We start from the raw sequence: 113,396 nt of genomic DNA on the forward strand, positions 1-113,396 counted from the left end.
TGGGTACGCTGGATATTCTCTATGCACCCGCCGGGCGCAAAGGTGGCGACAGTCTGGCGCTGTCGATCGTACGTGAATATATCGGCGAGCAGACCGAAGTTCGCTGCTGCCATTTTCCTATGAGTGCTGACAGCGCCGAAAAAGAGGCGGTATGGGATGACGTTGCGGCCGCGCTGGTTCAGGAAGTCGAAGCGGGTAAGCAGGTGGGCTTTATTACACTTGGCGACGCCATGCTGTTCAGCACCTGGGTTTTTTTACTCCAGCGTATTGGCTGTCCTGACTGGTTAGAAATCGTCCCGGGCGTGACCTCTTTTGCTGCGATTGCCGCGCGCTCAAAAACGCCGCTCGCCATGGAGCAACAGTCACTGGCCGTGGTCTCCTGTACCGCGCCGGAAGCGGAAATCCAGCAGGCGTTAAAGCAGCATGACAGTCTGGTGCTGATGAAGGTATACGGTCGTTTTGCGCGCATCAAAGCGCTGCTGCAACAAGAGGGTTTGTTGGGCTGTGCATTGATGATGTCTGAAGCCACGCTGCCGGGTGAACAGTGCTGGCGTCATCTCGATGAGGTGAGCGACGATCAGCCGCTGCCTTATTTCTCGACCATTCTGGTCAATAAACAGTGGGAGTATGCACAATGAAGCTTGAACAACAGCTAAAACAGCTGTCTTTCAGCGGGTTGGCTGCGGCGCTATTACTGATGGTTGTTCCTGAACAAGCGTTCGCCATGCACATAATGGAAGGTTTCTTGCCGCCGATGTGGGCGCTGGCCTGGTGGCTGCTGTTTTTGCCGTGCCTGTGGTACGGGCTGGTGCGGCTGCGCCAAATCGTGCAGGAAGATAGTCACCAAAAAGTGTTACTGGCTCTGTGCGGCGCGTTTATTTTTGTGCTGTCGGCGCTGAAAATTCCTTCTGTTACCGGAAGTTGTTCGCACCCTACCGGGGTAGGCCTGGCGGTTATCCTGTTTGGACCGGGCGTGGTGGCAATCCTCGGGGCAATCGTCCTGCTGTTCCAGGCGCTGTTACTGGCGCACGGTGGTTTGACAACGCTTGGCGCTAACGGCATGTCGATGGCGGTGATTGGCCCGGTGGTGGGTTACATGGTGTGGAAAATGGCCTGCCGTGCGGGGTTGCGTCGTGATGTTTGCGTCTTCCTGTGCGCGATGCTGGCGGATCTCGTCACCTATTTCGTGACCTCGGTGCAACTGGGCGTGGCGTTCCCGGACCCATCCGCCGGTGCTACGGGTTCAATCATCAAGTTCATGGGGATTTTCTGTCTGACGCAGATCCCAATTGCGATAGCGGAAGGTCTGCTCACCGTAATGATTTATGACCAGTTAACCAAACGGCAGTTGATTACCGCTCAAGGACATTAACGATGAAAAAGACGCTGATTTTGTTAGGGATGGTAGTGGCGCTGGTGATCCTGCCGTTCTTTATCAACCATGGTGGAGAGTACGGTGGCTCAGACGGTGAGGCGGAGAGTCAGATTCAGGCAATTGCCCCACATTATGAGCCGTGGTTCCAGCCGTTGTATGAACCGGCAAGCGGTGAGATTGAAAGCCTGCTGTTTACGCTTCAGGGATCGCTGGGCGCAGCCGTGATTTTCTACATTCTGGGTTACACCAAGGGCAGGCAACGCCGTGATGACCGGGTTTGACAGGCTTAGCTACCAAAGCCGCTGGTTTCATGTCTCACCCGTGCGGAAATTTTTGCTCTGGCTGATGATGATGATTCTGGCGTTTACTCTGCCCCCGTTGGGGCAGGGTATTGAGCTGTTACTGATTGCCGCGCTGAGCTGCTGGCTACTGCGCATTTCCTTCTGGCGCTGGTGTCGCTGGATGGCATTACCGTTTGGTTTTCTGACGGTCGGCGTCGTGACCATTCTGTTTAGTTTTAGCCGCGATCCGCAGACGCTGCTGGCCAGCATCCCCGTTGGAAGCTATTGGTTAGGCGTTAGCGCGCCAGGGCTTGTCACCGCCAATGAAACCTTCTGGCGCAGCCTGGCTGCGCTGGCGGCGACGTTCTGGCTGGTACTGAATCTGCCGTTTCCGCAATTGATTATCTTACTCAAACGCGCGCACGTTCCTCGCCTGCTCACTGAGCAGATCCTGCTAACCTGGCGCTTTATTTTTATCCTGTTAGACGAGGCGCTGGCTATTCATCGCGCACAAACGCTACGTTTTGGTTATCGTAGCTTGCCGTTGGGCTATCGCTCGCTGGCGATGCTGGTGGGATTGCTGTTTACCCGCGTGTTGATCCGCTACCAGCAAATGACCACCACACTGGATATCAAACTGTATCAGGGTGATTTTCACCTGTAAGGAAAAGTATGCTAGCCACTTCAGCGCTTTGGTTTCGCTATCAGGATGACCCGATCCTCAAAGGGCTAACGCTGGACTTTTCAACGCATGCCGTCACCGGGCTGGTCGGTGCTAATGGCTGCGGGAAATCCACGCTGTTTATGAACCTGAGTGGTTTACTGCGCCCGCAGGAAGGCGCGGTGATGTGGCAAGGCAAACCGCTGGATTACAGCAAGCGCGGCCTGCTGGCGCTGCGTCAGCAGGTGGCAACCGTATTTCAGGATCCCGACCAGCAAATTTTTTATACCGATATCGACAGCGATATTGCCTTCAGCCTGCGCAACCTTGGGGTGGATGAAGCTGAAATCTCCCGCCGGGTGGATGATGCGCTCACGCTGGTAGATGCCCAGCATTTTCGCCATCAGCCAATTCAGTGTTTAAGTCACGGGCAAAAAAAACGTGTGGCGATTGCCGGGGCGTTGGTGTTGCAGGCGCAGTATTTGCTACTGGATGAACCTACTGCGGGCCTTGACCCATCAGGTCGCACGCAGATGATTGAGATAATCAAACGCATCGTAGCGCAAGGAAACCACGTGGTTATCTCCAGCCATGATATCGATCTTATCTATGAAGTCAGCGATGCCGTGTACGTCTTACGCCGGGGTGAAGTGCTAACGCACGGCTCGCCGGGTGATGTGTTTGCCCGGACGGATCTTATTGAACAAGCGGGATTAACTCAGCCCTGGCTGGTGAAGCTGCATACCGAGCTGGGCTTCCCGCTGTGTAAAACAGAGGCTGAATTTTTTAGCTGTATGCGAGAGAACGCACTGAAGGAGGCGTCATGACGCAGGCAATAATGTTGCAGGGAACGGCATCTGATGTAGGTAAAAGCGTGTTGGTCGCCGGTCTGTGTCGAATTTTTTATCAGGATGGACTGCGTACCGCACCGTTCAAATCGCAGAACATGGCGCTGAACTCTGGCATTACGCCAGAGGGCAAAGAGATGGGCCGCGCGCAAATTTTTCAGGCTGAGGCCGCCGGTATTACGCCAGATGTGCGTATGAATCCGGTGCTGCTTAAGCCGACCAGCGATCGTAAAGCGCAGGTTGTGCTGATGGGCAAAGTGGCAACCGATATGGATGCGGTGAGCTACCACGAGTACAAACCGAAACTACGGGATCAAATCCTGTCTGTTTATAACAGTCTGGCGCAGGAGTTCGATGTGCTGGTACTGGAAGGGGCGGGAAGCCCGGCTGAGATTAACCTGCGCGATCGCGATATCGTCAATATGGGGATGGCAGAAATGGCGCAGTGCCCTGTCGTTCTGGTGGCGGATATCGACCGCGGCGGGGTGTTCGCCTCCATTTACGGCACGCTGGCGCTACTGCACGACCATGAACGCGCCAGGGTAAAAGGGGTGATCATCAATAAGTTTCGCGGTGATGTGACGTTGCTGTATTCCGGGATTGAGCAAATTGAAGCGCTGACCGGCGTTCCGGTCCTGGGCGTCATGCCATGGCTGGACGTTGACCTGGAAGATGAAGATGGCGTTGCGCTGCAAAAGGGCAAATATTTGCGCACAGACAAACGCGACATCGACATCGCCGTTGTTCAGATACCACACATTTCTAACTTTACTGATTTCAATGCGCTTGCCGCACAGCCGGATGTGCGCGTGCGCTATGTTCGCCAGCCTGAAGAGTTGGCGGGGGCCGATCTGGTTATTCTGCCCGGCAGCAAAAACACCCTGGGCGATCTGGTGTGGCTGCGTGAAAGCGGGATGGCGCATGGCGTGGTGCAATTACATCGTAATAACGTACCCGTGGTGGGGATTTGCGGTGGCTATCAAATGCTCGGCGAAACCATCATTGATGAAGTTGAGTCAGGACTCGGTACGTTGCCGGGTCTGGGCTTGCTCAATACCGTAACGCATTTTGCCCAGCACAAAACCACGACCCTGGTTGAGGGACAAATGTCCTCCTCGCTGCCGGACTGGCTGGCGGGTACCGCGGGATTATCCGTTCGCGGTTATGAAATTCATATGGGCGAAACGGCATTAACCGAGGAATGCCGGTCGGTGATGACGCTGCGTAAAGACGGTGGCAACGTGGCTGATGGCGCGGTCACTGCCGATGGCCTGGCGTTCGGCACCTATCTTCACGGTCTGTTCGACAGCGATGAATTTACCCGTGCGCTGGTTAATGGCCTGCGAGAACGTAAAGGGTTAGCGCCGCTGGATTCCACCTTCCATTACGCGCAATATAAATCGCAGCAGTTTGATCTGCTGGCGGATGCGATGCGGCAACACATCGATATTGAGAAAATTTATACCATCATGCAGCAACACCGGGAGCCAGTATGATGATTCTGGTGACTGGCGGCGCGCGAAGCGGCAAGAGTCGGCATGCGGAAGCGCTGATCGCAGATTCTCCAAACGTTTTGTATATCGCGACTTCGCAGATTTTTGATGAGGAGATGGCTGCGCGAATTCAGCATCATCGTGACGGACGTCCTGCGCACTGGCGGACAGCCGAACGCTGGCAACATCTCGATGAACTGATTACGGCAGCAAACGATCCACAAGAAGCCATTCTGCTGGAGTGCATCACCACGATGGTGACTAACCTGCTGTTTGCGCTGGGCGGTGATAGCGACCCGGATAGCTGGGATTACGCGGCGATGGAGCAATCTATTGAGGATGAAATTCGTTCGCTGATTGCGGCCTGTCAGCGTTGTCCGGCGAAGGTTGTGCTGGTCACTAACGAAGTCGGAATGGGGATTGTTCCGGAGAACCGTCTGGCACGGCATTTTCGCGATATTGCAGGACGTGTGAACCAGCGACTGGCGGCGGCGGCTGATGAGGTCTGGCTGGTGGTATCAGGAATTGGAGTCAAAATTAAATGAGTAAGTTGTTCTGGGCAATGCTCTCTTTTATTAGTCGCTTGCCCGTTCCTGCTCGCTGGTCGCAAGGACTGGATTTCGAGCACTATTCACGTGGCATTGTGATGTTCCCGCTAATTGGCGTGGTGCTGGGAGGGCTGACGGGGCTGGTCTTTATGGCGCTGCAGCCCTGGTGTGGGGTGCCGTTGGCGGCCCTGTTTGCAGTCCTCACGCTGGCGTTATTGACCGGGGGATTTCATCTCGACGGTCTGGCGGATACCTGTGACGGTATTTTTTCGGCCCGTCGACGCGAGCGGATGCTGGAAATCATGCGTGACAGCCGCCTGGGGACCCACGGTGGACTGGCGTTAATTTTCGTGTTGCTGGCGAAAGTGCTGGTGGTGAGCGAACTGGCTTTGCGGGGCACGCCGATGCTGGCGGCGCTTGCAGCCGCTTGTGTCGCCGGGCGGGGTACCGCTGTTTTACTGATGTATCGACATCGCTACGCCCGCGAAGAAGGGCTGGGCAACGTCTTTATCGGTAAAGTCACCGGGCGTCAAACCTGCGTCACGTTGGGATTTGCGGCGATCCTGGCTGCCGTGCTTCTTCCTGGCATGCGCGGCGTGGCGGCGCTGGTTATCACGATAGTGGCGATTTTTATTCTTGGGCAGTTATTAAAACGCACGTTGGGTGGGCAGACCGGCGATACGCTGGGCGCAGCCATTGAACTTGGCGAGTTGATTTTCCTGCTGGCTCTGCTCTGAGTCAGCCAACATACTGGAACCCTTATGCAGACTTTAACCTCTTTACTCCACGCAATCCCTTCACCTGATAGTGCTGCGATGCTGCGTGCACAGCAGCATGTCGATGGCTTGCTTAAACCGCCAGGAAGTCTTGGTCGACTCGAGTCGCTCGCCGTGCAACTGGCCGGAATGCCGGGTCTGAAGGGCGTACCGCATGTGAATGGCAAAGCGATGCTGGTGATGTGCGCCGATCACGGTGTATGGGATGAAGGGGTTGCCGTTTCGCCTAAAATCGTCACGGCTATTCAGGCTGCTAATATGACGCGTGGCACGACAGGCGTTTGTGTGCTGGCCGCTCAGGCGGGGGCAAAGGTACATGTGATTGATGTCGGCATCGATGCTGAGCTTATCCCTGGCGTGGTGAATATGCGCGTGGCGCGCGGCTGCGGCAATATTGCACAAGGCCCGGCGATGAGTCGTTCGCAGGCCGAGGAGCTGCTGCTGGAGGTTATCCGCTATACCCATGAGCTGGCCAAAGATGGCGTAACGCTGTTTGGCGTCGGTGAACTTGGTATGGCAAATACGACACCAGCGGCGGCAATCGTCAGCGTGCTGACCGGCAGCGATGCCGAGGATGTGGTGGGTATCGGCGCTAACCTGCCGCTTTCAAGAGTAGGCAATAAAGTCGATGTTGTGCGGCGAGCAATTGCCGTCAATCAACCGGATCGTAATGACGGTATCGATGTGCTGGCTAAGGTAGGCGGGTTTGATCTGGTTGGCATGGCGGGTGTTATGTTGGGGGCGGCCTCCTGCGGCCTGCCGGTCGTGCTGGACGGTTTTCTCTCTTATTCCGCTGCGCTGGCGGCCTGCCAGATTGCGCCGCAGATTAAACCTTACCTGATCCCGTCACATTTCTCCGCCGAGAAGGGGGCTCGCACCGCGCTGGCGCATCTTGAACTGGAGCCGTATCTCAATATGGGGATGCGTTTGGGCGAAGGCAGCGGGGCCGCGCTGGCGATGCCGATTGTTGAAGCCGCCTGTGCAATGTACAACAACATGGGGCAGCTTGCCGCCAGTAACATTGTGCTTCCGGATGGTAAGGAAGCATAGTTACGTGAGTTCCTGACCCCGCCTTATGGCGGGTTTTTTATGCAGATTTTAGTCGTAACCCACTAAAACAGATAATAAAAGCTATAATAAACGGATATCTGCTGCGGCGAAGGAAAGGAAAAAAATGCGTCGTGTAAAACTGCTTTGTTCACTCATTATGCTGCTCGTGAGTCAGAGCGCGCAGGCGGTGAGTTATCCGCTCCCGCCTGAAGGCAGTCGCCTGGTGGGGAGCCCTTTGACCATTACGGTACCTTCAGGAAACACTCAGCCGTTGGAAGCTTTTGCCGCGCAGTACGGACAGGGGTTGAGCAATATGCTGGAGGCCAATCCCGGCGTGGATGTTTTTCTGCCTAAGTCTGGCTCTACGCTGGTTGTGCCACAGCAACTGATATTACCGGATACTGTACGCGAGGGGATCGTAATCAACGTCGCAGAAATGCGCCTTTACTATTATCCCGCTGGCAGCAATACGGTTGAGGTTTTACCCATTGGCATTGGCCAGGCGGGCAGAGAAACGCCGCGTAACTGGGTGACGGCGGTAGAACGTAAGCAGGAAGCACCAAGCTGGACGCCTACGCCGAATACCCGGCGCGAATACGCAGCACGTGGGGAAAGCCTGCCGGCGTTTGTTCCTGCCGGGCCAGATAACCCGATGGGACTGTATGCGATTTATATCGGCAGGCTTTATGCCATTCATGGCACAAATGCGAATTTCGGTATTGGTCTGCGGGTAAGTCAGGGGTGTATCCGTTTGCGTAATGACGACATTAAATATCTGTTTGATACCGTACCGGTAGGGACGCGTGTGCAACTGATAGACCGACCGGTGAAATACAGCGTAGAGCCGGACGGTAGTCGCTGGGTGGAAGTGCATGAACCACTGTCACGAAACCGGTCGGAATACGAGTCTGACAGAAAAGTTCCCTTGCCAGTCACCCCCGCGCTGCGCACCTTCATCAGCGGGAATGACGTGGATATGAGTCGCGGAAATCAGGCACTGGAAAGACGCTCCGGCATGCCGGTGAATATCAGTCTGATTCAGACCCATTACTAATTTTCAAGGCGACCCTGTGACCTTTAGTCTGGGTGGGTCGCTTTTTTAATTTGATATTGTCCCTTTTTTACCACGCCAATATGGTCTGCCATTAGCTGCGCCTCGTGTTCGCTGTGTGTAACCAGCAGTGCCGTTTGCCCGGCGGCACGCAAAATATCCCGTACCTCGTTGCCAAGACGCTCACGCGTGCGCTTATCAAGGCTGGAGAAAGGCTCATCGAGCAGCAGGATTTCCGGATGCGGCGCCAGCGCGCGCGCAAGAGCGATACGCTGCTGTTGACCGCCGGACAGTTCATGCGGATAACGGCTGGCATGACTGTGCAACTCCACCATTTTTAACAGTTCCGCCACCCGGACCTGCTGCTGCTCACGCGGCATACGTCGTAACCCAAAGGCCACATTTTGTTGCGCCGTCAGGTGAGGGAATAACGCATATTCCTGAAAGACCATGCCGACATGCCGTTTTTCCGGCGGCAGATGAACACCGGAACCGGCAACGCGGCGCTGCGACACATAGATCTCTCCGCTTCTCAGCCGTTCAAATCCGGCAACTGCGCGTAACACGGTGGTTTTTCCGCAACCTGAAGCGCCCAGTAGACAGGCGATCTCTCCTTTACGTACCGACATTGAAAAACCGCTCAGCACCGATTGCTGGCTGTTGCCGTAGGCAACATGCACATCCTGGAGTCGTAATGCAATTTCTGACATTGTTACTCTCTTAACCACGGCGAGTCATCTGGTGACGCACCAACAAAATAACCGGTAGCGTGCCAGCTAAAACAATCATTAGCGCGGCGATAGCACCTTCTTCATAGGTTCCACGGGCGGCTTCTGCATACAGCAACGTTGCCAGCGTTTCGAAGTTTACCGGGCGCAACAGCAACGTTGTTGGCAGTTCTTTCATAGCATCGGCAAAAACCAGCAGGGCGCTACTCACTAACGCCGGGCGCAGCAATGGGAAATGAACTCGTGCAAATGTGCCGGCACCATTCTCACCCAACAGACGAGAAGCCTGCTCCAGCGAAGGCGGAATGCGGCCCAGGCCGGAATCCAGTGCGCCGATAGCAATCGCCTGGAAACGCATGGCACAACAAATTACCAGCAGGATCCCGGCGGACATCAGCGGCAGGCCGCGAACATCCAGTAAATCTGCCAGCCAGCGGTCGACTGCCATGGCGGGGGTTAAAAAACCAATCGCCAGAATTGTACCGGGAACCGCGTAGCCTAAAGAAGCCAGACGCATTACACCACGGCGAAATCCTGGCATCGCGTTGTCTGCGGCGCTATGCCGCGCGCTCCAGGCCACCAACATACTGACGCAAACCACCACCAACGTGGTTCCCGCGGCCAGTGATAACGTATTTTGTAATGCAGCCAGTAACGAGGAGGATATAGGGCTCTCGTCACCTATACGTTTGGCGCTTTCCCAGATTAAAAACAGCACCGGGGCCAGAAAGCCCAGCACAACCGGCAGCGAAATAACGACACCGAGTAGCCAGCCACGCCAGCCTTGCACGCGGGTGGGTTGAATTTCCCGCAGGCTACGGCTGCTGAATCCCTGTTTTCTGCGGCCATAAAATTCCAGCGTCAGAATAAAGAATATAAACATCAGCATCATGCAGGCGATTTGCGCTGCGGCAGATAAATCAGAGCGAGAGATCCACGTGGTGTATACGGTAACGGTTAACGTTTGTACCCCGAGAAATTCCGACGCGCCAATATCGTTAAGCGTCTCCAGCAGCGCCAGACTGATCCCGACGGCCAGTGCCGGGCGTGCCATGGGGAGTGCAACACGAAAAAAGGTCCCGGTTGCGCTGCATCCCAGCGTACGCGCTGCTTCCAATAGATGGGCCGGCTGGCTGATAAACATGGCGCGGGTTGTCAGGTACACGTAAGGATAAAGCACTAATCCGAGCAAGATTATTGCGCCGGAAAGGGAACGTAAATCGGGCAGACGGAACTGTCGCGGGCTGTCAAAGCCCAGTATGAAACGGATAAAGGTTTGCAGGGGGCCAATCGGATGCAGCAGATCGAGCCATGCAAAGGCAACGATGTAGGTCGGCATTGCCAGCGGCAACAGCAGCGCCCAACTGAGAATTTTTCGCCCAGGGAAATCCCATGCCGTTACCGCCCATGCGCTGCCTACGCCAATAACGCCAACCATTATCGCGACACCCGCTAGCAACAGCACGGTGTTTTTTAGCGCTGAAGGCAGTACAAATGTCATAAGATTATCCCAGTGGGATAAATCAGCCTGGGTAGCCTGCCAGATCAGCGCAACGATGGGGGTCAGGACGCCAAGCGCGACGCACAACGCGCCAAGATGCAACGGCGTTAATAATGACTGCGGCCCGGAAACCAGGCCGCGTAACGTCGGAAACTGCAGCGATTTATTGATCGAATCCAACTTTATCTACCAGCAAACTAGCTTGTTTACGATACTTCACGATCTCGGTGAGCGGCGTTTTATCGACGTCGATTTCACCGATTGTGGCGCTAATGACCGGGTCAAGCGTTACGCCTTTCAATACCGGATATTCGAAGTTCGCTTTCGCATACTGCTGCTGGGCAGGCGCGGAAACCAGATATTCCATCAGCTTAACGGCATCGGCTTTATTTGGCGCATAGCGGGCAACGGCAGCGCCGCTGATGTTGACGTGCGTACCGCCATTTTCAAAGGTTGGTTTAACGACTTTAATGGCATCGCCCCACTGACGAGCATCGCTGCCTTCTTTGGCGTTTTTCATATGGCCGACATAATAGGAGTTGGCCAGACCAATATCACAAATTCCACCGAGGATATCGCGGGCAACATCGCGATCGCCGCCGGTGGCTTTACGCGCCAGGTTAGCCTTTACGCCGCGTAGCCATTCTTCGGTTTTAGCTTCACCATGATGGGCAATCATCGCGGCGATCAGCGCCGTGTTGTAGGGGTGCTGACCGGAACGAATACAAACTTTACCTTTGTATTCTGGGCTGGCGAGCTGTTCGTAATGCCAGTTATCGATTGGCAGCGACTTCTCGGCATACAGTACGCGGGCGCGCATAGAAAGCGCAAACCACTGATTATCCGCGCCGCGCAGATTCGCCGGAATGGCGGCTTTCAGCGCTTCTGACTCTACCGGCTGGGTGACGCCAGCTTCAACCAAATCGATGAGATTTCCGGCATCGACGGTCATCAGCAGGTCGGCAGGGGAGTTTTTGCCTTCAGCCTTAACACGCTCAAGCATACCGTCTTTGATATAGACCGTACTTACTTTGATACCGCTGGTTTTAGTCCAGCTATCAAGTAAAGGCTGGATCAGGCCCGGTTCACGGGTGGTGTAAAGCGTTATCGTTTCCTGAGCGAAAGCCGGCAGGCTGACAGAGAAGAGGAGGGCAGAGGCAAGCGTGATACGGCGCAATCCGGTGCGAGTCAGAGCATTCATCGTTTTTATCCCAGAGTAATTGGAACATACAGTGAACCGAGTCGGGGCTCGTTCTTTTGGCTCGCGTACAATAAATGATAATCACTAGCACTTACAATAATTGCAAAGTTTAAACGATTTACATTTACACAACTTTAATCAACGATGTGATGCGGCATGGAATGGGGCGTTATGGCAGACTGAGCGCTTATAGAGGCAGCTTTTACACAGACGTGAAAAGCAAAAAGCCCGCTTAAGTTTCCTTAAGCGGGCTTCTTAAATTTGGCTCCTCTGACTGGACTCGAACCAGTGACATACGGATTAACAGTCCGCCGTTCTACCGACTGAACTACAGAGGAATCGTGTGAACGAGGCGCATATTACTGACCTCATCATGAGGTGTCAACAGTAAAATTAGCGCGTCATTTCAATTGGTTAATTAATCTTCAAATTCAGTGTTAATGCGTGTTTGGTGAGCGATAATCGTCGTCTCCCCGGGTATCGCGTAACCGCTCCATGGGGTTCTGGCGATAAAACTGGATGAAACGCTGCCATAAGGCAGGAAAACGCGGAGCAAATAATTCAGGAGCACTGAAAAAATACTCGGATAGCACGGCAAAGCATTCAGCAGGATCGGTCGCTGCGTAGGCATCTATACTGCACGCAGTTTCTCCAACCAGATCGATCTCATCCTGAATATTGTTCATTGCAGCATGCAGGTCGTGTTCCCAACCGGCGATATCGCGCAGGGGAATCGCCGGAATACCGCTGGCACGATCGCCATTACGCATATCAAGCTTGTGCGCCACTTCATGGATGATCAGATTAAAGCCGGAGGCATCAAAGGAATCCTGAATATCAAGCCAGTTGAGGATTATCGGGCCTTGTTGCCAACTCTGCCCGGACTGTACCACGCGTTGATTATGCACCAGCCCAATATCGTCTTCCCATTCATCGTCTACGACAAATGGGGCAGGGTAGATGAGAACTTCATGAAACCCGTCGAGCCACTCAATCCCCATTTCCAGAACAGGTAAACAGAATAGCAGAGCAATGCGCGCACTTTTTAGTGGGTCCAGCTCAAACCCCTGAAGAGCGACTACTCTTTTTTGTTGTAAAAAGCGCTCGGCCAGGGCAATAAGTCTGGCTTGTTCTTGCTCGGTGAGATTCACCAAAAGGGGAATAGCCAGGGCGTCGTCCCACGGCCAATCGTCACTCCGGGTTGCTTCTTGTTCTTTCCAGGGCCACTTAATCATCGTTTTGCTCGCAAACTCGTCACTTGAACGAAATTGACGGAACTGGGTCTGTTAAAATGCCAAATTACCTGGCATCATGGCAACCGCCAAAACGGAGAGATGCCAGAGCGGCTGAATGGACCGGTCTCGAAAACCGGAGTAGGGGTAACTCTACCGGGGGTTCAAATCCCCCTCTCTCCGCCACTATTCAAACACTTAGCACACTTCCTTTCAACGACTCATGTCACACTTGGTATAGTGTTGGTATATTCACTTGGTATAAAACTCGCCATCATCATCTTCTGATTTGCCCAATACTGGAAGATCCAATGTGGGAGAAATTTTCACTTTTCTGTCATAAACCACAACCTGGCTTTCAGTTTTGTGACCTGAGAATACTTGCTTTTACTTACTCTAGCCTTCGTAATCCGATATTCCTTTGGCTTTGAGATCATGAAAAGTACACGGCAGTTTTCTATCTGGTTTTTTTCCTGCTACAGATGACCGTTTCCCGTCCGTCCAAAGTCTTTGCAAGTTCGATGGCGTTATGAAGCCGTTCGGTCCAGACCTTTATTTGCGTAGTCCCGGTCTTTCCTTGCTGAATAAAATGCCTTCCTCGCTTATTTGCGACCATTTGAGTGAAAGAACATCAGACAACTATGCGAACAGTTTACGTACCAGCGCAATACACCCCGATACCGGGAACGCTGACCCAGCCGGTGGTAGCTCCATTACCTCCAGTGCGCTGACGTACTGCGAGATCGTAATCTGGATTAAACCTCTTCTTGCAGCAATAGAGAAGGCAAACAACCAACTTGCAGGGATTAGATAAATTGAAGAGATAAAAAGGCAGAGGCCGGTTGGAAGCGATGCGGGTAATTAGAAAGCATAAAAATAATCTCGCCCTATCGGATCATGTAAATTAATTGTAAGTGTGTTTTTTTAATTTCTCATTAATTAATGACATGAACGTGTTTGTCCGAGATAATAACCGCCTCGTTAATTCTTTATGGTTTTTTTTACTATACTATAACCACAGCGACGTGCTGGAAAATAAATTGGAGTTTTCCATGAAATTTTACTCAATGAACATATCTCCTGATCAATCTAAGAACAAGGATAGAAAAAATGATGATGAGGAAAAGAATAAAACTAAAAAAACACAAAAGTAAACATAATGCTTTGTTGTTTTCTTAGTAATTTAAAGGTGGTTTTATGACAGACCGTCCTGATATAGTTGAACCGATACCTGAAGATTTACCCTTCCCTGGAGAAGATAAACCAATTTATCCAGATGACGGAGAACCCTCAGAGCCAGAGAATCCCGAAATTGACAGGGATTCTCCTAAATGATATGTATCATAATAAACCGTCGTAATCTAGGCGGTTTATTATGTGATGAGAAATCGATGAGAACTGCGTGTGAATGAATTTAAAAAATATAAACTGTGAGTTTTTATTTTCGCTGGTTAAGTGTTCTTCGTTATAAATGGCTCGGTATGAGCCATTTATGCTTTAACGGCGGCCCAACAAAAAGCCAATTATAAATGCGGTAGTCGCGGCTACGGCGACGCAAGTTATTGGATTGGACTCTATCTGACTCTTGATGTTATCTGTACTGGTTCGCACTGCATCACTTGCTCTGGATGCGTATTTTCTTGCAGTATCATTAAATTTATGGTCAGGTGACTCCAGAGCCTCACCGTAACTTTCCTCTAGTTCACCATGAATAATATGGTTTTTATCTTTTTTTGTACCAAACATAAACTAAATCTCCAATAATTAATTATCTATAAAGTATAGCAGTTAGTATAAATATACATGGAAATCGCTGGTAATGATTTAACATATATTAAAATGTTCTAATGAACTCCATATGATATAGATTCAAGAACTATATGGAATGCTGTGTGATATCTAACCTAGAATCAAAGTGAATCGATGCCTAAAATTATTGGATAAATAGTTATGACTGTTTTTTTGCGTAGTACTGTAACAGGAAAAATCGTGACACAAGATGAATGGTTACATTCGTTAAATGAGTGGGAAGATGAAGGCGGTTCATATTATCATGTTGATGAATTTGTAAATAGACCCGTTTTAGTTCCATGCGTTTTTTGAGATCTCGGAAAATAATGGTGCTGTCGGTATTCCTCCGGTGTCATATTGTTCAGTGATTCATGCGGACGTTCACAGTTATATTCTGACACCATTTCTCCGTGATTTCCCGCACTTCATTCAGCATTCTGAAAAGATAAAAATCGAGTATTTCTGTACGGTATGTCCGGTTAAAGCGCTCAATAAAAGCGTTCTGTGTCGGCTTACCCGGCTGGATAAATTCCAGTTTTACTGCATATTTCTCTGCCCATTCAGCCAGAGCCAGTGAGATAAATTCCGGATCGTTTTCAATGCGTAGCATGACAGGATAGCCGCGATTTGCGGCGATCCTGTCGAGTACACGGACCATCCGCAGAGCTGGCAGATTCAGATCGATTTCAATCGACAATGCCTCACGGTTAAAGTCATCAACAACATTGAACGTGCGAAAACGACGGCCACAGACCAGGGCATCATGCATAAAATCGACAGACCAGCTCTGATTCAGCGCTTCCGGCGTGGCCAGTGGCGAGGGATTACGCACCGGCAACCGCTGTTTGCCCTTACGACGAAAGTTCAGCTTCAGCAGACAGTAAATACGGTGGATCCTTTTGTGATTCCACGGGTGTCCCTGCCGCCTCAGAACCTGAAAAAGTTTCGGAAAACCGTATCGTGGGTATCGCTCTGCCACTGCCTGCAACGCGACAATAACGGGTTCGTCACGCGTGGTATCCGGACGGTAAAGGTAAACCGTTCTGCTCAGGTTCAGACTCCGGCAGGCCTGACGGATACTGAGTCCAAATGTCGTTATCAGATGAGTGACCAGCTCACGCTTAAAGGCTGGTTTTAAAGCTTTTTTTCGATAACGTCTTTCAGCGCCCGGCTCTCAAGGCTCAGGTCGGCAAACATCTGTTTGAGACGTCGGTTCTCGTTCTCAAGATCCTTGATCTTTTTAATATCAGAAGCCTCCATGCCGCCGTATCTGGACTTCCAGTTGTAGTAGGTGGCTTCAGAGATACCAGCCTCCCGGCAGACATCTTTAACAGTTCGTCCGGCTTCAACCGACTTAATCACTGCGATGATCTGATGCTCAGTAAAACGGGCTTTACGCATAGCGATCTCCTTCGTTGGCAGATTGATTATGCCGGATGATCTCTAAATGTGAATGGCACGATTATGCGGGATGTTTACATAATGCCTGTGTGATTAAAAATACGCTTCGTTGAACAAAAAAGCCCGCAGCGCGGGCTTTTGAGTTTGTGGAGATTAGAACTGGTACACAATACCCATGGCAAACTGATCGTCAACTGCGTTGCCAGTAATTGCGCCGTCTTCTTTATCCAGCAGGTTAAATTTATACGCTGTGTAGACGTTCATATTTTTATTGAAGTAGTACCAGGTGCCGAGCTCGACGTAATTCACGCGGTCAGCGTTAACACCGCCGGCCAGGTCTTTACCCTGCGAGTAAACGTAACCCAGGGATGGACGCAGACCAAAGTCGAACTGATATTGAACGACTGCTTCAACGTTTTGCGTTTTGTTTGCAAAACCCTGATCGGTTCCGGTTCGGGTCATATTACGCGTTTCGCCATACATCGCTGCCGCATAAACGCTGTTGGCGTCATATTTTGCTGCCAGGGACCAGACTTCAGCGTTGCTGCCATAGCCATCAATGGATTGTTTGTCCGTACGGTCGGATTTACCATATACCGCGACGAAACCAAAGCCATCTACGTTATAGTCCACCGACATGCTGTAGCCGTCGCCATTTGCTTTAGCGTAATCGTCATCGTGATTCTTGCCCTGGTACTGCAGCGCGAAATTAAGACCCTCAACCATGCCGAAGAAGTCTGTGTTGCGGTAGGTCGCCACGCCGTTGGTACGACCGGTCATGAAATTATCCGTCGCAGACCAGGAATCGCCACCCCATTCAACCAGCATATCGGTGTAGGCTGCCGCATCGTAGGCTACGCCATAGTTACGACCATAATCAAATGAGCCGTAATCCGCATATTTCAGGCCCGCGAAGGCCAGACGGGTTTTTTGCTCCTGAGATCCTTCCGCATTGCTGGCGTCGAGGTTGTGTTCAAACTGACCAAAACCTGTCAACTCGTTGCTGATCTGGGTTTCACCTTTCACCCCAAAACGGGCGTAAGAGGTGTCAGCATTTTCACTGTTACTGCTATCCGTATTCGACCAGATGCGTTCGCCTACCATCTTGCCGTAAAAATCAATTTTATTGCCGTTCTTATTATAAATTTCAGCCGCATTTGCTGCGTTTGCAGCTAATAAGGCAGGGAGAAGCAGTGCCAGTACTTTTCTTTTCATTATGTATTCCCTTTATATAATAATTAAAATGAATATGTAGCGCTATCTGAAAGACTACATTTGAATACTATCTATGAAGTTCATTTAATTTTAAATATAACATGTAACAAATGTATTTAAGATATTTCAAGATGTTTCATTGTTGCTTTTATATAATTAAAATTGCATGGCATTTGAATTAATATAATTCATATAAATGTATTTTTATCATATAGTTATGATTTCTTTTATTCTATCTTGTTGAATGTATATTATTGATATTTGTTATTTATTTTGCATGCGAGATTATAATTGAACTGCTTGTTTTGAATAATGGGTTTATATATTCGTGAGGGTGATGGTTATTAAAGGAATGATATGTTGTGATGATAAAAAGCGTCGACGGTAGTCTGACATGAGAATTGTTGCTAAGGTTGTTTTCTTTCTGCGAAGAGCGAGAGTATGGAACTACAGTACTGGCAGTCGAAATTTGAAGCCTGGTTACGTGACAATCATTCCGGGCACGACGCTGCCCATGACATCTTTCATTTTCGTCGCGTCTGGATGACATCACAAAAGTTGAGCATGGATGTGACCGTAGACTGGCTGGTGGTGCTGACGGCGTGCTACTTTCACGATCTCGTCAGTTTGCCGAAGAACCATCCCGATCGTCATCGTTCGTCGGTACTGGCAGCCCAGGAAACGCGTCGCGTTTTGAAGCGTTATTTCCCTGATTTCCCACAACAACGATTACCTGCCGTGTGCCATGTTATTGAGGCGCACAGTTTCAGCGCCAAAATCGTACCAGAAACCCTTGAAGCCAAAATCGTGCAGGATGCTGACCGGCTTGAGGCGTTGGGCGCAATTGGTTTAGCTCGGGTATTTGCCGTGTCCGGCGCGTTAGGCGTGGCGCTGTTTGATGCGGAAGATCCGTTTGCCCGACAGCGTAGCCTTGATGATAAACAGTACGCACTCGATCACTTCCAGACCAAATTGTTGACGCTGCCGCTGACGATGCAAACTGAACACGGTCGGCATTTGGCGCAACATAATGCTGACTTCTTACTGACGTACATGGCGAAGCTGAGTGCGGAGTTAAAAGGAGAATATGAAATGCTGGATCTTGACGCGATTCAACCCTTTAAGCTGCGTTAGTCGCCAGTACAGCCGCAACGTCAACCGCACTAATTTATGTTAACCTGTCAGCTATCCATTTCGGCCGGTTAAATGTATGCAGGATAATTTTTCAGTAGCAGGTTCCATGAACCCGATGACAGATGATAACGAGGCCGCCGCACAGGTGATTTTGGCTAAGTTGCTTGAAATATATGACGTGAAAACGCTGGTTGCTCATCTGAATGGTGTTGGCGAGAACCGCTGGAGTCCGGCCATCTTCAAACGTGTGGTTGCCAATGAAACGTGGCATCGCCTCAGCGACGGTGAGTTGGCTCATCTGAACGACTTGCTGCCGAGGCCGCCTGCGCATCATCCACATTATGCTTTTCGCTTTATCGATCTTTTTGCCGGTATTGGCGGCATTCGTCGCGGCTTTGAGGCGATTGGCGGGCAGTGCGTGTTTACCAGTGAGTGGAACAAGCATGCGGTGCGCACCTACAAAGCGAATCACTACTGCGATCCTCACCAGCACCATTTTAATGAAGATATTCGCGATATCACCCTCAGTCATCATGATGGGGTGAGTGACCTGCAGGCGGCGGAACATATTCGCCAGCATGTTCCGCAACATGACGTGCTGCTGGCGGGATTTCCTTGTCAGCCATTCTCTCTGGCCGGTGTATCAAAGAAAAACGCGTTAGGGCGGGCTCATGGCTTCGCCTGCGATACGCAAGGCACACTTTTTTTTGACGTGGTGCGCATCATTGATGCGCGTCGGCCGGCAATATTTGTGCTCGAAAACGTCAAAAACCTGAAGAGTCACGATCAGGGGAAAACGTTCCGCATCATTATGCAAACGCTGGATGAGCTGGGTTATGACGTGGCTGATGCACACGATAACGGGCCGGACGATCCGAAAATTATCGATGGGCAACATTTTTTGCCCCAGCATCGCGAACGTATTGTGCTCGTCGGCTTTCGCCGCGATCTGAATCTGAAATCAGACTTCACGCTGCGCGATATTGTCTCCCGCTATCCTCAGCGGCGTACGACGCTGGCGGAGCTACTTGAGCCGACCGTCGATGCCAAATATGTGCTCACGCCGGTGCTGTGGAAATATCTGTATCGTTATGCGAAAAAGCATCAGGCACGGGGCAATGGATTTGGCTATGGCATGGTGTATCCCGGCAATCCCGATTGCGTAACGCGCACATTATCGGCGCGTTACTATAAAGATGGGGCGGAGATCTTGATCGACCGCGGTTGGGATATGGCGCTGGGTGAAAAGGATTTTGATGATCCGCACAATCAGCGATACCGTCCGCGCAGGCTGACGCCCAGAGAGTGCGCGCGCCTGATGGGATTTGAATCACCTCAGGGCTATCAGTTCAGGATCCCGGTGTCGGACACACAGGCTTATCGTCAGTTTGGTAATTCGGTGGTCGTCCCGGCATTTGCGGCGGTTGCCAGACTGCTGGAGCCAAAAATCAAACAGGCGGTTGCTATTCGCGAGAAAGAGAAACTGCATGGCAGACGTTCACGATAAAGCGACGCGCAGTAAAAATATGCGGGCGATAGCAACCCGCGATACCGCAATTGAAAAACGCCTTGCCAGCGTACTGACAGAGCAGGGGGTAACGTTTCGCGTGCAGGATGCGACGTTACCCGGTCGTCCCGATTTCGTGGTGGATGATTATCGTTGTGTGATTTTTACCCACGGCTGTTTCTGGCATCATCACAACTGCTATCTATTCAAAGTCCCCGCCACACGAACAGCGTTCTGGCTGGAAAAAATAGACAAAAATGTCCAGCGTGACGCGCGGGATTGTGAAAAATTGCAGGCTTTGGGCTGGCGCGTACTGATTGTCTGGGAGTGCGCCCTGCGTGGGCGCGAAAAGCTGGGGGATGACGCGTTGTCCGAACGCGTCATCGAGTGGATCTGCGGCGGTGGCGCAAGTGCGCAGATCGACACCCTCGGTATCCATTTACTGTAACGTCTTTTCCGACGGGGTCGCAACGGCGTCCGCTTTAATGGGAAATAAGTATTTACCGAGTGTGACCAGTACCACCGCAAATACAATCACGCCAAGCGCCAGCCATTCGATGGGCGCCAGACTTTCACCTCCCAGGCCGGTACCTAACAGTACAGCGACAACCGGATTAACGTAGGCATAGCTGGTGGCTAATGCCGGGCTGACGTTGCGGATCAAGTACATATACGCGTTGATGGCAATAATAGAACCAAACACGGCCAGATAGGCGACCGCCATAAAGCCTGAAAACGTCGGCATAGTGGTCAACGTTTCCCCGGAAATCAGCGAGGCGCACATCAGCACAATACCGGCGGCTAACATTTCAATGGCTCCGGCCATCATGCCAACGGGTAACGTTATGCGCGAGCCGTACACTGAGCCAAACGCCCAGCTTATCGAACCTATCAGGATTAAAATTGCTCCCCATGGATTACCACTCAAATTACCACCGCTGTTCAGCATGATGATCCCCGCGAGTCCAATTGCGATCCCCATCCATTCAAGTTTGCGCGTTTTGATGCCAAAAAAGTGGCTAAAACACAGCGTAAACAGCGGGACGGTGGCGACCACTACGGCGGCAATACCGGAAGGCACATTTTGATGTTCTGCGACGGTGACCAGTCCGTTACCGACAGCCAGCAGCAGGATACCAATTAACGCGGCGTTCAGGAGCACGCGCAGAGGCGGCAGCTTATGTCCGCGGATAAGTAAGAATGCTGTTAATAAAATCCCCGCAGAGAGAAAACGAACGCCAGCCATCATCAACGGCGGCCAGCTTTCAACGCCAATGCGAATAACGAAGTACGTGGAACCCCAAATGATGTACAGCGCGAAAAGCGCACTGAAAAGCGGTAGCAATTGCCTGAAACGCATAATCCCTCACGGTGGAAATAAAAAGGTGCAACATAGTAAACGTCAAAACTATCTTGCTGGCGAGATTTATAATTACGTGCCGATGTTAAAAATTTGTTGACCAGAAAGGTCAGTTTCAGCATTGCGTGTTTTACTTCATACTTATGACTGCAAAAAAATAATATTGAGGGTAAAAATTTTGGCAGGAAGTAGCTTATTGACCTTACTCGATGATATCGCCACTTTGCTGGATGATATCTCTGTCATGGGAAAACTGGCCGCGAAAAAAACCGCGGGTGTGCTGGGCGATGATCTGTCGCTTAACGCGCAGCAGGTGTCGGGTGTGCGGGCGAACCGCGAACTCCCGGTGGTCTGGAGCGTCGCGAAAGGATCGTTTGTTAACAAAGTTATCCTTGTGCCGTTGGCGCTATTGATAAGCGCCTTCATTCCCTGGGCGATCACCCCCTTATTAATGGTAGGCGGGGCGTTCCTCTGTTTTGAAGGTGTAGAAAAAGTTCTCCATACCCTGGAAGCGCGTAAGCACAAAGAAACCCCGGAAGAGCGTCAGCAGCGTCTGACATCTTTGGCAGCACAGGATCCGCTCACCTTTGAGAAAGACAAAATCAAAGGGGCGATACGTACCGACTTTATTTTATCTGCTGAGATTGTCGCGATTACGCTGGGGATCGTAGCGGATGCGCCATTGTTGAATCAGGTGTTGGTGTTATCTGGCATCGCATTAGTGGTGACAGTGGGGGTCTACGGCCTGGTCGGGATTATCGTTAAGCTCGATGATATCGGATACTGGCTGGCTGAAAAGCGCAGTACGCTGGCCCAGTCGCTGGGTAAAGGATTGCTGGTCGTTGCTCCCTGGCTTATGAAAACACTTTCCGTGGTCGGCACGCTGGCGATGTTTTTGGTTGGCGGCGGAATTGTGGTGCACGGAATAACACCGCTGCATCATGCGATTGAACATTTTGCCCAACAGCAAAGTGCATTGATTGCGCTGATGCTTCCGACCCTGCTGAATCTGGTGCTCGGTTTTATCATCGGCGCAATAGTGGTGCTGCTGGTGAAAACCGTCGCCAGAGTGCGCGGAGTTTCGCACTAATTGTCGCAGGGTTGATTACGCAAAACCCTTCTTTGTCGTCTAAGGTGTAAAGGTTTCTCTTGATACAGGAGGCAGGTATGGTCTTTTCTGTCAGTGAGGAAGTCACCTCCAAAGAGGGTGGCCCACGCATGATCGTTACCGGGTATGCCAGCGGAATGGTGGAGTGTCGCTGGTACGACGGCTTTGGCGTCAAACGGGAAGCATTCCGTGAAGATGAACTGGTGCCGGGCGAGCGAAGAAAGCTCTGCCAGGATGCCTGAACACCTGGGGTGCGCGTAACCGGGTGATCTTTCAATCATTAGTTATATTTATCATTTTAGTGAGAATTATTTACTTGTCAGGCAAAAAAATTGCAGATAAGGTTTGTTTCACATCAGATTTCCTGGTGTAACGAATTTTCAAGTGCTTCTTGCATAAGCAAGCTTGATCCCGACCCGATAAGGGCCGGGATTTTTTTCGCCCTCAGTCAGCGATTGATCTCCGACACGCTAAAATCATGGATATCAAGCTCGAACGCGTCGGCCAGTTCATGCCACGTGTGGTAATCACGTCCGTCGACGCTGACGCGTTCAGGGTCATCCTGACTGCGATGAATTTCACTCTCGCAGATTTCGTTGATTGCCTTCAGTAGCGCGTCCACATCGACGCTGACTTCACGTTTGGCCGTATCGCTGTACTCTTTCGCGGTTTTCATCCTCATACCTCTCAACCGTTAAGGATACCGGGGGAGCGCATCCAAACATCAGATACGCACAACTTAAGTATAGACCGTCGATAAAACCCGCAATCGCGCGAGCCGGGCGCTGCCAGAAAAAGGAAATTGTTCTACACTGGCACAAAGCCACAGGAGGAAAACTATGAAGGTGAATGATCGGGTCACAGTCAAAACGGACGGCGGTCCTCGTCGACCGGGCGTGGTACTGGCTATCGAAGAGTTTAGTGAAGGCACCATGTACCTGGTTTCGCTGGAAGACTACCCGCTCGGTATCTGGTTCTTTAATGAGTCAGGTCATCAGGATGGTATCTTCGTGGAAAAAGTAGAATAAGGTGAGTTTTGCTGCATAATCCTGACTGGTGGATTCGCCACCAGTCAGAACGTGTTAGCGCGTATTCACAAAGATACCATTGGTAACGTTATCGGTGAGTCTCACAACGTGATAGATAACTTGCTTATTATGCGTCTTTATCTTTCGTTTTATATTCCCCTTATGGGATGACACGGTCTTGGCTTTGATATTCATTTGGTCGGATATCTGTATTGTGCCCTGACCCTCCATCCACATGCGTAGCATGCTGGACTCGGTACGGCTCAATGATAATGTCGGCAGATTCACATCAATGACAAAATCTACTTCTTTTTTCAGAATATCGCCAAGGAGTTCATCCAGTGAATCTGGTTTAATCGACTTAGAACTAATCAATAAATTTTTTCTGACTAATAGATACTCATCAAAATGCACGTTGGCAATTGCCATAAACACAATAAATAATGTGCCAGGATGCTGATTAATGATTTGCTTTATTTGCTGGCTATTAGCAGGATCGTGGATAAAGCAGTCCTCATTAATAAACACCACAGCGGGCTGTTGAGAGACACAGGCGAGACTGAGCTCCTCAACGTTGGAAATGTTGTTGATTTCCCTTTTCTTCACCCCCCGACTTACCAGATATCCGGTCAACCCTAGCCGGGTGTAACTGCACAAATCCATAATAATCGTTGACATGGCATACCCTCACTCAATGCGTAACGATAATTCCCCTTACCTGATTATTTTCATCACAACTAAACGGAATAATAACGACCCAAGATGACGCTTTCGCTGTTTTTCAGGCGAAATTACTATCCCGTAAAGTTGCGTATAATTTGCCAGGAAACATCTTAAAGTAAAGTAAATGTTGCGTTATGTGAGTGAGTCAATAATAAATAAACCGCGACAGAGATATCCTGGTGGATGTTGTTGCTTTTTAAATTTAGGACAATCCTTAGTAAAACAGGATAAAAATTAAGGGTTATTATTTTCCGGGCATTTCGCTGACAATATCAGCCAACAAATTAAAAATTTCGCTGAATAATCGCTCGCAGAATGGCGCAATTAATGGCATCAGGGCCGCCATTAATGAAATACCCACGGCAAGGGTGAGTGGAAAACCGATAACGAAAATCGACAGTTGAGGAGCCATGCGATTCAACAGACCGAGTGCGAGGTTTAGGGTGAGTAGCAGCGTCATTATCGGCAGGGCCAACATTAGCCCGTTGAGGAAAATCAGGCTACCCGCCCGCGCCAGCGCGAGAAACGCATTGCTGTTCACCGGATTGCCGCCGATTGGCAAGGTATGAAATGTATCCACCAACAGCGAAATAAGCCACAAATGGCCGTTAAAAGTCAGGAATAACAGCATGGCGAGCATGTCGATCAGTCTCGCCAGTACCGGCATATTCAGACGGCTGCCGGGATCAAAGAAGGTTGCGAAGGAGAGACCCATTTGCAGACCAATTAATTCCCCGGCGGTACGTACTGCCGCGAAGGCAAACTGCATAGTGAAGCCCAGAGCGATGCCGATCAGGATTTGTTGCATTGCCTGCCATAGCGCCCCGATAGAAAAGATAGGGACGTCTACCGGGGGAATCGACGGAGCGATAACGACGGTTATCATTAACCCCAGCCCCAGTTTTACCCGTTTGGGGATCGCGCGCTCGCTGAGAATTGGAGCCGTTGAGATGAGCGCCAGGATGCGCAGCAAAGGCCAGAAGTAAAGATTCAGCCAGTGGAGCCACTCAACGCTGGTCACCTGCAGCATAATGTCATCTACCCGATGATGTAGGGGATATTGCTGAACAGCGTACGCACGTAGTCGAGCAGCAGGTTAAGCATCCACGGGCCGGCAACAATGATGGCAATAAAAACCGCGACAATTTTGGGAATGAAGGACAGCGTCATTTCGTTTATCTGGGTCGCCGCCTGCAAAATACTGATGATAAGACCTGTGACGAGGGCGACCAACAGCAAAGGCGCGGCAAGGGCCAGGGCGACTTTCATCGCCTCTGTGCCCATCATCATGACCGATTCAGGTGTCATTTCGCGCCTCTAACTGTAAAAGCTTTGAGCTAGCGAGCCGACAAGCAACTGCCAACCGTCTACCAACACAAACAGCATCAGCTTGAACGGTAGCGCGATCGTGGCCGGGGGGACCATCATCATCCCGAGCGCCATCAGCACGCTGGCGATGACCAGGTCGATAATCAGAAACGGAATAAAAATGGTAAAGCCTATCTGGAATGCCGTTTTCAGCTCGCTGGTGACATAGGCTGGAAGCAAAATCCGCATCGGTACGGCTTCTGGTCCCTGTAGGGGACCGCTGTTTGCTAAGCGCGCGAAGAGTGCCAGATCGGCTTCACGGGTCTGGCGCAACATAAACTCGCGCAGCGGCTGTGCGCCTTTCTCCATGGCTTCCTGCATAGAGATTTTCTCTTCGCTGAACGGCTGATATGCGTCGACGTAGATTTTGTCGATTACCGGCGACATGATGAAAAAGGTCAAAAATAGCGCCAGGCCCAGTAGCACCTGGTTCGGGGGGGCCGAAGGGGTTCCCAGCGCATTTCGTAACAGACCGAAAACGATGATGATGCGGGTGAAGCTGGTCATCATCAATAAAATGGCGGGCAGGAACGTCAGCGAGGTGATAAACACCAGCGTTTGCACGGGTAAAGACCAGCTTTGTCCGCCGCCAGGCAGCGGCTGGCTAACCAGACCCGGGAGCTGGGCGAGGGCTACTGGGCTGAAAAGCCATAAGCCTGCCAGCGTGATGGATAACAAACGGCGCATCAGGATCTCCCGGGACGCTTAAGCAAACTCTTCATCATGGCCTGGAAATCCGCGGGGGAGGCCGGTTTTTCTTCTGCATCAGCAGGCGCCGGGGGCAGGGTGTGCAGCACGTTAATTTGCGAGGCCGTGACGCCCAGTACCAGGCGCGCATCTTCAACCTCAACAATCACCACGCGCTCACGTGGACCCAGTGAGGTACTTGCCGCAACTTTCAGTCCGCGCGTACCGGCGCTTTTGGGGGCAAACCCCATACGCTTAATCACCCAGGCTGCAGCCAGGATCAATACGATGATCCCAAGCAGCGCGCCGCTTACCTGAACCAGCGGTGAGCCGGGTACGGCGGCTGGCTGAGAAACTGTAGCCTGGGTATTCATGATTAACGGCTCAGACGGCGCATGCGTTCAGATGGGGTAATAATGTCGGTGATACGTACGCCGTATTTGTCTGCGACAACCACCACTTCACCCTGGGCAATCAGGTAACCGTTGATCAGGATATCCAGCGGCTCGCCCGCCAGACCATCCAACGCGACGACCGAACCCTGCGTCAGACGCAGCAGCTCTTTGATGGTCATGCGGGTTCGGCCCAATTCGACGGTCAGTTTGACCGGAATGTCCATGATCAGGTCGATGTCCTGCAAGGCACCGCTGACGTCGCCGCCACCTAACTGCTGGAATACCGCATCGGCCGCACTTTTGGTGGGCGTGGTTTTTTGCTCGTTTAACGCGTCAGCCCACAGATCGTCCAATGCACCAGTGTTCTCATCGGACGGATTATTCATATCACTCATTTGGGCTGTTCCTCATTCAGCGAATTCAAAATCGGGTTTATCAGATGTTCTACGCGTAACGCATACTGACCGTTCACCGTGCCATACTGGCTGGTCAGTACAGGCACGCCGTCCACATGAGCAATAATGCGGTCGGGTTTTTCAATCGGCAGTACATCGCCGGGTTTCAGTTTTAAAATCTGGGATAGCCGCAGCGGAATGTCAGCAAAGTTTGCCACCAACTCCAGCTCAGAATGCTGAACCTGACGCACCAGATTATTGCGCCAGTTCTGATCTTCATTACGCGAGTTTTCCAGCGGCGGGTTCACCAGCAGCTCACGCAACGGTTCAATCATGCTGAATGGCAGACAGATGTTAAATTCACCGGTCAGGTTGCCAATTTCAACGTGGAATGGGGTATTGACCACGATGTCGTTAGGAGACGTGGTGATATTGGTAAATTTCACCTGCATCTCGGAACGAACGTATTCCACTTCCAGCGGATTGATGGCCTTCCACGCGTCGCTGTAGCTTTCCAGCGCCAGCTTCAGCATGCGGTTGATAACGCGCTGTTCGGTATGGGTAAATTCGCGGCCTTCCACTTTCGTCGGGAAGCGGCCATCACCGCCGAACAGGTTATCGACGGCGATAAATACCAGACTCGGTGAGAACACCACCAGACCCGTACCGCGCAGCGGCTTCAGGTGGATTAAGTTCAGGTTGGTCGGAACCGGTAAGTTGCGCGCAAACTCGTGGTATGGCTGGATACGGATCGCACCCACGGTAATATCCGGGCTACGGCGCAACAGGTTAAATAATCCCATACGGAACTGGCGCGCGAAGCGTTCGTTAATGATCTCCAGCGCCTGTAAACGCTCACGTACCACGCGGCGCTGGGTGTTGGGATCGTAAGGACGAATATCGCTTTCTTTTGCGATACCGGAAATGGGTTCGTCTTTAGTTTCGCTATCGCCATTAAGCAATGCGTCGATTTCAGCCTGAGAAAGAATACTGTCGCCCATGTCTTTACCGCAGAATAAAAGCTGTATAAAGAACGTCGGTGACAACCTGTTTGGGTTGCCCAACAACGAGCGGAGTCGCGAGCGTCTCTTTGATGGCGGCAATGAGCTGTTGCTTACCTTCTTCGGTGGCGAGCGTAGCCGCGTTCTGACGAGAGAACAGCAGCAGCAAGCGGCTGCGCACTTCCGGCAGATATTCGTTAAGACGTGAACGCGTTGCCTCGTCTTTCATGCGCAGCGTGATACCGATATACAGTACACGGTCCGCATCACCCAGATTGACGGTAAAGGTATCCAGCGCAAAGAATACCGGGGCTGGCGGTGGAGCCGGTTCCGCTTTGACGCTGGCGGACGGCTGCTGCTGCATGCGCCAGTAGCTATAACCCGCAGTTGCGCAGGCGGCGAGGGTAATCAATACCAGCAGAGGGATCCAAATAGCGCGTTTACTTTTTTTGTTAATCGCGGAGTCAGTCATCAGATACGGGCTTCCTGTTTCGGTACAGCTTATGGGCTGATTATCCCGTGTCCTGTCCACGACAAAGCGTGGAAAAGACGCGGATAATCATGCTACCTCTGGCGTTAGGCGAAGATGTCTACTGCTCCATCACCGCGTGCTGCGGCTTGCAGTGAGGCTGGTGCTGCCAGTACGGCGTCATCTTCAGCGGCAAAAATGTCTTGTCCCTGAGCGCGACCCGCCTGCTGTTGCTGCCCGGAAGACTGCTGATTACCGGCAAAGCTTTCACTACTGATACTGCTTTGTCCAAGCTGGATACCGCTTTCAGCCAACTGCGTACGCAGCATCGGTAATGCAGCTTCCAGCGCAGCGCGCACGTGACTGTGTGGCGATACCATTTGCAACTGCGCGAGGTTGTCATCCAGCTTGAGGGAAATGTGCACCTGGCCCAGATCCTGTGGATGCAGACGCAGTTCTGCGCTTTGCTGGCCCTGGCGAGTAAACAGAGTGACGTGCTGGCTCAGTGATTGCTGCCATTCCTGGCTACCCAATGGCGCGCTTAGCACAGGTGCGGCGGTCGGTAACGGCTGAGCGTGGGACTGCGGGCCACTTAACGGCGCCGTCGTCATGCCAATGCTGGTCGGCGAAGGGGAGCTTTCAATTTCCGCTCTGGTCGTCGCCGCTGCCGTCAACGGGGTTAATGTCGGATTGTTTGTCTGATCTACGCTGCTGGCAGGCGTTGCAATATCCGCTTTGCCTTTTTTGGCATCACCTGGCAGCAATTCGCCAGCATTATCGGCGATAGCGCTGTGTACCGAGCCTCGTGACAACGCCGAAAGCGTTGCATCAACGGGGGCTGGCGCGCTGTCGACGGCAGGCGTGGTCTGCGGTTGTCCTGGCAGCATGGCGAACAACGCGCTCAGGTTGGCGAGATCCTCATCGCTCAGTGCGGTGTTTTTTTCATCCTGCTGAGCGACTTTGCCCAGAGTCGTCAGGGCATTAACTTTTAGTGAGGGCGTGAGGGCAGACAACAGTTGCTGAGCGTCTGTCATGTCGACAAGAGAAGCATCAGTGTGCATCTCTTTTTGCGCCAGTAGTTCGGTCAACTTGAGCGACGGTGCTGAATCGCCATTTTTTTGCAATAACCCTTTTTGTAGTTTGCTACCGGCCGCCTGTAAGTCGGCAAACGACAGCGGGGCGTCTTTACCCTGCGCGTTGTCCGCACCTAATGCACCCGCCAGCAGCGCTAAAAAATCCTCGGGTGAATCAACCGCTTTGCCTGACTGAAGACCTGCGGCTACGTCGGTGTCGGTGGTAATCAGTTGGGGTAAAGTAATCATTCGGGTTTCCTCATAGCTGCGCGCTGAGCAAATTCATCCATTTTTTTCTGATCCAGGCGGTTTTCGGCCAGTAAAGCAGCCGAGGTTTGTCTGTCCTGCAGAGTCTGCCACGCCTGTAAACGTTGTTTTTTGTCGCGCCAACTGTTCAATGCCTGGTCTACTTTCTGCGTCCACTGATTGAGCTGTTGGCGGTGTTGCTCAATCGCTTTTTCCAGCGTCTGAATAAATTGTTGGTAATTGATCCAGCGATTACTGGTAATACCCTGACCCATGTCACTGTTCAGATTGTTGCGATACTCATGCTGATAATCGATCAGCATTTTCAACTGCTCTTCCGCCTGCTGACAGCCACGACGCATCTCTCCCAATAAGACAGCGGCGTCATCTACCTCTTTTTCAGCCAGGTCTTTCAGTGTGGCTAATGCACCATGTTGTGCCATGACCTATGCTCTCCTGCTTACTCACACACCAGGGAAAATCAGTTCTAACGCGTGCAGAGAATCTTCCCAGTCCGCCCGTTCAAAAATGCCTTGCTGTAAGAATGCTTCCAGTTGTGGCCATAGGGCGATGGCTTTATCCAGCATGGGATCGCTGCCTTTGGCATACGCCCCCACGCTGACCAGATCGCGGTTGCGCTGGAAGCTGGATAGCAGCTGTTTAAAGTTACGTACCCGCGCATAGTGTTGTTCACTAATAAGCGCGGTCATGGCGCGGCTGATCGAAGCTTCAATATCGATGGCCGGATAGTGACCCGCTTCGGCCAGATGACGGGACAGTACAATGTGGCCGTCCAGAATTGCGCGCGCGGAATCCGCAATGGGGTCCTGCTGGTCGTCACCTTCGGTCAGTACCGTGTAAAACGCGGTAACGGAACCGCCGCCGTGAATACCGTTCCCGGCACGTTCGACCAGCGCCGGTAATTTGGCGAATACTGAGGGGGGATAACCTTTCGTTGCCGGCGGCTCTCCGATCGCCAGCGCGATCTCACGTTGTGCCATCGCGTAGCGGGTGAGGGAATCCATAATCAGCAATACGTGCTGTCCACGATCGCGAAAATCTTCGGCGATACGCGTGGCATAGGCCGCGCCTTGCATACGTAACAGCGGCGAGACATCTGCGGGAGCAGCAATCACCACCGAGCGTGCACGACCGTCGGTACCGAGGATATTTTCAATAAAATCTTTAACTTCGCGGCCACGTTCGCCAATCAGACCTACGACGATAACATCGGCCTGGGTATAGCGCGCCATCATGCCGAGCAGAACGCTTTTACCGACACCGGAGCCCGCGAAAAGTCCCATACGCTGACCGCGACCGACGGTTAACAACGCGTTGATGGGGCGTACGCCGGTATCCAGGACGTGTTCAATCGCGGTGCGTTGTAGCGGGTTAAACGGCGGCGTAATCAGCGCCCCGGTTTCGGTGGTATCCGGGGCGGGCAGACCGTCGAGCGGTTTTCCGCTACCGTCAAGCACACGACCCAGCAATGCAGGGCCAAGCGGTAATTGCTTCCCGCTTTGCAGACCTTCTCCGGCAATGTTCTTCGCGTAAACGCGCGCGCCGGGCAGAACGCCTTCAACCTCTTCGAGGGGCATCAGAAACAGACGCTGACCGTTAAAGCCCACGACTTCACTTTCGACCTCCTGGGTTTCGTTGCCGTCCTGGCGTTCAATAACGCAGGTGGCACCCAGCGGCAACTGTAATCCCGTGGCCTCCAGCACCAGCCCAGTGGCGCGGGTCAGGCGACCGTAACGGCGCACCGCAGGCAGCAGCGACATTTTCTCTTCGAAGCTGTCCAGCGTGTTGAGCCAGCGAGTCAGGCGAGTGGTCATTACACGACTCCCGGCGCTGCCAGACGGCAGAGTTCTTGCCAGCGCGTAGCGACGCTGGCATCCAGATCGCCTTCATCGGCTGAGACTTTACAGCCGCCGTGATGCAGCGTCGGATCGCCGCGCAGCCGCCAGCCGTGCAGGCTGAGGGTCGCACCGAGCATCTCCTCTACACGCTGGAGATCGTCCGGATGTACGCGTAGTTGCGGTTTACCGCTAAACAGCGGTTCTTGCTGCAACAGCTGTTGGATTTGTTTAATCAGCGCAGCGTTATCCACAATAGGCGTCTGACCAATAACCTGACGCGCAGCTTCCAGCGCCATTTGCATCAGACGCGAGGCAATGACGCTGTCCAGCGCGTCCAGCGTATTCTGAAACTCGCTCACCAGCTGCTGCATGCGGGCGTGGATCGGCGCATGCTGAGCGCGCGCCTGGTTCTGGCCTTGCTCCAGCCCCTGACTCAGGCCTTCCTGATAACCTTGTTCGTGGCCTTTTTGTCGACCTTCCGCCAGACCCGCGTTATAACCTTGCTCATGGGCCTGCAGTTGCAACTGTGCGAGCTGCTGTTCAAGCTGTTGCTCTGCGGAAAGCTCTGGTTCTTCTGTTTCTTCTGACAGCGGGTTTTCGCTGTGGTCAGCCAGTACGAACTCCGCCATCGGTGGGGCGAGGTCGTCCGGGGTCCAGACTTTCCACGGCAGTTCGTTAGACATAGGTATCCTCGCCGCTGCCTATCACCATCTCGCCGGTTTCCGCCAGACGACGCACAATAAGCAGAATGGCTTTCTGTTCGTTTTCCACCTGCGACAAACGCACCGGACCTCGGTTGGCGAGGTCGTCGCGCAGAATATCGGCAGCACGTTGCGACATGTTGCGCAGGAACTTCTCGCGCAGCGGCTGTTCGGCACCTTTCAGGGCAATCAGCAACGATTCGGAATCCACTTCCTGCAGCAGGCGCTGGATACTGCGATCGTCGACATCCACCAGGTTCTCGAACAGGAACATCTCGTCGATAATTTTCTGCGCCAGCTCGCCGTCGAATTCGCGTACGGCGGTAATAACCGCTTCTTCCTGCTGGGTTTTCATCAGGTTGATAATTTCTGCCGCCGTTCTCACGCCGCCCATTTTGCTGCGCTTGAGGTTCTGGCCATCGAGCAGGCCGTTGAGTACCTCGGTCAGTTCTGCCAGCGCGGCAGGCTGTACGCCGCCAAAAGTGGCGATACGCAGCATCACGTCGTGACGTAAACGCTCGTCGAACAGTGCCAGTATATCGGCAGCCTGGCCCCGCTTGAGGTGCACCAAAATGGTGGCGATAATCTGCGGATGCTCGTCGCGGATAAGGTCGGCGGCGCTTTGCGGCTCCATAAAGTTAAGCGTTTCAATGCCGCTGCTGGTATCGCGGGTTTCCAGAATATCTTCCAGCAGACTGGAGGCACGTTCCTCGCCCAGCGCTTTCACCAGCACGGAGCGCAGATATTCGTTGGCGTTGATATTCAGCGCGGCAAACTGTTCGGCTTCTTGTTCAAATTCGGCCAGCACTTCCGTCAACTGCTTGTTGGAAATCTGGCGTACATTCGCCATCGCCGTACTGAGCGCCTGAACTTCGCGCGTGGAAAGGTGCTTAAACACCTCCGCCGCGCGATCTTCGCCAATGGTCATCAGCAGGATGACGCTTTTATCGGTACCGGTAAGATTACTCATGATCGTTACTCATCCACTGGCGAATGACCAGCGCCACGACGCGCGGATCGTTATCTGACATTTCACGAATACGCTGACTCATGACTTCTGCTCCCAGACGCTGATTAGTACGACGCTGCTGGGTTTGTTCGTCTTTGCTGAGGCGAACTTCTACCGCTTCTTCGGTTTCCTGACGGACACGCGTTTGTTCTTGTACGGCTTTCGCTTCTTCACTGCGACGGACCAACTGCGGACGAACGGCTTTCCGCCACAGGATCCACGCCACCAACAGAACCAGCAACCAACGACCTGCGGACATTAACTGATCAATAAAGAACGGCTGTTTCCAGAACGGTAGCTCGCCAATGGAATCGTCGGTCGCCGTGAAGGGAGAGTTCACCACGTTCAGGGTATCGCCACGCTTGTCGGAGAATCCCATCGCTTCGCGGGTTAGATCCTCAATCTGTTTCATCTGCTCGGTGGTTAACGGCAACGGTTTGCCGTCTGGTAACGTTTTGTAGTTGACCACGACAGCCACCGAGAGACGCTGCACATCGCCAACGTTCATTTTGGTATGGCGAATGGTGCGGTCAACTTCATAGTTGCTGGTTTCATTGCGCTGAGTATTGCGCGGGCCGGCATTATTACTGTTATTCGCCGTCTGTGCGTTTTGCGTATTTTGCGCGTTTTGCTGATTAGCGGGTGGGTTGGCGATTGGCGCAGTATTTGCCGGAGCGGGCTGATTTGACAACGCGCCCGGGACGCCGCCTGGTGCTCCGCTACCGACCTGCTCACTGACGTTCAACTGACGAGAACGCAGCACGGCCTGGGACTCATCACCGTTTGGACGGTACTGTTCTTCGGTTTGCTCTTTGTTGGCAAAATCCAGCTGCGCGGTGACCTGCGCATGTACGTTACCGTTGCCGACAATCGGCGACAGAATTGATTCGATACGACGCTGAACGCGGCCTTCGACGTCGCTGGCGTATTTCAGCTGCGCATCGTTAAGATCGCGGCTACTGGTATTTGACTGGGTTAACAGATGACCCGCCTGGTCGACCAGCGTAACGTTGCCCGGCGGCAAGCCTGCAACAGCGCTGGAAACCAGATGCGTGACCGCACTGATCTGACCTTCATCCAGCGCGCGACCCGGTTCCAGGTTGACGGTGACGGAGGCTGAAGGCGCTTTTTGCTCACGCACAAACAGCGACGGTTTCGGCATAGCCAGATGCACGCGGGCGCGTTTTACCGGTCCCAACGTTTCAATCGTACGGGCTAATTCACCTTCCAGCGCGCGCTGGTAGTTGACCTGCTCGCTAAACTGGCTGATACCAAACTTTTCCTGATCCAGCAGTTCAAAACCCACCGCGCCGCCTTTGGGCAGACCTTGCTGCGCCAGGCGTAAACGCAGTTCGTGGACTTTATCGGCAGGAACTTCAATGGCGCCGCTTCCCTCAGTAAAACGGTAGGGAACGTTCATCTGCGTCAGTTGGGTGACGATCGCGCCACCATCCTGATCGGAAAGATTGCTGAACAGCGTGCGGTAGTCAGGTGCTTTGGCCCACAGGACCATCGCCACGATGATCGCGACGGCAGCGGCTCCCGCCACAATCAGAGGAATTCTGGGATTCGCGCGCAGGCGGTTTAACCACTCGAGAGGTTTAAGCTGGGTTGCAGTCGATGCTGTCGCACTCATCTCGCACCTCGTGGCTTATCGTGGACGGCGTTTTTTGCAAAGTGGAACAAGACTCACTCCCGGGTCAGCAAACTCGAAAAATTGACGGTCTCATTATTTGCGGTTTCGAATTTTTCTATGCGTTAAAAACCGTGGTTTTTTATCGTTATTTAACGCCTTTATCTTATTGACTAACTGGTAATCTCAACTACGTAAAAAATTATCCAGGGGATCAGAATGTCGGCAATACAGGGGATTGAAGGGGTCATCAGCCAGCTACAGACCACGGCGATGTCAGCAAAAATGCAGGATATGCAGCCACAACCGACCGTGAGCTTTGCCGGTCAACTGCATGCGGCGTTAGACAGGATCAGCGATGTACAAACCGCGTCCCGTGTGCAGGCTGAGAAATTTACCCTCGGTGAACCGGGTATTGCGCTGAACGATGTGATGACCGATATGCAAAAAGCGTCGGTATCGATGCAGATGGGGATCCAGGTGCGCAACAAACTGGTGTCGGCGTATCAGGAAGTGATGTCGATGCAGGTGTAGCAAGCCGAACATTCTCCCGCTGCGTCGGGCAACGGGAGAATCGCATTACTTCTGAATTAAATAACGAATCGTTGGACCATCCTGCTGAATATCCAGCACCGTATAGCCGTGATTACGCGCATCCAGTGGAATATTGTTGATTGACTGCGGGCAATCGCTCACCACTTCCAGAATCTCACCTTTCTTCAATTGCGGCATCGCTTCCAGTGTGGCGACAGCCGGGTACGGACACGGCTCGCCGACCATATCGAGGCGATAATCAGGCACGATATTTTTCATACAGACTCCTTGGCAGGCGTCAGCCCAGCGCGACGGAAGAAGCGTTTTTCCCAGCCGATGATGAGCATCAGCGCGGTAAATAACAGCAGATAGGTTACCAGCAGGCCACCGAGCGGGCCGAAGGTGTTGAGCAGATTCACTTTGTCCCAATTGGTGGCAAGCGCGGGAGCAAAATCATCCCAATAGTAGGCCAGAATGGTCGAGCCAATAACGTTGCCCAGACCCACCCACCAGTAATGCACCTGGCCTTCAACGGCGCGGTACATCCAGCCCGTTTCACACCCGCCCGCCAGAACAATGCCGAAGCCGAACAGCAAGCCGCCGATCACCGCATTCGGACCTGCCCACATGATTTTAGGCTCGACGCCCAGTTGCACGTAGCTAAAGATACCAATGGCGCTGACCGCCATCCCGAAGATGATCGCTTTCGCCATATGGGTGCGACCGGAAATCCACAGATCGCGGAAGGCGGAGGTGAAGCAGATTTGCGCCCGTTCAATCAGCAGCCCGAACCCGACGCCGAACAGCATGGCCAAACCAAGTTTGGGCTTATCCATCGCAGTGAGTAGCGCCCAGCCGATCATGGCGATAAACACCAGCATGCCGAGGCGGAAACGGCGACGGGCCTGATCTGGCTTTTGCGTTAACGGAGAAGCAGCGGAGACTTTCTGCATTTTAACCGGAATACGAAACATCGGCAGCAGGGTAAAGCGTGCGCCAAACCATGAGCCAATAGCCGTTGCCAGGGCGAAAAACCAGGCGTGTAGCGAGAACTGTGGAATACCGGTGAAGAATGCGGCCAGGTTACAGCCCATTGCCAGCCGGGCGCCGAATCCGGCAATCATTCCGCCGACTATCGCCTGCATAATGCGCACCCGACTGCGCGGCATGCGTAATTTGACGTTGTTTGCCCACAATGCGGCAGCAAAACAGCCCCCGAACATACCGAGGATCATCATGCCGTCAATGCGGGTCAGGGGTGAGCCTTCGAGATGGATCAGCTTGTAGTATCCCCATTCTTCGGCGTGAACGCCGAACAGTTGCAGGATTTGACCACCCCAGCGAGTGAATTCGCCGGTAACGGCCCAGAAGGTTCCCGTAATGCCGAAATAGTAGGTAGAGAGAATACCCGCTGCGATGACCGCAGGGGCGGGGGCCCAAAATTTAATTAACCAGGCCTGTTTGAAGTGTTGCCATGACATGCGTTGTGCCTCTGAACTCAGAAGGTATGTAACAAGAAGTGTGGATACTACACCGATCAGAATTTTTGACTATGAGTAATAAGAGGTAACACCGTCTGGATCAATCTTTCTCAACCCTGCCGAAAGGCTGGCGACATCAGGCCTTTAATGCCACAATCCCATTTTCTTCGCATGCAGGATGAATGATGAAAAAATTAGCAATCGTTGCTGTATTTCTGGCGCTTACCGGATGCGCCGAAGTAGAAAATTATAACGACGTGGTGAAAACGCCAGCGCCAGCCGGTCTGGAAGGATACTGGCAGTCAAAAGGTCCGCAACGCAGTCTGGTGAGCCCGGAAGCGATTGCCAGCCTGGTGGTAACAAAAGAGGGCGACACGCTGGATTGTCGCCAGTGGCAGCGAGTGATCGCGCTGCCGGGGAAACTGACGATGATCTCTGGCGATCTCACCAACGTGACGGTGAAACGTGAGCTGTATGAGATTGAGCGTGAAGGCAATACGCTGGAATATGATGGTATGACGCTGCAGCGGGTCGACCGCCCGACGCAGGAATGTGCTGACGCGTTAAAGAAAACGCCGCTGGCAACGCCATTGCCATAAGCTATACGCCCCGGTAGCCAACGGCCACCGGGGTTGAGCTTTATAACACGTCTTCAATCACCCACACGCTGACGCTACCGCCGTTACAATAAAACGTCGCTTCACCGTTCTCATCGGTGACCACGCTTTCTTCGCGATTTCCCAGATAGTCGCGCCAGGTTTTATTCCCGTAATTCGCACCGAGATTGATGGTCTTTTCCCCGTCATCGCCGTTAGAAAGAACAACCACACAGCCGGGATCCTCGTCCGTTCCGCTGCGGCTAAAAGCGATACAGTTAGGGTGATCGAAAAAGAGCGTCTGTACGCCGTGCGCGAAGCGCTGGCGCGCGAGGATCAGTTCATCAAGCTGTTCAATGATCGGCATGTCGATAGGATAGGTTTCGCCATCGCCGCCAGTATCTTCGTAATGTGCCCCGTAGAGGTCAGGATAAAACACTGACGGCACGCCGTTTTCGCGCAGCAGGATCAGCGCATAGGCCAGCGGCTTAAACCATGGCTCGACAGGGGCTTCCAGCGCCTGCAAGGGCTGAGTGTCGTGGTTGGCCACCAGCGTGACGGCATGAAACGGGTCGGCTTCCACCAGAGTGTCGGTGAAAATCTGACTCATGTCGTAATCGCGACCCTGACGAGAGGCTTCGTGGAATTTCATCTGCAAAGGGGCGTCGAATAGCATAGTTTTCCCCTCCACCTGATTAATGTAGGTTTGCAGCTTGTCGACTTCATGCGACCAGTATTCCGCGACGATAAACAGTGGCTTGGGGGCGACTTCCTGCACGTGCTCAATCCACTCTTTATAAAACCATGCCGGAATATGTTTCACGGCATCTAAACGAAAGCCGTCACACTGGGTTTGCTCCATCACCCAACGCGCCCAGTATTTGATCTCTTCGGTGACCGCGTGATTGCGAAAATCGATGTTTTCGCCCATCAGATAATCAAAATTACCCAACTCATCATCAACCTGATCGTTCCAGCCTTCGCCGGTGTAGTCGTTCACGATTTTAAAAATGCCGTCTTCGGTTGGGTTTTCGATATGGTCAATACCGCTGAAGCATTTAAAGTCCCAAATGAATTGCGAGTACTGGCCTGCGCGGGCAGGGAAGGTGTAGCGCGTCCAGCCTTCGCATTCGACGATCTCATCGTCTATTTGCGTGCGATCCTCGGCGTTAACGCGCTGCACACGAATATTCTCTTTTTCATCTGCGCCCATCTTGTGGTTAACCACCACGTCGAGCAGTACGGCAATATCATTGTGTTTTAGCGCGTCTATCGCCGCCAGCAGCTGGTTTTTATCGCCATATTTGGTAGCGATGGTTCCCTTTTGGTCGAATTCGCCCAGATCAAACAGATCGTAGGAGTCGTAGCCAACGGAATAGCCGCCGGATGCGCCTTTATAAGCGGGAGGTAACCACACCATATTGATGCCGATGTCATTGAGTCCACCTGCGCGTTCGGCAAGTTCGGGCCAGAGTTGACCGCCCTCGGGGTAATACCAGTGAAAGTACTGCAATAACGTGGGATTTTTCATCTTCCGAGCTCCAGAAGTCGTTTGGCCGACCTCTGGAGTATGGAAGATTATTCAGACGAGACGGGAAATTATTGTGGGGCAGTGGGGGCGTCGGGAACTAACAGCATGCCGGAAAGACGGCCATAAGCGTTATTTAGCGTCTTTTGGCGCGTCGACTGACCGATGAGATTGCTGAGTTCATCCAGACGCTGCTGCAACAATGTTTTGAGCAGTTGTTCGTTATCCAGCGTCTGTTTAATGTACCCGGCCACTAAATCCTGAATACTTCGCGTAATGCCTGGTGGAGTTTGCTCTTCCATGACCACTTCAATACTTTGCAGATAGGTAACTTCCTGTTCCAGTAAAAGGTCCCATTCACCGCGCTGCGCCAGTTCCAGCAGTGAGTGACTGAGCAGCGCGATGCGCTGCCAACGGTTGATAAACTCCACGGCTGAGGTCATTAACGAGACTCCTGGGAAGATGCTTTCGGTGAGATCTGTTTCCAGGCATCTGCAATGTTGCCGAGTAACCCTTCGACTTCTTCAATGGCCTGACAATCATTACGCAAGTTAGCTTGCAGTAAACGGCGAATCATATAGTCGTACAGTGAAGACAGATTGGTGGCAATTTCGCCGCCATTCTCTTGATCAAGCCCTGCCTTCAGGCCATTGTCGATAATATTAATGGCTTTACTTAACGCCTCACCTTTGGCGACGATATCACCCTGTTGCATAAACAGGCGAGCGCGCACCAGGGCGCTGTTCGCACCATCAAACAACATTTCAATCAGCTGATGTGGACTGGCGCTCATCACGCCACTCTCTATGCTGACCTGTGCATAGGCTTTGGTACCGCTCGCGGTATACATGCTTACCTCGTGTTATCAGGAATTGCTCATCGCCGTAAATTGTTGGCTCAGATAGGTACTGGTGTTGTTGAGCTTGCTCATCATGGTGTCTAACTGCGTAAACTGTGCCGTGTAACGGGCTACTGTATCTTCAATACTGGCACTAACCGACAGATACTGTTTGGTCAGTTTTTTCAGCGTGGCATTAATGCTGTCTTGTGCACTGTCAATGATGCCGTCATCAGCTAAATAGCTTTTTACTTCGGTGGCAATTTTGGTGGTAATACCGGTTTCTTTGCCGTCGCCGACCAGTAATTCACGTACGGATGCTGTATTTTCGTTCAGCGCCTTTTTAAGCTTGTCATCATCAATTTTCAGCTTGCCAGTTGCGCCGTCCTGCTTGATGCCGATTTCATTTAACGTTTTGAATGCGCCTTCACTCGCACCATTAGCAAATTGTGCACGGATACCTGTTTGAATGGTGCGAACGACACTGTCGCCAAGGAGTGCACCATTACTTTTATCCTGTTCTTCTGCACCAGGATCAACGGCTTTGTATTTGGTCAGCGTATTAAAGGTATCAAGCAGAGAATTATATGCATCCACCCAGCCTTTAATGGCTTCCGTGGCTTTCTCATTACTTTTCGTTACGGTGACACGTGCGTCAGTGACTTTTTTGGTTAGTTCCAGCGTAACACCCTGAGGTGCATCGGTGACTTTGTTGCTCTGACGCTCAATATCAATACCATTCATCGTGAGCTTGGCGTTCTGGGCCTGAACCAGCTCGGTCATTTTTCCTGTACCGGTCGCGCTGTCGTAAGCCAGCATATCGTTAAGCTTGCTGTCGCCCTCAACAGAGATGGTCATCTTGCTGTCCATACCTTCGGCTGCGGTCAGTACAAGACGGAACTCTTTTTCATTAACTTTAACAATACTGGCTGAAATACCACTATCAGTATCGTTTATCGCTTTGCTGATATCGTCAAGTGTGGTCTTGTCTTGCGAGAGTTTAATCTCCAGCGGTTCTTTACGGCCAGGTTGTTCAATCTTTATGGTTCGGCTAGCGGAACCGTTACCCAGCGCATCTTTGCTAGAGGATACGTTAGCAGTGCTCAAAGATTGCGCCTGAGCCAGTTGTGTGACGCTGATGGTATATATACCTGGCGCTGCCCCAGCCTCAGTGGAAACTTTTAGATCTTCAGTGCTACTGGTAACGGTAGTACTTCTAAATAATTCGGCTTTATTAAGTGCAGTATTTGCTGTCTGGAATTTTTCCAATGAGCTTTTTAATGTGCCATAAGCTGTCAGACGAGATGTATTGTCGCTCTGTTGTTGTGTGATTGGGTTTAAGCGTTTTTTCTCAGCGATGGTCAGATTCGTTAGCAATGTATCCAGCGGCAGATTTGAACCGACGCCCAGAGAAGTAAATGAAGCCATGCCTAATTCCTTTTGATTGCAAACAGTAGTTAAGCGGGTTATCGGCAATCTTCGCGCAAAGTTTAATGATAGTTTTGCAAAAATAATGCGCAGAATAGTGGGGCATATTGCGGGTATTTCTGGGGCTAAGAAAAAAGAGGGCGGAAAGTAAAAATTTTCTAAAGTTCGAAAATAAGGTGCCGATACATGGGTTACGGTGAGAAACCGTGGGCAACAGCCCAATAACATCAAGTTGTAATTGATAAGGAAAAGATCATGGCACAAGTCATCAATACAAACAGCCTGTCGCTGTTGACCCAGAATAACCTGAACAAATCTCAGTCTTCTCTGAGCTCCGCTATCGAGCGTCTGTCTTCTGGTCTGCGTATCAACAGCGCGAAAGACGATGCTGCTGGTCAGGCGATTGCAAACCGCTTCACCTCTAACATCAAAGGCCTGACTCAGGCGTCCCGTAACGCCAACGACGGTATCTCCGTTGCACAGACCACTGAAGGCGCGTTGTCTGAAATCAACAACAACCTGCAGCGTATCCGTGAGCTGTCCGTTCAGGCAACTAACGGTACTAACTCAGATTCCGACCTGAACTCTATTCAGGATGAAATTACCCAGCGTCTGAGCGAAATTGACCGCGTATCCGGTCAGACTCAGTTTAACGGCGTGAAAGTACTGGCCGCTGACCAGACTATGAAAATCCAGGTTGGTGCTAACGATGGCGAAACCATCGAAATCCAACTGGACAAAATTGATGCTAAGACTTTAGGTCTGGATAGCTTCAGCGTGGCTCCGGGTAAAGTTCCGACTTCCTCATCTGTTGCACTGAAAAGCGAAGCAGCTTCGAAATTTACTGATGTAAACTCCACAAATGGTTCTGTTAATGGTGTAGCTGGAGCTGGTTTTGGTGCCGACTTTAAAGATGCTGCAACTGGCGGGATTACTGATTATTTCAAATCTGCGGTAACCACAGGTGATACTACAGATGCACTAGGTGGGGCATCTGAAGTATTTAAAATTGAAGTTGATGGCCAAACTCACTTCGTAGCACAAGCTGCTGATGCTAAGACCGCAAGTTATACTCTGTTAGAGCAAGATGGATCTGGCTACAAAAAAGTTCAGGCTAAAGTTAATGGTGTTGATACTGATGTCCAGTTAGCGAACTTTGGTGGGCGTGTTACTGCATTTGCCAATGATGCAGGTAAAGCTGTTGCTGTCGATGTATCCAGTAAAACTGTTGGTAAAGCTTTGGCATTCAATGATTCTCCAATGTCGGTATATGTGGACGGGAAAAACCTTGAAGTCCGTCAAGTACTGGACAAAGATGGTAAAGCTATTGCGGATACCTATGCAGCCAAAACCGCCGATGGTAAATACCTGGCCGTCAATGTGGACAAAACAACTGGCAACACTTCTGTAATCAAAGATGCTGATGGCAAAAATGTTGAGTTTGCATTAGGCAATGATGGAAGTGCTAAAACTATCGTTCGTGATGGCGATAAAACATACGCTACCACTTTAGGCGCTTTGGGGGGGGCTCCAACGGCGGCAGCTACTGATAAAACGAAAGAATTGACCGCAAGTGATTTGAAATCTATCAGTACTTCTAATCCACTGGAAAAACTGGATTCAGCGCTGGCCAAAGTTGACAAACTGCGTAGTTCTCTGGGTGCGGTGCAGAACCGTTTCGATTCTGCTATCACTAACCTGGGCAACACAGTAAACAACCTGTCTTCTGCACGTAGCCGTATCGAAGATGCTGACTACGCGACCGAAGTGTCTAACATGTCTCGTGCTCAGATCCTGCAACAGGCGGGTACTTCTGTTCTAGCACAAGCTAACCAGACCACGCAGAACGTTTTGTCTCTGCTGCGTTAATTTACACTTATCGCGCAAACCCCGCTCTGGCGGGGTTTTTTACATTCAGCTTTACCCGTAACCCCCAAATAACCCCTCATTTCACCCACTATTCACCCGATTAAAACCCCTGCAGAAACGGATAATCATGCCGATAACTCATTTAACGCAGGGCTGTTTATCGTGAATTCACTGTATACCGCTGAAGGTGTAATGGATAAACACTCGCTGTGGCAGCGTTATGTACCGTTGGTGCGTCACGAAGCATTGCGCCTTCAGGTGCGTTTGCCGGCGAGCGTAGAACTGGATGACCTGCTACAAGCGGGCGGCATCGGGTTATTGAATGCAGTCGACCGATATGACGCTTTGCAAGGAACGGCATTTACCACTTACGCAGTGCAGCGTATTCGTGGAGCGATGCTGGACGAACTACGTAGCCGGGATTGGGTGCCGCGTAGCGTTCGGCGCAATGCTCGCGAAGTGGCACAGGCGATGGGGCAACTGGAGCAGGAATTAGGGCGTAACGCGACGGAAACCGAAGTGGCGGAGCGTCTGGCTATTCCTGTGCAAGAGTATCGTCAGATGTTGCTTGATACCAATAATAGCCAACTCTTCTCCTACGACGAGTGGCGGGAAGAGCATGGCGATAGTATTGAGCTGGTGACGGAAGAGCATCAGCAGGAAAACCCGTTACAGCAGCTACTTGAGGGTAACCTCCGCCAGCGCGTGATGGACGCGATCGAAGCGTTGCCGGAACGCGAAAAGCTGGTGTTAACGCTGTACTACCAGGAAGAGCTGAATCTGAAAGAGATTGGCGCGGTACTGGAAGTGGGGGAGTCACGGGTTAGCCAGTTGCACAGTCAGGCCATCAAACGTCTACGCACCAAGCTGGGTAAGCTATAGGGGTACATCATTACCCCTGAACAATGCCGCATTACGAATTGACTACCAGGAGTTCTCATGACGGTGCAGCAATCAAAAAGACGGCCTCTAAGCCGCTACCTCAAAGATTTCAAACACAGCCAGACGCATTGCGCCCATTGCTTTAAGTTGCTCGACAGGATCACGCTGGTTCGCCGCGGGCAAATTGTGAATAAAATCGCCATCGCCCGACTGGACACGTTGCTGAATGAAGCAGAGTGGGAACAGGAGAAAAAAGAGTGGGTGGCGCTGTGTCGTTTTTGTGGTGATTTGCACTGCAAAGAGCAGAGCGACTTTTTTGACATTATCGGCTTCAAGCAATTTTTATTCGAGCAGACCGAAATGAGTCACGGCACGGTACGCGAATACGTTGTGCGCCTGCGTCGCCTCGGGAATCATCTGACCGAACAAAATATCTCTCACGATCTGCTGCAGGAAGGGTTTCTCGACGAAAACCTTGCCCCGTGGCTACCGGAAACCAGCACCAACAATTACCGCATCGCCTTGCGTAAGTATGAGCAGTTTAAAGCCCATACGCATATGGGACATATGCAGAAATCCTCCTGGACAGCCAGTTCTGATATATATTAAAAACGAATAAGGTGTAACAGAGTCGTGTTTGTGGATCACGGCAAACGCTTTACACTGTAGTCATAAATGATAGTCACTAATGACAATATTTGGGGTAACTATGAAATTAGCACTTCTGGGACGTCAGGCTCTGATGGGTGTAATGGCTGTTGCACTTGTCGCCGGAATGAGTGTGAAGACTTATGCAGATGAAGGTCTGTTAAATAAAGTTAAAGAGCGCGGCACGCTGCTGGTGGGCCTGGAAGGGACCTATCCCCCGTTTAGTTTTCAGGGCGATGACGGCAAGCTGACCGGTTTCGAAGTGGAGTTTGCCGAGGAACTGGCCAAGCATCTCGGAGTGAAAGCCACGCTGAAGCCGACCAAATGGGACGGTATGCTGGCTTCTCTTGATTCCAAACGCATTGACGTGGTCATCAACCAGGTGACTATCTCTGATGATCGTAAGAAAAAATACGATTTCTCTACCCCGTATACGGTCTCTGGTATCCAGGCGCTGGTGAAGAAAGGCAATGAAGGCGTTATTAAGACTGCTGCCGATCTGAAAGGTAAAAAAGTCGGCGTGGGTCTGGGAACCAACTATGAAGAGTGGCTGCGCCAGAACGTGCAGGGCGTGGATATTCGTACCTATGATGATGACCCGACCAAATATCAGGATCTGCGTGTAGGTCGTATCGACGCCATCCTGGTTGACCGACTGGCCGCGCTGGATCTGGTGAAAAAAACCAAGGATACGCTGGCCGTTACCGGTGAAGCATTCTCCCGCCAGGAGTCCGGCGTGGCGCTGCGTAAAGGCAATGAAGATCTGCTGAAAGCGGTGGATGCAGCCATTGCTGAAATGCAGAAAGACGGTTCGCTGAAAGCCCTGTCTGAAAAATGGTTTGGAGCAGATGTGACGAAATAATCGTCATCTGATGAAAAAAGGCGCCTTTAACAGCGCCTTTTTTTATTTCATTGCGCCTGAACGTGCATAATAAAAGAACATCACAACAACGAATACCGGAGGCTGTATGCCGCTGCATAATTTAACGCGCTTTCCACGTCTGGAATTTATTGGCGCGCCAACGCCACTCGAATATCTTCCGCGCCTCTCAGATTATCTCGGGCGTGATATTTTCATTAAACGCGATGACGTCACGCCGATGGCTATGGGCGGCAATAAGCTGCGTAAGCTGGAGTTTCTGGCCGCAGACGCGCTGCGTGAAGGCGCGGATACGCTGATAACCGCGGGTGCGATTCAGTCTAACCACGTTCGTCAGACGGCGGCGGTCGCCGCTAAGCTTGGCCTGCACTGCGTGGCGCTGTTGGAAAATCCGATAGGCACCACTGCCGAAAACTATCTCACCAATGGCAACCGTCTGCTGTTGGACCTGTTTAATACGCAGATTGAAATGTGCGATGCGCTTACCGACCCTAATGCACAGCTGCAGGATCTGGCGACGCGGATTGAAGCGCAAGGGTTCCGCCCGTATGTGATCCCGGTTGGGGGTTCCAATGCACTGGGTGCGCTGGGCTATGTGGAAAGTGCGCTGGAAATTGCCCAACAGTGTGAAGGGGCCGTTTCGCTCTCTTCCGTAGTGGTGGCCTCGGGCAGTGCGGGAACCCATGCCGGACTGGCCGTGGGCCTGGAGCAATTGATGCCAGACGTCGAACTCATCGGCGTGACCGTCTCACGCAGCGTGGCGGATCAAAAGCCCAAAGTTGTTGCATTGCAGCAGGATATTGCCAGGGAGCTGGAACTGACGGCCTCAGCGGAAATCGTGTTATGGGACGATTATTATGCGCCGGGCTACGGTACGCCAAACGAAGAGGGCATGGAGGCGGTAAAACTGCTGGCGCGTCTGGAAGGCATTTTGTTGGATCCGGTGTATACCGGCAAGGCGATGGCGGGTCTGATTGATGGCATCAGCCAGAAACGCTTCAAGGATGAAGGGCCAATTCTCTTTATTCATACTGGTGGGGCACCTGCGCTGTTTGCCTACCATCCTCACGTGTAACGACCAGGTAGAAAAACGCTAATGCATGAAAGTATCCAACTGGTGATTGATTCTCTGCCGTATCTGCTCAAGGGCGCAGTGTTTACGCTGCAACTGAGTATCGGTGGGATGTTCTTTGGCCTCGTGCTGGGGTTTATCCTGGCGCTGATGCGTCTGTCGCCGCTGCTGCCTGTGCGCTGGCTGGCGCGCTTTTATATCTCTATCTTTCGCGGAACGCCGTTGATTGCCCAGCTGTTCATGATCTATTACGGTCTGCCGCAGTTTGGTATTGAGCTTGATCCTATTCCGGCGGCGATGATTGGCTTATCGCTTAATACGGCGGCCTACGCAGCGGAAACGCTGCGTGCGGCAATCTCCTCCATCGACAAAGGGCAGTGGGAAGCGGGTGCCAGTATTGGTATGACGCGGTGGCAAACCATGCGCCGGGCAATCCTGCCGCAGGCTGCGCGGGTTGCGCTCCCACCGCTGAGTAACAGCTTTATCAGCCTGGTGAAAGACACCTCTCTGGCCGCGACTATTCAGGTACCGGAACTGTTCCGTCAGGCGCAGTTGATTACCTCGCGTACGCTGGAGGTATTCACGATGTATCTGGCAGCCTCGTTGATTTATTGGGTGATGGCGACGGTGCTTTCTGCACTGCAAAACTATTTTGAAGAGCAACTGAATCGCCAGGAGAGAGAGCCGAAATGAGTGCTATCGAAGTCAGAAACCTGGTCAAAAAATTCCATGGGCAAACGGTGCTGCATGGGATCGATCTTGACGTCAAACCCGGTGAAGTTGTGGCGATTATCGGGCCGAGCGGTTCGGGCAAAACGACGCTGCTGCGCAGCATTAATTTGCTGGAGCAACCCGAGGCGGGCACCATTAAGGTGGGTGAGATTACCATTGATACCGCGCGTTCGTTAACTCAGCAGAAAGGTCTGATTCGTCAGTTGCGCCAGCACGTGGGCTTTGTGTTCCAGAACTTTAATTTGTTCCCGCATCGCACGGTGCTGGAAAACATTATTGAAGGTCCGGTGATTGTTAAAGGCGAACCGAAAGCCGAAGCGACAGCCCGAGCGCGCGAACTGCTGGCGAAAGTAGGGTTGGCCGGTAAAGAAACTAGCTATCCGCGGCGTTTGTCCGGCGGGCAGCAGCAGCGCGTGGCTATTGCCCGGGCATTGGCGATGCGACCTGAGGTTATTCTTTTTGATGAACCGACCTCCGCGCTTGATCCTGAACTGGTTGGTGAGGTACTTAATACCATCCGCCAACTGGCGCAGGAAAAACGCACCATGGTGATTGTGACGCATGAAATGAGCTTTGCGCGCGACGTTGCCGATCGGGCGATATTTATGGATCAAGGACGGATAGTGGAGCAGGGGCCCGCTAAATCCTTATTCACGCATCCGCAGCAACCGCGAACCCGTCAGTTTCTTGAAAAGTTTCTGATGCAATAAATAGTGCATGCAGCACTCGTCGAAATTGTTTTTTGACGAGTGTTGTTCGCATAACTATTTATAATTATTGCTTTATTATTAACTCCCAATACTGTTACTTCCTGCCGTCGTTGAGTAATGCTCAAGTAATTGACCATTTGTCCGATAATTTGCATATATAAAATACATTTATGTGTTAGCTTGTTTCATATGTTTGGATGATTATCAATCTCAGGGGTATTACCACTTAGTATGCAGGGTCATGATTTCTTCACCTGGCGACGGAGTATGCTGTTACGCTTTCAGGAAATGGCGACGGCAGAGGATGTCTATAATGAATTACAACAACAGACGCAGCATTTAGAGTTCGATTTTTACGCGCTCTGTGTTCGTCATCCCGTACCTTTTACCCGACCTAAAACGTCGCTTCACACGACCTATCCCAAAGCATGGGTGGCGCATTATCAGTCCGAGAATTATTTCGCTATTGATCCGGTGCTGAAGCCTGAAAACTTCAGTCAGGGGCATTTACCCTGGAACGATACCTTATTTCGCGATGCACAGCCCCTGTGGGATGCCGCGCGCAATCACGGTTTACGTAAAGGGATGACGCAATGCTTAATGTTGCCTAATCGGGCGTTGGGTTTTTTATCGGTATCGCGTGCGAGTGTCCGTAATAGTCGCTTTGCAAACGATGAGGTAGAGCTCAGGATGCAACTGCTGGTGCGGGAAAGCTTGTCGGTACTGACGCGGCTGCAAGATGACATGGTCATGGCGCCAGAGATGCGCTTTAGCAAGCGGGAAAAAGAGATATTGAAATGGACGGCAGAGGGGAAAACCTCTTCAGAGATAGCGATAATTCTGTCGATTTCTGAAAATACCGTTAACTTTCACCAGAAAAATATGCAAAAGAAATTTAATGCACCCAACAAAACGCAGATCGCCTGTTATGCCGCGGCAACCGGGCTGATCTGAGTAAATTATCGTTCTGAGTGTCAGACGCAAACCCGGCTGAGAGCATCGCTGTCAGCCGGGTTCTTATTACTGGCGGTAGGCCTGTTTAATTTGCTTAACAGTGCTGGAAAATACCGCAGCCTGTGATTGATCTTCAATCAGCGCGATCTGTTTTTCCATTTTAAGAATCACGCGCCCTGCATCGGCTTGGCCCATTGCCTGCAGCATCAGCGTTAACATGGCTTTCAGGCAGGTGACTTCGTTGGCCAGTTCCTGGTTATTCTCAGCAGTGGAAAAGTCAGGCGTACTCATTTATTTTCCTCGTTATGTTTCAATGAAAAAGTGCGATGTCAAATCTTAAGGCGCCGGAGTATACCATAAGCGAGGCTAAAAATATCAGCGGTTGTTTTCTGCGCAAACATAAGCCGCGGACATTAAAATAAACAACATGTTGCACTGCATATATTTTCTCCATCTGTTGTTTATTTCGAGTATTTTACTCGTTAATTATTGTTACAACTTTAGCTGCCTATTTTGCATTCAACGGACGAATATGAATTTTTTGTCACTATTCTGAAACAGCTATGCAGATATAACCGTGGCAAAAGGTTGCCATAACAGAAAGTTTCCACTCGTCGTACCTTCTAATTTCCAAAAACGAGAGCAAAATCGAAAGACGGCGATTTTTACATTTCAAAGTTGAGATAAAACCCGTTAACATAGGACCGATTAACTATCGGTAGCGTTATCCCTATTCTGGAGATATTCCTTTGATCAACGTTTTTCTTGTTGATGACCACGAACTGGTGCGCGCAGGGATACGACGCATTCTTGAAGATATAAAAGGCATTAAAGTTGTCGGCGAGGCGTGCTGCGGTGAAGATGCGGTAAAATGGTGCCGCTCAAATTCCGTTGACGTTGTGCTGATGGACATGAATATGCCCGGTATTGGTGGCCTTGAGGCAACGCGTAAAATTGCGCGTTCAACGGCTGACATTAAAGTGATCATGCTGACTGTCCATACCGAAAACCCGTTACCTGCAAAAGTCATGCAGGCGGGAGCCGCGGGCTATCTCAGTAAGGGGGCTGCGCCCCAGGAGGTCGTGAGTGCGATTCGTTCGGTTTATTCTGGCCAACGTTATATTGCCTCCGATATCGCTCAGCAGATGGCGCTTAGCCAGATTGAGCCTGAGAAAACGGAAACCCCGTTTGCCAGTTTGTCTGAACGTGAGTTGCAGATTATGCTGATGATCACCAAAGGTCAGAAGGTCAATGAGATCTCAGAGCAACTGAATCTTAGTCCTAAAACGGTGAACAGCTATCGCTATCGAATGTTCAGTAAATTAAACATTCACGGCGATGTTGAGCTGACTCACCTGGCAATTCGCCATGGCCTGTGTAATGCGGAGACATTAACAAGCCAGTGACCGATCAGTTTGATGCCAAAGCGTTCCTGAAAACCGTGACCAGTCAGCCCGGCGTTTATCGTATGTATGATGACGCCGGGACGGTCATCTACGTCGGGAAAGCGAAAGACCTGAAAAAAAGGCTTTCCAGCTACTTCCGTAGCAACCTCGCATCGCGTAAGACCGAAGCACTGGTCGCGCAAATACAGCAGATTGATGTCACGGTAACGCACACCGAAACCGAGGCGTTATTGCTTGAGCACAACTACATCAAGCTGTATCAGCCGCGTTATAACGTTTTGCTGCGCGACGATAAATCCTATCCTTTTATTTTCCTCAGCGGCGATACCCATCCTCGCCTGGCAATGCATCGTGGGGCCAAGCATGCCAAAGGCGAGTACTTTGGACCGTTTCCTAACGGCTACGCTGTACGCGAAACGCTGGCGTTGCTGCAGAAAATCTTCCCTATTCGTCAGTGCGAAAATAGTGTTTATCGCAATCGCTCGCGGCCCTGTCTGCAATATCAGATTGGCCGCTGCCTCGGTCCGTGTGTGGCGGGCCTGGTGAGTGAGGAAGAGTATGCGCAGCAGGTTGATTACGTTCGTCTGTTCCTGTCCGGGAAAGACGATCAGGTATTAACGCAGCTGATCGCCCGGATGGAAAAAGCCAGCCAGAATCTCGAGTTTGAAGAGGCTGCCCGCATTCGTGACCAAATTCAGGCCGTACGCCGCGTGACCGAAAAACAGTTTGTCTCTAATACCGGAGACGATCTGGACGTCATCGGCGTGGCGTTTGACGCTGGCATGGCCTGTGTGCACGTGCTGTTTATTCGCCAGGGTAAAGTGTTAGGCAGTCGTAGCTATTTCCCGAAAGTACCAGGTGGAACAGAACTCGGCGAGGTCGTTGAAACCTTTGTCGGACAGTTTTATCTGCAGGGAAGTCAGATGCGCACCTTACCCGGTGAGATCCTGCTCGATTTTAATCTTAGCGATAAAACCCTGCTGGCAGACTCTCTGTCTGAGCTGGCCGGGCGGAAGATCAACGTTCAGACGAAACCGCGAGGCGATCGCGCGCGGTATCTGAAGCTGGCGCGTACCAACGCGGCGGTGGCGTTAACCACAAAACTTTCCCAGCAGTCGACCATTACTCAACGCCTGACGGCGCTGGCATCAGTACTCAAGTTACCCGCAGTGAAACGCATGGAGTGCTTTGATATCAGCCACACGATGGGCGAGCAGACGGTAGCCTCCTGCGTGGTATTCGATGCCAATGGACCACTGCGCGCCGAGTATCGCCGCTATAACATCACGGGTATTACGCCGGGTGATGATTATGCGGCAATGAATCAGGTTCTCCGTCGGCGCTACGGTAAGGCGATTGAAGAAAGTAAGATTCCGGACGTCATATTGATCGATGGCGGGAAAGGTCAACTGGGGCAGGCGAAAGCCGTTTTTGCTGAGCTGGACGTTCCCTGGGACAAACAGCACCCGCTTTTGTTGGGTGTGGCAAAAGGGGCCGATCGTAAAGCTGGCCTGGAAACGCTGTTCTTTGAGCCGGAAGGTGAGGGCTTTAGCCTTCCGCCGGATTCGCCTGCATTGCACCTTATCCAGCATATCCGCGATGAATCTCACGATCATGCGATTAGCGGGCACCGTAAAAAACGGGCGAAGGTGAAAAGTACCAGCACGCTGGAGACTATTGAAGGTGTCGGGCCGAAGCGTCGGCAGATGTTGTTGAAATATATGGGCGGTTTGCAAGGTCTTCGTAACGCGAGTATTGAAGAAATTGCAAAAGTGCCGGGTATTTCGCAAGCTCTGGCAGAAAAGATCTTCTACTCGTTGAAACATTAGGCCCTCTGTAGCAACATAGGGGTAATTTTACTGACAACAGATAGTTATCCGTCATATGCAATTTAATATCCCTACGTTGCTCACGCTGTTTCGCGTCATCCTGATCCCATTCTTTGTATTGGCTTTTTATCTGCCATTCACCTGGGCTCCCTTCGTTTGTGCGCTGATCTTCTGTATTGCGGCGGTCACCGACTGGTTTGACGGCTATCTGGCGCGTCGCTGGAACCAAAGCACGCGTTTTGGCGCCTTCCTCGATCCGGTCGCTGATAAGGTACTGGTGGCTATCGCGATGGTGCTGGTGACCGAGCACTATCACAGTTGGTGGGTAACGCTTCCTGCCGCCACGATGATCGCGCGTGAAATTATTATCTCTGCGCTGCGTGAGTGGATGGCTGAACTGGGTAAACGTAGCAGTGTGGCGGTGTCCTGGATCGGCAAAGTGAAAACCACTTCGCAAATGGCCGCGCTCGCATGGCTGCTGTGGCGTCCAAATATTTGGGTAGAGTACGCCGGGATCGCACTTTTCTTCGTCGCCGCGATACTGACGTTGTGGTCAATGTTCCAGTATTTGAGCGCTGCGTGGGGAGATTTGCTTGAACAGTGATCGTTTCGGCGCAAATTTCAGCAAACGATCGTCAGTGGTGAAAAATATCGTTGACTCATTGCGTCAGGTAAGTAGAATGCAACGCATCGAACGGCAGCACTGATTGCCAGACGATAACAAAATCAAGTGATTAACAAAGTTACTTGGTGATGCGGGAATAGCTCAGTTGGTAGAGCACGACCTTGCCAAGGTCGGGGTCGCGAGTTCGAGTCTCGTTTCCCGCTCCAAATTAAAGACATCGGCAATAGCGGATGTTGGCTGAAAAGCCAGAAGATTTCGGCGCGTTAGCAAAGCGGTTATGTAGCGGATTGCAAATCCGTCTAGTCCGGTTCGACTCCGGAACGCGCCTCCAATTTCTTCCCGAGCCCGGATGGTGGAATCGGTAGACACAAGGGATTTAAAATCCCTCGGCGTTCGCGCTGTGTGGGTTCAAGTCCCACTCCGGGTACCATGGGAAAGAAAAGAATAATCAAAGCAATAAGCAGTGTCGTGAAACCACCTACGGGTGGTTTTTTTGTGTCTGAAATTTCCTGCTTCTCGCGCAGCGAACCTTCAAGATCAGAAATCCCCTGGCTTTCATCCTTTGTGCATTAAAGGCATTTGGGGTGTAACGCAGCATATCACCCTGACGGGCGCAACACAGATACGCCAACGCTATTGCAACTCTTACCGGTCTATTTGCACCATCAATATGCGGTGAACTAACAGATTAGATGAAAACAAGCAGAGTCACTATCAGCGTGCAGCATGAGCTCTTAAGGCCTGTCAGCCAGTCGTTGAGATAGATTTTCTGATACATATGAAACTCTCCCTGTTTTGAAATTCTTTTTTATGATTTCAGAAGTCAGGAGGGGCGGCTACAGGTCATGAGAGATAAACGTTCGCAGCCGAGGGGCCTCGAAGACCATTTATTCGACAAAACTCAACGCGTAATCCGGGGATGAGTACTTCTGAGTCACGGAGACTTAAGGCTGAAATGTGAAGCTGTACATCTTTGCGACCATCGGAGGGGGAGATAAGGCCTTTACCGCTCTTGCAGTCAAAGGCTTTGACAATTCCTGTCATTTTACGAGACAAAAAAATTCCTTAAAGCTAATAACGTGTTGCACTATACACATACCCCTGGATAATGCCAGAAATATTTTTCAGCAATCGTGAGATCTGGATAGCTAAAATAAACATTGATTATTATATACGCCCGTGCGTTAATGGTCGCGTCGGTTTGAAGAACAGACAAAATACAAAGTAGTTTACTAAAGCAGTTCTCATTTCAGGTGTTTTATATTTATCCCTTCTTTGAGTCTCCCCACTAAGCACTAAGTAGTTTCTGTAATAAAACCATGTTCGCCGGAAGGCCAAATGAAGGAATACAAAATGTCAAAAAAGATGAATGGTTTAGTAAAATGGTTTAATGCCGATAAGGGATTCGGTTTTATTTCTCCTGTTGACGGTAGTAAAGATTTATTTGTACATTTTTCTGCTATCCAGAGCGATAATTTCCGCACCTTGTTTGAAGGGCAAAAAGTCTCTTACTCCATTGAGAATGGTACTAAAGGTCCGGTTGCTGGCAATGTAGTTATTACAGAGTAAATCCTTTTTTTGTCTGTATGCGATAACGAAGAAGGCTAAAGCCTGAGTAGACATACTGACAAAAGCAATGAATGTATTGTTGGGTCAGTAGAGATGAAATGTTACTGATCCGGCATTCAGGGCAATGGTCAGCATATTTCATCTCTCTTTTGCATGAGAAAGTATGCTGACCATTGTGATTACGTGTAGGTTCGCTGCACGAAAAGTCTAACCACTTGCTTTGCACGACAACATACGCAAGAGGATAGCTTTTCCCAGATATCACCATAATTTTTATTTTTTAAATATGAAAATACTAAACCCGCAGCCAGCGGGTTTTCTGTTATCTGTAGCTTGATAAATATTAAAATACAGAGGTGGTGATTCTGTTCCAGAAATAGAGTCTAAAACGGATTCAGGCTGCTTCTTTTTGGTTTGTCTGGAATACTTTATTGCAATGAGGACAGATTAAAAGAGAACCTTTTTGTACTCTTGAAAAACTGTGTTCAGATTGTTGGGTGCAGTTTGGGCAGGTGCATTTGACAAGATAGTTGCGGCGTGATTTAGAGTCTTTACGTTCTGACATAGGCTTTTCCTTGAGTGGATGAACTTCAACCATACCCTAACTTGTCCAAAAAATCTTAACTTTATGATGTTTTGGATATGTAAATATAAAGAAAAGGTATCGCAAAGAGCCTGATGATAAGGGCGGCTTCCCAAATTTATTTCTGTAATCCTCAATCTCCCTGGCTGCGTGGTTCTAATGAAAATACGAACAGATTGCTCAGACAGTATTTTCCAAAAGGAGCTGGCTTATCGGTTCGCAGCCAGCAAAGAATTAACATTGTTGCATCCAGCGGTTGAACGCACAGCAAAAAGCGGACGTTTTTGAGCTCAGTAAAAAAGGACTTTATATTTTCGCCTGATTGACGCGGGATGAAAGCTCCTGATGGCTCTCTTTTCGTTCGCTGTAGCGATCAGCAAGGTAATCGGTTTGCCCCTTGAGCAGCAGCGTGATTTTAAACAACTCCTCGGCGACATCGACGATACGATCATACCAGGACGAAGGTTTCATTCGCCCGTTCTCATCGAATTCTTGCCAGGCTTTGGCTACTGAGGACTGGTTAGGGATCGTGAACATCCTCATCCAGCGCCCAAGGATACGCATCTGGTTCACGGCGTTAAAAGACTGCGACCCGCCGCAGACCTGCATCACCGCCAGTGTTTTACCCTGTGAAGGGCGAACGGCCCCTTCGCTTAAGGGTATCCAGTCGATCTGTGCCTTCATCACCGCACTCATTGCCCCATGCCGCTCCGGGGAACTCCACACCATCCCATCACACCATCTGACCAGCTCGCGCAGCTCGGTGACTTTTGGGTGCGTATCTGGGGCATCATCCGGCAGGGGTAAACCTGAGGGGTTAAACAGTCTTACTTCCGCTCCCATCGCCGTCAGCAGGCGTCCTGCTTCTTCTGCGGCAAAACGACTGTAAGAACGCTCTCTTACCGAGCCATACAGGATCAGTATGCGTGGCGGCTCCTGGAGCTGCAGGCGTTCAGCAATCTGCTGATCGAAGCAATCAGCATTCAGTGCAGGAAAGTGTTCCATTTTTTACTCCTCCGGAATGTTCTGTGATTTCAAATTCAACACATATGATTTATCATATGTGTATTCTAAAGGGAACGGAGTAAAAAATGCTACAGCCTGTTCAGCTTTTTAAAATCCTGTCGGATGAAACCCGTCTCGCGATTGTTATGCTTCTCCGGGAATCCGGCGAACTGTGCGTATGCGATATATGCGCGGCGACCTCTGAATCACAGCCTAAAATTTCTCGCCACATGGCTATTCTGCGTGAAGCAGAGCTGGTGCTTGACCGCCGGGAAGGCAAATGGATTCACTACCGTCTGTCTCCCCACATGCCAGCGTGGGCCGCTGAGACGATCACGACGTCCTGGCAGTGTCTGAGGAAAGATGTGGGTGAATGGCTGAAAAAATCAGCCTGCACATCCTGTTGAGAGAATTTGTCATATTCACATAATCATATATAAAGGAATCTAAAATGCTTTTGGCAGGGAGTATTTTTATACTGACGCTGGTCCTGGTCATCTGGCAGCCCAGAGGTCTCAGCATTGGCTGGAGCGCAAGTATCGGAGCCTTACTGGCACTGGGGACGGGGGGCATCCACATTGATGATATTCCCGTAGTCTGGAATATCGTCTGGAACGCAACAGCGGCATTCATCGCGGTGATTATCATCAGCCTGCTGCTTGATGAGTCCGGTTTCTTTGAATGGGCCGCGCTGCATGTCTCCCGCTGGGGTAACGGGCGTGGTCGCCTGCTGTTTACCTGGATAATACTGCTTGGCGCTGCTGTTGCTGCGCTGTTTGCTAACGACGGTGCAGCACTGATACTGACGCCGATTGTGATTGCGATGTTGCTCGCCCTGGGGTTCAGCCAGGCGACGACGCTGGCCTTTGTCATGGCTGCAGGGTTTATCGCAGATACTGCCAGCCTGCCGCTGATTGTCTCTAACCTGGTCAATATTGTCTCGGCGGATTTCTTCGGCCTGGGCTTTACACAGTATGCCTCCGTGATGGTCCCTGTAAACCTGGCGGCCATTGCTGCCACGCTGGTCATGCTCCATCTCTTCTTCCGCCGCGATATCCCGGCCAGATATGACGTTTCACTGCTCAAGATGCCTGCCAGTGCGATTAAAGATCCGGCGACGTTCAGGGCGGGCTGGATTGTTCTGCTGTTCCTGCTGGTCGGTTTCTTTGTTCTGGAACCGCTGGGGATCCCAGTAAGCGCGATAGCAGCAGTTGGGGCTGCGGTGCTGTTCGTGGTAGCCAAGCGTGGCCACGCCATTAATACCGGGAAAGTGCTGCGCGGGGCGCCCTGGCAGATCGTGATTTTCTCGCTGGGTATGTATATGGTCGTCTACGGCCTGCGTAATGCAGGACTCACCGAGTATCTTTCTGCTGTACTCAATATGCTGGCAGACAAAGGTTTATGGGCTGCCACGTTCGGTACCGGCTTCCTGACTGCCTTCCTGTCGTCTGTGATGAACAATATGCCGACGGTGCTGATTGGTGCATTGTCCATTGACGGGAGTGCTGCGACCGGCGTCGTCAAAGAGGCGATGATTTATGCCAATGTGATTGGCTGCGATTTAGGGCCTAAAATCACCCCGATAGGCAGTCTGGCAACTCTGCTGTGGCTTCATGTGTTGGCACAGAAAAATATGACCATCACCTGGGGATATTACTTCCGCACCGGCATTATCATGACTCTGCCCGTGCTGTTCGTCACGCTGGCCGCGCTGGCGTGGCGGCTCTCTGTCACTTTGTAATGAGATACTGATATGAGCAACATTACCATCTATCACAACCCGGCCTGTGGCACCTCGCGTAACACGCTGGAGATGATCCGTAACAGCGGTAACGAACCAACTATTATTTATTATCTCGATACGCCCCCGACTCGTGATGAACTGACCAAACTGATTTCAGATATGGGCATTTCAGTACGCGCATTGCTGCGCAAGAACGTTGAACCTTATGAGCAATTGGGTCTTGATGAGGATAAGTTTTCTGATGAGCAGTTGATCGATTTTATGATTCAGCATCCGATCCTGATTAATCGACCGATTGTTGTGACGCCGCTTGGCACGCGTCTTTGTCGTCCCTCAGAAATTGTGCTGGATATTTTACCTGAAGCTCAGAAAGGCTCTTTTACCAAAGAGGATGGCGAAAAGGTCATTGACGAAAAAGGGAAACGGGTTAAGTAATCTTTCCGCTTAATATTATCGGGTGCCTGTTGACTTCATACCGGTGCCTGCTCTTCGCTGATAACCCTCGTTCACGACTGGAGAAGCTGATTTGCGGGGGTATCAAAACAGGTTCATTAGCCTGCCCACTTGCCAGAAGAGGCATTTGTCTCACTCCGAATGCATTTCGTTTATCAATTATTGAAATAAATATATACATAATAGTTTTTGATTGGCAGAACTTACCGATGCAGGTCAGTTGAGGCAATTTCATTTCCCTTAGGGTAAGAGTCAAAAACTATCATGAAACAAGAGCTTGTATTGACAGATGAAGACTTACTTGCACGAGGTAACGATCGTTACGTCTTTCAGCATCCACAGGATAGTAACCTGCTGATCAAAATCGTTATTTCAGATATTGCGAACTATAAAAGCAAGTTACGGGAAGTCTTCCGGGACCTCAAAGAATGCAAGCCTGGTCATCAAACAGACTCTCTTTATATGCAAAAGATCGAAGGTCTTGTTGAAACAAATAAAGGTCTAGGGCAGATCACTGTGAAGGAGTGCGATGAGCATGGCAACATTGCTCAAACTCTTTATCAGCTTGCTCTCAAAAAAGAACTCGATGACAGCAAATTGCAGAAGCTGAATGCTTTTTTAGCATGGTTTGTCAGCACCAAAGTCATTATTAACTCCCTGCATTGTAAAAACATTGTTTATGCCTGGGATAGCGAGCGTCAGGATTATCGCTTCAAAGTCATTGACGGTTTTGGTGACAAAACGTTTTTTCAACTCAGTAAGCTTTCGCAATCAGTTCGCGATAAGAATAAAATCAAATGTCTCAAGCGGATGCTTAACGATTTGAACGGTCTGCAACAAGCTTAACCACGCAGATTAAAAATAATCGAATCACCAGTTTTCTGTTGCCGGACTTCCGATCCCGCATACCTGATTAACACAGGTGTTTACGCAGAAGCGAGTTACATATTAACTTCTTGAAAAATATCCTGAACTGCTCGGCGTTCGCGCTGTGTGGGCAAATCCCACACCGGTACCATGGGAAAGAATAGAACAATCAAAGCAATAAGCAGTGTCGCGAAACCACCTACGGGTGGTTTTTTTGTGCCGGCTTTTAACGAACCATAGATATTTTGCGTCAAGTAAGCCTGCCAGAGCGTTAAGCCGCCCGCTACACACCCCCATTGCCAATCAATCTATCGACGAATCGGTGCATTAAACATAAACCTTCCCCGGGCTGGGTTGTTGATAAAGCCATCCCGGGCGGGATTATAGTTGTGGTCCTGAAAACCATTCATCATGATGGGATCGCCTATGCCATCCTGAATCGCCAAATGTCTGTGGATTCGGTTACGTGCCCTGAATGTGAAAGCGAAATCATCCGCCTCGCTAATGATGATGACGCCATGTCCTGCAAGAAGTGCCGCGCTTAACTCTTGCTCTCTTGCGGCCTGGTTTTGTAACGCGCTGGCTGCGGCAGACGATGACGCCAGCAGGAATACGAGGACGGCGCATGAAAATACCGGGGGCAGTTTCATGATTAATGCTCATTAAAAGTACGGTTATTAAAGTATAGTCTTATGTTGTCATCTCATCTGAATAGAAAATGAACAATTTAAGCCTGTTGCCTGTACGGAGTCTGAGGGGGCGGGAGAAGAGAGCCGCGCAATTAAGAACTATAATAAAAACAGTCGACAGCTGATGACTCCAGTTTGCAGATAGTACCGATACAGGGGGCGGTTATGCGCGTCTCATTTTCTCCGCGAGTTGCGTTCACCGCTACGACATCTGGCTGGATAATTATCACGGACTCCCTGCCAAAGTGATCAGCTATGCGCCAGATGGGCAGCGATTAGAAACTGTTCTTCTGGATGCTATGGTTATCAACACCCGTTTCCCCGTCAATTTTTTCACGCCTTGAGGGAGCCTGCACTATGGCTGACTATCAGTTTTCCACAGTCTGGCGGGTTGAGGCTTCAATTCAGGAGGTATGGGATGTTTTTTCCCATCCGGATAGGTGGCCTGAATGGTGGGGAAGTCTGGAACGCATCGTTGAGATAAGGAAAGGGGATTTACGGGGTATTGGGGCGTTGCATCGTTATACCTGGAAAGGGGCGCTTCCTTATCGCTTAACCTTTGATATCAATGTGTTGAAAATACGGCCTTGCACACTGCTTGAAGGACAAGCCAGCGGCGCGGTGGAAGGGCGAGGGGTATGGTCTTTTACTGCCAATGGTACAGCGACTATTGTCAGATATGACTGGAATGTGCGTACCACGATCCGCTGGATGAATTATCTCGCCCCGCTGGCAGCACCTGTATTTCGCTGGAATCACAATACGGTCATGCGCGAGGGGGCAAGAGGGTTAGCCCGCAAACTGGCAACGACTGTGTATATAGTCTGAACGTATCTCCGCTGCTGTACTTTTTTGGCTGTAAATGGCTTAATAGCGACCTTGCAGTTTCTCACTTCATTCACAGTTAACAGGTCTGTTATTGATGAATAATCTCCATCGACTCGCCTTTTTATGCCAGCCTCTGTCTGCTGTGATGATCGCGTACGGTTTCCCCTTTAGCCGTAGCTCAACTCTTACAACTTGGACAGACAGCAATGCAACGTCGTCAGTTTCTCAAAAATAGCGTTCTCCTTTCCGCCGCCGGATTAGTCGGCCCTGCAGTCATTAGCCAGACGGTACGTGCCGCTGAGCCATCCGCTGCGCCAGTAGCTCGTCGACGCTTTGTCTTATCTCAAACGTATAAACTTAATCCTCCTAAGGGATCTAGCGGCGTGGTGAAACTGTGGATCCCGCTACCGGTGGATACCGCGTTTCAACAAATGACGGCGCTTGCCTTTAGCGGAAACTATAAGCAGGCGTACGTCACCACCAATAATACCTATGGCGCGAAAACGCTGTTTGCCACCTGGGCAGACTCGCAGGGTGAATTGTTGGTTAACGTTGATATCGACATTGAAACCGCCGACTGGGAACCGCTGAAGCAGGACGCGCTGAAAAACTGGCAGGCACCTGAGCAGATTATTTATCCGCTGGATGTAAAACCGTATCTGTTGCCGACGGCACATACCCCAGTTGATGGACTGGTCCTGGAAACCGCGCGTAAAATCACCGGTAATGAGCAGGATCCGCTGAAAAAAGCGCGCCTGATTTACGAATGGGTCAGCAGCCATATGGAGCGTGACAACGACGTTATTGGCTGCGGCACGGGGGATGTGGCGGAGATATTAAAAAGCGGTAAGCTCAAAGGAAAATGCACCGACATGAGCTCCGTTTTTGTTGCTCTGGCGCGGGCCAGCGGTATTCCGGCGCGCGAACTGTTTGGCATCCGTCTGGGCAAGGCCAATAAGCTCGAACGTTACTCGAAAAGTGCTTTTGGCACAGCCGACAGTGCAGGCGTTGCCAATGTGAGCGGCGGACAACACTGCCGCGCTGAGTTCTATCTGGCAGGTTACGGTTGGTTACCGTGCGATCCTGCTGACGTGACCAAAATGCGTCTGGCAGAGAAAAAAACGCATCAGGATGCCGATGTCCAGGCGGTTAACGCTTACCTGTTTGGTAACTGGGAAATGAACTGGGTTGGATTCAACTACGGGCGTGATTTCGAGTTGTATCCGGCAACGGAGCAGGGGGCCATGAATAACTTTGGTTATCCTTACGCTGAAGTCGATGGCGACCCGATCAATTTCTATGACCCAAAAGCGTTTTCCTACAGCTATGTCGCCACAGAACAACGCTAAAGGTGCGGGGCTTACCCTGTTGACGGCTGCTGCGGCCGCCGTCACCGCTGGCTTATGCTGTGTTGGACCGCTACTTTACCTGCTGTTTGGTATTTCGGCGGCGAGCTTCGCCGTTTTCACCCGGTTTGAGTTTTTGCGAACTCCTCTGGTACTGCTGTCCCTGGGATTATTACTGCGTGTCTTCTGGCGGCTCTATTTTTCCAAACGGTTGTGGTGCTCCGGGTGGTTAACTCTGAAGCAAGCGCGCGTTCTCTACTGGTGCGCGCTGGCATTGATTTTGCCGGTGCTATTTTACCCAACGCTTGTTGCCTGGTTTTATGAGGTATTTGAATGAAGATCTTCGCGTTAGTTGCATGCTTGCTGTTGCCGCTGTGGGCTCAGGCGGCCAATCAAAAAGTGGTGCTGGATATACAAAATATGACCTGCTCGTTATGCGTTATTTCGGTCAATCAGGCGCTACGTGAAACCGACGGCGTGATTAAAGCAAAATCCTCTCTCAAAACCCGGCAGGCAGAAGCCATCGTGCCAGAAGGTTTCCCAACCGATACTCTACTTAACGCAGTAGCGAAAACGGGCTATACCGCAACGCTCAACCGTATTGAACAACAGTAAACCACCTGCGGGTGGTTTTATTGTGTTTTCCCGGTATGATGCCCGGCGGCTTAGTGTTCTCTTTTGTGCGTTAACTACCGGAATTCCCCTCTTTTCCTGTTAACCTGAACAGGCGGCTGCTGTAAGCCGCATATGCCCATTTATATCTGTTATCCCTCCAGCCATGTAGGATGATCACAGGCAAGATTTTTTGACTAAGGAAAAGCGTTATGAAAACGGGACCATTAAACGAGAGCGAACTGGAATGGCTGGATGATGTACTGACTAAGTACAATACAGATAAGGCTATTCTGGATGTGTCAGAACTGGATGGTTTACTGACGGCGGTACTGAGTTCACCGTATGAAATTGAACCGGAGCAGTGGCTGGTCGCTATTTGGGGCGGCGCGCAGTATGTTCCTCGCTGGTCCTCCGAAAAAGAAATGACGCGTTTCATGAACCTGGCGTTTCAACATATGGTGGATACGGCCGATCGCCTGGATGAATATCCTGAGCAGTTTGAGCCGCTGTTTGGTTTGCGTGAAATTGACGAGCATGAACTGACCATCGTTGAAGAGTGGTGTTTTGGTTATATGCGCGGCGTCGCGCTGTCGGACTGGTCCGCGTTACCAGACTCGTTAAAACCGGCGCTCGAGGCTATTGCGCTGCACGGTACGGAAGAAAACTTTGCGGTCGTTGAGAAAATGACGCCAGAAGCGTTCGAAGAGAGCGTGGATGCCATCCGCCTGGCGGCGCTGGATCTGCATGCTTACTGGATGGCGCATCCTCAGGAAACGCCGATTAAAGCACCGGTCAAAGTGGATGCCAAGGTAGGGCGCAATGACCCTTGTCCGTGCGGTAGCGGTAAAAAATATAAGCAGTGTTGTTTGCATTAAGAAAAAGGGGCGTTAAGCCCCTTTTGTTTTAACCCACTTCCGGTAGTAATCCTGCTGCAATAGAAAACTGTACGGCTATCACCACAATGCCGCACAAAAATACCAGCGCCAGCGCCGGAGCACCCCCTGCCACGCGGTAGTTAGCCTGTGGATTCTGTTTTCTGCTCTGCCATGCCAGCATCGAGGGAATGAGCAGCGCCAGCACCGCCAGGGCAACGCCCGCATACCCCAGGGCCATGACGAAACCACGTGGATAGAACAGCGCGAATGCCAGCGGCGGCAGGAAGGTCACCACGCCGGTTTGCATTCTTCCTGCTACGGTATTGCGGCGCTGGAAGAGGTCGGCCAGGTAGTCAAATAATCCCAATGCGACGCCGAGGAAAGAGGTTGCCAGCGCAAGGTCGGCAAACAGATGCACCGCCAGTTCGACGTGCGGCGAAGCCACGACTTCACGTAATGCTTGTAATAAACCGTTTAAACCAGCGTGGTTGGCTAACAGCCCCATGAACGTTGAGGAGTTAATACTGCCAAGCGTAGCCAGTTGCCAGAAGATATAGGCGACTAGCGGAATGGCGCTACCGGTGATAAACACCCAACGCAGTTTACGGATGTTACCGTTCATATAGCTGACGATACTGGGGACGCTGCCGTGAAAACCGAACGAAGTGAAGATAACCGGGATAGCAGACAGTGCCAGCCCCTGCTGAAGCGGCAACGTAAGCAGGTTTACTTTATGGATATGCGGCATTAACAGGGCCAGCATCACCACCAGAAAGATTATTTTGGCACTGAACAACAGGCGGTTGAACAGATCGACCAAAGATGTGCCAACGCAAACCACGCCACCGGCAACAAAGGTGAACAGCAGTACGCCTGTTGTCGGGGAGAGCGTTGTCCCGGTCCAGTCGCTAATGCTGGAAGCCAGCAACTCACCAGCGCCACTGATATACGCCGCCGTCAGCGCGTACATTAAAAACATCATGCTAAAGCCCGTTACCCATTGTCCGTAGCGACCAAGATAACGTTTTGCCAGCGTACCCAACCCGGTGTCTGCCGGTACGTGTTGATACACTTCAAGCAGCAACAGCGCGGTGTAGCACATTAGCGCCCAAAGACTCACTAACAATACCAGCGTGACGCTAAACCCCACGCCTGCCGCGGCCAGCGGCATTGCCAACATACCGGCACCAATCGTGGTTCCCGCCACGATAAAAATACTACCCAGGGTTCTGTTTTTCACGCTTTCCTCTGTCCCAGAGATAATCAACGGTTATATCTGCGGCGCAGGTTAAGGCAAAACGCTATTTTCGTCAAATCACCGTTACAATGAATGTACATTAATCTTTACGATGTTTGGCGCGTTAAGATGTATCACAAATGATATTTATCTGCGGGTAAACCTGCGTTAGCGCAAAGCAAGGCCGTGCCGTTCACATTAGGCTACGGACTTTATTGAGGAGGTAGTATGGAATCTATTCACGGTCACGAAGTGCTCAACATGATGATTGAATCTGGCGAGCAGTATTCAAATGCCAGCCTTGAAGCGGCGATTACGGCACGGTTTGGCGAGCAGGCTCGTTTTCACACCTGTTCTGCAGCGGATATGTCGGCAGCTGAGCTGGTGGCGTTTTTAGCGGCGAAGGGAAAGTTTATTGCAAAAGAAGACGGCTTCTCTACGCACGAAAGCAAGATCTGCCGTCACTGATTTTAGCGGGTAATGATGGCGGGTTGCCTTCATTACCCCACAACATTAATTCTGTGTATCAAGCGTAGCCAGTTCTTTATCGATGAAATAAAGACCTTCGCCACTTTTCCCTGCCAGCGATAACTTATCAATGACAGATTTAAATAATTTTTCTTCTTCATGCTGCTCGGCAACATACCATTGCAGGAAATTAAACGTCGGATAATCCTGGTGGGTCATTGCCGCGTGTGCCAGTTCATTAATTTTCTGGGTGATCAACTGCTCGTGTTCGTAAGTAACACGGAACAGTTCGTCCAGAGACGCATATTCAGCAAAGGGGGAAGGGACGGTGTTAATACACGGCAAGCTGCCGGTATCGGTCAGGTAGTCAAACAGACGCTGCATATGCGTCATCTCTTCCTGGGCGTGACGGCGCAGGAACGCGGCGGCGCCTTCAAAGCTGTGATAGCTGCACCACGCGCTCATCTGTTGGTAGAGCAGAGATGAATATAATTCAAGGTTCATTTGCTCATTCAGTTGGTCGATCATTTCTGTTTTCAGCATGGTTGTGCTCCACAAACGTTATTATATATTAGCGTGGCGTCACTATAATTTGTTATTTAATTATTTGCAAAAGGTAAAATAATAAATTTATTTATTAAAAATGCGAATGGGAATAAAACGCATTAACGCTATTAAGCGGAGAATATAAATAATGAAAAGGCAGAAGACCAGCAATAATGTGCTGGTCGAAAATATTAATAATTGAAGGCAGGCGATTGGGATACCGCAACGCCGTGACACTGCCAGGCGAGCGTGATTTTGGTATTTAAGCACAGAGAACCGGCATATACGCTACAGGTTGATACCGGCTGACCAAACGCCATTGCGTTGGCATAACCCAGGCGCTGACACTCTTTGGTGGCTGTGCCTTGGGTCACGTAATCATCGGTACGCGCCGTTTGTAGCATGGCCTGGTTGTAGGTCAGGCGAACGACGCCGGTGATGGCACTGGCTTCGCTGACCTGCGCCTGTTTAGTAATAGTGCATCCTGTCAGCACGAGCGGCAAAAGGGCAAGGATAAAGGTCTTCATGTGATCGCTCTGAAAGTTCGGAGATAGGCTATCATGGCATATGTGGTGGTGCATCAATGGCTTGAATAGCCTGAAGATCACCTGCGATTAATCGCAACGACGTCATTTTATTGAGGCTATTCTGAGCTGTCTCAGAAAAAATGTGAGCACCTCATTATTTTATAAAACAAAATTTCATTAAATTTGAAAGTGAGTTTGCAAAATAGTAATGTGGCCTGAATGTTATGACTTTCAGCGGGCCTCCGCAGCGCATTCAGGAGATTACAGAATGAAAATTGCATTGATGATGGAAAACAGCCAGGCAAGCAAAAATGCCATCATTCATAACGAGCTTAAAGCCGTTGCGGATGAGAAAGGTTTTCCAGTGTATAACGTCGGGATGAGCGACGAAAATGACCATCATCTGACCTACATCCATTTAGGGATTATGGCCAGCATCCTGCTCAATTCCAAAGCCGTGGATTTTGTGGTTACGGGTTGCGGTACGGGTCAGGGGGCAATGATGTCACTGAATATACATCCGGGCGTGGTGTGTGGTTACTGTCTCGATCCGGCAGACGCATTCTTGTTTTCTCAGATCAACAACGGGAATGCGCTTTCTCTGGCATTCGCCAAAGGTTTTGGCTGGGGTGCTGAGCTGAATGTACGCTATATGTTTGAAAAAGCATTCACTGGTCGTAACGGCGAAGGTTATCCACCAGAGCGGAAAGAGCCGCAGGTGCGTAACGCGGGTATTCTGAACCAGGTGAAAGCGGCGGTGGTAAAAGAAAACTATCTGGACACTCTGCGCGCTATCGATCCTGAACTGGTAAAAACCGCCGTATCTGGTCCGCGCTTCCAGCAGTGCTTTTTTGAAAACTGCCAGGTCAAAGCGATCGAAGCGTTTGTACGCGAGATAGTTGGCTAAATCCTGTTGGCCCGGCGGTGTTCGCCTGCCGGGCTATTTGTTCTTGTTAGAAACCGCGCTTCCAGCATCATGGGCAAGCCGCAGCGTATCAACCATACCTACCAGACAAATAATCGCAATTGCGACAAAGGCCAGCCGGAAACTGATCCCCGGAATATTGCCTAACCCCAGCCATTCACTCACCTCTTCGCCGATACGGATCCCGATAGCGGCCAATGAAATGCCCAAGCCTACCGCTAATTGTGTTGCCGTACTGAACAGCGTATTGGCGTAGCTCATTTGTGGCCCGGGGACGTCCGCAAAGGCAAGCGTGCTGATGCCGGTAAACTGAATTGAGCGGAACACGCCGCCCAGATACAACACCAACAAAATAACCCACACCGGGGTCTGCGGCGTAATTAATGCACAGGCCAACAGCGCCAGGACGTTTAACGCACCGTTGATTAACAGCAGTTTCTTAAAGCCCAGCCAGCGTATCAACGGCGTGGTGGCAGGTTTTATCGTCAGATTGCCCACAAACACCGCCAGAACCAGCGAACCCGCGTGAAAAGCGTTCATGCCAAAACCGACCTGGAACATTAACGGCAGCAGAAATGGTACAGCGCTAATAGATGCACGAAATAGTGACCCGCCGTACAGGGTGACGCGAAAAGTAGGGACGCTCATGGCATCAAGACGAATCATCGGCCAGGTAGTGCGACGAAAATGATGCAGGGCAAACAGAAAGGTCACGGTTCCTAGCGCCAGCAGCCCGGCGGTTAGCCAGCCCTGCGGCTGCTGGGTTCCCAGTAACTCCATGGCATACACCAGGCTAACCATCGCAACTGAGGTCGCGATAAAACCCGCTATATCAAATGGACGGCGCTCGTCGTCATGAATATCCGGGATAAAACGTAGCGCCAGCGCGATCGCCAAAACTCCCAGCGGTACGTTAATAAAGAAGATCCAACGCCAGTTAGCATAGCTGGTAATGAATCCTCCAAGCGGTGGTCCGATGATAGGCGCGACTAACGCGGGCCAGGTCAGGGTCGCTATGGCGGTGATCAACTGATGTTTAGGCGTGGTGCGCAGTACCGCGAGACGGCCAACAGGAACCATTAGCGCGCCACCCACACCCTGTAAAATTCGCATTGCTACAAAGCTCTCAAGGCTTTCGGACAAACCGCATAAAACCGAAGCGAGAGTAAAAATCGCCAGTGCCAGGGCAAACACTTTTCGGGCACCGAAGCGATCTGCAATCCAGCCGCTGGCGGGGATAAGCACCGCGAGGGTGATCAAGTAGGCGCTGATACCAATGTTCAGGTCTACCGCCTGTACGCCAAAGCTTTTGGCCATGTCGGGTAGGGCTGTGGCAATCACCGTGCCGTCAATAAATTCCATAAAGAAAGCCCCGGCAACAAGTAATGCTGCCGGGGAAAGACCGCGTTGGTTCTCAACCGCTAACTGTTCACTCATGTTGTGCTTGCCATCTCAAAAGAAACTGACTGGACCTTTTTTATTTTCAGCGCATTTGTAATGTGTGCGCGGCTATCGTTTCGATCGCTGAATAGGTACTATGACGACCTTTCTATAAGGAGCTCACTATGTCCCAAACATTGAATGCCGATCAGGAACTGCTCTCGGACGTTGTTGCCTGTCAGCTGGTTATCAAGCAAATTCTGGATGTTCTTGATGTTATTGCCCCGGTAGAAGTTCGGGAAAAAATGTCCAGCCAACTGAAAAACATCGATTTTTCCAGCCATCCTGCAGGGGCCGATCCGGTCACTATGCGCGCAATACAAAAAGCGGTTGCCTTGATCGAGTTGAAATTCACGCCGCAGAATGAATCCCACTAAAATAAACCGTTGTTTCAGATTTTAGAAAGGTTTTTTTGCGCCTCGGAGAATGGGAGGCGCGTGCCAGGGAAAATCAGAGGTTGACCGGATAAGGTGCGCTGCATCGCTATCCGGCATTAACGCGATGAAAACTGAAGATTAGTGATGCTGGTAGTCAACGACGTTGAGCAAGTGCTTATCGGTTTGCGCCATGCACAACCCCGCGCGTTTGGCGCTGCGGACTTCATCAAGAATCGTCTGTAACAGCACGCCATCCTGCTGCTGCTCTTTTTCCAGGTCGTGAAGAAAATCAATGGTTGGCGCATCGTTTAATGCTTCAGCTTCATTGGTTAAACGCGAGAGTTTACTCGAACGCTGTTGATATTCATCCAACGTTTTCTGAAACAATTCTTCAAGGGAACTCAGTTCATCACCCGGCACATCCATGGCCTTGACGATGGGATTAGCCCCAGCACTTTTCATAAAATTGAACATACGCATCATTTGAGTCACGTTACCTTGCGCCTGCGTGCGTAGAAACGTGGCTGTACCTGTCAGGCTATGCTCGTAGCACCATTCGCTGAGATGCAGGTAAAGATTCGAGGCGTAGAACTCGAGATTCATTTGTGTATTGAGTTTATGAACAATTCCAACTGCAGCCATATCAATATCCTTATTTCCAGAAAGGGGGATGTACGTTACTCACGCCAGTACAGCGGGCTGCCGCTGCACTTCACCTCTACGTACAATTAAAACTGTTAGCAGAATAAATCCGTTCCGCCGGTCCTTTAGTGATCACGAATTATATTCGCTCCGATCGAGATTCAGCATAACGCTTGCCCTGGTATAAGAAAATCCTTAAATCTGCGTATTTATGTTTTTTTACATATTGTCATAACAGTATTCATGCTTCTGCTGTTTTGGCATATAGGTGACATGAATGTAAGGGGTTGAAATTTATGTCATTAAATGGTTTTCATGATAATGAAATGGTGTTTCATATCACAAAATTAAATTCCACAATAAGGTATTGTCTGGCATCTGATGATTATCTGCCCAAGTTGAAAGGCAATTTCACGATCGGGATGGATTAGTACAAATTATCTGATGGCTAATTTTTTGCGCCAGATCAGTTTTAATCAAATTGAGAAATTTAACAGTCTGCACTGGTCATCATTAATTGTTTCGTTTATGTGGATTAAGCAAGGAGTTACATATGAAGAAGGTTGCGGTGCTGCTGGCACCCGGTTTTGAAGAGGCGGAGGCGATTGTTACCCTGGATATTCTGCGTCGCCTGAATATCGAAGTCGAAACCCTGGCCTGCGCAGAGTCACGTGCGGTGGTGAGTTATCATGACGTACCGATGGTGATGGATAGCACGCTGGCCGCGCGCCAGACATATCTCTACGATGCCGTCGTATTGCCAGGCGGGCCGCAGGGCAGCGTTAATCTTGCCGCCAGTGAGGCGGTCATCCAGTTTGTATCTCGTCATGATCAGGCAGGAAAGCTCATTTGCCCGGTATGTTCTGCGGCCGCGCGCGTGTTGGGCGGCAACGGTCTGCTGAAGGGGCGTCGCTATGTTTGCTCAGGAGATCTGTGGCAAAACGTCACGGACGGGGAATATATCGATGCGCCGGTTGTTGAAGATGGCAATCTGATTAGCGGCAAAGGATTAGGGCATATTTTCGATTTTGCATTGACGCTTGCGGCGCGCCTGTTGGGAGATGACATTCCGGTTCGCGATCACGCTGACCACATTTATTACCGATGGTAATCATGTTCCCGAATGCTTCGGTATTCGGGAACAAGGATTCGTTGGCTGATGTTATGGATTAATTTGCTATCCCTCTTTTTTCCCGTCGACAAAACCGCGTTTTTTTATGTCATTTCCCGCTGAATTTATGTACGCAATTACTGTAATTCTGTGGTGTGATGCCGCTCTCTTATGGAGAATCAATTTCCCGCTAAAACTACTCTCAGCACTGGCATTGATCTTCTCACTAAAAGGTAATGCCTTGTTTTACGTCCGAATTACAAAAAATCGTCTGATTTTACCCTACATAAAAGAACGTTAAAGCTGGAGTTAACCATGCACAAATTCACTAAAGCGCTGGCTGCCATCGGTCTGGCTGCCATTATGTCACAATCCGCTATCGCTGAATCCATGAAGCTCGGTTTCCTGGTCAAACAACCGGAAGAACCGTGGTTCCAGACTGAATGGAAATTTGCCGATAAAGCCGGTAAAGACCTTGGCTTTGAGGTGATTAAAATTGCCGTCCCGGATGGTGAGAAGACCCTTAACGCCATCGACAGCCTGGCTGCAAGTGGCGCAAAAGGGTTTGTGATTTGTACGCCGGACCCCAAACTCGGGCCTGCCATTATGGCCAAGGCGCGTGGCTACGATATGAAAGTCATTGCCGTCGACGACCAGTTTGCTAACGCCAAAGGTAAGCCGATGGATACCGTGCCGCTGGTGATGATGGCTGCAACCAAAATTGGTGAGCGCCAGGGCCAGGAGCTGTATAAGGAGATGCAAAAGCGCGGTTGGGATGTGAAATCCACAGCGGTAATGGCCATTACCGCGAATGAACTCGATACCGCGCGTCGCCGTACATCGGGTTCAATGGAAGCGCTTAAAGCCGCAGGCTTCCCGGAAAAACAGATCTACCAGGTCCCCACAAAATCGAATGACATCCCCGGGGCATTCGATGCCGCTAACTCCATGCTGGTTCAGCACCCTGAAGTCAAACACTGGCTGATTGTCGGCATGAACGACAACACCGTGCTGGGCGGCGTACGTGCGACCGAAGGGCAGGGCTTCAAAGCGCCGAATGTGATTGGTATCGGCATCAACGGCGTTGATGCCGTGAGCGAACTCTCCAAAGGCGAAGCGACCGGGTTCTACGGTTCACTCCTGCCAAGCCCGGACGTTCACGGCTACAAATCAAGTGAGATGCTCTACAACTGGGTAACGAAAGGTGCAGAGCCACCGGCGTTTACTGAAGTGACGGATGTGGTGCTGATTACCCGCGATAACTTTAAAGAAGAACTGGCGAAGAAAGGCTTAGGCGGTAAATAACACAAATGCCGGATGCGACGCCAACGCGTCTTATCCGGCCTACAAATTGCGTACTCAGTAGGCCGGATAAGGCAAAGCCGCTATCCGGCATAAAGATCTGACTCACGGAGACGTTATGCAACAGTCTACCCCGTATCTCTCATTTCGCGGCATTGGCAAAACGTTCCCCGGCGTTAAAGCGCTCACGGATATCAGTTTCGACTGCTATGCCGGTCAGGTGCATGCGCTGATGGGCGAAAATGGCGCCGGGAAATCAACACTATTAAAAATTCTCAGCGGCAACTATGCGCCAACGACGGGATCTTTGGCGATCCGTGGACAAGAGATTTCGTTTGCGGACACCAATGCCGCGCTGAACGCCGGTGTTGCCATTATTTACCAGGAGCTGCATCTCGTCCCGGAAATGACCGTTGCCGAGAATATTTATTTAGGGCAGATGCCGCACAAAGGCGGGATTGTGAACCGCTCGCTGCTGAACTATGAAGCAGGTCTCCAGCTCAAGCATCTGGGCATGGATATCGATCCCGATACGCCGTTGAAATACCTCTCCATTGGTCAATGGCAGATGGTGGAGATTGCGAAAGCGCTGGCGCGCAACGCCAAAATTATCGCGTTTGATGAACCGACCAGCTCCCTTTCAGCGCGCGAGATTGAGAATCTGTTTCGCGTCATCCGTGAGCTACGCAACGAAGGGCGCATCATTCTGTACGTTTCGCACCGTATGGAGGAGATCTTTGCCCTTAGCGATGCCATCACCGTGTTTAAAGATGGTCATTACGTCAAAACGTTCACGGATATGCAGCAGGTCGATCACGACGCGCTGGTGCAGGCGATGGTCGGGCGCGACCTCGGTGATATTTATGGCTGGAAATCCAGACCTTATGGTGCAGAGCGCCTGCGTTTGCATGACGTCAAAGCCCCTGGCGTGCGTACCCCGATCAGTTTATCGGTGCGCAGTGGTGAAATTGTCGGATTGTTTGGACTGGTGGGCGCCGGACGTAGCGAATTAATGAAAGGTCTGTTTGGCGGCACGCGTATCACGGCAGGCCAGGTGTTTATCGATGAACAGCCTATTGATATCCGTAAACCGAGCCACGCCATTGAAGCGGGGATGATGCTGTGCCCGGAAGATCGCAAGGCTGAAGGGATCATTCCGGTCCATTCGGTGCGTAACAACATCAACATCAGTGCCCGTCGTAAACATGTTCTGGGCGGATGCGTGATCAACAACGGCTGGGAAGAGACCAATGCCGATCACCATATTCGCTCACTCAATATTAAAACGCCGGGCGCGGAGCAACTGATTATGAACCTCTCCGGCGGTAATCAACAGAAGGCTATTCTCGGCCGTTGGTTATCGGAAGAGATGAAAGTGATTTTGCTGGACGAACCTACACGCGGTATTGATGTGGGCGCCAAGCATGAAATTTATAACGTGATTTATGCCCTCGCGGCGCGCGGCGTGGCCGTGCTGTTTGCTTCCAGCGATCTGCCAGAAGTGCTCGGTGTCGCCGACCGTATCGTGGTGATGAGAGAAGGCGAAATTGCCGGTGAGTTACTTCATGAACAGGCGGATGAGCGCCAGGCGTTAAGCCTTGCTATGCCAAAAGTTAGCCAGGCTGTAGCCTGAATAAGGAGAGAATGATGTCTTCCGTTTCAACATCGGGTTCAGGTGCTGCAAAGTCGGCGCTAAATCTTGGTCGCATTTGGGATCAATACGGGATGCTGGTCGTGTTCGCCGCGCTGTTCCTGGTTTGTTCCCTCTTTGTGCCTAACTTTGCCTCTTTCATCAACATGAAGGGGCTGGGGCTGGCGGTATCGATGTCGGGTATGGTCGCGTGTGGGATGCTGTTTTGCCTGGCATCCGGTGACTTCGACCTGTCCGTTGCCTCCGTGATTGCCTGCGCCGGGGTCACTACAGCCGTGGTCATTAATATGACCGAAAGCCTGTGGATTGGCGTGGCTGCCGGGCTACTGCTCGGTATTCTATGTGGTCTGGTGAATGGATTCGTGATTGCGCGGCTGAAAATTAACGCCCTGATCACGACCCTTGCGACGATGCAGATTGTGCGTGGTCTGGCCTACATTATTTCCGACGGTAAGGCGGTAGGGATTGAAGACGAGCGCTTCTTCACTCTCGGCTACGCCAACTGGTTTGGTCTGCCGGCACCTATCTGGATCACGGTCGTCTGTTTCATCGTTTTTGGCTTGCTGCTCAATAAAACCACGTTTGGTCGTAACACGCTGGCCATTGGGGGGAATGAAGAGGCGGCACGTCTGGCTGGGGTTCCGGTCGTTCGTACCAAAATTATTATCTTTATTCTGTCCGGGCTGGTATCCGCCATCGCCGGGATTATCCTCGCATCACGTATGACCAGCGGCCAGCCAATGACCTCAATCGGCTATGAGCTGATCGTGATTTCCGCGTGCGTGTTAGGGGGCGTTTCGCTTAAAGGCGGCATCGGAAAAATCTCATATGTGGTAGCCGGGGTGTTGATTCTGGGAACGGTTGAGAATGCAATGAACCTGCTGAACATCTCTCCGTTCGCACAGTATGTCGTACGTGGTCTGATCCTGCTGGCGGCGGTGATCTTCGACCGTTACAAGCAAAAAGCGAAGCGTACTGTTTGATGATTTAAACCCCAACTTTTTAGTCTAGCTTTAGCTCATCGCCAGCCGCTACCCGGCTGGCGATTGTTTTTCCAAATGGCGAGCATGGTCACACTGTCTATACTTATATCCGTCATACATCATATATACGGCGCGATCCGCGCGGCGTACAGACCATGATGAGGAGGATAACCGGGTGACAGCATCACTGATCTTACCCCCTGAACAATCTGCAAGCTGTGCTTATTTTTTTGATCTCGATGGGACACTGGCTGAGATCAAACCTTATCCAGACCAGGTTGTTGTCCCTCAGACAATCCTGCAGTTATTACATCAGTTGGCGACGCATAATGCGGGTGCGCTGGCATTGATTTCAGGGCGCTCGATGGTTGAGCTTGACGCGCTTACCACTCCCTTTCGTTTTCCGCTCGCCGGAGTGCATGGGGCAGAGCGCCGTGACATCAATGGTCAAACTCATATAGTGCGCCTGGCTGCGGCAATAGAGCGCGAAGCAGGAGAGCTATTAAGTACCGCCTTGGCGACGATGCCGGGTACAACGCTTGAAGCAAAAGGGATGGCGTTCGCACTGCACTATCGCCAGGCCCCGGAACATGAAGCGGCGCTAATTAATCTGGCTGAGCGCATCACGCACAGATGGCCGCAGTTGGCTTTACAGCACGGAAAATGCGTTGTGGAGATAAAACCAAAGGGTACGAACAAAGGCGACGCAATTGCCGCATTTATGCAGGAGGCACCTTTTGCCGGACGGATCCCCGTTTTTTTTGGTGACGATCTGACGGACGAAACAGGATTTGGCGTGGTTAATCGCGCAGGGGGCATTTCCGTGAAGGTGGGGAATGGAACGACGCAGGCGACATGGCGTCTGGATGGCGTGAGTGATGTCTGGCACTGGCTGGAACAAATTAACTCTTCGCAGCAAGAATCGAAAGCAACGAATAACAGAAGAGGTGGCTATGAGTCGTTTAGTCGTAGTATCTAATCGTATCGCCTCACCCGATGACAAAGGAAGCGCAGGTGGGCTTGCCGTCGGTGTGCTGGGCGCGTTGAAGGCTGCTGGTGGCCTGTGGTTTGGCTGGAGTGGGGACACGGGTAATGAGGACAAACCATTAAAAAAAGTCACGCGTGGCAACATTACCTGGGCTTCGTTTAATTTGAGTGAACAGGATTACGAAGAGTATTACTGCCAGTTTTCTAATGCGGTTTTATGGCCTGCATTTCATTATCGTCTTGATTTGGTACAGTTTCAGCGTCCTGCATGGGAGGGCTATCAGCGGGTGAATGCCTTGCTGGTAGATAAACTGCTGCCGCTGCTCAACGATGACGACATAATCTGGGTTCATGATTACCATCTGTTGCCGTTTGCCAGCGAACTGCGTAAACGCGGCGTGAATAACCGTATCGGTTTTTTCCTGCACATCCCTTTTCCGACGCCGGAAATCTTTAATGCCTTACCCCCACATCAGATGCTACTTGAGCAGATGTGTGATTTTGATTTACTCGGTTTCCAGACCGAGAACGATCGTCAGGCTTTTCTGGATTGTCTGGCAGCCCAGACTCAGGTAACCACTCAGAGCGAGCAGCACCACCGTGCATGGGGAAAAGCGTTTCGTACCCAGGTCTATCCCATCGGTATTGAGCCGGATGAGATCGCCCGCCAGGCTTCCGGACCTTTGCCGCCGAAGCTGGCGCAACTGAAAGCAGAACTCAAAAATGTGCAGAATATCTTCTCCGTTGAGCGTCTGGATTATTCTAAAGGTTTGCCGGAGCGCTTTCAGGCCTATGAGGCTCTGTTGGAACACTATCCGCAGCACCACGGTAAAATTCGCTACACCCAGATAGCGCCAACTTCGCGTGAAGAGGTGCAGGCCTACCAGGATATTCGGCACCAACTGGAGACTGAAGCGGGGAGGATTAACGGTAAATATGGGCAGTTGGGCTGGACGCCGCTCTATTATCTGAATCAGTACTTTGATCGTAAATTGCTGATGAAAATCTTCCGCTACTCTGATGTAGGGCTGGTGACGCCGCTGCGAGATGGTATGAACCTGGTTGCGAAAGAATTCGTGGCCGCGCAGGATCCTGCCAACCCCGGCGTGCTGGTGTTATCGCAATTTGCCGGGGCCGCGAATGAGCTAACTGCCGCGCTTATTGTTAATCCTTATGACCGCGACGAAGTGGCTGGCGCATTAAACCAGGCTCTGACGATGCCGCTTGCTGAGCGTATCTCCCGCCACGCTGAGATGCTCGAAACTATCATTAAAAACGATATCGACAACTGGCAGGCGAGGTTCATTTGCGATCTGGAAAAAGTCATCCCACGTCAGAGTAAACAGCCATTGCCAGACAACGTTTCTCCCTGCACTAAACTGGCGTAACGCTCAGAAAACGCAGGTCAATCTCCAGCCAGTGGAACCAGCAGAACATCCACGTGGCTGGCACCGATCACGCTTTTTGCTGAGCAGGACGCGCGCGAAAAGAAGCTGTGGTTATGGTTGCCATAAATGACCAGATCGACCGCGTGTTTACGGCATACATCCAGAATATGTTCATTCAGTGCCCCATAGGTAATAAAGGTATGCTCAATGGGGTACTGTGCTTCTTTGCTGAGCTTGTCGATAAAATCCTGAGTCTCCTCTTGCATCACTTCGCGCAGGTCCTCCAGCATAGGTGCTGCAAACTGATTATACAGTTCAGGGTCTGAGACCAGGGTTATCAGGCTAATACGAGCGTTGACAGGGCGAGCGATGGAAACCGCCTTGGCTAACAACTGCTGGCTTTCAGGGGTGGCGGCAACGGCCACAAGAATGTGTGTATAGCTCATAACTCGCTCCTTTTTTCAAGAATTATGAGAGGGTTTCTCAGCATTGCTCGGCTTACTCCATACTGCAACGTTTCCTTCCCGGATAGTGTGAATGTCATCATGCTTATTCATTAATTATTCTTATAAATAGAATAATTGCGTCATATAACTTGTAAATACGTTCAGCTTACTTAAGTAAAACTCACCGCTAATGAAAACAATGTGTTAATTAAAAATTAACAAAAGTTAACATTTAATGGGTTATCACTACCCGGTATTAATTAATCACCCTTAATATTTAAGTCGTTGTTTATAAAGGATTTAATTGAAATGGTGTTTTACATTAAATATGTGATCAAGCTCGCTATTTCATAACGTGATATTAACGTTTGTGAACAAAATACTATTCGCTTTTATTGCAAGAATATTCGTATGTCAGGAATTGAAATGGCGAATTTGAGGTTAAAAAATAAGCAAAGTAAAAGCTGTGCTGATGGATTTATGTTAAGTGTTTAGCTAGTTTATGTGATCTATGTCACATATTCTTCAAATTCGCAGCATAGCTACGTTGTATGTGTAACGGGCGGCGGGTAGAGTTGCGTCGAATTAGGAAAAATCTTAGACATTTGTAAGAATTGATGTGAGCTTGTAAGGGGCGCGGCTTTCTGAAAAGGGAATGTTTAGACAACGCGTAAGTGCCGTCACGCTGCTATGTATTTGACCTTTTGCTTTTTTTTTACCGGGCCTTCCCGGCGACATCACGGGGTGCGGTTTCACCGCATGAAAACAATGTTGGTTATTATGGATGCAAATAATGCATACATCCGAGTTGCTGAAACACATCTATGACATCAATTTGTCATATTTATTGCTTGCACAGCGTTTGATCGTTCAGGACAAAGCATCTGCGATGTTTCGCCTTGGTATCAGCGAAGAAATGGCGGACACGTTGGCAACATTAACACTTCCACAAATGGTCAAACTGGCTGAAACAAACCAACTGGTCTGTCATTTCCGTTTCGACGATCACCAGACCGTTACTCGCCTGACGCAAGACTCCCGCGTTGACGATCTTCAGCAAATTCATACCGGTATCATGCTTTCAACGCGACTGTTAAGCGACATCGATGAAGCAGCGCGCAAGAAAAGGGCTTGATGATGAGCGAAAAAAGCATTGTTCAGGAAGCGCGTGATATCCAGCTAGCGATGGAATTAATCACATTGGGCGCCCGTTTGCAAATGCTGGAAAGCGAAACGCAATTAAGCCGTGGCCGACTTATCAAGCTGTATAAAGAATTACGCGGCAGCCCTCCGCCAAAAGGGATGCTGCCTTTCTCCACCGACTGGTTTATGACGTGGGAACAAAACATTCATGCTTCGATGTTTTGCAACGCATGGCAATTCCTGCTCAAAACTGGTTTGTGCAGCGGCGTGGATGCCGTGATCAAAGCGTATCGTTTATATCTTGAGCAGTGCCCGCAGCCAGAAGAAGGGCCACTGCTGGCGTTAACTCGCGCATGGACGTTGGTGCGTTTTGTCGACAGCGGATTGCTGGAGTTGTCCCGATGCAATTGCTGCGGTGGGAATTTTATTACCCACGCTCACCAACCCGCAGGCAGCTTTGCCTGCAGTTTATGCCAACCGCCATCACGCGCCGTAAAAAGACGTAAACTTTCCCAGAATGCTGCCGATATTATTCCACAACTGCTGGATGAACAGATCGAACAGGCTGTTTAACTGATACGGTGTGGACAAACACTCCAGCAGCGGTAAGCGATTACCGCTGCTTTTTTTTGTCCTGACCTCGAGTTAACTGCCCGACTGCGCATCCTGTCATAGTCAATTGCGAAAGGATGATGTCGTGCTTATCTTATTAGGTTACCTGGTTGTTATTGGTACAGTTTTCGGCGGTTACATGATGACCGGCGGACACCTTGGGGCACTCTATCAACCGGCTGAGCTGGTGATTATCGGTGGCGCGGGTATTGGGGCATTCATCGTCGGCAATAACGGGAAAGCCATTAAGGGGACGATGAAAGCCATCCCGATGCTTTTTCGTCGTTCAAAATACACCAAAGCGATGTATATGGATCTGCTGGCGCTGTTGTATCGCCTGATGGCCAAGTCACGTCAACAGGGCATGTTCTCGCTTGAACGCGATATCGAAAACCCCAAAGAGAGTGAAATTTTCGCCAGCTATCCGCGCATTCTTGCTGATGCCGTGATGCTTGATTTCATTGTCGATTATCTGCGACTGATCATCAGCGGCAACATGAACACGTTTGAAATTGAAGCGCTGATGGATGAAGAGATTGAGACGCACGAAAGTGAGGCCGAAGTCCCGGCCAACAGTCTGGCGATGGTGGGGGATTCATTACCGGCGTTCGGGATCGTGGCGGCGGTCATGGGGGTTGTCCATGCGCTGGCTTCTGCCGATCGTCCGGCGGCTGAACTGGGTTCGCTGATTGCACATGCCATGGTAGGGACATTCCTCGGTATTTTACTGGCCTATGGATTTATTTCTCCGCTTGCCAGCGTTCTGCGCCAGAAAAGCGCTGAAACCACCAAAATGATGCAGTGTGTGAAGATAACTCTGCTCTCCAATCTGAATGGTTACGCGCCGCCAATTGCCGTCGAATTTGGTCGTAAGACTCTGTATTCCAGCGAACGTCCATCGTTTATCGAACTGGAAGAGCATGTTCGTGCGGTGAGAAATCCAACTGCGCAGCAGACGACCGAGGACGCATGAAAAATCAGGCCCATCCCATTATCGTTGTAAAGCGACGCAAGCATAAAGGTCACGGTGGTGGGGCGCATGGTTCGTGGAAAATCGCCTACGCCGATTTTATGACCGCGATGATGGCCTTCTTTCTGGTGATGTGGCTCATTTCCATCTCTAGCCCTAAAGAATTGATCCAGATTGCCGAATATTTCCGTACGCCGCTGGCTACTGCGGTAACCGGGGGAAATCGTATTTCGAATAGCCAAAGTCCAATTCCTGGCGGCGGGGATGATTACACCCAGCAGCAGGGAGAGGTGAACAAGCAGCCGAATATCGATGATCTGAGAAAACGCATGGAACAAAGCCGCTTGAGCAAACTTCGCGGCGATCTCGATCAGTTGATTGAATCTGACCCCAAACTGCGTGCGCTGCGCCCGCATTTGAAAATTGATTTAGTTCAGGAAGGGCTGCGGATACAGATTATCGACAGTCAGAATCGCCCGATGTTTAAAACCGGTAGCGCTGAGGTGGAACCGTATATGCGCGATATCCTGCGAGCCATAGCGCCAGTGCTTAACGGCATTCCTAATCGAATCAGCCTTTCCGGCCATACGGATGATTACCCTTACGCCAATGGTGAAAAAGGGTATAGCAACTGGGAGTTGTCCGCCGATCGCGCTAATGCGTCGCGTCGCGAATTGGTTAGCGGCGGTCTGGATGATGGAAAAGTATTACGTGTGGTAGGTATGGCCGCCACGATGCGTCTGAGCGATCGCGGTCCTGAAGACGCTATCAACCGCCGTATTAGCCTGCTGGTTCTCAATAAGCAGGCGGAAGAGGCCATTTTGCATGAAAACGCTGAAAGCCAGAATGAGCCGGTAAGTGTCTTACAACAGCCAGCGGAACTCCCGCCGGCAAGCGTTCCCACATCGCCACCAGCCAATCCGAGGTGATAGCGTGAGCATGGATATAAGCGATTTTTATCAAACATTTTTTGATGAAGCTGACGAACTGTTGGCTGACATGGAGCAACACCTGCTTGATTTGGTTCCTGAAGCCCCGGATTCCGAACAGCTGAATGCAATTTTTCGTGCTGCGCACTCGATAAAAGGCGGGGCGGGCACCTTCGGCTTTACCATTTTGCAGGAAACGACCCATCTGATGGAAAACCTGCTGGATGAAGCGCGGCGTGGCGAGATGCAGCTCAATGCCGACATTATCAACCTGTTTTTGGAAACGAAAGATATTATGCAGGAACAGCTCGACGCCTATAAAAACTCAGAGGAGCCGGATGCCGCCAGCTTTGAGTACATTTGTAATGCGTTACGACAGTTAGCGCTCGAAGCGAAAGGTGAAACCGCACCGGCAGTCGTCAACACCGCAAAACTGAGCGTTGTTGACAGCGCTGCAATGCAAGAAGAGGCGGTTGCACAGCCTGAGTCCGCAAGCGAAGAGAGCAAGAAACGCATTATTCTCACGCGCCTGAAAGCCAATGAAGTGGATTTACTGGAAGAGGAGCTGGGGAACCTGGCGACCTTAACCGATGTGGTGAAAGGGAGCGACACGTTGTCAGCAACGCTTGATGGCAACCTCGCAGAAGATGACATCATCGCGGTACTGTGCTTTGTGATTGAAGCTGATCAGATTGAATTCGAAACCGTCAGCGCAGCGCCCGTAGCCGTTGAAACTGAAACTGAAGCTGAAGCTGAAGCAGAAGCAGAAACGGTAGCCGTTGTCGCGAAGCCGCAGCCGGTTGCCGTTGCGCCAGCGGCGAAAGCCGCCGCCAGCGAAGCGCCAAACGGACGTGCGGAACGCGACAAACCCGCCCGCGCCAGCGAGTCAACCAGCATCCGCGTAGCGGTTGAGAAGGTCGATCAGCTCATTAACCTGGTCGGTGAGTTGGTCATCACCCAGTCTATGCTGGCACAACGTTCTAACGAACTGGATCCCGTCAATCATGGCGATCTCATCACCAGTATGGGTCAGTTACAACGTAACGCCCGCGACTTGCAAGAGTCGGTGATGTCGATTCGTATGATGCCCATGGAGTATGTGTTCAGTCGTTTTCCGCGTCTGGTGCGTGACCTGGCCGGTAAGCTGGGTAAACAGGTCGAACTGACACAGGTGGGAAGCTCAACCGAACTCGACAAGAGCCTGATTGAACGCATCATCGATCCGTTGACGCACCTGGTGCGTAACAGCCTCGATCACGGTATTGAACTGCCGGAAAAACGCCTTGAAGCCGGGAAAAGCCCAATCGGGAATCTGACGCTTTCCGCGGAGCACCAGGGCGGGAATATCTGTATTGAAGTCACCGATGATGGCGCCGGTCTGAACCGTGAACGAATCCTCGCCAAAGCTATCTCCCAGGGGATGCCGATCCACGAAAACATGAGCGATGACGAAGTCGGTATGCTGATCTTCGCCCCGGGCTTCTCGACCGCTGAACAGGTGACGGATGTCTCTGGCCGCGGCGTGGGTATGGATGTGGTGAAGCGAAATATCCAGGAGATGGGGGGCCATGTTGAGATCCAGTCCAAACAGGGACAGGGGACGACTATCCGAATTCTGCTGCCGCTGACGCTGGCGATCCTCGACGGCATGTCCGTGCGCGTGGCCGACGAAGTCTTTATTCTGCCGCTGAATGCCGTTATGGAATCACTGCAACCGCGCGAAGAAGATCTCCATCCGCTGGCCGGAGGAGAGCGCGTGCTGGAAGTGCGTGGCGAATATTTACCGCTGGTTGAGCTGTGGAAAGTCTTTGAGGTTGAAGGCGCAAAAACCGAAGCGACTCAAGGTATTGTGGTGATTTTGCAAAGTGCAGGGCGTCGCTACGCGCTGCTGGTCGATCAGTTAATTGGTCAACACCAGGTGGTCGTCAAAAACCTGGAAAGCAACTACCGCAAAGTGCCAGGTATTTCTGCAGCAACGATCCTCGGCGACGGCAGCGTCGCGCTGATTGTTGATGTCTCTGCATTGCAGGGATTAAACCGCGAACAACGTGTGGCGATCACAGCCGCCTGATTGAGTGAGAAGGGAATAATATGACCGGTATGAGTAATGTAACTAAACTGGCCGGCGAACCGTCAGGTCAGGAATTCCTCGTGTTTACGCTGGGGGATGAAGAGTACGGTATCGATATCCTGAAAGTGCAGGAAATCCGTGGGTACGATCAGGTGACGCGTATTGCTAACACGCCTGCGTTTATCAAAGGTGTCACCAATCTGCGCGGTGTGATTGTGCCGATTGTTGACCTGCGCGTGAAGTTTAGCCAGAGCGATGTGGATTACAACGAAAACACCGTGGTGATTGTGTTGAATCTGGGCCAGCGGGTGGTCGGAATTGTGGTCGATGGCGTCTCGGATGTGCTGTCGCTGACAACGGATCAAATCCGTCCGGCGCCAGAATTTGCCGTAACGCTGTCGACGGAATACCTGACGGGACTGGGGGCGCTGGGTGACCGGATGCTGATCCTGGTTAACATTGAGAAGCTGCTCAATAGCGAAGAAATGGCGCTGCTGGATATTGCCGCCAGTCACGTCGCGTAACCGCTATACCGTATCTGGCCTACAATGATTGCTGTTGTAGGCCGGATACGCGTAACGCATCCGGCAGATTTCCCCTTACGCTTCCCGCTCAACCAGCTCCGGTTCTTCTTCCAGTAAACCTTCATCTTGTGCCAGCATCGCCGTTGCAATCCCGTTACCTAATACGTTGATTGCTGAACGTCCCATATCCAGGAAGTGGTCAATACCCATCAGTAACAGAATCCCGGCAACCGGAATATTAAAGCTCGGAATGGTTGCTGCCAGCACCACCAGTGCAGAACGCGGCACGCCGGCAATCCCTTTTGACGCCAGCATCAGCGTCAGCATCAGGACGGTGATTTCTGCAAAGGAGAGGTGAATGTTATAGGCCTGCGCGATAAACATCGAGGCAAATGAACAGTAAACCATCGAGCCGACCAGGTTAAATGAATAACCGATAGGCAATACAAATGACACGATGTTAGGCGAGCAACCAAATTTGGTTAATTGCTCCAGCGTTTTCGGATAGGCGGCTTCCGAGCTGCTGGTAGTAAATGCGACCAGAACCGGATCTTTCAGCATGCTTACCAGGCGAAAAACTTCTTTTTTCAGCATGACATAACCCACCGCCAGCAGAACCAGACAGGTCAGCAAAATAGCCACATAGTAGCCGCCGATGAACGACGCATAGTTAAGCAGGATCCCCAAACCCTGGGTGGAGATAACGGAGGAAATGGCGGCGAAAATGGCCAGCGGCGCAACGTACATCACGTAGCCAGTCACCTTAAGCATAATGTGGGAGACCACATCCAGCGCGGCAACCAGCGGGGCATTGAACTTCTCACCAAGGGATGCGCCACCAATACCGAAGAACATCGAGAACACCACAATTTGCAGGATCTCATTGTTGGCCATCGCCTCGGCTATGCTGGTTGGGATGGTGTGAGTCAGGAAACCTTTCAGGCTCATGCCGCTCACGGCCAGGCCGGTATCTGTGGCTTCCAGCGGGATCGCCAGGTTCAGGCCGCTGCCGGGTTGCTCAAGAGAAACCACAAACAGACCGACCAGAATAGACAGTATGGAAGAGCTGATAAACCAGATCATCGCTTTGCCGCCTACGCGCCCGATGGTGGACGTTTCCCCCAGGCGCATAATACCGACGGTCAGGGTGCTGAATACTAAAGGTGCGATCACCATTTTAATCAGGCGCAAAAAGATGTCGGTGAGAAGCGTAATATTATCGGCCCAGGCGGTCACTACGCCGGGGGCGGCATAAGAGTGGATCACCGCCCCTGACAGGATCCCCGCCAACATGAAGATCACGATAAACAACGTGAGTTTGTTTGCATTTGCCACTAAAAAGCCCTCAGTAAGGATTTAACATTTATTGTTCGGTTACTCATTTTTTATATTTATTAATTGGTAACTAAGTATTCATCATATAAATTGAATTAAAGCGCCAGCTGATACAACTTTTTTTAATTTTTTATCCATTTTGTTGTGGTGCAGAGGATATGTATTTGTGATCCTGGTCACGAAATAATGACTATTTCATCCAATATGACCGCGTCCACAGATAAATTTGAATGTTATTCACATGATAATTGTGACGTTTTTATGTGAATGATTTGTGGTTGCCGTACACCCGTCTTCCCCTCCTTCCGCGAGGCTTCACGTCCCTTCAGGATTTCCTTTTCGCAAACGTAAAGTTATCTCAGCGACTGCCGATAACGTTGATAACTCGTTTTCAGGAAGGTGCCTTATGTTTAACCGTATCCGCGTTGTCACAATGCTGATGATGGTGCTGGGGGTTTTCGCACTGCTACAGCTTGTTTCCGGTGGTCTGTTGTTTTCTTCATTGCAGCAGAATCAGCAAAGTTTTGTTATTTCTAACGATCTTCGACAGCAGCAAAGTGAACTCACCTCAACATGGGATCTGATGCTGCAAACACGTATCAATTTAAGCCGTTCTTCTGCACGCATGATGATGGACGCGTCCAACCAGCAAAGCAGCGCGAAAAACGATCTGCTGAAGAATGCGAAAGCATCGTTGGCGCAGGCCGAAACACATTACGCAAAATTTAAGAACATCACACCGTTACCCGAGATGGCAGAAGCCAGCGGCAACGTTGAGGAGAAATATCAGCAGTACCATGCGGCCTTAACAGAACTGGTTCAGTTTCTGGAGAACGGCAATATGGACGCCTATTTCGCGCAACCGACTCAGGGAATGCAAAACGCGCTCGGTGAGGCGCTGGGCAAGTACGCCAGCGTTAGCGAAAAGCTTTACGCTCAGGCATTCGATAAAAGCGCGCGGGATTACCATTTCGCCCAATGGCAGCTTGGCGTGCTGGCCGTAGTGCTGGTGCTGATTCTGGTGGTGGTGTGGTACGGCATCCGCCATACCCTGCTTAATCCTCTGTCTCGCGTCATTGCCCATATTCGGGAAATCGCCAGCGGTAACCTGACCGCGACCCTGGCCGTCAGCGGTCGTAATGAAATCGGCGAGCTGGCCAGTACGGTTGATCATATGCAGCGCTCGCTGACGGAAACCGTCACCCTGGTACGTGAAGGTTCTGATGCGATTTATTCCGGGACCAGCGAAATTGCCAGCGGGAACACCGACCTGTCATCTCGTACTGAACAGCAGGCCTCTGCGCTGGAAGAGACCGCAGCCAGCATGGAACAGTTGACCGCAACCGTGAAGCAAAATGCGGACAACGCGCGTCAGGCTTCGCAACTGGCGAAAAGCGCCTCCGATACCGCACAGCATGGCGGCAAAGTGGTTGATAGCGTGGTGAACACCATGCACGAAATCGCCGATAGCTCGAAGAAAATCGCCGACATCATCAGCGTTATTGATGGTATTGCTTTTCAGACCAACATTCTCGCACTGAACGCGGCGGTTGAAGCGGCGCGTGCCGGTGAACAAGGCCGTGGCTTTGCTGTGGTTGCGGGCGAAGTGCGTAATCTGGCAAGTCGCAGTGCGCAGGCGGCGAAAGAGATCAAAGCGTTGATTGAGGATTCGGTTTCCCGAGTGGATACCGGGTCCGTATTGGTAGAAAGCGCAGGCGAAACGATGAACGACATCGTAAATGCCGTAACGCGGGTGACCGACATTATGGGCGAGATTGCCTCGGCCTCCGACGAGCAAAGCCGGGGGATTGATCAGGTAGCGCTCGCGGTATCCGAGATGGATCGCGTTACGCAGCAGAACGCCTCGTTGGTACAGGAATCGGCTGCCGCTGCCGCTGCTCTTGAAGAACAGGCCAGCCGCCTGACGCAGTCGGTGTCGACTTTCCGCCTTGCGTCACGTCCGGCGTCGGCTAAGCCGCGCGATACACGATTACCTGCAACGGCGGCCGCATCCTATCCGCGCCAGAACAATGAGCAAGATACGAATTGGGAAACATTTTGACTGATAGTTAAACCGCGGCCAGTGCCGCCCAATGGGAGCGTTGATGTTTAATCGTATTCGAATTTCGACCACGCTGTTTTTGATTTTAATCCTCTGCGGTGTTTTGCAGATTGGCAGTAATGGCTTGTCCTTCTGGGCATTTCGGGACGGTTTTCAGAACCTGAATCAGGTCGAACGAAGTAATCAGCAACGCGCTGCGCTGGCCCAAACCCGCGCTGTGTTATTACAGGCCAGTACGGCCCTTAATAAGGCAGGGACACTAACCGCCCTGAGCTATCCGCCAGAGGATATCAACACGCTGATGACCCTCGCACGTGATAGCCTGGCGCAGTCTGAATTGATGTTTAAACGCTTTATGGCGACATCGGATACGACGGCACAAGGAAAGGCGCTGTTTGGCGCAACGGAGAAAAGTTTCAGTCAATGGCACAGCGCTCTTGCGCATCAGGCCACCTGGCTTGAAAACAATCAGTTGTCAGATTTTCTGACCGCGCCGGTGCAGGCTGCTCAGGATGCTTTTGATGCAAATGTGAATGCGTGGCAGAGCAACATCGATCGCGTGTTGCAAACGGCAGGAGAGCAGAGCCAGCGAAATTACCATATGTCGGGGGTGATTTTCGCCACCATGGTGGTACTGGCGGCACTGCTCACCAGCGGTGCGCTGTACTGGTCGCGCAAGATGATTGTCCAGCCGCTGGCTATCGTGGGCAGTCATTTCGACAGCATTGCCGCGGGTAATCTGGCCCGGCCAGTAGCGGTTTATGGGCGCAATGAGATCTCAGCCATTTTTGCCAGTCTGAAGAAGATGCAGCAGGCACTGCGTGAAACGGTAAGCGAAGTACGCCAGGGCAGCTCAGCCATGCATAGCGGTATTTCAGAAATCGCGATGGGTAATAACGATTTGTCTTCGCGCACTGAACAGCAGGCGGCCGCGCTGGCGCAAACGGCAGCCAGCATGGAACAACTGACCGCCACCGTAGGACAGAATGCGGATAACGCGCGCCAGGCGTCAGGAATTGCCAAAAGTGCGGCAGATACAGCGAATAAAGGCGGCGAACAGACCTCCCGGGTCGCCAGCACCATGCATGAGATTTCCGCGAGCTCGCAGAAAATTGGCGACATCATCGGCGTGATTGACAGCATTGCCTTTCAGACCAATATCCTCGCGCTGAATGCTGCGGTTGAGGCCGCTCGCGCGGGTGAGCAGGGGCGTGGTTTTGCCGTGGTTGCGGGCGAAGTGCGCAATCTGGCAAGCCGTAGCGCACAGGCGGCGAAAGAAATTAAGGGGCTCATTGAGGAGTCTGTCACCCGAGTGCATCAGGGCTCGCAGTTGGTTGATATGGCAGCGCGCACCATGACGGAAATTGTCAGCTCGGTTACCCGGGTTAACGACATCATGGGCGAGATTGCCTCTGCTTCTGATGAACAGCGCAGAGGCATCGAGCAGGTGGCGCAGGCCGTCAGCCAGATGGACTCTGTGACGCAGCAAAACGCCGGGCTGGTGGAAGAAGCCGCATCCGCCACCGGACAACTTGCCATGCAGGCCGATAATCTTTCTGCCTGTGTCGCATTTTTTAAGCTTGAAGAGCAAACCGTAGCAAAACAAGAATTGGCGCAGCCGCAGGTTGTGCCAGTTGTATCCTGAATGTGATTGAGAAGGCGCTATGACATCATCTCTGCCCCCTGGGCAAACGTCATTATTGTTACAGATGACACAGCGCCTCGCGCTGTCTGACGCGCATTTTCGTCGGATATGTCAATTAATCTACCAGCGTGCGGGGATCGTACTGGCCGACCATAAGCGGGACATGGTTTATAACCGCCTGGTCCGCCGTCTGCGAACCCTGGGACTGGATGACTTTGGTCGCTATCTCAGCATGCTGGAAGCTAACCAGAACAGTGCTGAGTGGCAGGCTTTTATTAACTCCCTGACTACCAATCTGACCGCGTTTTTTCGCGAAGGGCATCATTTTCCAGTGCTGTCAGATCATGCTCGTCGGCGCAGCGGTGAATACCGTGTCTGGAGCGCGGCGGCGTCAACCGGAGAAGAGCCGTACAGCATTGCGATTACGCTCGCCGATACCTTAGGTATGGCTCCGGGCCGCTGGCGTGTTTTTGCCAGCGACATTGATACCGAAGTGCTGGAAAAAGCCAGAAGCGGCATCTACCGCCTTGATGAGCTAAAGACGCTGTCACCGCAGCAGCTACAGCGTTATTTCATGCGCGGCACCGGACCGCATGAAGGACTGGTACGCGTTCGGCAGGAACTGGCGGGACATGTTGAATTTTCCAGCGTGAATTTACTGGATAAGCAGTACAACGTGCCAGGCCCCTTCGATGCCATATTTTGCCGTAACGTAATGATCTATTTCGACAAAACGACGCAGCAGGACATTTTGCACCGTTTTGTTCCACTTCTTAAACCAGATGGGCTGCTGTTTGCAGGTCATTCAGAAAACTTTAGCAACCTCGTGCGCGAGTTTAGCTTGCGTGGACAGACGGTGTATGCGCATGCGCCAGGTAAGGATAAAGCATGAGTAAAATCAGGGTTTTATCGGTTGATGATTCTGCACTGATGCGTCAAATCATGACCGAAATTATTAACAGCCACAGTGATATGGAAATGGTGGCGACGGCGCCGGATCCGTTGGTTGCCCGGGATTTAATCAAAAAATTCAATCCCGACGTCCTGACGCTGGATGTGGAAATGCCGCGCATGGACGGCCTCGACTTTCTTGAGAAACTGATGCGTCTGCGTCCGATGCCAGTGGTTATGGTCTCTTCGCTGACCGGTAAAGGTTCTGAGGTCACGCTGCGGGCGCTGGAGTTGGGAGCGATTGATTTTGTCACCAAACCACAGTTGGGGATCCGTGAAGGGATGTTGGCCTACAGCGAAATGATCGCTGAGAAGATCCGCACCGCGTCGCGGGCAAAACTGGCGGCCCACAAACCCATGACGGCACAGGTGACCTTGAAAGCGGGGCCGTTACTCAGTTCTGAAAAACTGCTAGCGATTGGCGCCTCAACCGGAGGAACAGAGGCAATTCGCCATGTACTCCAGCCATTGCCGCTTTCAAGTCCCGGTATTCTTATTACCCAGCATATGCCGCCAGGATTTACCCGCTCATTCGCCGAGCGTCTGAACAAACTGTGTCAGATCACCGTGAAAGAGGCTGAAGACGGGGAGCGCGTGCTCCCAGGGCATGCGTATATCGCCCCTGGTGACAAGCATATGGAACTGGCGCGCAGCGGGGCGAACTACCAGATCAAAATTCATGATGGTCCACCGGTTAACCGGCATCGGCCTTCAGTGGATGTGCTGTTCCATTCGGTGGCAAAACATGCGGGGCGTAATGCCGTGGGAGTGATCCTGACGGGTATGGGCAACGATGGCGCCGCCGGAATGTTAGCGATGAACCAGGCGGGTGCCTGGACCATTGCGCAAAACGAAGCAAGTTGTGTGGTGTTCGGCATGCCGCGTGAGGCCATCAATATGGGTGGCGTAAGCGAAGTGGTCGATCTTAGCCAGGTAAGCCAGCAAATGCTGGCGAAAATCAGTGCCGGACAGGCAATACGTATTTGAATCAGGAGTTTATTTTTTATGGCGGATAAAGAGCTTAAGTTTTTGGTTGTGGATGACTTTTCCACCATGCGTCGCATCGTGCGTAACCTGCTCAAAGAACTGGGTTTCAACAATGTTGAAGAGGCTGAAGACGGTGTGGACGCGCTGAATAAGCTGCAGGCTGGGGGATTTGGTTTTGTCATTTCCGACTGGAATATGCCGAACATGGATGGCCTGGAACTGCTGAAAACCATTCGCGCTGATGGCGGAATGTCGGCCCTGCCGGTGCTGATGGTTACGGCAGAAGCGAAGAAAGAGAATATCATTGCGGCGGCACAGGCTGGCGCCAGTGGCTATGTCGTGAAACCGTTCACGGCGGCGACGCTAGAAGAGAAACTCAATAAAATCTTTGAGAAACTGGGCATGTGAGGGTGTGATAATGATGATGCAACCACAAATTAAACCTGCTGACGAACATTCAGCCGGGGACATCATCGCGCGCATCGGCAGTTTGACCCGAATGCTGCGCGACAGCCTGCGTGAACTGGGGCTGGATCAGGCCATTGCCGAAGCGGCAGAAGCGATTCCCGATGCCCGCGATCGTCTCGATTACGTTGTGCAGATGACCGCACAGGCGGCAGAGCGCGCGTTGAACAGTGTGGAAGCTTCGCAGCCGCACCAGGACGCGATGGAAAAAGGGGCCAAAGACCTGACCAAACGCTGGGATGAATGGTTCGAAAATCCGATCGAGCTGTCTGACGCCCGTGAACTGGTCACCGATACCCGCCAGTTCCTGGGTGATGTGCCAGGGCATACGAGCTTTACTAACGCTCAACTGCTGGACATCATGATGGCGCAGGATTTCCAGGACCTCACCGGTCAGGTCATCAAGCGCATGATGGATGTTATCCAGGAGATTGAACGTCAGCTGCTGATGGTTCTGCTGGAAAACATTCCAGAGCAGGGCGCTCGTCCAAAACGTGAAAACGAAAGCTTGCTTAACGGCCCGCAGGTTGACACCTCAAAAGCCGGCGTGGTGGCAAGTCAGGATCAGGTTGACGACCTGCTGGATAGCCTCGGGTTCTGATCCGTAGCGTTTTTATTTGCTGGCCCGGCAGGCGCTCGCCGCCGGGCATTCTAACCGATAACGGCTTGCGCGTTATCCGGCCTACAGATACCTATCGTTCTCTTTACTTAATATCCATTTTTACGGTGACGTTGCCTTCATATTTACCGGCTACCGGTTTCCTCTCGGTGGTGCTCACTGGGGCGGCGGTCATTTTAATTACGCCGTTGCCCTGTTCATCCAGGGTTATCGGGAAGTCAAACGAGCCATCGAGCTTGACGGCTGTATCGTTGTCGTCATACATCCTGACGCCGATATCGTCGCGGCCTAACATTTTGGCAATGTAGCCGTCGCTGCCGCTATTCCCGTGGTCGGCGGTTAGGGTCATTTTGATTTTGTCCTGATTATCTGTGGCGGGATTGTCACAATGGTAAGAGATATCGACCGATTTAATGCCATTAGCAGGCGGAACGCCTGGCGTGGTAAATGCGCTGGTAGTGAGAACCGGAAACTCAACCTCAATCTGACTCCCCGCGTTAATGGTGCAACTGAGCGGGGCGCGGAGAACGCCGCCGAGGCGAATCTCGGACACCTTCTCAGGTACGGTACAGCCGTTAGGATTGTTGCTGGAACCGTAGTACAGGCAGGCATAGTTTTCCACGACGGTTTGTGGCTGGAAAATCTCTTCACCAAACACCGGTTTTTTAAGATAGAAAGTGGCGGCAATGACATTCCACTGAAACTGGCGTTTTACCGTGCTGGCGCCGACAGGCCGGGTTTCATCACTGCATACGGATTGCTGTGATTCCGTGGATTTTGTGTTGGCGTCGGCATATTTCTTCATGGTCCGGTTGGGGGTGTAATCGGTAATGTCGATATTGACCATGTTATTACCATCCTGGTGATTGATGGCATCAGGATATCCTGCCAGCTTAACATCCAGCTTTTCGGTGAGGAAACCAACGCCCTCTCTTGAAGTCCCTGACGGTAATGGACTACCAGCAAAAGATATGGAATAAACAGTGGCCCCGCTGTCGATTGGCATGTTTGATGGGCAGCGACAGTTGGCGGTGATAGGCCCACCCGCAGAGACAATGTGTCCCGCATTGTGTGTCATTCCGGAAAGATTGTTGGCCGCCACGACGTCTTGTTCGATATGGGTCGTATAGATGCCCGGCGAGCTAAAGCAGCTTTGTAGTGGCGTAGCTGCGCAAGATCCTGCGGCGCTGAAGAGTATCAGACCGGCGAGCCCGCGCTTTTGGTTAAGGCTGAGCATGTTTTTTCTCCTGAAGACACTGTGCGCGCGTGTTACGTATTCCCGTTGGGTTGTTACTATCAGAATCGGTTGCCAGAGCCAGCGTTGCACGGCACTGCTGTTCTGGCCCATCGCCCCATTTCACCGTAATGGTCATGCCATCGGTGATACCTGCCAGGTAGAGCACGCCGTTTTCATCGACAATACCGGTTTGTGTTTGCCCATCGACACTAGCAAACGCGCCAAAGGGGACGGGACTGCCGCTTTCACGCCGCAAGGTGACCAGTACACGATAACCAACCCAGGTGCTGAAATGGGCGGTGACGGCTGCGTTGCGGGTGGGAACCACGGTGACGACGGTGGCATTGGTATCGACATCATCCGGCAATGTGGTGGTGTCCAGCACAATGCGATTTTCCTGATAGGCGGAAAGGGATGGAATGATCGCGTTGCCAAAGCTATCGCTCTGCACGCCACGCTGATTCTGAAAGCGCAAGCCGGAAGCCTCATCGGTATCGACGATGGCAAATTCGCTACTTAACGGCTGTGCCAGGGTGACGCCGTGAGGATGCGCCACTACGGCGCCGCTGACGCTGTAGCTGATCTGTCGGGAATCGTCAGACGCATAATAATAGCCGCCGCTTAAGTTGGCGTACTGCGAGCGGTAGGTGCTGTAAATGCTGCTGTTACCCGTGCCGTCATGGTTGGTGTGGCTCTGCTGTAGTGAATAACTCAAGCGCTGGTCGTCAAGTAATGTGCCGCCCAGCCCAACATTCTGGTTGGTATCGCCGCGTTGGCTGTTGCTGATGTTATAGCTCGCCCAGCTATTCGGCAGCCAGCGGCTCAGCGGCACACTAAGGCTGAAGGAGACGATTCGATCGCTGTCGCTATCGTCATTTTTGCTGTAGGTATAGGCCAGATGGTAGCTGATGCCGTTGACGGTGGTGCTAAAGCCTGCGGATAAATTACGTTCTTTGCGTGAGGTTCCCCAGTAATCCTGTTGGTAGCCGTTAAGATACAGGCTGCTGGAGAAAATGCTTTGGCTGATGCTGGCCTGAACGCGGTTACGTTTATTGTACTGATAGCGCCAGTCATCATCGCCATTATCATCTATTCTCTGATTGGCATCAGCAAAGCTGTAATAGCCGCTGGTGGAATAACGATAACTGGCCAGTGTGATGTTGGTGTCGGTAGTTTCAATATTTTTGCTGTACAGCAAGCGGTAAGACTGCCCATCGTGCTGTTCACCGTTATCCAGCGTGGTTTTTGCCCAGGTGACATCTGCGGAAACAGATCCAATAGTGCCCAGCGCGACGCCGACGCCGCCAACGCCAGCCTGATAATCCTCCGCAGCCGTTAGCCCACCAAACAACGTGAAAATATTGTTCAGACCATAAATGGCGCTGCCCTGCACAAACATCGGCTCTTTGTCGCCGCTGTTGTTATTGGCACGATAACGGGCGGCAGTGACTTCATATTTTACCCGACCAGGGCGTAGCATGACCGCCACGCTGGAGTAGGGTTGGGTAAAGTGGCGCTCGCTGCCATCGGCTTCTTTAATCGTTACTTCCATGTCACCGCTGTTAGAGGTGGACGAGATATCGTTAATTTCAAACGCCCCTGGCGCGACGTTAGCCTGATAAATCAGGTAGCCATTTTGCCGCACGGAGACTTCAGCATTGCTGTTGGCAATACCGCGAATGGTTGGCGCGAAGCCTCGCTGGCTAAAGGGCAGCATATTCTCGTCGGAAGCGAGGTTAACGCCCTGATATTGCACGCTGTCGAACACCTCACCACGGGTGCTGTTTTCACCAGCGGTGAACTGAGACTTGAGAAATTGTACGTCATGCTGAATATAAGTTTGCAGCGACTGCCAGGACTGCTCATCGTCGTTTTTGTCCCAGGTGGCATAATTACGCAACCGCCAGCCGCCAAGATTTAGCCCACTTTGTAGGTTCAGGTATTGGTTTTTGTCAGTGCCGCCATTGCCGCTGTCATTTTGCGAGCCAGAAAATGCATAGTTGGCAAACAGAACCGGCACGCCGTTGTCCCAGCGCGAAGGATCTACCGAGCCGCGGCTGTGTTCATCCAGCGCCGCCTGCGGCATACTGATACGCAGCATCATGGCGTTAAAATCGAAGATCGCCGTGGCTGCCGTAATGTACTCCCCCAGTGCTTTGGGCAGTGGTTTATCAGTGGGCAGTGCGGCCAGTTCGCTAAAGGCCTCCACGCGTACGCCCCAGTCGCGCAGCATCGCGGGGGTAATCTGCGGCTGTAATTCGCCGCTGGCGTCGTTGAGGTAGTTGATATCCTGCTGTTTTGAACGCTGCTTGTTAATCACAATCGTTGATGAGTAAGCCCCGGGGAGCTGCGCTTTATTGTTGGAAAACAATGATAGATCAACATCCTCGTGCAGCGCCGCATCGCCTTCCAGCCCGGTGGGTGGAAAGTAGTATTCGCGGGCGTACGGCTGAGTTGAGAACAAAAGCAGAACCGCACCTAGCGCTTGTAATAGCGGGTTGAGCCGCCAGTGTGGCTGGGGCTGTGTCAACGTTTTTACCATTCGAATTATCCCTTCGACAGCGAGGTAGTAAAGGGAGGGGTCGCGTTGCCGTAATCGCTAATACAGCGCCAGGTGACCGATTGCCCGTTGGCATTGGCCGGTAGCGGGATCTCCGCGCTGCTTTTTGGTGTCACCATGTCGGCTTTTTTAAGCAGTGTGCCACCCAGCTTCACAGAGTCGAAGATGCTGTGGAAAGCTCCCTCGTTGACCACGCGCAGGACGTTGCCGTTACGGCTAAAACGCAGGTTTTTGCAGTTTTCGCCCGGCGAACCTGCCAGACCTTTGGGGCGAAAGAACAGTTTGAGTCGGGTTTTATAAATCAGCCGGAGGACGTTTTTGTCGATACTGCCATCTTCTTTGGCGACGGCGGGTATCGTACGGACGTTAATGTAAAATAGTGACTCTTTGTCCTGGGCGACGGCTGCGCCTGACCAGGCGATACGCAGGTTTTGCTCTTTTTGCGGGTCAAGGCGAAACAGCGGAGGGGTAATAATAAAGGGGCCACGGGTTTTCCCGTCGCCGGTGTCGGTCCATGACTGAACCAGCCACGGTAATTCGTTATCCTCGTTAGCGAGCGATAATGCGACCTCTTTTTTATTGGCATCGTAAACGACACGGGTGCGACCAATACGAATACCTGCTGCATCGCAGGGAGCCACGGTGCTAATGATAAGAGGCAGCAGCAAAAAAGCAGATGAAATTATTTTACGCATCGCAAATCCCTGCGAAATAGCGAAAGAACCCGTTAAACAGAGCCAATGGCGACTGGCTCTGTTTAATATTAAACAACGGTCTGTATTGCGGTGTGATTAACGATAGACAATATTCACGGTCATATCGGCGTCTGCCGCACCCGCGGTAGTGACCGCTGCGAAGGATTTATAGCGGGCATTAAACTCAGCAATAATGGCATCACCCGCTGTATCGGGCAGGTCGATATAGACCTGGCCTTCGGTGGCGTCCATCGTTAACAATGTCGTATCTGCACCCGCAGGTGAAACGGCAATACCCACACCGGTGGCAACTGGGTTACTGCCGCCAGGGTTTTCAGCCGCGGCGGTAATCGCGCTGACATCCAGTAAGCTGGAGCTGCCTGTTAACGCGTGGGTGCCTTGAAAGGTGAGTTGCACTTGTGGCAGACCTGTGGTGGCAACCGGGCAGTTTTTCAGCACAATAGTAAACGGTTTCAACGGCGACTCGGTACCTACGTTGCCTTCGTTAAACAACGACGTTGGATAAGTCCCTAAAGGAACGGTGCTATCGGTATCTGTATCGCCCTCAATGACACAACTTGGCTCTATCAGTTCACCGGTGAAATGAATCTTTCCGGCATTGGCTTCATCAGCGAATGCACTACTGGTGGTCGCCATCGTGAGAATGACTGCGGATATTAATTTATAACGTAACTTCATGTTAACAAACTCCATCTGTTAATAATATTATTAATCCATTCACTGTAATTCTACTTAAGAGATTGATAATCTTTTAGTGAATAGCGTAACCGGTGTATCAATCCCTGCTATTAGATATAAGCCTTGCTGATTTTTGCGGATTATAATTTGATTTCTTTTTTTATCAATAGCGCATAAGATCTATTTTTAATTGTTTGGTGATATTTATGTGTTAATGTTTATTAATTTGTTTTTAATATGGTGTGGGGTGTGCGTTTATTATAAAATAATAAATGTAAATCCTATGGTGCGTAAACAGTTCGCGTAGAATGATTCACCTATATAGATTCCCTTCACTAATAGCCTACGAGAACCGGTTGAATGCCTGGATGAAGTGGGTTCATCTGCACGGCGTATATCCTCTTTTTTATGCCATAACTTGGCGGTTATTTGCCGAAATGATGCTGAGGTCACAGCAGGTTACGCCTGAGTGACAGTGCGATATATAGACTTGTCATAATAATTGCAGTTAAATGGTTATCGGTGCAAGGCAATATATTATGTCAGTAGGTTATTTATCGATATCCCGAGTGTTTTTACTCGAATAGCGGCGGGGGAGATATGCGAATTTTACGTGAGAATGATTTTTTTCATTCAGAGCAACATGCGTTTTGTCTTTTTTCGATGAATAACCAATTAATGGAAGGTGTGCACGGGCATGATTTTGATGAATTGGTGATTGTCCGTAGCGGTAGCGGGTTTCATATTATTAATGACTTGGTTCGTTTTATCTGTCAGGGTGACTTTTTTTTAGTGACCGCTAACGATACCCATAGTTATGTTTCAACTAATAATCTGTCGGTTATTAATATATTGATTCGTCGCCCGCGCAGTTTTCATTTTTTACAGCACATTGATAATTTGCTCGATTGTATAAAAGAAAAACTTCTACAGCCTACCGCGCTGGCGTTAACTCAGGGAGCGCTGGCGCGTATTGAGGTATTGAGCCAGGAGATAATCTCACGTAACGAGAGTAACTATGACGTGCTCTATTTTTCATTGTGTGAAGTCGCTTTGCTGAACATCATCAACACGCTTTGCCAGTGCGACCGCCAAACCGAGGCGCTTAGTCCTGATGAGCGAGGGCGAGCCAACCTGATCCGTATGCTCAAGACCAGTAGCTTGCGTCATTTGGACTGGAATATGTTGAGTGATGATAACGGTGTTGCCAGGCGCACGATGTATCGCTTAATTAAGCGAGTGACCGGTTATACTCCGGTTAAATTCCAGATGTTGTATCGTGTATTAAAAGCTCAAGAATTACTGCGCACTACGGATAAAACCATCAGTGAAATTGCGGCACGTTGTGGTTTTATGAATGCGATCAGGTTGACTGAATCGTACCGACGGTATTTTCATTATCCTCCAAGCCATGAACGTGAACTTCATTCACGAGTTTTAATAGCGATTTAATTGTTAGGTTAATAACAATAAAAAATTATTACTACCATCCATCGTGACGGGGGTAGGCCATACGCTTATTTCTCGCCTTACTGTCTGTAAATTTAAGGGAATCGTTATGTCAAAAAATAAAACACCTAACCCCTGGTATATTGGAGTGGTGTCTGGAATGGCATCATATATTGATTCGGCGGCTATTGTTTCCAGTGGTACAGCCTTAGTCATTTATCAAAAAACAATGGGTATTACTGCACTACAAATTGGCATTTTATCTGGATTATTAACGCTGAGTATTGCCGCTGGGGCTTTTGGTGGCGGTCGTCTTGGAGACCGTATTGGTCGTCGTAATGTTTTTATTATTACGATGGCGATGATTTTTATCGGCACGCTGGCGCTGGCCTTTGGTTTGAACTTCCCGTTCCTGGTGCTGGGCACACTCTTGGTGGGGCTGGCGACAGGGGCTGATTTACCCGTCTCTCTGGCGACTATCTCCGAAGCGGCGAACGATGAAAACCGCGGCAAGATTATCGGCTTGTCCAATTTACTCTGGCTGGTGGGAATTGGCGCCACGATGGGGATCTCCGCTATCGTCGGCGACTGGGGGGTGATTGGCGCGCAAATCATGTATATGCACGTTGGGCTGGTGGCGGTTGTGCTGATGATCCTGCGTTGGTCTATCCCTGAGTCGCCGCTGTGGTTGGCGGCAAAGGATGAACTGCGTCGTGGCATCGCCACCGTGCGGGCGCAGAAAACCGGCTGGCGCGATCTGCTCGAAGGCAAATACCTGTGGCCGTTTATCTCGCTGTGTATCTTTTATACCTTTACCAATCTGGCGGCCAATACCGGCGGGCAGTTTGGGGCTTATGTAGCGGTAAATGTGGTGGGCATTTCGGTCAGCACGCACTCGCTGTGGGGGCTGTTGATTCTGCCAGTGAGCGTGGCGTCTGGGTTGATGTTTATGCGCGTCGTTGATACCTCAAAACGGGTTCCATTCTTTATTTTTGGCGCGGTGATGATGTCCGGTGGTTATTTCGTGCCGGTGCTGTTTAATTTCTCGCCACTCTCCTGGTTCTGCTGCCTGCTGTTTACCAATATCGGCACAGGATTTGCCTTCGAAGGCATCATGAAAGTGTGGGCGCAAGAGTCATTCCCCACCATGCTACGCGCCACCGCGCAAGGAGTGATTGTCGGTGTCGCCCGTCTGACCTGCGGCTTGTTGGCGTTCGTCACTCCTGTGCTGTTGAGCGCGGGGCCGGTGGTTCTTTATTGCCTGCTGACGGCGATTGTGGCGATAGGCATGGTTATCGGCTGGCTGTGCTTCCACGGCAAGCAACGTAATGAATTTAATGCAGAAACAGAAATGGTGGCGACGCCTGATAACGGACAGGCGTCGCACGATACTTTGCGGGCCAAAGCCTGAATATGAGCCACTGAGGGAAAAATTATGTTGGCAGTAGAAAAGATTACGCTCAACTATGAAACCACGCTGACGGGCTGCGAAACGCTGCCGGTTTTCGGCTGGATAATCACCAGTACCTTGCGCGATGTACAGCAGCGTAGCTGGCGTTTGCAACTGTCGGCGCAAGAAGATTTTGCCCAATGCCTGTTTGACAGCGGCGAAATGCACGATGACCGCTCCAGTAATATCGAATTGCCCGACGTCGCCTGCCAGCACTCGACGCGCTATTTTGTGCGGGTGCATATTACCGACAACCACGGTGAAGAGAGCGGCTGGAGCCCGGCGGCAACGTTTATTACCGGCCTGCCAGCGCAAGCGTGGCAAGGGGTGTTTATCTCGGCTGAAACGCCGCAGGATAAAGACAACTCAAAAGGCACGTTGTTGCGCCATGCGTTCAGTTTGCCCGACGGTGATGACATTGTTTCGGCGGTGGTACACGCCAGCGCGCTGGGGCTGTACCAACTGTGGATCAACGGCGAAAAAGTCGGGCGTGATGAGTTATCGCCCGGCTGGACGAGCTACCACCACCATCTGTTGTATCAAACCTGGGATGTGACCGAGCACCTGCGAGAAGGCGAAAACGTGATTGGCGCGATGGTGGGAGCGGGTTGGTATAAAGGGGATATGAGCTTCAACCGCTATCGCAACTATTACGGCCAGCAGACGGGGTTTATTTGCCATATGGTGGTGACGCTCCGCGATGGTAGCCAGCGGATAATCGCCACGGATGCACACTGGCAGGGCTGCGATGACGCGATTTTGTTTGCTGAAATTTATGATGGCGAAGTGTATGACGCACGTCGGGAGCAGCGCGGCTGGAGCGAGCCAGCGTTTAGCGCCGGGCATTGGCGTGCGGTGACGACGCTTGCGGCAGAGACTTCGGTGCTGCAACCGCAAACGGCCTGCCCGGTACAAGAAATAGAACGGCTTGCGCCGTGCTCAATCATCACGACGCCAAAAGGCGAGACGGTGCTTGATTTTGGCCAGAACCTCAGCGGCTGGGTGGAGTTTCGGGTGCGCGGTGCGGCAGGTGAGCGCGTGGTGCTGCGCCATTTTGAAGTGCTGGATGCCGAAGGCAATGTTTATCTGGCGAACCTGCGCACCGCCAAACAGTGCATTGATTACACCTTACGCGGCGATGGCGAAGAATGTTATCACCCGCATTTTACCTTTCAGGGTTTCCGTTATGTGCTGATTGAACGTTGGCCTGGCACGCCGACGCGGGATGATTTTGTCGCGGTCGTGCTGCATTCCGCGATGACGCCGACGGGTCACATTGAAACCTCAAACGCGGATCTCAACCAACTGCATCACAACATCATGTGGGGGCTTAAGGGCAATTTCGTCGATATCCCAACCGACTGCCCGCAGCGCGATGAACGTCTGGGATGGACGGGCGATGCGCAAATTTTCTGCCGCACCGCCAGTTATCTGATGCAGACGCGCACTTTTTTTGCCAAATGGCTGACCGATCTTCAGCATGACCAAACGCCGGAGGGCGGTGTGCCGCACGTCATTCCCGATATCCTCACCGGCAAATGCGACAACGACCGCTTTTTATCCCACGGGCGCACCCATTCCGCCGCAGCCTGGGCCGATGCGGCGGTGATTAACCCGTGGACGCTGTACCTGATGTACGGCGATAAACAGACGCTGGCCCGCCAGTACAAAAGCATGAAAGCCTGGGTGGAGTTTATGCATGACAACGCTGTTGAGAACCAGTGGTCGTGGAAACTGCAGTTTGGCGATTGGGTTGCGCTGGATGCCAAAGAGGGCAGCTATTTTGGCGCAACGCCGAATGAACTGACCTGCATGGCCTACTATGCGTTGTCCACGCTGCTGCTGGCGAAATCAGCCAAAGCACTGGGAAATGACGTTGACCACACTCATTATCAGGCGCTGCATACCGCGATTGTCGAAAGCTTCCGCAATGAGTTTTTTACCGCCACCGGGCGGCTGGCGGCACGCACGCAAACGGCGCATATTCTGGCGCTTTACTTCCAGTTAGTGCCGGACGCGCACCGCGAGCGCACCGTGCAAACGCTGCTGGAACTGCTGGCGGAAAATGACGGTCATCTGGTGACGGGGTTTGTCGGCACCCCCTATTTCTGTCACGCATTGAGCGAAAACGGGCAGGCCGACGCGGCGTGGCAATTGCTGATGGAAGAGGACTTCCCAAGCTGGTTGTATCAGGTAAAGGCCGGGGCGACGACGATTTGGGAACACTGGGATGGCGTGAAACCGGATGGCACAATGTGGAGCCCGGACATGAACTCTTTCAACCATTATGCCTACGGGGCGATCGGTGAATGGCTGTATCGCGTGGCGGCGGGAATAAATACCGAAGAACACGCGCCGGGCTTTAAATCTTCTGTACTGCGGCCTGTTCCGGGCGGTGGCCTGACATGGCTGAAAGCGCGATACGGCTCGGTATATGGTGATATTGCCGTCTACTGGACGCAGGAACCGGCGCGCGATGGCTTGCAGACCATCACTCTTGAGGTAGATATTCCGCCGAATACTCACTCAATGGTGATCCTCGATGGCGCACAAACGCTGCTCGATACCGATGGCCTCGACTTCGCGCCAGTAGACGGCGGCTATGGCGCGCAGGTGGGATCGGGCCATTATCGCGTTATCTGGCAGCGCTAACCGCGTTATTGTCACGGCAGCGTTCGCGCTGTCGTGGCAAACGAACGCTCGAATTCCTCTGTTTTCGTTTCGCTATTCGACGCATTGGCAATGGTTGCGGTCGCGATAATACTCGTGACCGTGACGACGAGAGTAATGCCGTGGCAGAAGAAAGCGACGACGACAAAACAGAAGCCCCCACACCCCACCGACTTGAAAAAGCACGGGAAGAAGGGCAGGTCCCCCGATCCAAAGAACTGACCTCACTGCTTATTTTGCTGGTGGGCGTGTGCATTATCTGGATTGGCGGGGAGTCGCTTGCCCGCAGACTGGCCGGTATGCTGTCGGCCGGATTACGTTTTGACCACAGTATGGTCAATGACCCTAACCTGATCCTCAGCCAAATCATCCTGCTGATTAAAGACGCGATGATTGCGCTGTTACCGTTGATTACCGGCGTCGTTCTGGTGGCATTAATCTCCCCGGTGATGCTTGGCGGCTTGATTTTCAGCGGTAAATCTCTGCAGCCCAAGTTCTCTAAGCTGAATCCGTTGCCGGGCATTAAACGCATGTTTTCAGCGCAAACCGGGGCGGAACTGCTCAAAGCGATACTGAAGTCCACGCTGGTGGGGAGCGTGGCCGGATTTTATCTCTGGCATAACTGGCCGGCGATGATGCGTTTGATGGCGGAATCGCCGATTACGGCGATGGGCAACGCTCTGGATTTAGTTGGCATGTGCGCGCTGTTGGTGGTGCTTGGCGTTATTCCGATGGTGGGGTTCGACGTTTTTTTCCAGATTTACAGCCATCTGAAAAAGCTGCGCATGTCGCGTCAGGATATCCGTGACGAATTTAAGCAAAGCGAAGGCGACCCGCACGTTAAGGGCAAAATACGCCAAATGCAGCGCGCGGCCGCGCAGCGTCGCATGATGGCGGATGTGCCGAAAGCGGACGTGATTGTTACCAACCCCACGCACTATTCGGTGGCGTTGAAGTATGACGAGAACAAAATGAGCGCGCCGAAAGTTGTTGCCAAAGGCGCGGGGCTGGTGGCGCTGCGCATTCGTGAGATTGGCGCTGAACATCGAGTCCCTACGTTAGAAGCGCCGCCGCTGGCGCGTGCGCTATACCGTCATGCTGAGATTGGTCAACAAATACCGGGTCAATTATATGCCGCCGTTGCCGAAGTGCTGGCATGGGTATGGCAGCTAAAACGCTGGCGTCTCGCCGGCGGCAAGCGTCCACCACAACCTGAAAACCTTCCGGTGCCTGAAGCACTGGATTTCATGAACGAGAAGAATACTGATGGCTAATCTGGTCGCGATGTTGCGTTTGCCCAGCAACCTGAAATCCACGCAACTGCAAATCCTTGCCGGACCGATCCTTATCCTGCTGATCCTGTCGATGATGGTGTTGCCGTTGCCGGCTTTCGTCCTCGATTTGCTGTTCACGTTTAACATTGCGCTGTCGATCATGGTGCTGCTGGTGGCGATGTTCACCCAGCGTACGCTGGAGTTTGCCGCATTCCCGACGATTTTGCTGTTTACCACATTATTACGCCTCGCCCTGAACGTTGCGTCGACGCGTATCATTTTAATGGAAGGGCATACCGGCGCGGCGGCGGCGGGAAAGGTGGTTGAAGCTTTTGGTCACTTCCTCGTGGGCGGTAACTTTGCGATCGGTATCGTGGTCTTCGTTATTCTCGTCATTATCAACTTTATGGTTATCACCAAAGGTGCCGGACGTATCGCCGAGGTTGGCGCGCGCTTCGTGCTGGATGGTATGCCCGGCAAGCAGATGGCGATTGATGCGGATTTGAATGCGGGTCTGATTGGCGAAGATGAAGCCAAAAAACGACGCTCGGAGGTGACGCAGGAAGCGGATTTCTACGGCTCTATGGATGGTGCGAGTAAATTCGTACGTGGAGATGCCATCGCCGGTATTTTGATCATGGTGATCAACGTGGTCGGCGGTCTGTTAGTCGGGGTGTTGCAGCATGGTATGAGCATGGGTAGCGCAGCGGAAAGTTATACCCTGCTGACCATTGGTGACGGGCTGGTGGCGCAAATTCCTGCGCTGGTAATCTCCACCGCGGCGGGGGTTATCGTGACCCGCGTGAGTACCGACCAGGACGTAGGCGAACAGATGGTGACCCAACTGTTCAGTAATCCTAGTGTCATGCTGCTTAGTGCGGCGGTGCTTGGTCTTTTGGGTCTGGTTCCGGGCATGCCGAACCTGGTGTTTTTGATGTTTACCGCCGCGTTACTGGGTCTGGCCTGGTGGATGCGTGGTCGTGAGCAAAAAGCCCCGGATGAGCCGCAGCCGGTGAAAATGCCGGAAAACAACTCCGTGGTGGAAGCAACATGGAATGACGTACAGCTGGAGGATTCCCTGGGGATGGAGGTAGGCTACCGCCTGATCCCAATGGTGGACTTTCAGCAAGATGGCGAGTTGCTGGGGCGAATTCGCAGTATTCGTAAGAAATTTGCCCAGGATATGGGTTTTCTGCCGCCGGTGGTACATATCCGCGACAATATGGATCTGCAGCCGGCCCGCTATCGTATTTTGATGAAAGGGGTGGAAATTGGCAGCGGTGACGCCTATCCGGGACGCTGGCTGGCCATTAACCCTGGTACTGCCGCCGGGTCACTGCCGGGCGAGAAAACGGTCGATCCGGCTTTCGGTCTGGACGCTATCTGGATTGAAAGCGCATTGAAGGAACAGGCGCAGATTCAGGGCTTTACGGTTGTTGAAGCCAGTACCGTTGTCGCCACGCACCTTAATCACCTGATTGGGCAGTTCGCTGCTGAGCTGTTTGGCCGTCAGGAGGCGCAACAGCTACTGGATCGCGTCTCGCAGGAGATGCCAAAACTGACGGAAGACCTGGTCCCGGGCGTCGTGACGCTCACTACGCTGCATAAAGTGCTGCAGAACTTACTGGATGAGAAAGTACCGATTCGCGATATGCGCACCATTCTCGAAACGCTGGCTGAACATGCACCGCTGCAAAACGATCCGCATGAGCTTACCGCGGTGGTACGTGTTGCGTTGGGACGCGCCATCACTCAGCAGTGGTTCCCGGGTAATGAAGAGGTTCAGGTTATCGGCCTTGATACCCCGCTCGAACGTTTGCTTCTGCAGGCGCTGCAGGGCGGCGGCGGTCTGGAGCCGGGTCTTGCAGACCGACTGCTGGCCCAGACTCAGGAAGCGCTGTCCCGTCAGGAAATGTTGGGTGCGCCGCCGGTCTTGCTGGTCAACCACGCGTTGCGTCCGTTACTGGCACGCTTTTTACGTCGCAGCATTCCGCAACTGGTGGTGTTATCGAACATGGAGCTGTCTGACAACCGCCATATCCGTATGACGGCGACTATTGGAGGTAAGTAATGCGTAAATTACTGTGGTTGTTGTTTTTTCCTCTGGTAGCGCAGGCTGCCGGAGAAGGCGCCTGGCAGGCCAGCGGTATGGGGATTACTTTAAATCACCGCGGCCAGTCAGCCTCGTCTTCACCTCTGACGCCCAGCCAGCCGGTCTCGGGGTTGATGACGCTGGTGGCCTGGCGCTATGAGCTCAATGGCCCAACGCCCGCGGGTTTACGGGTGCGTTTATGTTCTCAGTCCCGCTGTGTTGAGCTGGACGGGCAAAGCGGGACCACCAACGGATTCAATAATGTTCCCGCCATCGAACCGATGCATTTTGTCTGGGAAGTACCCGGTGGCGGTCGCCTGATCCCCGCCTTACAGGTTCAGAGCAATCAGGTGATTGTGAACTATCGTTAACGCCTCCCTTCATTCCGGCCAGCAGCAGAAACTGCTGGCTGCTTCGCAATTCTAGTCCGCCTCTTTGATTAAATAGAAACGCTGTTTTATAAAATAGGTGACATACGTTGCCGGACTCTTTGTGCTGTTGCCATTTCACGAATACCCCTGGCAAAAATAGAAAGGTTTCACTTGCTGTTAGCTTTTACTGTGGCCCTGTAAGGAGGCCCAATGTCAAAGCGAGGATTGCGGGGCCTCCCAATAATGTGCAGGGGTAACGGCAATGAATACACGTAAAATTGGGTTGGTTAACTATTTTGCCTACGGTTCGGGGGATTTTTTAGGCGCAGGCACCACGGCGTTAACCGCGGCCTGGCTACTCTATTTTTACACGACGTTCTGTGGCCTGACGCCAATCGAAGCAACCTTTATCTTCGCTACCGCCAGGGTGTTGGATGCCGTTGTTAGCCCATTAATGGGTTTTTTAACCGATAACTTTGGCTCCACCTGGCTCGGCAAACGCTTTGGGCGACGCAAGTTTTTTATTCTGTTGGGGATACCCTGTGTCTTTAGCTACTCACTAATGTGGGTGGGTGATATGGGGTTCTGGTACTACCTGCTCACCTATCTGATTTTTGACGTGGTCTACACCATGATTCTGGTGCCATACGAAACGCTGGTACCCGAAATGACCGATGACTTTAAACAGAAAACCAAATTCTCCGGCGCGCGCATTTCGATGGCGCAAATGTCTGCCATTCTGGCCTCATTCTTACCTGGCGTTCTGCTGACGCTGTTTGGCAAGGACAACCCCGTCTCTTTTTTCTACGCCAGCCTGGTGTTTTCTGTGCTGTGTGCACTGATGCTGACCTTCGTCTGGTTCTTTACCTGGGAACGCCCACGGGAAGAGTGGACTGAGGCGGCGCTGCGAGCCGAAGAAGAGAAGAAAAGCCTGACCTTGAGTCAGAGTATGAACCGTTTATTTGTGGAACTGAGTTCAACACTGCGCATCCGTATCTTTCGCCAGCATTTAGGAATGTATCTTGGCGGCTATATTGCCCAGGACGTCTTTAACGCCGTCTTTACTTACTATGTGGTGTTTGTGCTGATGCAGGAAGCATCGATGGCGTCAAACCTGCTGGGTACGATGGCTATCTTCCAGTTTATTGCCGTTATCGCCATGATCCCATTGTGCATCCGTTTCGGGCCTGCGCCGTCTTATCGCATGGTGGTCGTCCTGTTTGGCCTCAGTTCACTCTCCTATGCGGGGCTGTATTACGCCGGATTAAGCGATGTTTATTCTCTGTTGCTATTGGTTTCCGCCGTTGCGGGTTTAGGACGCGGTGGTATCAACTACGTTCCCTGGAATATCTACACCTATATTGCCGACGTTGACGAAGTGATTACCGGTCAGCGTCGGGAAGGGATCTTCGCCGGCATTATGACGTTAACGCGAAAAGCGTCGCAGGCTGGAGCGGTGATGCTGGTGGGGATTGTGATGCAGTTGTCTGGTTTTGTCTCCGGTCAGAGCGCACAACCCGCGGCGGTCAGCCATACCATCCTGTTAATTCTGAGCTGCGGAACGCTGATTGTTCTGGCGCTGGGTTTCCTGGTTTCCTTGCGCTTCAAACTGAACCTGCAAACGCACAGCACCCTGCGTGAAGAGACAGCAAAAATGCGTGAGTCCGGGCAACCCGTGCTGGAAGGACTTTCCGCTAAAGGACGCGCGACCGTAGAGATGCTATCGGGCATGCCTTATGAATCACTTTGGGGTAACAACAATATTGGTTACCTGAATCGTAATAAACCAGCGGCACCAAAACTGGAAAAGGGTGCTGTATTGAATTCGACATTGACAGAGGTTAAGTAAATGATTGTTTATCCGGTTAAACACAGTCCATTGTTGCGCCAGCCAGAACATTTTATTGCCAGGGATGAATTAAAAGCGTTGATCAAAAAGGTGACGCATAACCTGGTCAATATTCATGATGAGACCGGCGAGTTCTTGCTACGTCTGGATGACGGACGCGTTATTGATACCAAAGGCTGGGCGGGATGGGAGTGGACGCACGGCATCGGCTTGTACGGGATGTATCAGTATTATCAGCAAACCGGCGATGCCACGATGCGCGATATTATCGACAGCTGGTTTGCCGATCGCTTTGCGGAAGGTGCAACGACCAAAAACGTCAACACCATGGCGCCGTTTTTAACGCTGGCATATCGCTATGAAGAGACGCGTAATCCCGCGTATCTGCCGTGGCTCGACAGCTGGGCTGAGTGGGCAATGCATGATATGCCGCGTACCCAATTCGGCGGTATGCAGCACATTACGCTGGCGGAAGAAAATCACCAGCAGATGTGGGATGACACGTTGATGATGACGGTCTTACCGCTGGCGAAGATTGGCAAGTTGCTCAACCGTCCCGAGTATATTGAAGAGGCAACCTATCAGTTCCTGCTGCACGTGCAAAACCTGATGGATAAAGAAACGGGGCTGTGGTTCCACGGCTGGAGCTATGAAGGACAGCATAACTTCGCCAACGCTCGCTGGGCGCGTGGCAACAGCTGGTTAACTATAGTCATCCCGGATTTCCTCGAATTAGTTGATTTGCCGGAAAACAATGCAGTGCACCGCTATCTGGTGCAAGTTTTGAACGCGCAAATCGCGGCGCTGGCGAAGTGCCAGGATGAAAGCGGACTGTGGCACACCTTGCTGGACGACCCGCAGTCGTATCTTGAAGCCTCGGCAACCGCCGGATTTGCCTATGGGATCCTCAAAGCGGTACGTAAACGCTATGTCGGACAAGACTATGCGGCTGTAGCCGAAAAAGCGATCAGAGGCATTGTGCAACATATTTCGCCGGAAGGTGAATTGCTGCATACCTCGTTTGGTACCGGGATGGGCCACAATCTCGATTTCTACCGCAACATCCCCCGGACCTCCATGCCTTACGGTCAGGCGATGGCGATGCTGTGCCTTACCGAATACTTGCGTAAGTATTTTTGATATCGGTGTCCGATGGCGTTGCGGCTATCGGACCCGCTTGAGCGTCGTCGTCCTGCGCAGCAAACAGATGATCCATGATTTGACGCATGACTGGTGCGGCGGTGACGCCATCGCTGCCGCCGTTTTCCAGAATTAACGCTATGGCGACTTTTGGGTTCTTATATGGCGCAAATGCGGTATAGAACACGTGGTCGCGCAGACGCACGGGGATCATTTTCGCATCGTAGGTCTGATTTTCTTTCAGGCTAAAGACCTGTGATGTGCCACTTTTCGCTGCAATGCCGTAAGGCGCGGTGTGAAAGAACTTATAACCGGTACCGTTTGGCTCATTCGCCATGCCGAACATCGCTTGACGCACCAGTCCCCAGTAGGGGGACGAAGCAGAGGCAATTTGTGACGGTGCTTCGGGAGCCTGGTACGGCGTGATGACTTTTCCGCTCTCTTCATCACGTAGCAGGTGAGGGGCGATAACCTTGCCATTGTTAATCAGCGCGACCATGGCTTTTACCATCTGGATCGGCGTGGCAATCCAGTAGCCCTGGCCGATGCCAACCGAAATGGTATCTCCCTGATACCAGGCTTTTTTATGCACTTTCTGCTTCCATTCGCGGCTCGGGAGCAGGCCGTTATACTCCTCACCAAGATCGATGCCGGTCGGTTTGCCATAGCCAAACTGGCTGAGCATGCTGTTAATACGGTCAATCCCCATCATATATGCCACCTGATAAAAGAACGTGTCGGCAGATTCTTCAATTGCTTTGGTGACATCCAGCATACCGTGGCCCGTTTTTTTCCAGTCACGGTAATGTCGCTCCGTGCCGGGGAGCGTCCAGGTGGGGGCGCCGAAGAAACGGGTCTGCGGCGTGATCACGCCGTCCAGTAATGCTGACATCGCCATATACGGTTTGACCGTGGAGGCGGGAGGATACAACCCTTGCGTGACGCGGTTGATTAACGGCAGGTCCTTATCCTGAAGCAGCTTGTTATAGTCCTGATAGCTAATACCTTTGACAAACGGGTTGGGGTCATAGCTGGGGTTCGAAACCATTGCCAGCACGGAACCGTCATGCGGATCCTCAACCAAAACGGCGGCCCGCTGGCCCACCAACAGACTCTCAATATATTGCTGTAAATGGAGGTCCAGCGTCAGATGGATATCTTTTCCGGCAACGGGCGGCACATCTTTGATCAGGCGTACGATGCGTCCGTGGTTATCAACTTCGACCTCCTGATAACCGGTTTTCCCATGCAGTTCATTTTCATAGTAGTGCTCAATACCCTGCTTACCGATGTTGTGATCGGCGGCGTAGTTCTCTGTCAGGCCTTTTTGATCCAGCGCTTTCAGGTCGTTGTCATTGATTTTTGACACATAGCCAAGGACATGCGCCAGCGCTGCGCCATAAGGGTACTGGCGGTCTTCATAGCTATTGATATTGACGCCGCTGAAATGAAACTGGTTAACCGAGAAGCGGGCGATTTCCACATCGGTCAGCGCATTTTTTAGCACGACCGGGCGATAGCGGCTGCTGGCTTTCAGCGCATGGCGAAACTGGTCAATGTCATCAGGAGTGAGGTCAATGATAGGCGTGAGCTGCCTGATCAGGGCATTCATATCACTGATTTTATAAGGTGTAACGGAAATGTCGTACCAGGTTACGTTGCGCACCAGCGGGATGCCGTTGCGATCGTAAATCATGCCACGCGTCGGGGCCACGGGCAGCATTTTGATGTCGTTTGCATTCGAGCGGGTGGTGTAATACTGGTGCTGACAGATTTGTAAGTTGTAGAGATTGTAAATCAGGATGCCAAAGCAGATGACCACCAGGCCAAAGGCCACCAATACACGCCGCTGGAAGAGTTTTTCCTCCGCCTCAAAATCTCTGAATGTCATTGACCCGTACCCGATTAATTCGCCGCCTCATGATACGGAGGCTTAAACGGGATGACAGGCAAAAAATGTTCCATATCTCTACGGAAATGTGTCATTCCTTGTGAGTTGTTACAGATTGCCTGTTACAGAAATAAAAAAGGCCTGAGTCCGAATTTCGGAGTCAGGCCTGATAGGTGAGCTGATTTACATACGTTCTACGGTTTCGATACCCAGCGTATCCAGACCCAGCTTCAGGGTTTTCGCCGTCAACTGTGCCAGTTTCAGGCGGCTGTTACGAATCTCTTCGTTTTCAGCGCTAAGGATTGGGCAGTGCTCGTAGAAGCCGGAGAACAGACCGGCAACGTCGTACAGGTAAGCACACATCACGTGCGGCGTACCTTCACGTGCAACAACGGTCAACGTTTCTTCAAACTGCAGCAGACGCGCAGCCAGCTGAGCCTCGCGATCTTCACTGATAATCACCTGCGCATTTGCCAGCGCGCTTTCGTCGATATCCGCTTTACGGAACACGGACAGTACGCGGGTGTAGGCGTACTGCATATACGGCGCAGTGTTCCCTTCGAACGCCAGCATATTGTCCCAGTCGAAGATGTAGTCGGTGGTACGGTTTTTGGACAGATCGGCATATTTCACCGCGCCGATACCGACCGCATTCGCCAGTTTTTCCAGCTCGTCGGCAGGCATGTCCGGGTTCTTCTCCGCTACCAGACGGCGTGCGCGTTCCAGCGCTTCATCCAGCAGATCGGCCAGTTTAACCGTGCCACCCGCACGGGTTTTGAACGGCTTGCCGTCTTTACCCAGCATCATACCGAACATGTGGTGTTCCAGCGGCACAGAGTCCGGCACATAACCGGCTTTACGCACGATGGTCCAGGCCTGCATTAAGTGCTGATGCTGACGGGAGTCGATGTAATAAAGTACGCGGTCGGCATGCAGCGTTTCATAACGGTACTTGGCGCAGGCGATGTCGGTCGTGGTGTAGAGATAGCCGCCATCTTTCTTCTGAATGATTACGCCCATCGGTTCACCTTCCTTGTTCTTATACTCATCAAGGAATACGACGGTAGCGCCTTCGCTTTCAACAGCCAGGCCTTTAGCTTTGAGATCGGCCACGATGCCAGGCAGCATCGGGTTGTACAGGCTTTCACCCATGACGTCGTCACGGGTCAGGGTGACGTTCAGGCGATCGTAGGTTAACTGGTTTTGCGACATGGTGATGTCGACCAGTTTGCGCCACATCTCACGGAAGTACTCGTCGCCGCCTTGCAGCTTCACGACATAACTCCGGGCACGTTCCGCGAAGGCTTCATCTTCGTCGTAATGTTTTTTCGCATCACGGTAGAAACCTTCAAGGTCAGCCAGCGCCATCTCGCCAGCATTTTCCTGCTGCTGTTTTTCCAGCCATGCGATGAGCATACCGAACTGAGTACCCCAGTCGCCGACGTGGTTGGCGCGGATAACATTGTGGCCGAGGAACTCCAGCGTACGCACCGCAGCGTCACCGATGATGGTGGAACGCAGGTGACCAACGTGCATCTCTTTCGCTACGTTAGGTGCGGAGTAATCAACCACAACGGTTTGTTTAGCCGGTTGGGTGACGCCCAGACGATCGGAAGCCAGCGCCTGCTGAACGTGCTGCGCCAGAAATGCCGGATCGAGAAAAATATTGATAAAGCCCGGGCCTGCAATTTCAACTTTGCTGGCGATCCCGTTGAGATCCAAATGAGTCAGCACCTGCTCAGCCAGTTGTCGCGGCGCCATACCCAGTTTTTTAGCGACAGCCATCATGCCGTTAGCCTGATAGTCGCCGAACTGTACTTTTGCTGACTGACGAACCTGCGGTTCGCAATCTGCAGGCGCGCCTGCAGCAATCATGGCCTGACTGACTTTTTCTGAGAGAAGAGCCTGAATATTCACCGGAATACCTTACATTTATGAAGCGGCTTAAAATGCACCGCACCAGTTTAAGAATTAAGGGCGGGAGTATACTGCAAATGCCCGTTGCCGTCAGCATTGCGAGTATCGCCAGCAGCCTGAAATATAAACATTGTCATTACGTATAATTATTCATATTGCGCTTAAGAAAATCAGCAGTTGGTTGGGGCTGCGCAACAGGGTAAATTAGCGGCTTTGAATATGGATATGAGCTTTCATTATGGCGAACTGGCAAACAGTTGCAGAACTGCATGATATTTCCGCAGATTTACCGCATTTCATTCAGGCGTTAACGGATCTTTCCACT

At 51.5% G+C, this 113,396-nt stretch carries 118 protein-coding genes, 5 tRNA genes and 4 pseudogenes (2 of these 127 only partly in view); 75 read left to right on the forward strand and 52 right to left on the reverse strand.

Annotated features, from left to right (window positions below; translation table 11 throughout):
- The 10 genes from GFC06_RS13325 to ldtA all read left to right on the forward strand — a co-directional run.
- Positions 1-638: the 3' portion of a cobalt-factor II C(20)-methyltransferase gene (locus GFC06_RS13325; RefSeq protein ID WP_016156863.1), read on the forward strand. It extends 76 nt beyond the left edge of the window; only the last 638 of its 714 coding nucleotides appear in the window; the start codon falls outside the window, past its left edge; it ends in the stop codon at positions 636-638.
- A complete protein-coding gene (cbiM, locus tag GFC06_RS13330) occupies positions 635-1,372 on the forward strand; it encodes a cobalt ECF transporter S component CbiM (RefSeq protein ID WP_016153516.1) in 738 nt (245 codons plus the stop codon). The genes GFC06_RS13325 and cbiM overlap by 4 nt, the downstream gene beginning before the upstream one ends.
- A 2-nt stretch (positions 1,373-1,374) precedes the next feature.
- Positions 1,375-1,656 (forward strand): energy-coupling factor ABC transporter substrate-binding protein, encoded by a 282-nt coding sequence (locus GFC06_RS13335; protein WP_047499033.1) that lies wholly within the window; start codon positions 1,375-1,377, stop codon positions 1,654-1,656.
- A complete protein-coding gene (locus GFC06_RS13340) occupies positions 1,643-2,320 on the forward strand; it encodes an energy-coupling factor ABC transporter transmembrane protein (protein WP_047499035.1) in 678 nt (225 codons plus the stop codon). The genes GFC06_RS13335 and GFC06_RS13340 overlap by 14 nt, the downstream gene beginning before the upstream one ends.
- A gap of 8 nt (positions 2,321-2,328) precedes the next feature.
- Entirely contained in the window at positions 2,329-3,144 is an 816-nt protein-coding gene (locus GFC06_RS13345; RefSeq protein ID WP_046275697.1) for an energy-coupling factor ABC transporter ATP-binding protein, read from the forward strand.
- Positions 3,141-4,661 carry a cobyric acid synthase gene (locus GFC06_RS13350; protein ID WP_047499037.1) on the forward strand — a complete coding sequence of 507 codons (1,521 nt, stop codon included), beginning with the start codon at positions 3,141-3,143 and terminating at the stop codon, positions 4,659-4,661. The genes GFC06_RS13345 and GFC06_RS13350 overlap by 4 nt, the downstream gene beginning before the upstream one ends.
- A complete protein-coding gene (gene cobU, locus GFC06_RS13355) occupies positions 4,658-5,203 on the forward strand; it encodes a bifunctional adenosylcobinamide kinase/adenosylcobinamide-phosphate guanylyltransferase (protein WP_016156859.1) in 546 nt (181 codons plus the stop codon). The genes GFC06_RS13350 and cobU overlap by 4 nt, the downstream gene beginning before the upstream one ends.
- On the forward strand, positions 5,200-5,943 hold the full coding sequence (gene cobS, locus GFC06_RS13360; protein ID WP_047415506.1) for an adenosylcobinamide-GDP ribazoletransferase: 744 nt from the start codon (positions 5,200-5,202) through the stop codon (positions 5,941-5,943). Before cobU ends, cobS begins: the two co-directional genes overlap by 4 nt.
- A gap of 24 nt (positions 5,944-5,967) precedes the next feature.
- Positions 5,968-7,032: a nicotinate-nucleotide--dimethylbenzimidazole phosphoribosyltransferase gene (gene cobT / locus GFC06_RS13365; protein ID WP_016156857.1), complete on the forward strand. Its 1,065-nt coding sequence runs from the start codon at positions 5,968-5,970 to the stop codon at positions 7,030-7,032.
- Between the two features lie 124 nt (positions 7,033-7,156).
- The gene (gene ldtA, locus GFC06_RS13370; protein WP_016153509.1) at positions 7,157-8,086 is read left to right on the forward strand and encodes a L,D-transpeptidase; all 930 of its coding nucleotides are present in this window, start codon (positions 7,157-7,159) and stop codon (positions 8,084-8,086) included.
- A 23-nt stretch (positions 8,087-8,109) separates the two neighbouring features.
- On the opposite strand, the gene GFC06_RS13375 is transcribed toward ldtA, so the two are convergent.
- The 5 genes from GFC06_RS13375 to mtfA all read right to left on the reverse strand — a co-directional run bounded on the left by GFC06_RS13375 (position 8,110) and on the right by mtfA (position 12,748).
- Positions 8,110-8,793 carry an ABC transporter ATP-binding protein gene (locus GFC06_RS13375; RefSeq protein ID WP_016153508.1) on the reverse strand — a complete coding sequence of 228 codons (684 nt, stop codon included), beginning with the start codon at positions 8,791-8,793 and terminating at the stop codon, positions 8,110-8,112.
- A gap of 10 nt (positions 8,794-8,803) precedes the next feature.
- Positions 8,804-10,492 carry an ABC transporter permease gene (locus tag GFC06_RS13380; protein ID WP_153690254.1) on the reverse strand — a complete coding sequence of 563 codons (1,689 nt, stop codon included), beginning with the start codon at positions 10,490-10,492 and terminating at the stop codon, positions 8,804-8,806.
- Entirely contained in the window at positions 10,476-11,513 is a 1,038-nt protein-coding gene (locus tag GFC06_RS13385; protein ID WP_153690255.1) for an extracellular solute-binding protein, read from the reverse strand. Before GFC06_RS13385 ends, GFC06_RS13380 begins: the two co-directional genes overlap by 17 nt.
- Before the next feature lie 262 nt (positions 11,514-11,775).
- Positions 11,776-11,851 (reverse strand) — tRNA-Asn (locus tag GFC06_RS13390).
- 99 nt (positions 11,852-11,950) lie between these two features.
- Positions 11,951-12,748, reverse strand: coding sequence for a DgsA anti-repressor MtfA (gene mtfA, locus GFC06_RS13395; RefSeq protein ID WP_046275704.1), 798 nt, complete (start codon positions 12,746-12,748; stop codon positions 11,951-11,953).
- A 93-nt stretch (positions 12,749-12,841) separates the two neighbouring features.
- Between mtfA and GFC06_RS13400 the strand changes: the two genes are divergently transcribed.
- Positions 12,842-12,931: transfer RNA gene (locus GFC06_RS13400), tRNA-Ser, on the forward strand.
- Positions 12,932-12,997: 66 nt separating this feature from the next.
- Here GFC06_RS13400 and GFC06_RS23540 read toward each other — a convergent pair.
- A pseudogene (locus GFC06_RS23540) lies at positions 12,998-13,192 on the reverse strand (hypothetical protein); the annotation flags it as partial.
- A 50-nt stretch (positions 13,193-13,242) separates the two neighbouring features.
- Positions 13,243-13,384, reverse strand: a pseudogene (locus GFC06_RS23545) (tyrosine-type recombinase/integrase); the annotation flags it as partial.
- Positions 13,385-13,942: 558 nt separating this feature from the next.
- Here GFC06_RS23545 and GFC06_RS13405 point away from each other — a divergent pair.
- The gene (locus tag GFC06_RS13405) at positions 13,943-14,080 is read left to right on the forward strand and encodes a hypothetical protein (RefSeq protein WP_153690256.1); all 138 of its coding nucleotides are present in this window, start codon (positions 13,943-13,945) and stop codon (positions 14,078-14,080) included.
- Between the two features lie 162 nt (positions 14,081-14,242).
- Here GFC06_RS13405 and GFC06_RS13410 read toward each other — a convergent pair whose 3' ends face one another.
- The 3 genes and pseudogenes from GFC06_RS13410 to GFC06_RS13420 all read right to left on the reverse strand — a co-directional run bounded on the left by GFC06_RS13410 (position 14,243) and on the right by GFC06_RS13420 (position 17,152).
- Positions 14,243-14,491, reverse strand: coding sequence for a CsbD family protein (locus GFC06_RS13410; RefSeq protein ID WP_072034090.1), 249 nt, complete (start codon positions 14,489-14,491; stop codon positions 14,243-14,245).
- Between the two features lie 336 nt (positions 14,492-14,827).
- A pseudogene (locus GFC06_RS13415) lies at positions 14,828-15,937 on the reverse strand (IS3 family transposase).
- A 153-nt stretch (positions 15,938-16,090) separates the two neighbouring features.
- Positions 16,091-17,152 (reverse strand): porin, encoded by a 1,062-nt coding sequence (locus GFC06_RS13420; RefSeq protein WP_153690257.1) that lies wholly within the window; start codon positions 17,150-17,152, stop codon positions 16,091-16,093.
- Positions 17,153-17,593: 441 nt separating this feature from the next.
- Here GFC06_RS13420 and GFC06_RS13425 point away from each other — a divergent pair, with 441 nt between their 5' ends.
- The 3 genes from GFC06_RS13425 to GFC06_RS13435 all read left to right on the forward strand — a co-directional run bounded on the left by GFC06_RS13425 (position 17,594) and on the right by GFC06_RS13435 (position 20,241).
- A complete protein-coding gene (locus GFC06_RS13425; RefSeq protein WP_153690258.1) occupies positions 17,594-18,286 on the forward strand; it encodes a phosphohydrolase in 693 nt (230 codons plus the stop codon).
- Between the two features lie 76 nt (positions 18,287-18,362).
- Positions 18,363-19,793, forward strand: a complete 1,431-nt coding sequence (locus tag GFC06_RS13430; RefSeq protein WP_049282106.1) for a DNA cytosine methyltransferase — start codon at positions 18,363-18,365, stop codon at positions 19,791-19,793.
- Entirely contained in the window at positions 19,774-20,241 is a 468-nt protein-coding gene (locus tag GFC06_RS13435) for a very short patch repair endonuclease (RefSeq protein ID WP_049282105.1), read from the forward strand. Before GFC06_RS13430 ends, GFC06_RS13435 begins: the two co-directional genes overlap by 20 nt.
- Here GFC06_RS13435 and yedA read toward each other — a convergent pair.
- Positions 20,233-21,153 (reverse strand): drug/metabolite exporter YedA, encoded by a 921-nt coding sequence (gene yedA / locus GFC06_RS13440; RefSeq protein WP_153690259.1) that lies wholly within the window; start codon positions 21,151-21,153, stop codon positions 20,233-20,235. The genes GFC06_RS13435 and yedA overlap by 9 nt on opposite strands.
- A 178-nt stretch (positions 21,154-21,331) precedes the next feature.
- Between yedA and GFC06_RS13445 the strand changes: the two genes are divergently transcribed.
- Both GFC06_RS13445 and GFC06_RS13450 read left to right on the forward strand, forming a co-directional pair.
- Positions 21,332-22,243: a DUF808 domain-containing protein gene (locus tag GFC06_RS13445; RefSeq protein WP_029139582.1), complete on the forward strand. Its 912-nt coding sequence runs from the start codon at positions 21,332-21,334 to the stop codon at positions 22,241-22,243.
- A 77-nt stretch (positions 22,244-22,320) separates the two neighbouring features.
- Positions 22,321-22,503 (forward strand): YodC family protein, encoded by a 183-nt coding sequence (locus tag GFC06_RS13450; protein ID WP_016153498.1) that lies wholly within the window; start codon positions 22,321-22,323, stop codon positions 22,501-22,503.
- Positions 22,504-22,709: 206 nt separating this feature from the next.
- Here the strand turns inward: GFC06_RS13450 and yodD are convergent, their stop codons facing one another.
- Positions 22,710-22,937: a YodD family peroxide/acid resistance protein gene (gene yodD / locus GFC06_RS13455; RefSeq protein WP_003030417.1), complete on the reverse strand. Its 228-nt coding sequence runs from the start codon at positions 22,935-22,937 to the stop codon at positions 22,710-22,712.
- Positions 22,938-23,100: 163 nt separating this feature from the next.
- Between yodD and dsrB the strand changes: the two genes are divergently transcribed.
- A complete protein-coding gene (gene dsrB / locus GFC06_RS13460; protein WP_003030419.1) occupies positions 23,101-23,289 on the forward strand; it encodes a protein DsrB in 189 nt (62 codons plus the stop codon).
- A gap of 54 nt (positions 23,290-23,343) precedes the next feature.
- Here dsrB and rcsA read toward each other — a convergent pair whose 3' ends face one another.
- The 14 genes from rcsA to fliF form a co-directional block, all read right to left on the reverse strand.
- Positions 23,344-23,967 carry a transcriptional regulator RcsA gene (gene rcsA / locus GFC06_RS13465; RefSeq protein ID WP_016153497.1) on the reverse strand — a complete coding sequence of 208 codons (624 nt, stop codon included), beginning with the start codon at positions 23,965-23,967 and terminating at the stop codon, positions 23,344-23,346.
- Between the two features lie 289 nt (positions 23,968-24,256).
- Positions 24,257-25,042 (reverse strand): flagellar biosynthetic protein FliR, encoded by a 786-nt coding sequence (fliR, locus tag GFC06_RS13470; RefSeq protein ID WP_019077076.1) that lies wholly within the window; start codon positions 25,040-25,042, stop codon positions 24,257-24,259.
- Between the two features lie 8 nt (positions 25,043-25,050).
- Positions 25,051-25,320, reverse strand: coding sequence for a flagellar biosynthesis protein FliQ (fliQ, locus tag GFC06_RS13475; protein ID WP_003030425.1), 270 nt, complete (start codon positions 25,318-25,320; stop codon positions 25,051-25,053).
- 9 nt (positions 25,321-25,329) lie between these two features.
- Entirely contained in the window at positions 25,330-26,067 is a 738-nt protein-coding gene (gene fliP / locus GFC06_RS13480; RefSeq protein ID WP_006684053.1) for a flagellar type III secretion system pore protein FliP, read from the reverse strand.
- Positions 26,067-26,444: a flagellar biosynthetic protein FliO gene (fliO, locus tag GFC06_RS13485; RefSeq protein WP_029139581.1), complete on the reverse strand. Its 378-nt coding sequence runs from the start codon at positions 26,442-26,444 to the stop codon at positions 26,067-26,069. The genes fliP and fliO overlap by 1 nt, the downstream gene beginning before the upstream one ends.
- Complete coding sequence (fliN, locus tag GFC06_RS13490) at positions 26,444-26,857, reverse strand: flagellar motor switch protein FliN (RefSeq protein WP_003030433.1); 414 nt, start codon at positions 26,855-26,857, stop codon at positions 26,444-26,446. The genes fliO and fliN overlap by 1 nt, the downstream gene beginning before the upstream one ends.
- The gene (gene fliM, locus GFC06_RS13495) at positions 26,854-27,858 is read right to left on the reverse strand and encodes a flagellar motor switch protein FliM (protein ID WP_003030434.1); all 1,005 of its coding nucleotides are present in this window, start codon (positions 27,856-27,858) and stop codon (positions 26,854-26,856) included. Before fliM ends, fliN begins: the two co-directional genes overlap by 4 nt.
- Positions 27,859-27,862: 4 nt before the next feature.
- Complete coding sequence (fliL, locus tag GFC06_RS13500) at positions 27,863-28,330, reverse strand: flagellar basal body-associated protein FliL (RefSeq protein WP_016153493.1); 468 nt, start codon at positions 28,328-28,330, stop codon at positions 27,863-27,865.
- Positions 28,331-28,434: 104 nt separating this feature from the next.
- Positions 28,435-29,649 carry a flagellar hook length control protein FliK gene (gene fliK, locus GFC06_RS13505; protein WP_016153492.1) on the reverse strand — a complete coding sequence of 405 codons (1,215 nt, stop codon included), beginning with the start codon at positions 29,647-29,649 and terminating at the stop codon, positions 28,435-28,437.
- A complete protein-coding gene (fliJ, locus tag GFC06_RS13510) occupies positions 29,646-30,089 on the reverse strand; it encodes a flagellar export protein FliJ (RefSeq protein ID WP_016153491.1) in 444 nt (147 codons plus the stop codon). Before fliJ ends, fliK begins: the two co-directional genes overlap by 4 nt.
- Positions 30,090-30,110: 21 nt before the next feature.
- Positions 30,111-31,481 (reverse strand): flagellar protein export ATPase FliI, encoded by a 1,371-nt coding sequence (gene fliI, locus GFC06_RS13515; RefSeq protein ID WP_016153490.1) that lies wholly within the window; start codon positions 31,479-31,481, stop codon positions 30,111-30,113.
- Positions 31,481-32,188 (reverse strand): flagellar assembly protein FliH, encoded by a 708-nt coding sequence (fliH, locus tag GFC06_RS13520; RefSeq protein WP_016156842.1) that lies wholly within the window; start codon positions 32,186-32,188, stop codon positions 31,481-31,483. Before fliH ends, fliI begins: the two co-directional genes overlap by 1 nt.
- Positions 32,181-33,176 carry a flagellar motor switch protein FliG gene (gene fliG / locus GFC06_RS13525; RefSeq protein WP_153690260.1) on the reverse strand — a complete coding sequence of 332 codons (996 nt, stop codon included), beginning with the start codon at positions 33,174-33,176 and terminating at the stop codon, positions 32,181-32,183. Before fliG ends, fliH begins: the two co-directional genes overlap by 8 nt.
- A complete protein-coding gene (gene fliF, locus GFC06_RS13530) occupies positions 33,169-34,851 on the reverse strand; it encodes a flagellar basal-body MS-ring/collar protein FliF (protein ID WP_153690261.1) in 1,683 nt (560 codons plus the stop codon). The genes fliG and fliF overlap by 8 nt, the downstream gene beginning before the upstream one ends.
- Positions 34,852-35,067: 216 nt before the next feature.
- Here fliF and fliE point away from each other — a divergent pair, with 216 nt between their 5' ends.
- On the forward strand, positions 35,068-35,382 hold the full coding sequence (fliE, locus tag GFC06_RS13535; protein ID WP_016153486.1) for a flagellar hook-basal body complex protein FliE: 315 nt from the start codon (positions 35,068-35,070) through the stop codon (positions 35,380-35,382).
- A 45-nt stretch (positions 35,383-35,427) separates the two neighbouring features.
- Here the strand turns inward: fliE and yedF are convergent, their stop codons facing one another.
- Both yedF and yedE read right to left on the reverse strand, forming a co-directional pair.
- Positions 35,428-35,661, reverse strand: coding sequence for a sulfurtransferase-like selenium metabolism protein YedF (gene yedF / locus GFC06_RS13540; protein ID WP_000790504.1), 234 nt, complete (start codon positions 35,659-35,661; stop codon positions 35,428-35,430).
- Positions 35,658-36,884, reverse strand: a complete 1,227-nt coding sequence (yedE, locus tag GFC06_RS13545; RefSeq protein ID WP_225622987.1) for a selenium metabolism membrane protein YedE/FdhT — start codon at positions 36,882-36,884, stop codon at positions 35,658-35,660. The genes yedF and yedE overlap by 4 nt, the downstream gene beginning before the upstream one ends.
- 164 nt (positions 36,885-37,048) lie before the next feature.
- Between yedE and yedD the strand changes: the two genes are divergently transcribed.
- Complete coding sequence (gene yedD, locus GFC06_RS13550) at positions 37,049-37,462, forward strand: lipoprotein YedD (protein ID WP_016153484.1); 414 nt, start codon at positions 37,049-37,051, stop codon at positions 37,460-37,462.
- Between the two features lie 40 nt (positions 37,463-37,502).
- Here yedD and amyA read toward each other — a convergent pair whose 3' ends face one another.
- The 4 genes from amyA to fliD form a co-directional block, all read right to left on the reverse strand.
- Positions 37,503-38,990 (reverse strand): alpha-amylase, encoded by a 1,488-nt coding sequence (gene amyA / locus GFC06_RS13555; RefSeq protein WP_016156839.1) that lies wholly within the window; start codon positions 38,988-38,990, stop codon positions 37,503-37,505.
- 68 nt (positions 38,991-39,058) lie between these two features.
- Complete coding sequence (fliT, locus tag GFC06_RS13560; protein WP_003030458.1) at positions 39,059-39,430, reverse strand: flagella biosynthesis regulatory protein FliT; 372 nt, start codon at positions 39,428-39,430, stop codon at positions 39,059-39,061.
- Positions 39,430-39,837, reverse strand: a complete 408-nt coding sequence (gene fliS, locus GFC06_RS13565; protein WP_047502078.1) for a flagellar export chaperone FliS — start codon at positions 39,835-39,837, stop codon at positions 39,430-39,432. Before fliS ends, fliT begins: the two co-directional genes overlap by 1 nt.
- 15 nt (positions 39,838-39,852) lie before the next feature.
- A complete protein-coding gene (fliD, locus tag GFC06_RS13570) occupies positions 39,853-41,253 on the reverse strand; it encodes a flagellar filament capping protein FliD (protein WP_047502080.1) in 1,401 nt (466 codons plus the stop codon).
- Between the two features lie 255 nt (positions 41,254-41,508).
- On the opposite strand from fliD, the gene GFC06_RS13575 reads away from it, so the two are divergent.
- The 8 genes from GFC06_RS13575 (at position 41,509) to sdiA (ending at position 49,000) form a co-directional block, all read left to right on the forward strand.
- Complete coding sequence (locus GFC06_RS13575; RefSeq protein WP_047502082.1) at positions 41,509-43,122, forward strand: flagellin N-terminal helical domain-containing protein; 1,614 nt, start codon at positions 41,509-41,511, stop codon at positions 43,120-43,122.
- 162 nt (positions 43,123-43,284) lie between these two features.
- Positions 43,285-44,004 (forward strand): RNA polymerase sigma factor FliA, encoded by a 720-nt coding sequence (gene fliA / locus GFC06_RS13580; protein ID WP_016153479.1) that lies wholly within the window; start codon positions 43,285-43,287, stop codon positions 44,002-44,004.
- 57 nt (positions 44,005-44,061) lie between these two features.
- A complete protein-coding gene (gene fliZ, locus GFC06_RS13585; protein WP_016153478.1) occupies positions 44,062-44,613 on the forward strand; it encodes a flagella biosynthesis regulatory protein FliZ in 552 nt (183 codons plus the stop codon).
- 100 nt (positions 44,614-44,713) lie between these two features.
- Entirely contained in the window at positions 44,714-45,514 is an 801-nt protein-coding gene (gene tcyJ / locus GFC06_RS13590; RefSeq protein WP_016156835.1) for a cystine ABC transporter substrate-binding protein, read from the forward strand.
- 106 nt (positions 45,515-45,620) lie between these two features.
- Positions 45,621-46,607, forward strand: a complete 987-nt coding sequence (dcyD, locus tag GFC06_RS13595) for a D-cysteine desulfhydrase (RefSeq protein ID WP_151222570.1) — start codon at positions 45,621-45,623, stop codon at positions 46,605-46,607.
- Positions 46,608-46,628: 21 nt separating this feature from the next.
- Positions 46,629-47,297, forward strand: coding sequence for a cystine ABC transporter permease (gene tcyL, locus GFC06_RS13600; protein WP_003030474.1), 669 nt, complete (start codon positions 46,629-46,631; stop codon positions 47,295-47,297).
- The gene (tcyN, locus tag GFC06_RS13605; RefSeq protein ID WP_003030477.1) at positions 47,294-48,046 is read left to right on the forward strand and encodes an L-cystine ABC transporter ATP-binding protein TcyN; all 753 of its coding nucleotides are present in this window, start codon (positions 47,294-47,296) and stop codon (positions 48,044-48,046) included. Before tcyL ends, tcyN begins: the two co-directional genes overlap by 4 nt.
- 231 nt (positions 48,047-48,277) lie before the next feature.
- Positions 48,278-49,000: a transcriptional regulator SdiA gene (gene sdiA / locus GFC06_RS13610; protein WP_016156833.1), complete on the forward strand. Its 723-nt coding sequence runs from the start codon at positions 48,278-48,280 to the stop codon at positions 48,998-49,000.
- 66 nt (positions 49,001-49,066) lie between these two features.
- Here sdiA and GFC06_RS13615 read toward each other — a convergent pair whose 3' ends face one another.
- Together GFC06_RS13615 and GFC06_RS23600 are read right to left on the reverse strand one after the other, a co-directional pair.
- Positions 49,067-49,291, reverse strand: a complete 225-nt coding sequence (locus tag GFC06_RS13615) for a DUF2594 family protein (RefSeq protein ID WP_016153474.1) — start codon at positions 49,289-49,291, stop codon at positions 49,067-49,069.
- A 19-nt stretch (positions 49,292-49,310) separates the two neighbouring features.
- A complete protein-coding gene (locus tag GFC06_RS23600; RefSeq protein WP_418135068.1) occupies positions 49,311-49,454 on the reverse strand; it encodes a hypothetical protein in 144 nt (47 codons plus the stop codon).
- 295 nt (positions 49,455-49,749) lie between these two features.
- On the opposite strand from GFC06_RS23600, the gene uvrY reads away from it, so the two are divergent.
- The 6 genes from uvrY (at position 49,750) to GFC06_RS13645 (ending at position 53,290) form a co-directional block, all read left to right on the forward strand.
- The gene (uvrY, locus tag GFC06_RS13620; protein WP_006684079.1) at positions 49,750-50,406 is read left to right on the forward strand and encodes a UvrY/SirA/GacA family response regulator transcription factor; all 657 of its coding nucleotides are present in this window, start codon (positions 49,750-49,752) and stop codon (positions 50,404-50,406) included.
- Complete coding sequence (gene uvrC, locus GFC06_RS13625) at positions 50,403-52,235, forward strand: excinuclease ABC subunit UvrC (RefSeq protein WP_141875345.1); 1,833 nt, start codon at positions 50,403-50,405, stop codon at positions 52,233-52,235. Before uvrY ends, uvrC begins: the two co-directional genes overlap by 4 nt.
- A gap of 55 nt (positions 52,236-52,290) precedes the next feature.
- Positions 52,291-52,839, forward strand: a complete 549-nt coding sequence (gene pgsA / locus GFC06_RS13630; RefSeq protein WP_016153472.1) for a CDP-diacylglycerol--glycerol-3-phosphate 3-phosphatidyltransferase — start codon at positions 52,291-52,293, stop codon at positions 52,837-52,839.
- Positions 52,840-52,990: 151 nt separating this feature from the next.
- Positions 52,991-53,066: transfer RNA gene (locus tag GFC06_RS13635), tRNA-Gly, on the forward strand.
- A 51-nt stretch (positions 53,067-53,117) separates the two neighbouring features.
- Positions 53,118-53,191: transfer RNA gene (locus GFC06_RS13640), tRNA-Cys, on the forward strand.
- 12 nt (positions 53,192-53,203) lie between these two features.
- Positions 53,204-53,290 (forward strand) — tRNA-Leu (locus GFC06_RS13645).
- 258 nt (positions 53,291-53,548) lie between these two features.
- Here the strand turns inward: GFC06_RS13645 and GFC06_RS23605 are convergent.
- On the reverse strand, positions 53,549-53,638 hold the full coding sequence (locus GFC06_RS23605; protein ID WP_016153471.1) for a hypothetical protein: 90 nt from the start codon (positions 53,636-53,638) through the stop codon (positions 53,549-53,551).
- A gap of 65 nt (positions 53,639-53,703) precedes the next feature.
- Complete coding sequence (gene cspH, locus GFC06_RS13650) at positions 53,704-53,916, reverse strand: cold shock-like protein CspH (RefSeq protein WP_049040548.1); 213 nt, start codon at positions 53,914-53,916, stop codon at positions 53,704-53,706.
- Between the two features lie 297 nt (positions 53,917-54,213).
- Between cspH and cspA the strand changes: the two genes are divergently transcribed.
- On the forward strand, positions 54,214-54,429 hold the full coding sequence (cspA, locus tag GFC06_RS13655; protein ID WP_016153470.1) for an RNA chaperone/antiterminator CspA: 216 nt from the start codon (positions 54,214-54,216) through the stop codon (positions 54,427-54,429).
- A gap of 394 nt (positions 54,430-54,823) precedes the next feature.
- Here cspA and GFC06_RS23250 read toward each other — a convergent pair whose 3' ends face one another.
- A complete protein-coding gene (locus tag GFC06_RS23250) occupies positions 54,824-54,994 on the reverse strand; it encodes a YnfU family zinc-binding protein (protein ID WP_162835200.1) in 171 nt (56 codons plus the stop codon).
- A gap of 131 nt (positions 54,995-55,125) precedes the next feature.
- Between GFC06_RS23250 and GFC06_RS13660 the strand changes: the two are divergent.
- A pseudogene (locus tag GFC06_RS13660) lies at positions 55,126-55,260 on the forward strand (IS30 family transposase); the annotation flags it as partial.
- Positions 55,261-55,318: 58 nt separating this feature from the next.
- Here the strand turns inward: GFC06_RS13660 and arsH are convergent.
- Positions 55,319-56,017 (reverse strand): arsenical resistance protein ArsH, encoded by a 699-nt coding sequence (gene arsH / locus GFC06_RS13665; RefSeq protein ID WP_016153469.1) that lies wholly within the window; start codon positions 56,015-56,017, stop codon positions 55,319-55,321.
- A gap of 86 nt (positions 56,018-56,103) precedes the next feature.
- Between arsH and GFC06_RS13670 the strand changes: the two genes are divergently transcribed.
- The 4 genes from GFC06_RS13670 to GFC06_RS13685 all read left to right on the forward strand — a co-directional run bounded on the left by GFC06_RS13670 (position 56,104) and on the right by GFC06_RS13685 (position 59,060).
- On the forward strand, positions 56,104-56,424 hold the full coding sequence (locus tag GFC06_RS13670) for a transcriptional regulator (RefSeq protein WP_016153468.1): 321 nt from the start codon (positions 56,104-56,106) through the stop codon (positions 56,422-56,424).
- Between the two features lie 44 nt (positions 56,425-56,468).
- The gene (locus GFC06_RS13675) at positions 56,469-57,758 is read left to right on the forward strand and encodes an arsenic transporter (protein WP_153690262.1); all 1,290 of its coding nucleotides are present in this window, start codon (positions 56,469-56,471) and stop codon (positions 57,756-57,758) included.
- Positions 57,759-57,770: 12 nt separating this feature from the next.
- Positions 57,771-58,196 carry a glutaredoxin-dependent arsenate reductase gene (arsC, locus tag GFC06_RS13680; RefSeq protein ID WP_141875343.1) on the forward strand — a complete coding sequence of 142 codons (426 nt, stop codon included), beginning with the start codon at positions 57,771-57,773 and terminating at the stop codon, positions 58,194-58,196.
- A 282-nt stretch (positions 58,197-58,478) separates the two neighbouring features.
- Positions 58,479-59,060 carry a YrbL family protein gene (locus tag GFC06_RS13685; RefSeq protein ID WP_047502094.1) on the forward strand — a complete coding sequence of 194 codons (582 nt, stop codon included), beginning with the start codon at positions 58,479-58,481 and terminating at the stop codon, positions 59,058-59,060.
- Positions 59,061-59,389: 329 nt separating this feature from the next.
- Here the strand turns inward: GFC06_RS13685 and GFC06_RS13690 are convergent, their stop codons facing one another.
- A complete protein-coding gene (locus GFC06_RS13690) occupies positions 59,390-59,731 on the reverse strand; it encodes a hypothetical protein (RefSeq protein ID WP_103766431.1) in 342 nt (113 codons plus the stop codon).
- A 396-nt stretch (positions 59,732-60,127) separates the two neighbouring features.
- On the opposite strand from GFC06_RS13690, the gene GFC06_RS13700 reads away from it, so the two are divergent.
- From GFC06_RS13700 to GFC06_RS13720, 5 genes are all read left to right on the forward strand, one after another.
- Positions 60,128-60,598: an SRPBCC family protein gene (locus tag GFC06_RS13700; RefSeq protein ID WP_080858831.1), complete on the forward strand. Its 471-nt coding sequence runs from the start codon at positions 60,128-60,130 to the stop codon at positions 60,596-60,598.
- Positions 60,599-60,804: 206 nt separating this feature from the next.
- The gene (locus GFC06_RS13705; protein ID WP_103766430.1) at positions 60,805-61,947 is read left to right on the forward strand and encodes a transglutaminase-like domain-containing protein; all 1,143 of its coding nucleotides are present in this window, start codon (positions 60,805-60,807) and stop codon (positions 61,945-61,947) included.
- Entirely contained in the window at positions 61,925-62,281 is a 357-nt protein-coding gene (locus tag GFC06_RS13710) for a mercuric transporter MerT family protein (RefSeq protein WP_016153461.1), read from the forward strand. The genes GFC06_RS13705 and GFC06_RS13710 overlap by 23 nt, the downstream gene beginning before the upstream one ends.
- Complete coding sequence (locus GFC06_RS13715) at positions 62,278-62,559, forward strand: heavy-metal-associated domain-containing protein (protein WP_016153460.1); 282 nt, start codon at positions 62,278-62,280, stop codon at positions 62,557-62,559. Before GFC06_RS13710 ends, GFC06_RS13715 begins: the two co-directional genes overlap by 4 nt.
- Before the next feature lie 209 nt (positions 62,560-62,768).
- Positions 62,769-63,434, forward strand: a complete 666-nt coding sequence (locus tag GFC06_RS13720; protein ID WP_153690263.1) for a YecA/YgfB family protein — start codon at positions 62,769-62,771, stop codon at positions 63,432-63,434.
- Between the two features lie 28 nt (positions 63,435-63,462).
- Here GFC06_RS13720 and tyrP read toward each other — a convergent pair whose 3' ends face one another.
- Positions 63,463-64,674, reverse strand: coding sequence for a tyrosine transporter TyrP (gene tyrP / locus GFC06_RS13725; protein ID WP_016153458.1), 1,212 nt, complete (start codon positions 64,672-64,674; stop codon positions 63,463-63,465).
- A 225-nt stretch (positions 64,675-64,899) separates the two neighbouring features.
- On the opposite strand from tyrP, the gene GFC06_RS13730 reads away from it, so the two are divergent.
- Positions 64,900-65,139, forward strand: coding sequence for a YecH family metal-binding protein (locus GFC06_RS13730; protein ID WP_016153457.1), 240 nt, complete (start codon positions 64,900-64,902; stop codon positions 65,137-65,139).
- A gap of 45 nt (positions 65,140-65,184) precedes the next feature.
- Here GFC06_RS13730 and ftnA read toward each other — a convergent pair whose 3' ends face one another.
- Together ftnA and GFC06_RS13740 are read right to left on the reverse strand one after the other, a co-directional pair.
- Positions 65,185-65,682 (reverse strand): non-heme ferritin, encoded by a 498-nt coding sequence (ftnA, locus tag GFC06_RS13735; RefSeq protein WP_016153456.1) that lies wholly within the window; start codon positions 65,680-65,682, stop codon positions 65,185-65,187.
- 194 nt (positions 65,683-65,876) lie between these two features.
- Complete coding sequence (locus GFC06_RS13740; protein ID WP_016153455.1) at positions 65,877-66,212, reverse strand: YecR-like lipofamily protein; 336 nt, start codon at positions 66,210-66,212, stop codon at positions 65,877-65,879.
- Positions 66,213-66,480: 268 nt separating this feature from the next.
- On the opposite strand from GFC06_RS13740, the gene GFC06_RS13745 reads away from it, so the two are divergent.
- Complete coding sequence (locus tag GFC06_RS13745) at positions 66,481-67,119, forward strand: RpiB/LacA/LacB family sugar-phosphate isomerase (RefSeq protein WP_153690264.1); 639 nt, start codon at positions 66,481-66,483, stop codon at positions 67,117-67,119.
- 33 nt (positions 67,120-67,152) lie between these two features.
- Here the strand turns inward: GFC06_RS13745 and GFC06_RS13750 are convergent, their stop codons facing one another.
- The gene (locus GFC06_RS13750) at positions 67,153-68,574 is read right to left on the reverse strand and encodes an MFS transporter (RefSeq protein WP_153690265.1); all 1,422 of its coding nucleotides are present in this window, start codon (positions 68,572-68,574) and stop codon (positions 67,153-67,155) included.
- Positions 68,575-68,702: 128 nt separating this feature from the next.
- Here GFC06_RS13750 and GFC06_RS13755 point away from each other — a divergent pair, with 128 nt between their 5' ends.
- Complete coding sequence (locus GFC06_RS13755; protein ID WP_016153452.1) at positions 68,703-68,954, forward strand: DUF2766 family protein; 252 nt, start codon at positions 68,703-68,705, stop codon at positions 68,952-68,954.
- A gap of 138 nt (positions 68,955-69,092) precedes the next feature.
- Here GFC06_RS13755 and GFC06_RS13760 read toward each other — a convergent pair whose 3' ends face one another.
- Positions 69,093-69,596: a non-heme ferritin-like protein gene (locus GFC06_RS13760; RefSeq protein ID WP_153690266.1), complete on the reverse strand. Its 504-nt coding sequence runs from the start codon at positions 69,594-69,596 to the stop codon at positions 69,093-69,095.
- A gap of 553 nt (positions 69,597-70,149) precedes the next feature.
- On the opposite strand from GFC06_RS13760, the gene GFC06_RS13765 reads away from it, so the two are divergent.
- The 6 genes from GFC06_RS13765 (at position 70,150) to otsA (ending at position 77,018) form a co-directional block, all read left to right on the forward strand.
- Positions 70,150-70,707, forward strand: a complete 558-nt coding sequence (locus tag GFC06_RS13765) for a DJ-1/PfpI family protein (protein WP_019077051.1) — start codon at positions 70,150-70,152, stop codon at positions 70,705-70,707.
- Positions 70,708-71,022: 315 nt separating this feature from the next.
- The gene (locus tag GFC06_RS13770; protein ID WP_003034602.1) at positions 71,023-72,012 is read left to right on the forward strand and encodes an arabinose ABC transporter substrate-binding protein; all 990 of its coding nucleotides are present in this window, start codon (positions 71,023-71,025) and stop codon (positions 72,010-72,012) included.
- 115 nt (positions 72,013-72,127) lie between these two features.
- On the forward strand, positions 72,128-73,642 hold the full coding sequence (araG, locus tag GFC06_RS13775; RefSeq protein ID WP_103766428.1) for an arabinose ABC transporter ATP-binding protein AraG: 1,515 nt from the start codon (positions 72,128-72,130) through the stop codon (positions 73,640-73,642).
- A gap of 14 nt (positions 73,643-73,656) precedes the next feature.
- Positions 73,657-74,643: an L-arabinose ABC transporter permease AraH gene (gene araH / locus GFC06_RS13780; RefSeq protein WP_047502108.1), complete on the forward strand. Its 987-nt coding sequence runs from the start codon at positions 73,657-73,659 to the stop codon at positions 74,641-74,643.
- Between the two features lie 175 nt (positions 74,644-74,818).
- A complete protein-coding gene (gene otsB, locus GFC06_RS13785) occupies positions 74,819-75,622 on the forward strand; it encodes a trehalose-phosphatase (RefSeq protein WP_049283069.1) in 804 nt (267 codons plus the stop codon).
- Positions 75,597-77,018, forward strand: a complete 1,422-nt coding sequence (gene otsA / locus GFC06_RS13790) for an alpha,alpha-trehalose-phosphate synthase (protein ID WP_047502112.1) — start codon at positions 75,597-75,599, stop codon at positions 77,016-77,018. The genes otsB and otsA overlap by 26 nt, the downstream gene beginning before the upstream one ends.
- A gap of 17 nt (positions 77,019-77,035) precedes the next feature.
- On the opposite strand, the gene uspC is transcribed toward otsA, so the two are convergent.
- Complete coding sequence (uspC, locus tag GFC06_RS13795; protein WP_016153445.1) at positions 77,036-77,464, reverse strand: universal stress protein UspC; 429 nt, start codon at positions 77,462-77,464, stop codon at positions 77,036-77,038.
- 793 nt (positions 77,465-78,257) lie between these two features.
- Here uspC and flhD point away from each other — a divergent pair.
- The 6 genes from flhD to cheW all read left to right on the forward strand — a co-directional run bounded on the left by flhD (position 78,258) and on the right by cheW (position 83,713).
- Positions 78,258-78,599, forward strand: a complete 342-nt coding sequence (flhD, locus tag GFC06_RS13800; RefSeq protein ID WP_016153444.1) for a flagellar transcriptional regulator FlhD — start codon at positions 78,258-78,260, stop codon at positions 78,597-78,599.
- Positions 78,596-79,180: a flagellar transcriptional regulator FlhC gene (flhC, locus tag GFC06_RS13805; protein WP_085951062.1), complete on the forward strand. Its 585-nt coding sequence runs from the start codon at positions 78,596-78,598 to the stop codon at positions 79,178-79,180. Before flhD ends, flhC begins: the two co-directional genes overlap by 4 nt.
- A 124-nt stretch (positions 79,181-79,304) precedes the next feature.
- Positions 79,305-80,192, forward strand: coding sequence for a flagellar motor stator protein MotA (gene motA / locus GFC06_RS13810; protein WP_016153442.1), 888 nt, complete (start codon positions 79,305-79,307; stop codon positions 80,190-80,192).
- On the forward strand, positions 80,189-81,118 hold the full coding sequence (gene motB / locus GFC06_RS13815) for a flagellar motor protein MotB (RefSeq protein ID WP_016153441.1): 930 nt from the start codon (positions 80,189-80,191) through the stop codon (positions 81,116-81,118). The genes motA and motB overlap by 4 nt, the downstream gene beginning before the upstream one ends.
- 4 nt (positions 81,119-81,122) lie before the next feature.
- Positions 81,123-83,189 carry a chemotaxis protein CheA gene (gene cheA / locus GFC06_RS13820; RefSeq protein WP_153690267.1) on the forward strand — a complete coding sequence of 689 codons (2,067 nt, stop codon included), beginning with the start codon at positions 81,123-81,125 and terminating at the stop codon, positions 83,187-83,189.
- 20 nt (positions 83,190-83,209) lie between these two features.
- Positions 83,210-83,713, forward strand: coding sequence for a chemotaxis protein CheW (gene cheW / locus GFC06_RS13825; RefSeq protein ID WP_003034638.1), 504 nt, complete (start codon positions 83,210-83,212; stop codon positions 83,711-83,713).
- A 75-nt stretch (positions 83,714-83,788) separates the two neighbouring features.
- On the opposite strand, the gene GFC06_RS13830 is transcribed toward cheW, so the two are convergent.
- A complete protein-coding gene (locus GFC06_RS13830) occupies positions 83,789-85,048 on the reverse strand; it encodes a dicarboxylate/amino acid:cation symporter (RefSeq protein WP_016153439.1) in 1,260 nt (419 codons plus the stop codon).
- 406 nt (positions 85,049-85,454) lie between these two features.
- Here GFC06_RS13830 and tar point away from each other — a divergent pair, with 406 nt between their 5' ends.
- The 6 genes from tar to cheZ are packed head-to-tail and all read left to right on the forward strand — an operon-like array spanning position 85,455 to position 91,759.
- Positions 85,455-87,110: a methyl-accepting chemotaxis protein II gene (tar, locus tag GFC06_RS13835; protein ID WP_046275660.1), complete on the forward strand. Its 1,656-nt coding sequence runs from the start codon at positions 85,455-85,457 to the stop codon at positions 87,108-87,110.
- A 43-nt stretch (positions 87,111-87,153) separates the two neighbouring features.
- Positions 87,154-88,755: a methyl-accepting chemotaxis protein IV gene (gene tap / locus GFC06_RS13840; RefSeq protein ID WP_103847935.1), complete on the forward strand. Its 1,602-nt coding sequence runs from the start codon at positions 87,154-87,156 to the stop codon at positions 88,753-88,755.
- Positions 88,756-88,774: 19 nt separating this feature from the next.
- Complete coding sequence (gene cheR / locus GFC06_RS13845) at positions 88,775-89,647, forward strand: protein-glutamate O-methyltransferase CheR (RefSeq protein ID WP_016153436.1); 873 nt, start codon at positions 88,775-88,777, stop codon at positions 89,645-89,647.
- Positions 89,644-90,693 carry a protein-glutamate methylesterase/protein-glutamine glutaminase gene (locus tag GFC06_RS13850; protein ID WP_016153435.1) on the forward strand — a complete coding sequence of 350 codons (1,050 nt, stop codon included), beginning with the start codon at positions 89,644-89,646 and terminating at the stop codon, positions 90,691-90,693. The genes cheR and GFC06_RS13850 overlap by 4 nt, the downstream gene beginning before the upstream one ends.
- Positions 90,694-90,711: 18 nt before the next feature.
- Positions 90,712-91,101 (forward strand): chemotaxis response regulator CheY, encoded by a 390-nt coding sequence (cheY, locus tag GFC06_RS13855; RefSeq protein ID WP_016153434.1) that lies wholly within the window; start codon positions 90,712-90,714, stop codon positions 91,099-91,101.
- Between the two features lie 13 nt (positions 91,102-91,114).
- Positions 91,115-91,759, forward strand: a complete 645-nt coding sequence (cheZ, locus tag GFC06_RS13860; protein WP_029139578.1) for a protein phosphatase CheZ — start codon at positions 91,115-91,117, stop codon at positions 91,757-91,759.
- A gap of 103 nt (positions 91,760-91,862) precedes the next feature.
- Here the strand turns inward: cheZ and GFC06_RS13865 are convergent, their stop codons facing one another.
- From GFC06_RS13865 to GFC06_RS13880, 4 genes are all read right to left on the reverse strand, one after another.
- Complete coding sequence (locus GFC06_RS13865; RefSeq protein ID WP_047502118.1) at positions 91,863-93,014, reverse strand: fimbrial protein; 1,152 nt, start codon at positions 93,012-93,014, stop codon at positions 91,863-91,865.
- Positions 93,001-95,556 carry a fimbria/pilus outer membrane usher protein gene (locus GFC06_RS13870; RefSeq protein ID WP_153690268.1) on the reverse strand — a complete coding sequence of 852 codons (2,556 nt, stop codon included), beginning with the start codon at positions 95,554-95,556 and terminating at the stop codon, positions 93,001-93,003. Before GFC06_RS13870 ends, GFC06_RS13865 begins: the two co-directional genes overlap by 14 nt.
- Positions 95,557-95,561: 5 nt before the next feature.
- A complete protein-coding gene (locus GFC06_RS13875; RefSeq protein WP_047502122.1) occupies positions 95,562-96,269 on the reverse strand; it encodes a fimbrial biogenesis chaperone in 708 nt (235 codons plus the stop codon).
- Positions 96,270-96,365: 96 nt separating this feature from the next.
- Positions 96,366-96,968 carry a fimbrial protein gene (locus tag GFC06_RS13880; protein WP_103766425.1) on the reverse strand — a complete coding sequence of 201 codons (603 nt, stop codon included), beginning with the start codon at positions 96,966-96,968 and terminating at the stop codon, positions 96,366-96,368.
- 600 nt (positions 96,969-97,568) lie between these two features.
- On the opposite strand from GFC06_RS13880, the gene GFC06_RS13885 reads away from it, so the two are divergent.
- The 8 genes from GFC06_RS13885 (at position 97,569) to bglB (ending at position 109,263) form a co-directional block, all read left to right on the forward strand.
- Positions 97,569-98,420, forward strand: coding sequence for a helix-turn-helix domain-containing protein (locus tag GFC06_RS13885; protein WP_047502126.1), 852 nt, complete (start codon positions 97,569-97,571; stop codon positions 98,418-98,420).
- A gap of 106 nt (positions 98,421-98,526) precedes the next feature.
- Positions 98,527-99,828 carry an MFS transporter gene (locus GFC06_RS13890; protein ID WP_047502128.1) on the forward strand — a complete coding sequence of 434 codons (1,302 nt, stop codon included), beginning with the start codon at positions 98,527-98,529 and terminating at the stop codon, positions 99,826-99,828.
- Positions 99,829-99,852: 24 nt separating this feature from the next.
- Positions 99,853-102,519 (forward strand): alpha-L-rhamnosidase, encoded by a 2,667-nt coding sequence (locus GFC06_RS13895; protein ID WP_153690269.1) that lies wholly within the window; start codon positions 99,853-99,855, stop codon positions 102,517-102,519.
- 140 nt (positions 102,520-102,659) lie between these two features.
- Positions 102,660-103,811, forward strand: a complete 1,152-nt coding sequence (flhB, locus tag GFC06_RS13900; RefSeq protein ID WP_016153429.1) for a flagellar biosynthesis protein FlhB — start codon at positions 102,660-102,662, stop codon at positions 103,809-103,811.
- Positions 103,804-105,882, forward strand: a complete 2,079-nt coding sequence (gene flhA / locus GFC06_RS13905; RefSeq protein ID WP_016153428.1) for a flagellar biosynthesis protein FlhA — start codon at positions 103,804-103,806, stop codon at positions 105,880-105,882. The genes flhB and flhA overlap by 8 nt, the downstream gene beginning before the upstream one ends.
- Positions 105,882-106,274, forward strand: a complete 393-nt coding sequence (gene flhE, locus GFC06_RS13910) for a flagellar protein FlhE (protein WP_016153427.1) — start codon at positions 105,882-105,884, stop codon at positions 106,272-106,274. The genes flhA and flhE overlap by 1 nt, the downstream gene beginning before the upstream one ends.
- 262 nt (positions 106,275-106,536) lie before the next feature.
- Positions 106,537-108,123: an MFS transporter gene (locus GFC06_RS13915; protein WP_016153426.1), complete on the forward strand. Its 1,587-nt coding sequence runs from the start codon at positions 106,537-106,539 to the stop codon at positions 108,121-108,123.
- Complete coding sequence (bglB, locus tag GFC06_RS13920; RefSeq protein ID WP_153690270.1) at positions 108,124-109,263, forward strand: beta-galactosidase BglB; 1,140 nt, start codon at positions 108,124-108,126, stop codon at positions 109,261-109,263.
- On the opposite strand, the gene mrdA is transcribed toward bglB, so the two are convergent.
- Positions 109,235-111,154: a penicillin-binding protein 2 gene (gene mrdA / locus GFC06_RS13925; RefSeq protein ID WP_016156805.1), complete on the reverse strand. Its 1,920-nt coding sequence runs from the start codon at positions 111,152-111,154 to the stop codon at positions 109,235-109,237. The genes bglB and mrdA overlap by 29 nt on opposite strands.
- Positions 111,155-111,337: 183 nt before the next feature.
- Positions 111,338-113,071, reverse strand: coding sequence for an arginine--tRNA ligase (gene argS / locus GFC06_RS13930; protein ID WP_016153423.1), 1,734 nt, complete (start codon positions 113,069-113,071; stop codon positions 111,338-111,340).
- Between the two features lie 238 nt (positions 113,072-113,309).
- Between argS and GFC06_RS13935 the strand changes: the two genes are divergently transcribed.
- On the forward strand, positions 113,310-113,396 hold the 5' portion of the coding sequence (locus GFC06_RS13935; RefSeq protein ID WP_047502136.1) for a VOC family protein. Its footprint extends 480 nt past the window's final position; 87 of the gene's 567 nt are visible here — the first part of the coding sequence; it begins with the start codon at positions 113,310-113,312; the stop codon falls past the right edge of the window.

Source organism: Citrobacter braakii (genome assembly GCF_009648935.1).
Lineage (GTDB): Bacteria > Pseudomonadota > Gammaproteobacteria > Enterobacterales > Enterobacteriaceae > Citrobacter > Citrobacter braakii.

Bases quoted from the DNA above. Each gene is read 5' to 3' on its own strand.
- cbiM (WP_016153516.1), top strand. From the start codon at position 635: ATGAAGCTTGAACAACAGCTAAAACAGCTGTCTTTCAGCGGGTTGGCT.
- GFC06_RS13335 (WP_047499033.1), top strand. From the start codon at position 1,375: ATGAAAAAGACGCTGATTTTGTTAGGGATGGTAGTGGCGCTGGTGATC.
- GFC06_RS13340 (WP_047499035.1), top strand. From the start codon at position 1,643: ATGACCGGGTTTGACAGGCTTAGCTACCAAAGCCGCTGGTTTCATGTC.
- GFC06_RS13345 (WP_046275697.1), top strand. From the start codon at position 2,329: ATGCTAGCCACTTCAGCGCTTTGGTTTCGCTATCAGGATGACCCGATC.
- GFC06_RS13350 (WP_047499037.1), top strand. From the start codon at position 3,141: ATGACGCAGGCAATAATGTTGCAGGGAACGGCATCTGATGTAGGTAAA.
- cobU (WP_016156859.1), top strand. From the start codon at position 4,658: ATGATGATTCTGGTGACTGGCGGCGCGCGAAGCGGCAAGAGTCGGCAT.
- cobS (WP_047415506.1), top strand. From the start codon at position 5,200: ATGAGTAAGTTGTTCTGGGCAATGCTCTCTTTTATTAGTCGCTTGCCC.
- cobT (WP_016156857.1), top strand. From the start codon at position 5,968: ATGCAGACTTTAACCTCTTTACTCCACGCAATCCCTTCACCTGATAGT.
- ldtA (WP_016153509.1), top strand. From the start codon at position 7,157: ATGCGTCGTGTAAAACTGCTTTGTTCACTCATTATGCTGCTCGTGAGT.
- GFC06_RS13375 (WP_016153508.1), bottom strand. From the start codon at position 8,793: ATGTCAGAAATTGCATTACGACTCCAGGATGTGCATGTTGCCTACGGC.
- GFC06_RS13385 (WP_153690255.1), bottom strand. From the start codon at position 11,513: ATGAATGCTCTGACTCGCACCGGATTGCGCCGTATCACGCTTGCCTCT.
- mtfA (WP_046275704.1), bottom strand. From the start codon at position 12,748: ATGATTAAGTGGCCCTGGAAAGAACAAGAAGCAACCCGGAGTGACGAT.
- GFC06_RS13405 (WP_153690256.1), top strand. From the start codon at position 13,943: ATGACAGACCGTCCTGATATAGTTGAACCGATACCTGAAGATTTACCC.
- GFC06_RS13410 (WP_072034090.1), bottom strand. From the start codon at position 14,491: ATGTTTGGTACAAAAAAAGATAAAAACCATATTATTCATGGTGAACTA.
- GFC06_RS13420 (WP_153690257.1), bottom strand. From the start codon at position 17,152: ATGAAAAGAAAAGTACTGGCACTGCTTCTCCCTGCCTTATTAGCTGCA.
- GFC06_RS13425 (WP_153690258.1), top strand. From the start codon at position 17,594: ATGGAACTACAGTACTGGCAGTCGAAATTTGAAGCCTGGTTACGTGAC.
- GFC06_RS13430 (WP_049282106.1), top strand. From the start codon at position 18,363: ATGCAGGATAATTTTTCAGTAGCAGGTTCCATGAACCCGATGACAGAT.
- GFC06_RS13435 (WP_049282105.1), top strand. From the start codon at position 19,774: ATGGCAGACGTTCACGATAAAGCGACGCGCAGTAAAAATATGCGGGCG.
- yedA (WP_153690259.1), bottom strand. From the start codon at position 21,153: ATGCGTTTCAGGCAATTGCTACCGCTTTTCAGTGCGCTTTTCGCGCTG.
- GFC06_RS13450 (WP_016153498.1), top strand. From the start codon at position 22,321: ATGGTCTTTTCTGTCAGTGAGGAAGTCACCTCCAAAGAGGGTGGCCCA.
- yodD (WP_003030417.1), bottom strand. From the start codon at position 22,937: ATGAAAACCGCGAAAGAGTACAGCGATACGGCCAAACGTGAAGTCAGC.
- dsrB (WP_003030419.1), top strand. From the start codon at position 23,101: ATGAAGGTGAATGATCGGGTCACAGTCAAAACGGACGGCGGTCCTCGT.
- rcsA (WP_016153497.1), bottom strand. From the start codon at position 23,967: ATGTCAACGATTATTATGGATTTGTGCAGTTACACCCGGCTAGGGTTG.
- fliR (WP_019077076.1), bottom strand. From the start codon at position 25,042: ATGCTGCAGGTGACCAGCGTTGAGTGGCTCCACTGGCTGAATCTTTAC.
- fliQ (WP_003030425.1), bottom strand. From the start codon at position 25,320: ATGACACCTGAATCGGTCATGATGATGGGCACAGAGGCGATGAAAGTC.
- fliP (WP_006684053.1), bottom strand. From the start codon at position 26,067: ATGCGCCGTTTGTTATCCATCACGCTGGCAGGCTTATGGCTTTTCAGC.
- fliN (WP_003030433.1), bottom strand. From the start codon at position 26,857: ATGAGTGATATGAATAATCCGTCCGATGAGAACACTGGTGCATTGGAC.
- fliM (WP_003030434.1), bottom strand. From the start codon at position 27,858: ATGGGCGACAGTATTCTTTCTCAGGCTGAAATCGACGCATTGCTTAAT.
- fliL (WP_016153493.1), bottom strand. From the start codon at position 28,330: ATGACTGACTCCGCGATTAACAAAAAAAGTAAACGCGCTATTTGGATC.
- fliK (WP_016153492.1), bottom strand. From the start codon at position 29,649: ATGATTACTTTACCCCAACTGATTACCACCGACACCGACGTAGCCGCA.
- fliJ (WP_016153491.1), bottom strand. From the start codon at position 30,089: ATGGCACAACATGGTGCATTAGCCACACTGAAAGACCTGGCTGAAAAA.
- fliI (WP_016153490.1), bottom strand. From the start codon at position 31,481: ATGACCACTCGCCTGACTCGCTGGCTCAACACGCTGGACAGCTTCGAA.
- fliH (WP_016156842.1), bottom strand. From the start codon at position 32,188: ATGTCTAACGAACTGCCGTGGAAAGTCTGGACCCCGGACGACCTCGCC.
- fliG (WP_153690260.1), bottom strand. From the start codon at position 33,176: ATGAGTAATCTTACCGGTACCGATAAAAGCGTCATCCTGCTGATGACC.
- fliF (WP_153690261.1), bottom strand. From the start codon at position 34,851: ATGAGTGCGACAGCATCGACTGCAACCCAGCTTAAACCTCTCGAGTGG.
- fliE (WP_016153486.1), top strand. From the start codon at position 35,068: ATGTCGGCAATACAGGGGATTGAAGGGGTCATCAGCCAGCTACAGACC.
- yedF (WP_000790504.1), bottom strand. From the start codon at position 35,661: ATGAAAAATATCGTGCCTGATTATCGCCTCGATATGGTCGGCGAGCCG.
- yedD (WP_016153484.1), top strand. From the start codon at position 37,049: ATGAAAAAATTAGCAATCGTTGCTGTATTTCTGGCGCTTACCGGATGC.
- amyA (WP_016156839.1), bottom strand. From the start codon at position 38,990: ATGAAAAATCCCACGTTATTGCAGTACTTTCACTGGTATTACCCCGAG.
- fliT (WP_003030458.1), bottom strand. From the start codon at position 39,430: ATGACCTCAGCCGTGGAGTTTATCAACCGTTGGCAGCGCATCGCGCTG.
- fliS (WP_047502078.1), bottom strand. From the start codon at position 39,837: ATGTATACCGCGAGCGGTACCAAAGCCTATGCACAGGTCAGCATAGAG.
- fliD (WP_047502080.1), bottom strand. From the start codon at position 41,253: ATGGCTTCATTTACTTCTCTGGGCGTCGGTTCAAATCTGCCGCTGGAT.
- GFC06_RS13575 (WP_047502082.1), top strand. From the start codon at position 41,509: ATGGCACAAGTCATCAATACAAACAGCCTGTCGCTGTTGACCCAGAAT.
- fliZ (WP_016153478.1), top strand. From the start codon at position 44,062: ATGACGGTGCAGCAATCAAAAAGACGGCCTCTAAGCCGCTACCTCAAA.
- tcyJ (WP_016156835.1), top strand. From the start codon at position 44,714: ATGAAATTAGCACTTCTGGGACGTCAGGCTCTGATGGGTGTAATGGCT.
- dcyD (WP_151222570.1), top strand. From the start codon at position 45,621: ATGCCGCTGCATAATTTAACGCGCTTTCCACGTCTGGAATTTATTGGC.
- tcyL (WP_003030474.1), top strand. From the start codon at position 46,629: ATGCATGAAAGTATCCAACTGGTGATTGATTCTCTGCCGTATCTGCTC.
- tcyN (WP_003030477.1), top strand. From the start codon at position 47,294: ATGAGTGCTATCGAAGTCAGAAACCTGGTCAAAAAATTCCATGGGCAA.
- sdiA (WP_016156833.1), top strand. From the start codon at position 48,278: ATGCAGGGTCATGATTTCTTCACCTGGCGACGGAGTATGCTGTTACGC.
- GFC06_RS13615 (WP_016153474.1), bottom strand. From the start codon at position 49,291: ATGAGTACGCCTGACTTTTCCACTGCTGAGAATAACCAGGAACTGGCC.
- GFC06_RS23600 (WP_418135068.1), bottom strand. From the start codon at position 49,454: ATGGAGAAAATATATGCAGTGCAACATGTTGTTTATTTTAATGTCCGC.
- pgsA (WP_016153472.1), top strand. From the start codon at position 52,291: ATGCAATTTAATATCCCTACGTTGCTCACGCTGTTTCGCGTCATCCTG.
- GFC06_RS23605 (WP_016153471.1), bottom strand. From the start codon at position 53,638: ATGTATCAGAAAATCTATCTCAACGACTGGCTGACAGGCCTTAAGAGC.
- cspA (WP_016153470.1), top strand. From the start codon at position 54,214: ATGTCAAAAAAGATGAATGGTTTAGTAAAATGGTTTAATGCCGATAAG.
- GFC06_RS23250 (WP_162835200.1), bottom strand. From the start codon at position 54,994: ATGTCAGAACGTAAAGACTCTAAATCACGCCGCAACTATCTTGTCAAA.
- arsH (WP_016153469.1), bottom strand. From the start codon at position 56,017: ATGGAACACTTTCCTGCACTGAATGCTGATTGCTTCGATCAGCAGATT.
- GFC06_RS13670 (WP_016153468.1), top strand. From the start codon at position 56,104: ATGCTACAGCCTGTTCAGCTTTTTAAAATCCTGTCGGATGAAACCCGT.
- GFC06_RS13675 (WP_153690262.1), top strand. From the start codon at position 56,469: ATGCTTTTGGCAGGGAGTATTTTTATACTGACGCTGGTCCTGGTCATC.
- arsC (WP_141875343.1), top strand. From the start codon at position 57,771: ATGAGCAACATTACCATCTATCACAACCCGGCCTGTGGCACCTCGCGT.
- GFC06_RS13685 (WP_047502094.1), top strand. From the start codon at position 58,479: ATGAAACAAGAGCTTGTATTGACAGATGAAGACTTACTTGCACGAGGT.
- GFC06_RS13690 (WP_103766431.1), bottom strand. From the start codon at position 59,731: ATGAAACTGCCCCCGGTATTTTCATGCGCCGTCCTCGTATTCCTGCTG.
- GFC06_RS13700 (WP_080858831.1), top strand. From the start codon at position 60,128: ATGGCTGACTATCAGTTTTCCACAGTCTGGCGGGTTGAGGCTTCAATT.
- GFC06_RS13705 (WP_103766430.1), top strand. From the start codon at position 60,805: ATGCAACGTCGTCAGTTTCTCAAAAATAGCGTTCTCCTTTCCGCCGCC.
- GFC06_RS13710 (WP_016153461.1), top strand. From the start codon at position 61,925: ATGTCGCCACAGAACAACGCTAAAGGTGCGGGGCTTACCCTGTTGACG.
- GFC06_RS13715 (WP_016153460.1), top strand. From the start codon at position 62,278: ATGAAGATCTTCGCGTTAGTTGCATGCTTGCTGTTGCCGCTGTGGGCT.
- GFC06_RS13720 (WP_153690263.1), top strand. From the start codon at position 62,769: ATGAAAACGGGACCATTAAACGAGAGCGAACTGGAATGGCTGGATGAT.
- GFC06_RS13730 (WP_016153457.1), top strand. From the start codon at position 64,900: ATGGAATCTATTCACGGTCACGAAGTGCTCAACATGATGATTGAATCT.
- ftnA (WP_016153456.1), bottom strand. From the start codon at position 65,682: ATGCTGAAAACAGAAATGATCGACCAACTGAATGAGCAAATGAACCTT.
- GFC06_RS13740 (WP_016153455.1), bottom strand. From the start codon at position 66,212: ATGAAGACCTTTATCCTTGCCCTTTTGCCGCTCGTGCTGACAGGATGC.
- GFC06_RS13745 (WP_153690264.1), top strand. From the start codon at position 66,481: ATGAAAATTGCATTGATGATGGAAAACAGCCAGGCAAGCAAAAATGCC.
- GFC06_RS13750 (WP_153690265.1), bottom strand. From the start codon at position 68,574: ATGAGTGAACAGTTAGCGGTTGAGAACCAACGCGGTCTTTCCCCGGCA.
- GFC06_RS13755 (WP_016153452.1), top strand. From the start codon at position 68,703: ATGTCCCAAACATTGAATGCCGATCAGGAACTGCTCTCGGACGTTGTT.
- GFC06_RS13760 (WP_153690266.1), bottom strand. From the start codon at position 69,596: ATGGCTGCAGTTGGAATTGTTCATAAACTCAATACACAAATGAATCTC.
- GFC06_RS13765 (WP_019077051.1), top strand. From the start codon at position 70,150: ATGAAGAAGGTTGCGGTGCTGCTGGCACCCGGTTTTGAAGAGGCGGAG.
- GFC06_RS13770 (WP_003034602.1), top strand. From the start codon at position 71,023: ATGCACAAATTCACTAAAGCGCTGGCTGCCATCGGTCTGGCTGCCATT.
- araG (WP_103766428.1), top strand. From the start codon at position 72,128: ATGCAACAGTCTACCCCGTATCTCTCATTTCGCGGCATTGGCAAAACG.
- araH (WP_047502108.1), top strand. From the start codon at position 73,657: ATGTCTTCCGTTTCAACATCGGGTTCAGGTGCTGCAAAGTCGGCGCTA.
- otsA (WP_047502112.1), top strand. From the start codon at position 75,597: ATGAGTCGTTTAGTCGTAGTATCTAATCGTATCGCCTCACCCGATGAC.
- uspC (WP_016153445.1), bottom strand. From the start codon at position 77,464: ATGAGCTATACACACATTCTTGTGGCCGTTGCCGCCACCCCTGAAAGC.
- flhD (WP_016153444.1), top strand. From the start codon at position 78,258: ATGCATACATCCGAGTTGCTGAAACACATCTATGACATCAATTTGTCA.
- motB (WP_016153441.1), top strand. From the start codon at position 80,189: ATGAAAAATCAGGCCCATCCCATTATCGTTGTAAAGCGACGCAAGCAT.
- cheW (WP_003034638.1), top strand. From the start codon at position 83,210: ATGACCGGTATGAGTAATGTAACTAAACTGGCCGGCGAACCGTCAGGT.
- tar (WP_046275660.1), top strand. From the start codon at position 85,455: ATGTTTAACCGTATCCGCGTTGTCACAATGCTGATGATGGTGCTGGGG.
- tap (WP_103847935.1), top strand. From the start codon at position 87,154: ATGTTTAATCGTATTCGAATTTCGACCACGCTGTTTTTGATTTTAATC.
- cheR (WP_016153436.1), top strand. From the start codon at position 88,775: ATGACATCATCTCTGCCCCCTGGGCAAACGTCATTATTGTTACAGATG.
- GFC06_RS13850 (WP_016153435.1), top strand. From the start codon at position 89,644: ATGAGTAAAATCAGGGTTTTATCGGTTGATGATTCTGCACTGATGCGT.
- cheY (WP_016153434.1), top strand. From the start codon at position 90,712: ATGGCGGATAAAGAGCTTAAGTTTTTGGTTGTGGATGACTTTTCCACC.
- cheZ (WP_029139578.1), top strand. From the start codon at position 91,115: ATGATGCAACCACAAATTAAACCTGCTGACGAACATTCAGCCGGGGAC.
- GFC06_RS13865 (WP_047502118.1), bottom strand. From the start codon at position 93,014: ATGCTCAGCCTTAACCAAAAGCGCGGGCTCGCCGGTCTGATACTCTTC.
- GFC06_RS13870 (WP_153690268.1), bottom strand. From the start codon at position 95,556: ATGGTAAAAACGTTGACACAGCCCCAGCCACACTGGCGGCTCAACCCG.
- GFC06_RS13875 (WP_047502122.1), bottom strand. From the start codon at position 96,269: ATGCGTAAAATAATTTCATCTGCTTTTTTGCTGCTGCCTCTTATCATT.
- GFC06_RS13880 (WP_103766425.1), bottom strand. From the start codon at position 96,968: ATGAAGTTACGTTATAAATTAATATCCGCAGTCATTCTCACGATGGCG.
- GFC06_RS13885 (WP_047502126.1), top strand. From the start codon at position 97,569: ATGCGAATTTTACGTGAGAATGATTTTTTTCATTCAGAGCAACATGCG.
- GFC06_RS13890 (WP_047502128.1), top strand. From the start codon at position 98,527: ATGTCAAAAAATAAAACACCTAACCCCTGGTATATTGGAGTGGTGTCT.
- GFC06_RS13895 (WP_153690269.1), top strand. From the start codon at position 99,853: ATGTTGGCAGTAGAAAAGATTACGCTCAACTATGAAACCACGCTGACG.
- flhA (WP_016153428.1), top strand. From the start codon at position 103,804: ATGGCTAATCTGGTCGCGATGTTGCGTTTGCCCAGCAACCTGAAATCC.
- flhE (WP_016153427.1), top strand. From the start codon at position 105,882: ATGCGTAAATTACTGTGGTTGTTGTTTTTTCCTCTGGTAGCGCAGGCT.
- GFC06_RS13915 (WP_016153426.1), top strand. From the start codon at position 106,537: ATGAATACACGTAAAATTGGGTTGGTTAACTATTTTGCCTACGGTTCG.
- bglB (WP_153690270.1), top strand. From the start codon at position 108,124: ATGATTGTTTATCCGGTTAAACACAGTCCATTGTTGCGCCAGCCAGAA.
- mrdA (WP_016156805.1), bottom strand. From the start codon at position 111,154: ATGACATTCAGAGATTTTGAGGCGGAGGAAAAACTCTTCCAGCGGCGT.